73 protein-coding genes and 3 tRNA genes are annotated in these 81,438 nt (G+C 57.2%); 53 read left to right on the forward strand and 23 right to left on the reverse strand.

The features are described from left to right. The first annotated feature begins 273 nt into the window (after nt 1-273). From QMG40_RS07240 to QMG40_RS07275, 8 genes are all read left to right on the forward strand, one after another. Nucleotides 274-2,214 carry a DEAD/DEAH box helicase gene (locus QMG40_RS07240; protein WP_283529944.1) on the forward strand — a complete coding sequence of 647 codons (1,941 nt, stop codon included), beginning with the start codon at nt 274-276 and terminating at the stop codon, nt 2,212-2,214. Between the two features lie 286 nt (nt 2,215-2,500). Beyond that, nucleotides 2,501-2,572, forward strand: a tRNA-Thr gene (locus QMG40_RS07245). A gap of 63 nt (nt 2,573-2,635) precedes the next feature. Then, a tRNA-Met gene (locus QMG40_RS07250) sits at nt 2,636-2,709 on the forward strand. A 158-nt stretch (nt 2,710-2,867) separates the two neighbouring features. Continuing rightward, nucleotides 2,868-3,533, forward strand: a complete 666-nt coding sequence (locus tag QMG40_RS07255; RefSeq protein ID WP_283529946.1) for an NAD(P)H-binding protein — start codon at nt 2,868-2,870, stop codon at nt 3,531-3,533. Between the two features lie 9 nt (nt 3,534-3,542). Then, nucleotides 3,543-5,114, forward strand: a complete 1,572-nt coding sequence (locus QMG40_RS07260) for a Na+/H+ antiporter (RefSeq protein ID WP_283529947.1) — start codon at nt 3,543-3,545, stop codon at nt 5,112-5,114. A gap of 245 nt (nt 5,115-5,359) precedes the next feature. Continuing rightward, nucleotides 5,360-6,232, forward strand: a complete 873-nt coding sequence (locus QMG40_RS07265) for an HpcH/HpaI aldolase/citrate lyase family protein (protein ID WP_283529950.1) — start codon at nt 5,360-5,362, stop codon at nt 6,230-6,232. A gap of 295 nt (nt 6,233-6,527) precedes the next feature. Then, nucleotides 6,528-7,166: a DUF2797 domain-containing protein gene (locus QMG40_RS07270; RefSeq protein WP_283529952.1), complete on the forward strand. Its 639-nt coding sequence runs from the start codon at nt 6,528-6,530 to the stop codon at nt 7,164-7,166. 120 nt (nt 7,167-7,286) lie between these two features. Continuing rightward, nucleotides 7,287-7,562 carry a DUF3188 domain-containing protein gene (locus QMG40_RS07275; protein WP_283529954.1) on the forward strand — a complete coding sequence of 92 codons (276 nt, stop codon included), beginning with the start codon at nt 7,287-7,289 and terminating at the stop codon, nt 7,560-7,562. A gap of 42 nt (nt 7,563-7,604) precedes the next feature. Here the strand turns inward: QMG40_RS07275 and QMG40_RS07280 are convergent, their stop codons facing one another. Then, complete coding sequence (locus tag QMG40_RS07280; RefSeq protein ID WP_283529957.1) at nt 7,605-9,161, reverse strand: MFS transporter; 1,557 nt, start codon at nt 9,159-9,161, stop codon at nt 7,605-7,607. A 78-nt stretch (nt 9,162-9,239) separates the two neighbouring features. Between QMG40_RS07280 and QMG40_RS07285 the strand changes: the two genes are divergently transcribed. The 7 genes from QMG40_RS07285 (at nt 9,240) to QMG40_RS07315 (ending at nt 15,676) form a co-directional block, all read left to right on the forward strand. Further along, entirely contained in the window at nt 9,240-9,806 is a 567-nt protein-coding gene (locus QMG40_RS07285) for a TetR/AcrR family transcriptional regulator (protein WP_283529958.1), read from the forward strand. 38 nt (nt 9,807-9,844) lie between these two features. Continuing rightward, nucleotides 9,845-10,294 (forward strand): FAS1-like dehydratase domain-containing protein, encoded by a 450-nt coding sequence (locus QMG40_RS07290; protein WP_283529960.1) that lies wholly within the window; start codon nt 9,845-9,847, stop codon nt 10,292-10,294. Then, nucleotides 10,294-10,734: a MaoC family dehydratase gene (locus tag QMG40_RS07295; protein ID WP_283529962.1), complete on the forward strand. Its 441-nt coding sequence runs from the start codon at nt 10,294-10,296 to the stop codon at nt 10,732-10,734. Before QMG40_RS07290 ends, QMG40_RS07295 begins: the two co-directional genes overlap by 1 nt. Further along, nucleotides 10,731-12,074 carry an MFS transporter gene (locus QMG40_RS07300; RefSeq protein ID WP_283529964.1) on the forward strand — a complete coding sequence of 448 codons (1,344 nt, stop codon included), beginning with the start codon at nt 10,731-10,733 and terminating at the stop codon, nt 12,072-12,074. The genes QMG40_RS07295 and QMG40_RS07300 overlap by 4 nt, the downstream gene beginning before the upstream one ends. 9 nt (nt 12,075-12,083) lie before the next feature. Next, the gene (locus QMG40_RS07305; protein ID WP_283529966.1) at nt 12,084-13,169 is read left to right on the forward strand and encodes a UDP-N-acetylmuramate dehydrogenase; all 1,086 of its coding nucleotides are present in this window, start codon (nt 12,084-12,086) and stop codon (nt 13,167-13,169) included. A 185-nt stretch (nt 13,170-13,354) separates the two neighbouring features. Further along, nucleotides 13,355-14,479 (forward strand): fatty acid desaturase family protein, encoded by a 1,125-nt coding sequence (locus tag QMG40_RS07310; protein WP_283529968.1) that lies wholly within the window; start codon nt 13,355-13,357, stop codon nt 14,477-14,479. A gap of 54 nt (nt 14,480-14,533) precedes the next feature. Continuing rightward, a complete protein-coding gene (locus QMG40_RS07315) occupies nt 14,534-15,676 on the forward strand; it encodes a winged helix DNA-binding domain-containing protein (RefSeq protein WP_283529970.1) in 1,143 nt (380 codons plus the stop codon). 28 nt (nt 15,677-15,704) lie between these two features. Here the strand turns inward: QMG40_RS07315 and asd are convergent, their stop codons facing one another. The 3 genes from asd to QMG40_RS07330 all read right to left on the reverse strand — a co-directional run bounded on the left by asd (nt 15,705) and on the right by QMG40_RS07330 (nt 18,322). Continuing rightward, the gene (gene asd / locus QMG40_RS07320) at nt 15,705-16,841 is read right to left on the reverse strand and encodes an aspartate-semialdehyde dehydrogenase (protein WP_283529973.1); all 1,137 of its coding nucleotides are present in this window, start codon (nt 16,839-16,841) and stop codon (nt 15,705-15,707) included. Between the two features lie 129 nt (nt 16,842-16,970). Further along, nucleotides 16,971-17,126 carry a hypothetical protein gene (locus QMG40_RS07325; protein ID WP_283529975.1) on the reverse strand — a complete coding sequence of 52 codons (156 nt, stop codon included), beginning with the start codon at nt 17,124-17,126 and terminating at the stop codon, nt 16,971-16,973. A 404-nt stretch (nt 17,127-17,530) separates the two neighbouring features. After that, nucleotides 17,531-18,322 carry an SDR family NAD(P)-dependent oxidoreductase gene (locus QMG40_RS07330; protein WP_283529977.1) on the reverse strand — a complete coding sequence of 264 codons (792 nt, stop codon included), beginning with the start codon at nt 18,320-18,322 and terminating at the stop codon, nt 17,531-17,533. Nucleotides 18,323-18,459: 137 nt separating this feature from the next. Here QMG40_RS07330 and QMG40_RS07335 point away from each other — a divergent pair, with 137 nt between their 5' ends. The 5 genes from QMG40_RS07335 to QMG40_RS07355 all read left to right on the forward strand — a co-directional run bounded on the left by QMG40_RS07335 (nt 18,460) and on the right by QMG40_RS07355 (nt 24,504). Next, entirely contained in the window at nt 18,460-20,337 is a 1,878-nt protein-coding gene (locus tag QMG40_RS07335) for an AfsR/SARP family transcriptional regulator (protein ID WP_283529979.1), read from the forward strand. 56 nt (nt 20,338-20,393) lie between these two features. Next, nucleotides 20,394-20,876, forward strand: a complete 483-nt coding sequence (locus QMG40_RS07340) for a MarR family winged helix-turn-helix transcriptional regulator (protein ID WP_283529981.1) — start codon at nt 20,394-20,396, stop codon at nt 20,874-20,876. A gap of 23 nt (nt 20,877-20,899) precedes the next feature. After that, nucleotides 20,900-22,555 (forward strand): MDR family MFS transporter, encoded by a 1,656-nt coding sequence (locus QMG40_RS07345; protein WP_283529983.1) that lies wholly within the window; start codon nt 20,900-20,902, stop codon nt 22,553-22,555. A gap of 47 nt (nt 22,556-22,602) precedes the next feature. Then, the gene (locus tag QMG40_RS07350; protein WP_283529985.1) at nt 22,603-23,523 is read left to right on the forward strand and encodes an NADP-dependent oxidoreductase; all 921 of its coding nucleotides are present in this window, start codon (nt 22,603-22,605) and stop codon (nt 23,521-23,523) included. Between the two features lie 249 nt (nt 23,524-23,772). Next, a complete protein-coding gene (locus QMG40_RS07355; RefSeq protein WP_283529987.1) occupies nt 23,773-24,504 on the forward strand; it encodes a hypothetical protein in 732 nt (243 codons plus the stop codon). A 405-nt stretch (nt 24,505-24,909) separates the two neighbouring features. Here QMG40_RS07355 and QMG40_RS07360 read toward each other — a convergent pair whose 3' ends face one another. The 11 genes from QMG40_RS07360 to QMG40_RS07410 all read right to left on the reverse strand — a co-directional run bounded on the left by QMG40_RS07360 (nt 24,910) and on the right by QMG40_RS07410 (nt 36,132). Further along, nucleotides 24,910-25,287, reverse strand: a complete 378-nt coding sequence (locus tag QMG40_RS07360) for a hypothetical protein (protein WP_283529989.1) — start codon at nt 25,285-25,287, stop codon at nt 24,910-24,912. Then, nucleotides 25,287-25,922, reverse strand: a complete 636-nt coding sequence (locus QMG40_RS07365; RefSeq protein ID WP_283529991.1) for a hypothetical protein — start codon at nt 25,920-25,922, stop codon at nt 25,287-25,289. Before QMG40_RS07365 ends, QMG40_RS07360 begins: the two co-directional genes overlap by 1 nt. A 45-nt stretch (nt 25,923-25,967) precedes the next feature. After that, the gene (locus tag QMG40_RS07370; protein WP_283529993.1) at nt 25,968-27,017 is read right to left on the reverse strand and encodes a WXG100 family type VII secretion target; all 1,050 of its coding nucleotides are present in this window, start codon (nt 27,015-27,017) and stop codon (nt 25,968-25,970) included. A 108-nt stretch (nt 27,018-27,125) separates the two neighbouring features. Then, nucleotides 27,126-27,710 (reverse strand): dihydrofolate reductase, encoded by a 585-nt coding sequence (locus QMG40_RS07375; protein WP_283529995.1) that lies wholly within the window; start codon nt 27,708-27,710, stop codon nt 27,126-27,128. Beyond that, nucleotides 27,707-28,525, reverse strand: coding sequence for a thymidylate synthase (locus QMG40_RS07380; RefSeq protein WP_283529998.1), 819 nt, complete (start codon nt 28,523-28,525; stop codon nt 27,707-27,709). Before QMG40_RS07380 ends, QMG40_RS07375 begins: the two co-directional genes overlap by 4 nt. Before the next feature lie 13 nt (nt 28,526-28,538). Continuing rightward, nucleotides 28,539-28,955 carry a GntR family transcriptional regulator gene (locus QMG40_RS07385; protein WP_283529999.1) on the reverse strand — a complete coding sequence of 139 codons (417 nt, stop codon included), beginning with the start codon at nt 28,953-28,955 and terminating at the stop codon, nt 28,539-28,541. Nucleotides 28,956-28,961: 6 nt separating this feature from the next. Continuing rightward, complete coding sequence (locus QMG40_RS07390; protein WP_283530001.1) at nt 28,962-30,644, reverse strand: hypothetical protein; 1,683 nt, start codon at nt 30,642-30,644, stop codon at nt 28,962-28,964. A gap of 158 nt (nt 30,645-30,802) precedes the next feature. Next, nucleotides 30,803-31,768, reverse strand: a complete 966-nt coding sequence (locus QMG40_RS07395) for an NUDIX hydrolase (RefSeq protein WP_283530003.1) — start codon at nt 31,766-31,768, stop codon at nt 30,803-30,805. Beyond that, on the reverse strand, nt 31,768-34,011 hold the full coding sequence (locus tag QMG40_RS07400) for an RNA degradosome polyphosphate kinase (RefSeq protein WP_283530005.1): 2,244 nt from the start codon (nt 34,009-34,011) through the stop codon (nt 31,768-31,770). Before QMG40_RS07400 ends, QMG40_RS07395 begins: the two co-directional genes overlap by 1 nt. A gap of 81 nt (nt 34,012-34,092) precedes the next feature. Then, nucleotides 34,093-35,079, reverse strand: coding sequence for a mycothiol synthase (gene mshD, locus QMG40_RS07405; RefSeq protein ID WP_283530007.1), 987 nt, complete (start codon nt 35,077-35,079; stop codon nt 34,093-34,095). A 354-nt stretch (nt 35,080-35,433) separates the two neighbouring features. Next, the gene (locus QMG40_RS07410; protein WP_283530009.1) at nt 35,434-36,132 is read right to left on the reverse strand and encodes a winged helix-turn-helix transcriptional regulator; all 699 of its coding nucleotides are present in this window, start codon (nt 36,130-36,132) and stop codon (nt 35,434-35,436) included. A gap of 143 nt (nt 36,133-36,275) precedes the next feature. Between QMG40_RS07410 and QMG40_RS07415 the strand changes: the two genes are divergently transcribed. The 5 genes from QMG40_RS07415 to QMG40_RS07435 all read left to right on the forward strand — a co-directional run bounded on the left by QMG40_RS07415 (nt 36,276) and on the right by QMG40_RS07435 (nt 41,318). Beyond that, entirely contained in the window at nt 36,276-37,010 is a 735-nt protein-coding gene (locus QMG40_RS07415; RefSeq protein ID WP_283530011.1) for a permease, read from the forward strand. Nucleotides 37,011-37,194: 184 nt separating this feature from the next. Further along, nucleotides 37,195-37,797, forward strand: a complete 603-nt coding sequence (locus QMG40_RS07420; RefSeq protein ID WP_283530013.1) for a nitrobindin family protein — start codon at nt 37,195-37,197, stop codon at nt 37,795-37,797. A gap of 152 nt (nt 37,798-37,949) precedes the next feature. Continuing rightward, complete coding sequence (gene ygfZ / locus QMG40_RS07425; protein WP_283530015.1) at nt 37,950-39,047, forward strand: CAF17-like 4Fe-4S cluster assembly/insertion protein YgfZ; 1,098 nt, start codon at nt 37,950-37,952, stop codon at nt 39,045-39,047. Between the two features lie 143 nt (nt 39,048-39,190). Further along, nucleotides 39,191-39,763, forward strand: coding sequence for a PadR family transcriptional regulator (locus QMG40_RS07430; protein WP_283530017.1), 573 nt, complete (start codon nt 39,191-39,193; stop codon nt 39,761-39,763). Nucleotides 39,764-39,812: 49 nt separating this feature from the next. After that, nucleotides 39,813-41,318: an MFS transporter gene (locus QMG40_RS07435; protein WP_283530019.1), complete on the forward strand. Its 1,506-nt coding sequence runs from the start codon at nt 39,813-39,815 to the stop codon at nt 41,316-41,318. Here the strand turns inward: QMG40_RS07435 and QMG40_RS07440 are convergent. From QMG40_RS07440 to QMG40_RS07455, 4 genes are all read right to left on the reverse strand, one after another. Further along, on the reverse strand, nt 41,272-41,988 hold the full coding sequence (locus tag QMG40_RS07440) for a GNAT family N-acetyltransferase (RefSeq protein ID WP_283530021.1): 717 nt from the start codon (nt 41,986-41,988) through the stop codon (nt 41,272-41,274). The two genes, QMG40_RS07435 and QMG40_RS07440, sit on opposite strands and share 47 nt — an antisense overlap. 70 nt (nt 41,989-42,058) lie before the next feature. Beyond that, entirely contained in the window at nt 42,059-43,084 is a 1,026-nt protein-coding gene (locus QMG40_RS07445; protein WP_283530023.1) for a 6-phosphofructokinase, read from the reverse strand. Between the two features lie 134 nt (nt 43,085-43,218). Further along, nucleotides 43,219-43,449: a hypothetical protein gene (locus QMG40_RS07450; RefSeq protein WP_283530025.1), complete on the reverse strand. Its 231-nt coding sequence runs from the start codon at nt 43,447-43,449 to the stop codon at nt 43,219-43,221. 98 nt (nt 43,450-43,547) lie between these two features. Continuing rightward, nucleotides 43,548-44,906, reverse strand: coding sequence for a PspC domain-containing protein (locus QMG40_RS07455; protein WP_283530027.1), 1,359 nt, complete (start codon nt 44,904-44,906; stop codon nt 43,548-43,550). Nucleotides 44,907-45,019: 113 nt separating this feature from the next. On the opposite strand from QMG40_RS07455, the gene QMG40_RS07460 reads away from it, so the two are divergent. Both QMG40_RS07460 and QMG40_RS07465 read left to right on the forward strand, forming a co-directional pair. Continuing rightward, on the forward strand, nt 45,020-46,309 hold the full coding sequence (locus tag QMG40_RS07460) for an ATP-binding protein (RefSeq protein ID WP_283530029.1): 1,290 nt from the start codon (nt 45,020-45,022) through the stop codon (nt 46,307-46,309). Further along, nucleotides 46,306-46,962, forward strand: coding sequence for a response regulator (locus QMG40_RS07465; RefSeq protein ID WP_283530031.1), 657 nt, complete (start codon nt 46,306-46,308; stop codon nt 46,960-46,962). Before QMG40_RS07460 ends, QMG40_RS07465 begins: the two co-directional genes overlap by 4 nt. Nucleotides 46,963-47,059: 97 nt before the next feature. Here QMG40_RS07465 and QMG40_RS07470 read toward each other — a convergent pair whose 3' ends face one another. After that, nucleotides 47,060-48,283 (reverse strand): pyridoxal phosphate-dependent aminotransferase, encoded by a 1,224-nt coding sequence (locus QMG40_RS07470; protein WP_283530033.1) that lies wholly within the window; start codon nt 48,281-48,283, stop codon nt 47,060-47,062. 285 nt (nt 48,284-48,568) lie between these two features. Between QMG40_RS07470 and QMG40_RS07475 the strand changes: the two genes are divergently transcribed. The 8 genes from QMG40_RS07475 to rplL all read left to right on the forward strand — a co-directional run bounded on the left by QMG40_RS07475 (nt 48,569) and on the right by rplL (nt 54,088). Beyond that, a tRNA-Trp gene (locus QMG40_RS07475) sits at nt 48,569-48,641 on the forward strand. A 117-nt stretch (nt 48,642-48,758) separates the two neighbouring features. Further along, the gene (gene secE, locus QMG40_RS07480) at nt 48,759-49,049 is read left to right on the forward strand and encodes a preprotein translocase subunit SecE (protein ID WP_283530138.1); all 291 of its coding nucleotides are present in this window, start codon (nt 48,759-48,761) and stop codon (nt 49,047-49,049) included. 88 nt (nt 49,050-49,137) lie between these two features. Continuing rightward, nucleotides 49,138-49,959 carry a transcription termination/antitermination protein NusG gene (nusG, locus tag QMG40_RS07485; RefSeq protein WP_283530035.1) on the forward strand — a complete coding sequence of 274 codons (822 nt, stop codon included), beginning with the start codon at nt 49,138-49,140 and terminating at the stop codon, nt 49,957-49,959. A gap of 129 nt (nt 49,960-50,088) precedes the next feature. Then, the gene (gene rplK, locus QMG40_RS07490) at nt 50,089-50,520 is read left to right on the forward strand and encodes a 50S ribosomal protein L11 (RefSeq protein ID WP_283530037.1); all 432 of its coding nucleotides are present in this window, start codon (nt 50,089-50,091) and stop codon (nt 50,518-50,520) included. Nucleotides 50,521-50,668: 148 nt separating this feature from the next. Next, entirely contained in the window at nt 50,669-51,376 is a 708-nt protein-coding gene (gene rplA, locus QMG40_RS07495) for a 50S ribosomal protein L1 (RefSeq protein WP_283530040.1), read from the forward strand. 164 nt (nt 51,377-51,540) lie between these two features. After that, nucleotides 51,541-52,623: a GNAT family N-acetyltransferase gene (locus QMG40_RS07500; RefSeq protein WP_283530042.1), complete on the forward strand. Its 1,083-nt coding sequence runs from the start codon at nt 51,541-51,543 to the stop codon at nt 52,621-52,623. Between the two features lie 345 nt (nt 52,624-52,968). Further along, nucleotides 52,969-53,553, forward strand: a complete 585-nt coding sequence (gene rplJ, locus QMG40_RS07505; RefSeq protein ID WP_283530045.1) for a 50S ribosomal protein L10 — start codon at nt 52,969-52,971, stop codon at nt 53,551-53,553. A 157-nt stretch (nt 53,554-53,710) separates the two neighbouring features. Beyond that, nucleotides 53,711-54,088, forward strand: a complete 378-nt coding sequence (rplL, locus tag QMG40_RS07510; RefSeq protein ID WP_283530047.1) for a 50S ribosomal protein L7/L12 — start codon at nt 53,711-53,713, stop codon at nt 54,086-54,088. 121 nt (nt 54,089-54,209) lie between these two features. Here rplL and QMG40_RS07515 read toward each other — a convergent pair whose 3' ends face one another. After that, nucleotides 54,210-55,406 (reverse strand): acetyl-CoA C-acetyltransferase, encoded by a 1,197-nt coding sequence (locus tag QMG40_RS07515; protein ID WP_283530049.1) that lies wholly within the window; start codon nt 55,404-55,406, stop codon nt 54,210-54,212. A gap of 484 nt (nt 55,407-55,890) precedes the next feature. On the opposite strand from QMG40_RS07515, the gene rpoB reads away from it, so the two are divergent. Further along, complete coding sequence (gene rpoB, locus QMG40_RS07520; protein ID WP_283530051.1) at nt 55,891-59,409, forward strand: DNA-directed RNA polymerase subunit beta; 3,519 nt, start codon at nt 55,891-55,893, stop codon at nt 59,407-59,409. Between the two features lie 104 nt (nt 59,410-59,513). Further along, nucleotides 59,514-63,416: a DNA-directed RNA polymerase subunit beta' gene (locus tag QMG40_RS07525; RefSeq protein ID WP_283530052.1), complete on the forward strand. Its 3,903-nt coding sequence runs from the start codon at nt 59,514-59,516 to the stop codon at nt 63,414-63,416. Nucleotides 63,417-63,565: 149 nt separating this feature from the next. Here QMG40_RS07525 and QMG40_RS07530 read toward each other — a convergent pair whose 3' ends face one another. Continuing rightward, complete coding sequence (locus QMG40_RS07530; protein WP_283530054.1) at nt 63,566-64,558, reverse strand: patatin-like phospholipase family protein; 993 nt, start codon at nt 64,556-64,558, stop codon at nt 63,566-63,568. A gap of 417 nt (nt 64,559-64,975) precedes the next feature. Between QMG40_RS07530 and rpsL the strand changes: the two genes are divergently transcribed. From rpsL to QMG40_RS07555, 5 genes are all read left to right on the forward strand, one after another. Next, a complete protein-coding gene (gene rpsL / locus QMG40_RS07535; RefSeq protein ID WP_038464715.1) occupies nt 64,976-65,350 on the forward strand; it encodes a 30S ribosomal protein S12 in 375 nt (124 codons plus the stop codon). 1 nt (nt 65,351) lies between these two features. After that, the gene (gene rpsG / locus QMG40_RS07540; protein WP_038464713.1) at nt 65,352-65,822 is read left to right on the forward strand and encodes a 30S ribosomal protein S7; all 471 of its coding nucleotides are present in this window, start codon (nt 65,352-65,354) and stop codon (nt 65,820-65,822) included. A 73-nt stretch (nt 65,823-65,895) separates the two neighbouring features. Continuing rightward, the gene (gene fusA, locus QMG40_RS07545; protein WP_283530056.1) at nt 65,896-68,010 is read left to right on the forward strand and encodes an elongation factor G; all 2,115 of its coding nucleotides are present in this window, start codon (nt 65,896-65,898) and stop codon (nt 68,008-68,010) included. Nucleotides 68,011-68,172: 162 nt separating this feature from the next. Beyond that, nucleotides 68,173-69,363 (forward strand): elongation factor Tu, encoded by a 1,191-nt coding sequence (gene tuf, locus QMG40_RS07550; RefSeq protein ID WP_283530058.1) that lies wholly within the window; start codon nt 68,173-68,175, stop codon nt 69,361-69,363. A 280-nt stretch (nt 69,364-69,643) separates the two neighbouring features. After that, entirely contained in the window at nt 69,644-73,885 is a 4,242-nt protein-coding gene (locus tag QMG40_RS07555) for a hypothetical protein (RefSeq protein WP_283530060.1), read from the forward strand. A 52-nt stretch (nt 73,886-73,937) separates the two neighbouring features. Here the strand turns inward: QMG40_RS07555 and QMG40_RS07560 are convergent, their stop codons facing one another. Continuing rightward, on the reverse strand, nt 73,938-75,227 hold the full coding sequence (locus QMG40_RS07560; RefSeq protein ID WP_283530062.1) for an MFS transporter: 1,290 nt from the start codon (nt 75,225-75,227) through the stop codon (nt 73,938-73,940). 428 nt (nt 75,228-75,655) lie between these two features. On the opposite strand from QMG40_RS07560, the gene rpsJ reads away from it, so the two are divergent. From rpsJ to rpsQ, 11 genes are all read left to right on the forward strand, one after another. After that, a complete protein-coding gene (rpsJ, locus tag QMG40_RS07565) occupies nt 75,656-75,964 on the forward strand; it encodes a 30S ribosomal protein S10 (RefSeq protein ID WP_038464699.1) in 309 nt (102 codons plus the stop codon). A 17-nt stretch (nt 75,965-75,981) separates the two neighbouring features. Continuing rightward, the gene (gene rplC / locus QMG40_RS07570) at nt 75,982-76,632 is read left to right on the forward strand and encodes a 50S ribosomal protein L3 (protein ID WP_283530064.1); all 651 of its coding nucleotides are present in this window, start codon (nt 75,982-75,984) and stop codon (nt 76,630-76,632) included. A 4-nt stretch (nt 76,633-76,636) separates the two neighbouring features. Further along, a complete protein-coding gene (gene rplD, locus QMG40_RS07575; RefSeq protein WP_283530066.1) occupies nt 76,637-77,473 on the forward strand; it encodes a 50S ribosomal protein L4, sunset domain variant in 837 nt (278 codons plus the stop codon). After that, nucleotides 77,470-77,775: a 50S ribosomal protein L23 gene (gene rplW / locus QMG40_RS07580; RefSeq protein WP_038464693.1), complete on the forward strand. Its 306-nt coding sequence runs from the start codon at nt 77,470-77,472 to the stop codon at nt 77,773-77,775. Before rplD ends, rplW begins: the two co-directional genes overlap by 4 nt. A gap of 30 nt (nt 77,776-77,805) precedes the next feature. Continuing rightward, nucleotides 77,806-78,645, forward strand: coding sequence for a 50S ribosomal protein L2 (rplB, locus tag QMG40_RS07585; protein WP_283530070.1), 840 nt, complete (start codon nt 77,806-77,808; stop codon nt 78,643-78,645). A gap of 12 nt (nt 78,646-78,657) precedes the next feature. Continuing rightward, nucleotides 78,658-78,939: a 30S ribosomal protein S19 gene (gene rpsS / locus QMG40_RS07590; RefSeq protein WP_110105559.1), complete on the forward strand. Its 282-nt coding sequence runs from the start codon at nt 78,658-78,660 to the stop codon at nt 78,937-78,939. 38 nt (nt 78,940-78,977) lie between these two features. Beyond that, nucleotides 78,978-79,343: a 50S ribosomal protein L22 gene (rplV, locus tag QMG40_RS07595; protein WP_283530073.1), complete on the forward strand. Its 366-nt coding sequence runs from the start codon at nt 78,978-78,980 to the stop codon at nt 79,341-79,343. Beyond that, on the forward strand, nt 79,344-80,192 hold the full coding sequence (gene rpsC, locus QMG40_RS07600) for a 30S ribosomal protein S3 (RefSeq protein ID WP_283530075.1): 849 nt from the start codon (nt 79,344-79,346) through the stop codon (nt 80,190-80,192). Further along, nucleotides 80,193-80,609 carry a 50S ribosomal protein L16 gene (gene rplP, locus QMG40_RS07605; protein ID WP_283458465.1) on the forward strand — a complete coding sequence of 139 codons (417 nt, stop codon included), beginning with the start codon at nt 80,193-80,195 and terminating at the stop codon, nt 80,607-80,609. A 2-nt stretch (nt 80,610-80,611) separates the two neighbouring features. Next, the gene (gene rpmC, locus QMG40_RS07610; protein ID WP_283530077.1) at nt 80,612-80,935 is read left to right on the forward strand and encodes a 50S ribosomal protein L29; all 324 of its coding nucleotides are present in this window, start codon (nt 80,612-80,614) and stop codon (nt 80,933-80,935) included. 62 nt (nt 80,936-80,997) lie between these two features. After that, nucleotides 80,998-81,228, forward strand: coding sequence for a 30S ribosomal protein S17 (gene rpsQ, locus QMG40_RS07615; protein WP_283530140.1), 231 nt, complete (start codon nt 80,998-81,000; stop codon nt 81,226-81,228). The last annotated feature ends 210 nt before the right edge of the window (nt 81,229-81,438 follow it).

Below are 81,438 nucleotides of genomic sequence, written 5' to 3' on the forward strand. Positions count from 1 at the left end.
CCCACTCCGGTATCTCCTTTTTATTTTCTGCCCAATTTTTGAGGCAGGAGCCTGAAGTGTATGGGACCCGCAAGATCTTTCAGCGGGTAAGTAGTGCTCATAGGGGATTGCCGGCAAAGAAACGCCATGCGGTGTTGATCTAGGTCTTCACTTGCAGCCGTACCCACGGTGTACATGGCGCAAGATCCTGCCCGGGATGCCGAGAAGCGGCTGGATTTTACTCCAATGCGGCGTTCCTAGCCGCCTGGCCCTATGAATGAGGACATCCTGACTATGCCCGAAAATTTGATTGAAGATTCCCCCGCCACGGAGGAAAAGCACGAATTGACTTTCGCAGAGATGGGTATTGACGGCCGCGTGCTGTCTGCCCTGAGCGATGTTGGCTACGAGAAGCCGTCACCGATCCAGGCCGCAACCATCCCGTTGCTGCTTGAAGGCCGTGACGTTGTTGGTCTGGCCCAGACGGGTACCGGTAAGACGGCAGCATTCGCCGTACCTGCCCTGTCTCGTATGGCTGAGCTAATGGACCTCAACGGCCCCACCAAGGACACCCAGATTCTGGTTTTGGCCCCTACCCGTGAATTGGCTCTTCAGGTTGCTGAAGCCTTCACCTCATACGCCAAGCACATGGAAAACTTCTCCGTACTGCCCGTCTACGGTGGCTCGGCTTACGGCCCGCAGCTGGCAGGATTGCGTCGCGGTGCTCAGGTTGTTGTTGGTACGCCAGGGCGTGTCATCGACCACCTTTCCAAGGGTTCCTTGAACCTGTCAAACCTGCAGTACCTGGTTTTGGATGAAGCCGATGAGATGTTGCGCATGGGCTTTGCTGAAGACGTTGAGCAGATCCTGTCCCAGACTCCGGCAGAGAAGCAGGTTGCCCTCTTCTCCGCCACAATGCCTGGTGCGATCCGCCGTATCTCCAAGCAATACCTGAACAACCCGGCCGAGGTCACGGTCAAATCCAAGACCACCACGGGCGCGAACACCCGCCAGCGTTACTTGCAGGTCATGGGCCCGCACAAGCTTGACGCTTTGACACGTGTGCTTGAAGTTGAAGAGTTCGACGGCGTCATCGCGTTCGTGCGCACCAAGATGGCCACTGAGGATTTGGCCGATAAGTTGAAGGCACGCGGTTTCCAGGCCGCCGCCATCAATGGTGACATCCCGCAGCAGCAGCGTGAGCGCACCATCGAAGCACTGCGCAGCGGCAAAATCGATGTCTTGGTTGCCACCGATGTTGCGGCCCGTGGCCTTGACGTTGAGCGCATCACTCACGTCATCAATTACGACATCCCGCATGACACCGAATCCTACGTCCACCGCATTGGCCGTACGGGTCGTGCCGGCCGTTCAGGTGACGCGATTTTGTTCATGACCCCGCGTGAGAAGTACCTGCTGCGCGCCATTGAAAAGGCCACACGTCAGCCGGTTGACCAGATGCACCTACCCTCTGCTGAGACTATCAACTCGCTGCGTTTGGGTAAGTTTGCCGAGAAAATCACGCAGACTCTGGCAAGCCAGGATGTTGCCAAGTTCCGCGACTTGATCGCCACCTACGAGCAGGAGCACGACGTTCCTGCTTCGGAGATCGCTGCTGCCTTGGCCGTTATGGCCCAGGGTAACCAGCCGTTGCTAGTCAATGACCTCCCTGCTGCACCGGAGTACCAGAAGAAGGAACGCTCAAAGGATGGCTTCGGCTCCCGCGGCCCGACCCGGACCCTGACCGAAGGCAACGCCACCTACCGCATCTCGGTAGGCCGCCGCCAGCGCGTCATGCCCGGTTCCATCGTTGGCGCCATTGCCAACGAAGGTGGACTTTCCTCCGCGCAGATCGGCGGCATCGATATCCGCGCCGACCACACCTTGGTTGAATTGCCCGCGGACCTGAGCAAGGACCAGTGGCGTGCACTGAGCAAGACCCGCATCAGCGGCGAGCTCATCAACCTCGAACTGGACAAGGGCCGTCGCCCGTCCAGCGGTGGTGGCGGAGCCCCTTACAAGGCCCGCGAAGAGCGCAATGACCGCGGTCAAGGCGGCTTCAAGAAGAAGTTCGACGGCGATCGCAGCGGTGGATTCCGTGGCGGCGACAGGGACCGTGACGATCGCAGCTTCGGTGCTGACCGCGGTGGTCAGAGCCACACGGGCCACGGTGGCGGAGATCGTCGCCCCCGCCACGAAGGCGGAGCGAATTACAACAGCAAGGGCAAGTGGTAATAACCACGCTCTAAGGCGTTGAGGGCCGGTTGTCAGCGATGGCAACCGGCCCTTTCATTCCCCAAAATATTGCTCACAATATTCCCCAAAATATTGTCCCAAAGATGCTGTGATGTAATTCATGAGAAGGCTGTTGCCAGCGCAGTGGTCTTGGGTGTTGAGCAGGTTTTTTGACCCGCTTTGCAGCTATTTTGACGTGAAAAGGGAGGCCGTGATCTCTTGCCGGGTGTTTGGTGAATCCTCGATTTCGTTTCCGGCAAATGCACTGGTAAAGTATTTTCTCGTTGCCCCCCTAGCTCAGTGGTAGAGCGCGTTCTTGGTAAGAACGAGGTCACCGGATCGATTCCGGTGGGGGGCTCGCAAATGAGAAGGCTCGTGTCAAGACGGTTTTGTCCGCGGGGCACGGGCTGTTCTTATTTATGGCGGCATAGCTCAGTTGGTTAGAGCGCACGACTCATAATCGTGAGGTCCCGGGATCGAGTCCCGGTGCCGCTACAGTGACGAGACCCGCAATTTCCGGCCTTTGGTCAGAGATTGCGGGTTTTTTGCTGCCCTCAAAGGGTTAAGACATCCTTCGCCCAGCTAGCGGCCAGAGAGGTGGCGTAGGCTGCCGATAAAGGGTTCATCTGAAAGCCTGAAAGCAAGGAGCAGTAATGAAGAAGATCTTGATAGTTGGCGGCCATGGAAAGATTGCACTGCTACTGGCGCCAATGCTAAAGGATGCGGGATTTGAGGTCACCTCAGTGATTCGCAACGCGGCCCAGATTGACGATGTTGCAGAGTCCGGGGCAACCCCTGTTGTGCACGATGTGGCCTCATCCTCAGTTGCCGAACTCACCGACCTCTTCGTTGGCCAAGACGCCGTGATCTGGTCTGCGGGCTCAGGTGGCGGAGGAGCGGAACGTACTTACGCGGTGGATCGAGATGCAGCGATCGCAACGATGGAGGCTGCCGTGGAAGCCGGGGTTCAGCGCTATCTGATGGTTTCCTACCTGGGCGCTGGCCCAGACCACGGAGTCCCGCCGGAGGATGGCTTCTTCGCTTACGCCGAAGCTAAAGCGGCAGCAGATGCCAAGCTGCGTTCAACGAGTGCTTTGGCTTGGACCATTCTGGCCCCGGGAGCGCTGACTCTGGAGGCACCCACGGCCTTGATTGATCCAACACCGGCTGCCGAGCGGGACGCCTCTGCCGTGAACGATACTTCCCGGGGCAATGTTGCCCTCGTAGCCGCCGCTGTCTTGCAGCGCCCGGACACGATCATGCGGACCATTGAATTTACTGATGGCACAACTGAAATTGATGAGGCTCTGAACCCGTAAAGTAGTTCCGTGGAACAGCTAATACTCATCATCGGGCTTCTCTTCGCCACTGTCGTAGCAGTTGGTGTGGGGGACAAACTCAGACTTCCCTATCCGGTGCTGATGCTTATTGTTGCTGGAGCACTGACGTTCATTCCCGGGTTTCCTGACCTGCGGATTGATCCGGAACTAATCCTGCCGATTTTCCTGCCACCGCTGCTGTTCGCCACAGCACAAAAGAGCTCTTGGGCTGTCTTTCGGATCCGCTGGCGCACCATTCTCATGCTCGCGGTTGCGCTCATAGCCGTGTCAACGGCACTCGCGGCAGGGATTGCATGGTTGCTGATTCCAAGCATAGGCATCCCGGCCGCTATTGCGCTGGGGGCCATGTGTGCACCGCCGGATCCAGTGGCTGTGGAATCGGTGGCGGGGCGGGTGCATATGCCTCGCCGGCTCAGCACAGTGCTTCAAAGTGAAGGCCTGTTTAATGATGCAGCCGCCATCGTGATCTTCCAAGCAGCCGTGGCCGCGGCAATGGATGGTCAGCCGTTCGGGCTGGGCGTCATTGGCAAGTTCCTCTTGGGGGCAGCCATCGCGGTTGTGGTTGGCATGTTCATGGGTTGGGTAACTGGTCTGATTACAAGACTCATCACTTCCTCTGTGGCGCGCAGCGCGGTGACATTGGTGGTGCCGTTTGCTGCTTATCTTCTGGCGGAAGAGCTATGGGCCTCTGGTGTCATTGCGGTGGTGGTGACGGCGTTGGAGATCAAGCGTCATGCTCGGGCGGAGGACGCCACCGAGCGTGTTACCCGCGCCGCTTTCTGGGACGTGGTGGAGCTGCTGGTGACAGGGCTCGCCTTCGGTTTGGTCGGGCTCGAAGTTCGGGAGGTTATTCGGGCTGAGGGCTCGGAGATTTTGGGCATGCTTCCGGTGGCCATTGCGGTCAGTGTTTTGGTCATCGTTGTGCGCTTCCTCTGGTTTGCCGTGGCTGCGTTGCTGTCCAGGAAGCGGCAGGGTGATCTCCCTCCCACCAGTTTCAAAGATGTCATCATCCTTACCTGGTGTGGCATGCGCGGGCTGGCCACACTGGCCTTGGCATTGGCGCTGCCCGCAGTGCTGCCGTCAGGTGAGGCGTTCCCGGGCCGGCATGAAATTATTGTTGTTGCCTGCGCAGTACTTCTGAGCACGCTTGTGCTGCCTGGACTGACGCTGCCGTGGCTGATGCGGGCCCTGAAAGCAACGGACGACGGCGTGGAGGAACGTGAGGGAGCCAAACTACTGGCCCTGCGCGCTCAAGAAGCTGCTGTCGCAGCCCTGAAAAACAATAAAATAATCTCGAATCTGCCGCCGGAGAAGACTGCTCTTGTGAAGACGCGGATGCAGCAGCTGCACGCCGAATTGTTGGAAAGCGAGTTGCACAAGGACGGGGCAGACGAGAGTCGAAGGCGGGGCCGTGAGCTTGTTATTGCCGTCCAGACGATTGCTCTGGACGCAGCTCGCACGGAAGTGCTGATGGCCCGCAATGAGCCGGAGACGGATCCTGAAATAGCAGACAGGGTGCTACGTCAGCTTGACCTGCGCACCATGATCATGCCGGACTAGCGCTCACCAGTTGTGACTCAACGCGCAGGCCCAGGGCCGTTGAAGTTGGAGATGATGACACCCGCTCGTCCCTCGCGGGTGTCATCATCTCCAACTTCAACCTCGTCCAGAGGAGGAGCCCGCCCGGAGGCATGGCTTACAACGCTGAAAGTAGCGGGCTAACTGGCGCAGTTCACCAGTGTTGGCGCCAATGCTTTGTAGGACGGCACGTCGAATCTGGAATGATTGCCGTATACCCTAGAAGTATGTCTAGCACCGTTGGCCATGAAGCCGCCTCAGCACCTGTCCGCACCCGTAATATCCCGGCGGAGATCGCCCGCTCATGGCTCTTAGTGCCTGCCACACGTCCCGAGATCTTTGACGAATCAGCGAGCTCACGCGCTGACGCCGTGGTACTGGACATCGAAGATGCCGTGGACCCCAAGAAGAAGGACGCGGCCCGTTCCGACGTCATCGAGTGGCTCCGCAATGGCGGGCAAGCCTGGGTCCGCATCAATGACGTCCATTCAGCCTTCTGGGCCGACGACGTTGCGCAGCTGCGCAATGTTCCAGGACTTCTCGGCGTCATGCTGGCCAAGACAGAGAACGCCGAGCAGGTCAAAGAAACCTACCACCGTTTGGACGGCAAGACCCGTGTCCTAGCCCTGGTTGAATCCGCACTTGGTATAGAAGAAGCCAACAACATCGCCCGTGCAGAAGGTGCCTTCCGCCTCGCCTTCGGCTCCGGAGATTTCCGCCGGGACACTGGCATGTCAGCAGATCGTGAAGCCATGGCCTACCCTCGAGCGAAGCTCGTTGTTGCCAGCCGGGTCGGTAACCTGCCCGGCCCCATCGATGGCCCCACCGTGGGCACGAACCACCCAATCCTGCGCGAACAGTCGGCCATCACAGTTTCCATGGGAATGACGGGCAAGCTTTGCTTGGCCACCGACCAGACCACCATCATCAACGAGGTCATCAGCCCCACTCCCACGGATGTGGCGTGGGCTACCGACTTCATGGACGATTTCAAGGCTAGGGGCGGCGTCATCCGTGACGGCTCTGATCTGCCGCGTTTGGGCCGGGCAGAGAAGATCATGAAATTGGCCGTGGCCTACGGCGTTCAGCCGGCGCTTTAGCCCGCGCTCTATTTCAATGGTCGATTGCGCTCTGGTTCGCTCGGTTTCCTGGAACCAGGATGAAGTGGCGCTCTCACTCCTTACCGATGACGCCGCTGCCCGAGTGCCTTTGGCGCCGGGACAGTGGTTGAGGTTTAAGGTACTGTCCGGGGATGGCATTTCATCTCGCTACTGCTTGGGACACACCAGTGTGCAGGGCCCACATGAATCGGTACATTTCCCCTGCCCCAGTGGGCAGGTAGCCGAGCGCGGTTTTCAGTGTGGATCGTGTTTTGCCAAGGACGAAATGCGCTTTATGCACGATTTCCACCGCAGCGGGGTTGCCCCTGCGGGGATGCGGAACTATTTGGCGCAGCCCCATTGGCTGTATATCGCCACGTTTGCGGATGGCACAACCAAGGTTGGCACAGCCGCCATGCCCAGCAAATGGCGCCGACTCGCCGAACAGGGTGCCGTCACGGCCCAATATGTGGCGCTTGCAGATGACGGCGCTGTGGTGCGCCGCCTTGAAGATGCTGTTACTAAGGAACTGGGAGTGAGCCAGTTTGTCCGAGCTGCCGCGAAGCTAGCCGCACTCTGCGCTCCGCGCTCTACGTCGGAACTTCTCGAACACAACCTGAGGGTTGCCACCGCGGTGCGTGAATTCCTTGCCGAGGAAGATCTGGATGGTTTTGAAACTGTCAACGAAGAATGGCAAGGCAGCAGTTTTTCCGCCGAGCTTACCGGTGGCCGACCAAGAATCGCTTATCCGCAGTCGCTGCATTCGGGCACACACGGTATGCGTCTTGAATCAATGCTTGGCGCTCATGCCCTGGTGACTGTTGACGGTTCGGAACTTAGTTTTGTTGCCGACCTTGGTGCGCTCAAGGGGCACAAGATCAGCTTTGGGGACTACACCACCGAGGTCCCCGCGTTGCAAGAGGCACTCTTTTAGCGTCTCCCGCCCTCCCAAACCTCGCTTCGCTCGCTTCGGGCCCCGCGGCCGGTAGCGTCTCCCGCCCTCCCAAACCTCGCTTCGCTCGCTTCGGGCCCCGCGGCCGGTAGACTGGGGGGCGTGCTAAACGACTTTTGGGAAACCGCTCCACCTGCCTATAAATACGCTGTTTTTGGTGGCATGGGGCTGACGTTCATCGGCATCGTGATCATCATCATGGGCGCCGTAACAACAACGCCCTCTATGACCTTCATCGCCCTGCCGTTCATCGGCGTTGGGCTGTTGGCCCACATGGCGTCGTTGGGGTTACGCGGGCACAATATCCGCAAGGAGCTCAAAGCAGCGGAGCAGCGCGATAATGAACAAGCCGCCAAGCGGGCCGCAAAACGCCAGTAGGCAAGCGGGCCCCAACACTGGTTACCCGCCGTCGGGCTTCTGTTAGTGATTCACGGGTTCCGGATTGGCTACCGCACTGCGAAGGGTCCACAGGCACATCAGTGCAGCGACGAGCATCAAAACAACACTGACCATAGCGACGGTTCCAGAACCGGAATCAAAGGCGTGCTTGGCTGAGTCAAGCAGCGCCGCACCCTGCGGATCGGGAAGAGTGCCAGCAATGTCGATGGCACCACCGAGCGTCTGGGATGCTGTGTCCGAATCAGCAGCGGCAAGCCCCTCCGGTAACACCACATTGATGCGGTAAGCCGCAGCTAGAATACTGCCCAAAATCGCAGTCCCGAGCACTGATCCCACTTCGTAGGCCGTTTCCGAAATGGCTGATGCGGCTCCTGCCTTGGCAGGTGGTGCTGCGGCCAGGATGAGGTCGTTGGAAATGGTTTCGGCCATACCAACACCGGCGCCTAGAACAGCAAACGCGGCGATGATGCCGATTACTGAACCATCGGTATTCAACCAAACGATCAAGAAACCGGTGGCATTTAGTAACAGGCCCCCTGCCACAAGATATGAGGGTTTGAACCTGCCAGCCAGAGACGCCGCCAGCAACCCAGACACAATAGTGATGGCCAAACCAGGGACCAGCACATATGCGGCATGTGTGGGGGAAAGTCCCACCACCAGTTGCAGATGCTGGGTAATGAAGTACAAGAATCCAACCAACGCGAAAATGCTCAAAAGGTTGGCGCTGACGCTGCCACTAAATACGGGGTTCGTAAAAAGGGTTACATCCATCATGGGGTTCTTCCGGCGCAGTTGACGGCGCACAAACAACACGCCAAGTCCTACGCCGAGAACAATTAGTGCCACGTTCAGGGTAGAGAAGCCAGACTGGGCAAGTTCCTTGATGCCGAAAATTGTGGGAACCATGGCGCCAAAAGTCAGCAGGATACTCACTACATCGATCTTGCCGGGGTTGGGGTCCTTGGATTCCGGGACAAATATCGGTGCCAGCACAAGCAATGGGATCAGCACAGGCACAGACATCAGGAACACGGCACCCCACCAGAAATGCTCCAAAATGAATCCGCCCACGATGGGGCCCAAGGCGGCACCTCCGGAGAAGCCGGCCGCCCACACTGCAATAGCTGTGCGGCGCTGGCCCGGGTGCAAGAACACGTTCCGGATTAGAGAGAGCGTGGAAGGCATCAACATGGCACCAAACAAACCAAGCAGCGCCCGGTAACCAATGAGTGCTCCTGCGTTGGGCGCAAAAGCGGCAAACACGGACACAACGGCAAAGCCGGTGCTGCCGATCAGCAGTAGCTTGCGGCGGCCAAACTTATCAGCAATGCTGCCCATTGGTACTAGCAGTGCCGCCAAAACCAGCGGATAGATATCAATGATCCAGAGCAGCTCCGAGGCCGAAGGCACAAGCGCTAGGGAGATGGATGGGATGGCAAAACTAAGCACAGTATTATCCACCGAAACCAACAGAACCGGAAGCATAAGGACAGCCAAGGCTATCCAGCTACGGAAGCCTGCGCGTGGCGTGGGTTCGGGGCGAACCGCTGGAGGAGTGACCGATGATAGTGCCATATTTACAGTGTAAACCGTCTAGACGGTTTACTGTACCGTCTGGACGGTGTACTTCATCACTTCTTGTAGGGTAGATGGATGACTACACAACTCTCCACAAGAGATCGGGTGCTCGCGGCCTATGAAGACCTGCTCATCAGCGACGGTCCTCAGGCGGCAACTTTGGATGCTGTTGCCGCCTCGGCCGGTGTCTCAAAAGGGGGCTTGTTATATCACTTCAAAAGCAAGGAAGCGCTGATTGAGGCGCTTTTGGCCAAGCTGAACGAATACGCCGCCATTGATTTCACGGCCATGGCCCAGGACCCTTACGGCTGCGCCAGTTACTACATCCGCACCAGCGTCTTTGGAAACACACCCTTTGACCGGACTATTGTGGCGGCAATGCGCCTGAGCCAAAGCGAAGACGAGCGTGTGAGGGAGGCATTTTCGGAGCTTCATGCGCGCTGGTATGAATTGATTCTTAGCGACATTGGGGATCCAGCAGTCTCACGCGCCGTGATGCTCCTGGGGGATGGAATGTATAACAACGCAGCGCTGTTTGGGTTCCCCACAGGCGCAAAAAAGCATGATGATGCCCAGGAAAATATGGATGTGGCCTCGCTGGTGGCAATAGTTGAAAAGATGCGTCCCAGCCCGCGAGCATAGCGTGCGCACAGCACCATGCTGGCTATAGGCTTGATCGCATGAGTATCAATCCCGAGCTGCAGGGGCGCAGCTATCGTTTAGATGAAATTTATAGTGTCGGCAGAGAGTCCGTTCGAGACTTTGCCAGAGCAGTCAAGGCCAGTAACGCTGCCCATTTTGAGGTCGCTGCAGCCCAAGCGCTGGGGCATTCAGATCTGGTTGCGCCACCTACCTACGCCATCATCGTGGCACAACGTGCGGATGCTTTGCTGATCAACGATCCGGAATCCGGCATCGACTTCACTCGGGTGGTGCACGCTGAACAGCGATTCACTCACCACCGCGCCATTGTTGCCGGTGATGAACTGTTGGCAGAGCTGCACGTAGACAATGTGCGGGGTATGGGTGGCGGTGCCATGATCACAACGCGTGCGGAAATTTCAACTCTCGACGGCGAAGCGGTCGCCACTACCGTCTCAGCAATTCTGGTCCGCGGGGAGGGACAATAATGACTCATTCAACATTGAACATTGCAGATTTTCCGGTGGGCACCGAAATTGGTGCACGGAGCCTTGAGATCTCCCGAGCAGATTTGATTAAGTACGCCGGAGCCTCGGGAGACTTTAACCCCATCCATTGGAACGATCGGTTTGCTCGTGAGGTTGAACTGCCCGGTGTGATTGCGCACGGCATGTTCACTATGGGGGCAGTTGTGCAATTAGTGACCGACTGGGTGGGCGATCCGGCCGCGATCCTCTCTTATGGCACGCGTTTCACGAAGCCTGTCCCTGTTGCCGATCTGGATGAGCGTCCCGGGGCCGTTGTTGAGGTGGTGGGTGTTGTAGGTGCTGTAGATTCCGACGCCGGGACGGTCCGGATCGATCTGGCTGTCACCTTAGGCGGAGCGAAAGTTTTGGTCAAGGCGCAAGCCACCGTGCGCTTAGCGTGAACCAAGTCAGTGCCTGGCGTAACGGTGTGCTCACTGCTTACGCCGGTTCCGGATTGGTTTTTGCCACTTGGGTATCTCGTATTCCTGCCATTCGCGACGACCTTTCCCTGACCCCGGGTGAAGTGGGGCTGATGCTGCTGTGCATGTCACTGGGCTCATTTGTCTCCGTGGCGGCTTCCGGGCTGATAGTGCTGCGTCTTGGCTCTAAATTGACGTCTCAGTTCGGCGTCATCATCCAAACCGTTGGAATCATGGTGGTGGGCTTAGGCGCCTCGGTGTTCTCACAAACACTTGTGGTGGGTGCCGGACTGATCATTGTTGGCCTAGGCACCGCGAGTTGGAACACAGCCTCCAACATTGAAGGGGCTGCGGTTGAACGTGCACTGGGGCGGCACATCATGCCGCGGTTGCATGGCTCATTCAGCATTGGCACAGTGGCCGGAGCGGGCGTGGGTGCGTTGGCTGCTTCCATGCATGTCCCGGTAGCCATCCACCTGTCAGTGATTGCCGCCGTGGTCTGTCTGGCAGTTGTTAAGGGCACCACCCATTATCAAGCGGACAAACTCACCCCCACCGGCGCAATTGCGGTGAACGTTGTGAGCTCAAGCGCTGTGCCAGGTACCGGGCCTATCCCCATCATCACGGCCAGCACATCTGATTTCGGCGTCGTTGTTAAAAATAGTGGCAAGACCAAAGTAAGTGACGCCAAGGCAGACGGCAAAGCCAAGATCGCAGCTGCTTGGCGTGACCCTCGCACACTGATGCTAGGCGCGTTGGTGCTTGGACTTGGCTTGGCAGAAGGTGCTGCCGGTGACTGGGTGGCCTTGGCCATGGTTGATGGTTACGAGTCCACCGCGGCCATTGGTGCGATTGGATACGGTATTTTTGTTTCTGCCATGACCATTGGCCGTTTTGTAGGGACTGTGGTTTTGGATAAGTACGGCCGGGTTCTGGTACTGCGCGTCGGGGCGGGCCTCGCCGTGCTCGGCCTGGCCATGTTTGTGTTTGCACCCTCGGCCCAGGTTGCGTTAGCTGCCCTCGTGTTGTGGGGCTTAGGCTCTGCGCTGGGTTTCCCCGTTGCCATGTCAGCAGCCTCCGATGACCCTGTGCATGCTGCCGCCCGTGTTTCAGTAGTTTCCACGGTGGGCTATGGAGCGTTCCTTGGCGGTCCGCCGCTACTGGGCCTGCTTGCCGAACATGTTGGGGTGCTGCATTCCTTGCTGGCCGTACTTCTCATGCTGGTGGTGGCTTTCTTCCTCACGCCCGTAGTGCGGAAATCAAATGACTTAGAAAGCCCGGAAAGTACTGAAAAAATCGGTGGTGATGCTCGCAAGGGATAGTGTGGATTTGTGAATGCGCAAAAGTATCTTTCTTCCCTGACAACCCTTGAGGTGGGCGGGCCGGCACACAAATACGTGGTTGCCACCACCGAGGCCCAGATCATTGCCGCCGTTAAAGCAGCCGACGATGCCGGGGAGGCGCTACTGGTTCTTGGCGGTGGCTCCAACTTAGTTGTGTGTGATGACGGCTTTGCTGGAACTGTCTTGAAAATCGCCAGCCAAGGTTACGCAGCGAACTCCCAAGACACCTGTGGTGGTGCTTCTGTGGTTGTCCAGGCAGGGCACGACTGGGACGACTTTGTGCACCAAAGCGTGCTGCACGCCTGGAGTGGAATTGAAGCGCTGTCCGGGATTCCTGGGAGCACCGGCGCCACCCCCGTACAAAACGTGGGTGCCTACGGTTGCGAAGTTGGCCAAAGCATTGCGGCCGTGCGGGTTTGGGACAGGAAAGAAAGTGCTGTCCAGACCTTCACCAACCACGAGCTAAAATTCGGGTATCGTGATTCACTGCTGAAAGCCACCACAGTCAACGGCTCCCCACGGTACGTGGTCCTAACAGTTGAGTTTCAGCTGCTTCTTGGCCGGATGAGCGCTCCCATCAAATATTCGGAACTTGCCCGCCGCCTTGACGTTGAGATAGGCAAGCGCGCCAATTCCCTTGAGGTCCGCAACACTGTCCTGGCTCTGCGGGCCTCTAAAGGAATGGTGCTGGATGTAGAGGATCGCGACACTTTTTCCACCGGTTCGTTCTTCACCAACCCACTGGTGACAGAAGAGGTGGCCAACACGCTGCCAACAGACGCGCCCCGCTGGACGGCAGGGGAGCTGGTGAAGCTCAGCGCCGCTTGGCTCATTGAGCAGGCCGGCTTTTCCAAAGGCTTCGGTCTTGCCGGTGAAGGGGAGGGTGCAGATCATGGGGCGCAAACTCCGGCACGGGCGTCCTTGTCCACCAAGCACACCCTGGCAATCACGAATCGTGGCGGGGCCAGTGCCGCCGATATCCTGGCGATTGCCCGGGAGGTGCGCGACGGCGTCGTACGTCAATTTGGTATTGTCCTGGAGCCGGAACCGGTGCTGGTGGGGTGCTCGCTCTAACGCTCAGCTGAGCTTGCCTCGAAGGGATATAGCGGTTCGTTGGCTCAGACCATACCCGGGTAGGGGGGTAAAATGGCACTGGGGAGTGATGTGTGCTACCGCCTCCTTGCGTAACGTAGAAGCTAGATTAGAACTTTTTCGTTGACGTGATGATTGGGCATCCGTGAGACAGCAAGAGGAGCACAATGTCATCTGCAACACTTGACACCACCGAAGCGTTGGACGGCGCACCAGTCATCAAGCCTGCGCGCAAGCGCCCGGCACGGGATCGCCAAGTCACGGATTTCATCCAGCTTTGCGAGCAGGTTCGCGCGGTTGGTCTCATGGAGCGAGACATTAAGTGGTACGTGGGCAGGTTCATTCGCCAGGGAATCGGATATTTGGCGGTCTTGGCGTTGTTCCTGACGTTGGGGCAGAGCTGGTGGCAGATGGTGACGGCTGTCCTGTTGGCGTTCATGTGCACACAGACCGCTTTCATTTCCCATGATGCCGCGCACCGTCAGGTGTTTGCTTCGGCGAAGAAAAACGCATGGCTTGCCCGGATCGCCGGTAACTTGTTCGTGGGCTTGTCGTATGGCTGGTGGATGAACAAGCACGGCAAGCACCACCTGAACCCGAACAAGATTGGCGTGGATGGCGATATTGATCCGGGCGCTCTGGTGTTTGATCCGGAAAATGCTGCCAAGCGCACCGGCTTTGCCAAGTGGTTCGCCCGCCGTCAGGGCGCATTCTTCTTCCCGCTGCTGACGCTGGCTGCTCTTGATCTGCACATCGCAGCAGTGCGGCGTGTGCTGGACCGCAAGCAGGTCATGCCGGAACGTGGTGCCGAGATCGCAATGCTCGTTTTCCGTCTGGTGGTCATGCCTGCGTTCACCGTATGGTTCCTTGGTTGGGGCATTGGCATTGCCTTCATCGTTGTACAGGTTATGGCCCTTGGTTTGTACATGGGCGGCTCCTTTGCCCCGAACCACAAGGGCATGCCGCTGGTCCCCAAAGACGTCAAGATCGACTTCATGCGCCGCCAGACCCTCATGAGCCGTAATATCACCGGTGGTTGGTGGGTTGATGCAGGCATGGGCGGTTTGAATTACCAGATTGAGCATCACCTCTTCCCCACGATGTCCTCCAAGAACCTGAAGGCTGTCCAGCCCATGGTGCGCCAGTACTGTGCAGAGCGGAATATCACTTACACAGAGACCACGCTGGGACAGTCATACATGATCGTGATGCGTTACCTCAACCGTGTTGGCCTTGGCCAGCGTGACCCCTTTGAATGCCCCATCACGGCAAATATGCGAAGCGCCCGGTAACTTCTGCTCACCAGCGGGGGTGCCAGATGCTTCCCCAGCCCGTAGATTAGGCGAATGAGTGTAAAGGCCACACCAGCAATCCTTGCCAAGCTGCGACTTGCCAGCTTGGGAATTATTCCCTCAACGTCCACTTGTCCCAGCCCGGGGCCGGTGGACGTTGTGCGTTCCCTGACAGCGCTGCAGGGCCAGGACTTACCCGGGGCACTGTGGTCAATAGGGTTGCGCTCACCCGGGAGTACCCGGACGGATATTGAGGCGGCGTTCAACGGCGGAGAGCTGGTGAGGTCCTGGCCCCTGCGCGGTACCCTGCATGTGTGCGCCGCCGAAGACCTTGGCTGGATACTCTCCCTGACAGGGGAGCGGATGCTCGCTGCCATGGCGGGTCGGCATAGACAGTTGGAAATTACGACGGCGGATCTTCAGTCGGTGCGCCAGCTGGCCTTGGGACTGTTGGATAACTCTGGCGGACGAGCCAGCCGCGTGGAACTGTTTGCCGCCTTCGAGCAGGCAGGCCAAGGCACATCTGCGCAGCGTGGCATTCATCTCCTGTGGAGGTTGTGCATCCAAGGGACCCTGGTGCAAGGTCCGGTCAGCACTGCTGTGGGCAAGGGAACTACCCAGTTCTTTGTTAGCTCGCAAATGTGGATCAAAAAACCAAGGAATCTGGAAAGGGATCAGGCTCTGGCTGAATTGGCACTGCGCTATTTTCGCGGCCACGGCCCCGCCACTATCAAGGATTTCCAGTGGTGGAGCAAACTAACCCGCAAAGATATCAACACGGCACTGGCCCAAATCGCCAACCAGCTCACTACCTTAGAATGCAACGGCACCACTTATTGGCTGGCACCGGAAACGGCTGAACTGGCCGGGGGCCGGCTGCCCGGGAACAGCTCCGTACTGCTGCTGCCGGGCTTTGATGAATACCTGCTGGGATACACAGACCGCAGCGCAGCGCTTGCTCCGCACCACGCTCCGCTGACCGTGCCAGGGAACAACGGCATGTTCAAGGCCACCATCGTAGCTGGGGGACAGGTTGTAGGCACCTGGCGCAAAGCGCAAGGTGCCAAGAGGAAAGAAAGGCAAGTGGCCGGCGTCGTACTTCCAGAACTGTTTATACAGATCAGCCCGGCGCAGCAGAAGACCCTGGCTAAATCAGCGGCAAACTATAGCGCTTTCTTGTTCGGCAGTGGCGCCTAGACCAGAGTGAAAACTGGCTAGCTACCAGCTATAGAGTGCCGATGGCGATCTTGAGCATGCGGCGCAACGGTTCTGCGGCACCCCAGAGCAGCTGGTCGCCCACGGTGAACGCGCTGATGTACTCAGGGCCCATCTCCAACTTGCGGATACGGCCCACGGGCACATCCAACGTGCCGGAAGCAGCCACCGGGGTCAGATCCGCCATGGAGGCTTCCTTGGTATTGGGTACCACCTTGGCCCACTGATTATCATTAGCGAGCAGCGACTCAATCTCCGCCACGGGGAGATCCTCCCGAAGCTTTAAGGTCAGTGCCTGTGAGTGGGAACGCATGGCGCCAATGCGCACACACAGCCCGTCCATAATGACCTTGTTGCTCGCCGAAGTGCCAAGAATCTTATTGGTTTCAACACCGGCCTTCCATTCCTCCCGTGACTGGCCATTGCCCAAATCGGCGTCGATCCACGGGATGAGAGAGCCGGCTAAGGGAACGCCGAACTGGCTGGAATCTATTCCCTCGCGCTGGTGGGCAAGGACTTTGCGGTCAATGTCCAAGATGGCCGAGGCTGGGCTGTTCAACTCGCTGGAGACCTCGGAATTGAGCGTACCGAACTGGTTTAAAAGCTCACGCATATGGCGTGCCCCGCCACCTGAAGCAGCCTGGTAGGTCATGGCTGTGCCCCATTCGACCAGGTTGTTTTTGAATAGTCCGCCCAAGCCCATGAGCATGCAAGAGACAGTGCAGTTCCCGCCCACGAAATCCTTGGTGCCGTTAGCCAGGCCGGCATCGATCGCTTCGCGGTTGATGGGGTCCAGAACAATGATGGACTGCTCGTTCATGCGCAGTGTTGACGCGGCGTCCATCCACAATCCATCCCAGCCGCGGTTGCGTAGTTCACTATGCACGCGCTGGGTGTAGTCACCGCCCTGAGCGGTGACAATAATGGGAAGTTTGGCCAAAGTGTCAATGTCAAAGCCGTCTTCGAGTTTGCCGGCATCGCCGGCTCCGGCAATGGTGGGGGCGTCACCGCCAGCATTGGAAGTTGAGAAGAAGACGGGGTTGATATCGCTGAAGTCGCCCTCGTCCTGCATGCGCTGCAGCAGAACGGAGCCGACCATGCCACGCCAGCCAACCAGGCCGACGGAAGGAACACTGTTATTGGTCATGGTGCCAGTTTAGTCGGGAGGGGCAAATTGGCTGAAGTCAGTTCACTGGATGAACAAGTACGACGCCGTGAGGTAACTTGTGCGGGCGTGCGACTGTTCTGGGGCGCCTGTTCTGTGGGGCGTCGCGAGCTAGTCGATGGGGCGTGGAATGCCGCGGAGTCTGCGTAGCTTGGCTGCCTTGATCTCTTTGAGAAGGTCCCGAAGCCCATCGACGAAAAATAGGCCAAAAAGCAGCACCAGCACTGTCATGACGAGCACGCCGATCCACTCGGAGCCGACAGGCATGCGGGCGCCACTGGAGACTAAAAGAAACGGATGTTCCTAATAATCCAGCAGTGATAATGGCCCACATCCCTGTCCAGGCAATATGCCCCACCACTGAGGTGATGGGCATCCGCGAGTTTCGCTCGGCACCATATTCCTCTAATTTATAGCTGAAGAGGTTGCCGTCCTTGCCGGAGGCGAGGATTCGCGATTCACCCCTGGCAATGGCAGCTGCGTGCGCCGTGGTGACGGCGTCATCGCGGAGGATCTGTCCGAGAGTGTCTTTGCGAAACCAGTACTTGATGGTGCCGAACACCATGTGAGCACTCCTATCCGCCTGAGCTTATATTCGTCAGTTGAGCTAAAAGAGAATTTTAGCACCTGCCGCTCAGCCAGTTCCGGGACCATTGTGAAGCCGCAGAGCATTAGAGCAGAGTTGTCAGCACACCCCCATCCACCCGTACCGCGGCGCCGTTGGTTGCCGATGCGTTGGGGCTGGCCAAAAAAGTGACCATGTCCGCGATCTCACCTGGCTCGATGAAGCGCTCCAGTAGGGAGGTTTGATTTGTTGCGATAATCGCTTTTTTCATGTCCATGACCGGCATGGCTGATTGTTGTGCAAGCTCCTGGACGGTTTGTGCAACGCCATCGGAGTATGTGGGGCCGCCCAGTACCGTGTTCACTGTCACTGCCGTGCCGCGAGTGAGTTTTGCCAAACCATTTCCAACCGCCAGCATGGCGGCCTTGGAGGCGCCGTAGTGGATCATTTCAGCCGGCACATTGACGGCGGACTCACTATTGACGAAAATGATCCGGCCCCACCCGCGCGCCAGCATGACAGGCAGGACGTGCTGGGCAAGTCGCACCCCGCTGAGCACGTTCACATCAAAATACAGCTGCCAGTCGGCGGAAGAAATTGTTTCAAACGACTTCAACTCAAAGATTCCAACGTTGTTGATAAGAATGTCAACGTCGGCGAGTTCGGCACACAGCCTGTCCACTTGTTCGGGATCAGTGAAGTCAGCTGCAATACCGCCCACAGTCACCGCAGGTACTTCCTGCCGCAGCGCATCAACCGCCGCGGATAGCTTTGCGCCATCACGGCCGTTCAGTGTGACGTCAACACCCTCTGCGGCCAAAGCCTGGGCGATGGCATAACCAATTCCTTGGCTCGAGCCGCTGATGAATGCCTTTTTCCCCTTGAGCTGCAGATCCATAATTCTCTCATTTCCGGCGCACGCTAAAACGGCTGCCTCTTACCGTGCAGGTAATTCCAACACGGGTTCAAAGCGAGAATTCCATACATGGATCAGCCCACGATCAGCGGGTTGCGGCTGCGAACTAGACTGGGTCGGTGAACAAGCTTGGAATCTGTGTCCTTGGCCCGATCCGTGCGGAGATTCAGAACCATTCCCTGCATCTTTCCAAAGCCCGACATCGCGAGATCATCGGAATTTTGGTGGCCGCGCGCGGCAGGACGGTGTCCACGGCCCGTTTAATCGAGGAGCTGTGGGAGGATGCCCCGGCAGGAGCAGTGGGCGCCGTTCGCACCTTCATTGGGGAACTGCGGCGCATCTTAGAACCCGAACGCCCACCCCGGATGCCGCCATCGATCATTGTGACAATAGGTGAGGGTTATGCGCTGACAAGCAGCCTAATCACCGTTGATCTCTGGTGTGCTGAGAAGGCAATTGCGGACGCTCCTGGATTAAACACCGAGGCGCGTGAATTGTTGTTGAGTACCGCAATGCAGCGTTGGCACGGTGAAGCTTTCCAAGAGTTCAGTGCACGCCCGTGGGCTAGGCATGAACGAGCCCGGATTACCCATCTTCGCGCGGCAGGTCTCGAGGCTCTGGCACAGGCACGGCTTGAGCTGGGGCGTCCCAAAGAGGTCCTGAACCTGCTCGACGCTCACGTTGTGGAGCATCCTTGGCGAGAGGAAGGCTGGCGGCTGCTGGCACTGGCTCTCTACCGCGTGGACCGTCAAGGTGATGCTATCGCCGTTCTGACCCACGCCCGTTCAACCCTGTTGGAGGGGCTTGGGCTGGAACCAGGAGATCGTTTGACCGAGCTTGAGCGGAGCATCAGGTGTCATGATCCCGCATTGGATATAGAGGACGATTCGATCCTTGTGCGCACAGCTGTTGCCAGTGCGCGGACAGGTTCGCGGTCCCAACTCGAGTCGCTGACAGTCCTCCTCCCACTGTTGGCTGCCTCCGGCTCGGTAGAGTTCGCCGGGGAACAGCGTTTGTCCGCAATCTTGGCTGCTGAGCAACTGGGTGACCCGGAACTAAGCGCACGTGTCATTGGTGGATTCGATGTTCCCGGTAGCTGGAGCCGATCAGATGATCCAGCCTTATCCGCTTCGATCGCCTTGGCAGCTTTGGGCGCCCTCTCGGCACTACCGCCTGGGGCATCAGAGCGTGTACGGGCAAGGCTTCTTGCCACCGTGGCTATGGAGTCACGCGGAACAGCGGGGCGGCTCAAGGAAGCGGCTCAAGCTGAGGAAATCGCGCGACGCCTGGGCGATCCTGCACTTCTTTGCTTCGCGCTCAGCGCCCGCTATCTACAGACCTTCAAAACAACCGGGTATGCACGGGTTCGCGAAGTGCTGGGATCGGAGATCATTGCACTAGCTGTGGCGGCTGAGCTGCCAACCTTCGAGATCGAGGGGCGCTTGATCAGGATGCAGGCACTTTGCGCTCTTGGGACCATTGACGCCGCAGCAAAAGAAGCGGACTGTATTGACGTACTGGCAACGCGTTTTGACCGCCCCCTTGCCTCCGTTTTCACCTCATGGTTTCGATGGACCTTCGTGGCTGGTCCGCCCCCGTCTGACGGACAAGAAATGCCAGGGTTTAGGGTTGGGCTACCCGAGCTGGAAGCCTTGACTCGAGCTATCCGGACAGCAAACGAATTGCCCGATGGAGAATTTGGACCCTACGAACCATGGGTTCGGCCCCTCCTGCTTGCTCGAAAAGGGCCCCATGAGGAGGCTCTGGCTGCCCTGGATGGTTTTCCGGAACCGCCGCAGGATTTACTGCTCGAAGTTTCATGGTTCCTGATCGCGCTGGCCGCCATTGAGGCCGGTCACCCGAAGGCTGGGCAACGCGCCCTTACTGCCCTTCTGCCAGCCACAGAAGAGTACGCAAGCGGTAGTGGGGCCGTTGATCTTGGCCCCATAGCACCGCTGCTGAGAAAACTTGCTGAGTTCCTGCGCATAACAATATAGTTGTTTACGGTAAGTAAATACATTAGGGTTACTTGCGGTAAGCAAAGGAAGTGCACATGATTGACTACGATGACGCCGGCCAGATCCTTTCGGAGATGGTCCAAATCAGCCGCACCTTTAGAATCTCCGGTCAGCGCAGCCGGGATAAGTCGCTGACTGGAACCAAATTTGGGTTCCTGCAGTATTTGCATCATCGTGACGCACGATTGGGGGAGTTGGCCCACCAGCTGTTGGTCTCCGCTCCCGTTGCATCGCGTGCCATTGATTCCCTTGAAGCGGACGGCATGGTTCAACGGCGTGCTGACCCTCAAGATGCCCGAGCATTTTTGATCTCAATCACAGAGCACGGACGAGCCAATCTCATCGAAAGCGAGAGCCAGGCCGTGCGCAGGTTCGCGGAGTCCTTGGCTGATTGGTCTCCGAGCGACGCTGCCCACGCGATCAGTATCCTGGAGCGCTTGAACGTGCACCTGATTGAAGTTACTCAGACCCCTGACACTGTCCAGCTAGCGGCAAAGCCGTCCTTGAAAGAGCACTGATAACGGAAGGGGGACTTTAACGTATGAGCACCTACCGGTCCACAACTAGACCGGCAACTGAACCACGGGAGTATTCGCACCGCGAAATTTTGCAGGTCATGACGGGGCTGCTGGCGGCGCTCTTCACTGCGTTAATTTCCACGACGATCGTTTCCACGGCCTTGCCCACCATTATGGCCGATCTGCATGGCACTCAGCGCCAGTACACCTGGGTCATAACAGCCAGTCTTCTGGCGATGACGATTGTTACCCCGATCTGGGGGAAATTATCCGATCTTTTCGATAAGAAACTCTTGGCGCAGATAGCTATTCTCATGTTTGTGGCAGGTTCGGTAGCTGCTGGATTCTCCACCTCCATCGCCATGATGATGACTGCACGAGCCGTTCAGGGAGTGGCCATGGGCGGTCTGATGGCCTTGGTCCAATCAATTATGGGCTCGATTATCGCGCCGCGGGAACGTGGCCGATACGCCGGTTACATGGGAGCCGTCATGGCGGTGGCAACCGTTTCCGGGCCGCTTCTGGGCGGTGTGATCACTGACGCGTTGGACTGGCGGTGGTGCTTCTTCGTGAGTGTGCCACTTGCAGTTATTGCATTAATTTTGCTTCAGATGAAACTACATTTACCGGCAGTGCCGCGCGGCAAAGTCAAGATTGACTACCTTGGTAGCGTGCTGGTCTCCATCACGGCAGCATTGCCCATGCTGTGGGTGACTTTCGCCGGAAGCGACTATGACTGGATCTCCTGGCAGTCGGGGTTGTTCCTGCTCGCCTTCCTGATCGCTGCTGCTTTGACGGTCTTCGTTGAGCTGCGGGCACCTGAACCGATGATTCCAATCCGCGTGCTGCGCAACAAGACCGCAGCATGGATGATCGTGGCCAGTGTCGGGGCGGGTGTGGGCATGTTTGGTTCGGGTGTGTTCCTGGCTCAGTACTTCCAGCTGGGAGCCGGTGTGAGTCCCACACAGGCCGGGCTGATGACAATACCGATGATCGTTGCCCAAATGCTGTCAGCAACCATCGGCGGGCAAATCGTTAGCCGAATTGGTCAGTGGAAGCCGGTGATGATGATTGGCAGTGTGATCATGCTGATTGGTCTGATCGGTCTGGGAACCATTGATCGCGATACCTCGTACCTCTTTGTGGCCATCTTTATGGCTCTTATGGGTTTGGGGATTGGTGCCTTGGTGCAGAACGTTGTTCTCGCCGTTCAAAACACAGTTGACGTTAGTGAAGTTGGTGCGGCATCGGCTGCCATCGCCTTCTTCCGTTCTCTTGGCGGGGCTATTGGTGTAGCAGTTTTGGGTGGTGTTCTGACGAGTCGTGTTGGCACGAATATTGCCAAGGGACTAGGCTCCATGGGCATAAAGCCTGATGCGCTTTCAGGAGGGTCGGGTGAGACCCAGCTGGATATCAGTGGTCTGCCAGAATCGATACAGCAGGTGTTCCACAACGCATATGCTGACGCGTTCGGTCCCATATTTATGATCGCAGCGATGATTGCGGCGGTCTCCGTCCTAGCGATTGTGGCAGTGCGGGGGACTCCTCTTCGGAGCACAATAGGGATGAAGCCCGCCACTAATCCTGAAGACGGTTCAGCCTCTGATGCTGATTCGGGTCTTGTATCAGGTGATTGCGCTGTGGATCGGGACACGCCAACGGGGCCCACGCCAAGCTAAGAAAGTACAGCTACGCTCATAAACTGAACAAGATAGAGCGCAACACCATGAAGGCATTCGTTATTCGGCAGCCCGGTGCACAGATTGTCGAGCTGTCAGAGGTACCCGTACCCGCAATCGAGGAAGACGAGTTGCTCGTGCGGGTGCACGCCGTTGGCGTGGGTATTCACGATTCTTACTTTTTGCCCCGTGATGCCAAATACCCGTATCCAATCGGTATTGAAGCTGCCGGAGTGATCGAGCAGATCGGCAGTAAAGTCTCCGGCCGTGAACTCGGAGAGCGTATTGCCTTTGTCAGCTCAATGCAGCCAAAAGGTGGAACATGGGCTGAGTTCGTGGCCGTCAAAGCAGGGGCGCTCATAGTACAGATTCCTACTGGAATGGAGTTCATAGAGGCTGCGGCCGTGCCGGTTGCAGGGAACACAGTGCTCAGGGCATTTCGGGCGTTGATAACAATGCCACCCGGCGGGTCGTTGTTCGTAGCCGGCGGCTCAGGTGCCATCGGCACGTTGGCTATTCAGATCGCGCGCCAGCGAGGATGGCGGGTTGCGGCATCTGCCTCGGCAGCAAATCAGGATCACATTCTTTCTCTGGGTGCACAAATAGCGTTGGATTACCGTGACCCGAGGTGGCAGGAACGCGTCCTGGCGTGGACGCCCGGCGGAGTTGACGCGGCGGTCGCTGTGCAGCCCGGTACCTCCAGCGATAGTTTGCCTGTGGTCAAAGATTATGGAGCGTTGGTCACGATTTCGGGCGATGAGTTGCTCCCGGAACGGGATGTGCAGTGTCAGCTGGTTCCTCACCAGATGGATGTTCAGGATGAACTGGTGCAACTCATGGTTGACATCTCCTCCGGTGAAATCCATGTAGAACTGGAGCAGGTCTACGAATTTGGGGAGGCCCTGGCTGCGCTGGAGAAGGTAGCGACCCGGCATGCTCGGGGAAAGGTTGTGCTGCACCTTGGGTAATCGCACGGCCAACGCCACGTTTGCGGAACCTGAGCGCAGTCTCTGAACGTTGCACCTGCGCCAAGTGCGCTGTGAGTTCGTTGTCATTACCACCAGCAGGTGGTCCTCCGGTTGACAGAGATATCCCACCATATCTTCAAGTGCGGGCAGGATCGCCTCCTCTGTTCCACCATGATTACGTTCCCGAAGCTCATGCACGCCCGGCGCAGCAACCCCGTCTAGTGCCAGCCCAAGTTAGGGTGAGAGCAAATGAAAAGTCAGAAGAGTCAATTGCGTAGCCGGGGGTTCCTCACGGAGGAGGACCTTGCCCGTTTCCGCACGCTGACCACGGACGGGCTGATTCGGCAACTTGAAGCCGAGGATGCTGTTGAGAGATCCTGCGCTATCCGTCTACTGGCGTTGATGCCCCGCGTCGACGATTCATTGAACACTATGTTCTTAAACCGACTCACACGCGAAACCAAGCTATATACGAAGCTCGAGCTCTGTACGGCGCTTCAAAGCGGAGGCTTGGAGTGCGCACAGCTGCTTGCTGCCTGCCTTGGCAAAATTGGATCAAATCAGCACAAGCATCCGTCTCCGGAGAGATTTAGAAAAACCAGCTATCCGCTTCCACGAGACATTGTGGCTCGGGTACTCGCCCGAATGGATCCCCACGTTCTGCCGATGCTTGTTTCGGTGATTTCCGATGGCGCCCGGGAAGAAGTTGTTGAAGTTATCGATGCGATTGGGTTCATGTGCTTTTACTCTGAGGTGGATCCAAGAGACAAAGTTCTCACGCTTAATCGCCTGATCGAGACATTCCAGGGGAACCCCAACGATGATTTGCTGCAATGGAAGATCGTCCGTGCTCTTGAGAGTTTCAACCACCCTGATTCTCTAGCGACACTTACGGATGTTCAGAATAACGGCGAAATACAGGCAATACGTCAAGAAGCCCAACGGTCATTAGCGGTGGCGGTGAGGCAACCATCGATGTGAGTAGTCACCCCGGCCGGACGGGACTGTAAATGGGCAACTTTTTCATTACCGCTAACAGCAGTTCTTGCCACGGTTGCTTTTGGTGCCAATAAGCTCGGTGTCGAACCAGTCTTAATCCAAGCCCGCGAAAGTATCGTCACTAGCGCTCAAACACCGTTTGATCTATTGGGTTGGCCGGAGACTTTGCGCGAAGCCAAAGGGCCTATTTGAGGGCAGGGACATCCAATAGCCCCGCTTCAGAGTTTGGCAACTCCGAGTTTTTTGCGGCTCAACGGCCTGCTACCAGTTCTCCAGCCATTAAGCGCGGTGTCATAGCAGCGCGGGCGGGTATAAGCGCATGCCTGATCATTTGTACGGGGGTTTTGGTGGTGCCCGTGCAATGGGTGCCGCACATGGCTAAGAACTTCAGTAAGTGATGTTCTTAGCCTGCGACGGGTTTTCGCGTTCCCACTTCTCACGGATGCGTGCTGTTCGGAAACCAACCCAACTGAGCGCAAGCATGGCGGCCGCGAAAGCGAAGATCAGCAAGACTCCCGAGAGGTAGCCGTCATTGAGCAAAAACCAAACACCAAAGGCCGCGACAATGACTGCAAACACGATGGGGATGGAGCTGCGAATCCGTATATTACGTGGCTTCAGCGGGGTCTGGGCCCCGTGGACATACATGCCGCGCGTGTAGGAAAACGGTCCGTACTGGCTCCGCATCTTCTGACGGTCACGGATCAGATTCGCGGGGTGCGGCTCATAGGGCTCTGACGGAGTCTCTGGGGGGGTGTGTGTCATTAACTGTCCTGTTTAGCCAACAATTTTTCGGCAAGTAAGGTTCGGATCTCTGCATCACTGAAGGTCCCGGGAATCTGCAGTGTCTGCTCGGATCCAGTTCCCGCAGCTGCTTCCCAACCAGACTGGTTTCTCCGAAGTGCCACATTGCTCAGGTTGCTTGCTTCATCCGTTGATGTGAAGACAATTGCTGCATTCTCATTGTCATGAGCAAAAAGCTTTGCCATTTCCAGCCAGCTTTCAGGTAGGTCCGCATCTGCTTTCTGTGCCGAAGCGAACCAACCACCCAAACCACGGCCCTGCATCATGAGATTGACTTCGTTGTTCAGGAAATAAACTACGCCTGCGCCTTGGCTATCTGAGGTGAAAGCCACTGAGACCCAGCGGGTCGAATTTCCGATGGCGTAGACAGCTGCAGCAGCCAGAGCCTTTGGCAACATTGTCTCGCCGTCTTCGGAGACCAGCAAGTCGCGGGCAAGGAGTGAAGATGCGCCAGCGAGTAGCATGTCTTTGTTATCAGCCGGGTACTGCGCCTGAAGCGTGGCGGCAGCAACTGCAGCAGATTGATTTTGAAAACGGGACAACATGTATTGGATCTCGGCGATGCCAAATCCGCCCATGGATTCTTCTACGCTCATGCTAGGTCTCCTTCAAGTCTGTTAGGGGGCTATTCACAGTTGTGATCACCAATTCCATGGCAACAATTTCTCTGGACTCTTTACAACGTCGCTGACAGCAGCAACAGTATTTTCGGCAACGTCGCCCGCGAAGTCGTTCACGGCTTCAACTGCCTTGGGACCGTTCTCACCCAGCCACTGGGCGCCGGCTTCGATCTTGTCCCAATTGTCGTAGATAGCGATGGCTCCGGTAGCCAGAATTGCAATCGGTTGTTGTGGACCGGGTATCAAGGCGGCTGCGCCGATCCCCGCTCTGACAAGATCTGCGGCACCGGAATCAGTGGCGACTTTCACGTTTCCAAGAATGTCACCGTCCTTGTACCCTTCACCGAAAGCGTTTCCATGAATGATTTTGTTCAGTCCCGAGGCGCCGTCTATTGCCACGCCAGCCCAGCCCAAAGTCTTACCGGCACCATCGACTAGTCCCGCAATTTTGGCAGCGTGAGGTCCCCTGGCGAGCGATTGCGCGTATTCCCCGCCCTCCAGTAGTTGAGCTCCGTTGTGCAGGAACTTCGTAGTTGGGCCCATGTTGAACCAGCGAGAGTCCATGAAAGTGCCAATGGCCCCTGGGGTTCCCCACGCGGCTTTTAGGTCCTTGGCGTGGAGTAGCAGATCGCCGGTGAAGGTGATATCTCGGAGAGTTCTCAACGTGTCAGGAAAGAATTTATAGACGCCCCAGGGCTCTTTGACGTATTTATCAAACCAGGTTTTGTCCTCGGAATCCGAACCCGGATTGCTTTCCGTTCCCTTGCCGTCAGTGCCACCGCCACCGGTCAGGCTTGAGGTGGAGCTTGCCTGCTCCTGCTCGACGGCGTGCCTGTTAAGTTCAGTAGCGGTTTCATCCAGCATTGCAGCCGTACGGGAAATAACTCCGCGGTGCTGGCCGCGCCACTGTGAGGCAAAGCGTTGTGCATCAGGCCCCTGCCAATAGCGCGGGAGCTGGTTCACTGTGCCGTCGAGCAGCTTTTGTGCTTGCACCAGCTTTTGTGAGTTGCCAGAGAAGTCCCTGGCTAGCGCGCGCAGTTCTTCAACATCAGCGCCCAGCATTTGTGACATGGTGGCTCCGGATTACTAGAGGACAGAAACAGAAATATGAGTCAAGAAAGAGCTTAGCCGTGGCCAAGCCGTGTTGCGATGGGGTGGACTGCCCATGGCAACGAATTGCTACTCCTGTGAGAACTCTGTTTCTCCCCGTGCCCAGAGAGTGATCCTGTACTCAGTCCCGTTTTTTGAGGTGTGCCAACCCTCAACAGGAGAGCCGCCGCGAAAAGAGAATTCATGACCAAGAGTAGGAGCTTGAGTATCCCCTGGTACGTCCGTATTAATTACAGTGATGACTGCGACGTTGCAATGCTCCTTGACCTGTTCGTAAACCTGACCACCGCCAATGACCCACACTTCATTGCCGCCGGGGGAGAGCTGGGCCTGCACAAGTGCCTCTTCCAACGAGTCAAGAACCACCGCCCCACTTGCCTCAGCTGTTGTTGCCCACCCAGCCTGGCGCGTCACCACAATGTTGGTGCGCTCCGGAAGTGGACGGAATTTCGCGGGGAAAGAATTCCATGTACGTCGTCCCATGACCACTGGGTGGCCGCGGGTAACCCGCCTGAAGTGGGCCATATCCTCCGGCAATGCCCAGGGCATGCCGCCGTCTGCGCCAATTACCCCGTTCTTAGTCTGCGCCCAAATCATGCCAATGATCGGCTGGGTGAAACGGTAGCGCGTGGGTGTGGAGGGTGTCTCACTCATACGGCGATCGGGGCCTTAATCGTGGGGTGGTGTTGGTAATTGACTAGCTCGAAATCAGCAAAAGTATAATCGAAAATCGATTCAGGTGTGCGGGTGAAGCGCAGCTGTGGGTACGGGTAAGGGGTGCGGGAAAGCTGCTCGGCAACCTGCTCCCGGTGATCGTCGTAGATATGCACGTCCCCGCCTGTCCAAATAAACTCGCCCGGTTCCATGTCCAGTTGCTGGGCCACCATCATAGTCAGGAGCGCATAAGAGGCAATGTTGAATGGCACACCCAAGAAGGTGTCGGCAGAGCGCTGGTACAACTGGCAGCTGAGTTTTCCGCGGCCGTCTTCCGTGGGGGCAACATAGAACTGGAAGAAAGCGTGGCACGGCGGTAGCGCCATGTTCGCCAGCTCACCCACATTCCACGCCGAAACAATGTGCCGGCGTGAATTCGGATTGCTGCTCAGGGAATCCATGACTTGCGCAATCTGGTCAATATGTTCCCCGTCTGGGGTAGGCCATGAGCGCCACTGGACGCCGTAGACGGGGCCGAGTTCGCCGTCGTCGTTGGCCCATTCATTCCAGATCTTTACGCCGTTCTCCTGCAACCAACTCACATTTGAGTCCCCGCGCAAGAACCACAGCAATTCCATGGCTACCGACTTGAAATGCACCCGTTTAGTGGTGATTAGCGGGAAACTCTGGGATAAATCGAAGCGTAGCTGGCGGCCAAAGACGCTGCTGGTGCCGGTACCCGTGCGGTCAGCCTTCGCGGTACCGTTGGCCTGTACGTCACGGAGCAAGTCCTCATAAGGGGTCAAAATAGTCACGGGGCAAGTCTACCTACTGGGAGCCTCGACGGTTCAGCTGTCCTTGGACCAGGGAAATCAGGGTCTTCGCATCCAGTCCTGCTTCTTCGCTGGTTTGTATGAGATGTTCGACGGCGGCCAGCACCGCCAGCCCATTGCTTACCTCAGGTGGGTGGTGGGGCTTTTGTGGTTGTGTTTGAGCAACTCCGGTTCCCGCCACCACGGTCCCTTGCCGGCGGTTCGTTGTGACTTGTCCTGCCGCTTCAAGTTCCTTGTAGGCCCGGGCCACGGTGCCTGCGGCCACACCCAAATCGCCGGCCAAGCTGCGGATGGTGGGCAGCCGGGTGCCGATTTGCAGCTCGCCAACAGCGATCAGGGAGGCGATTTGTCTCTGGACTTGTTCGTAGGGAGGGGTGGCCGTCTGAAGATCAATAACAATCCGCGCTTCCATGCAACGCTACTTGCTCACGCGGGCGGCCGTGCCCGGCAGATATTCTGCCGGGGTGAAGCTCCTGACGGGATAAAAGCACAGAACAGCGGCAAGCACCAGGAAAGCTACGCCCACAATCCCCAGGCCGGAATCCTGGGCTGTTTCGCTGAGACTCGGCGCGGTGCCAATATTTAAGGTGACTGCGCCAAGAACGGCCCATAACCCACCAGCAACCGTGCGAAGGATCCGGAACAGGGCCCGCCGCCGCAATGTCCGCTCAAGTACTGGGGCCACATCCGTCAGCGCGGGCCGCAGCCAGACAACAGTTGTAGCACAGGCGCCTGTAACAACAACGGCTAGCACAACTACTAGAGGGACAAGGAAGTGAGGTGCTGAGCCGCTCAATCCTGGCCAGTCATTCGCTCCGCCCCTAGTGATCCCGGCAACCGTGATCAGTGCCGGGATCAGTGCCACGGCGCTGATGCTGATGGCAAGTGTGAGAGTAACCGGAACGCCCGCCTTCAGAGAAGTCCGCACTGTATTTGGCGCGACTGTATTTGGCGCGACTGTACTTGGCACAACTTTTCTGGGCGGAGCATAATTACGGCGCAGCAGCAGTTCCAGCCCGAGGTGGGTCAGGAGGGTAAACACCAGCGCAAGTGCCAGCGGACCAAGCCAGCCAAACCACTGGGTGAGGCTCAGTCCCAGCAGAAGCCCAGCCACGGCAGAGGCAGGTGCCACGATCCCGGCTGTCCCAGTCAGTCTGGCTGCGCCGGCTCCGTTTCTCCATGCAGGGTCCTGCGAGGTTCCGTTGACAAACAAAGAGTTGTATCCGGCGTCGTCCATCTCAGTGTCAAGAAAAGGCGGCTTCCATAGGAGCATGGCGATCAGCACCATCGCATTGACGATGCCCAACCAGTTCGTCCATGAGGTAGTGCCTGAGTCCGGGGCTGGTTGGGCGAGATAATTTCCGGCTATGCCAGCCAAGCCCGAGGCCACCGTGGCACTCACCCGGAGCGCTCTGTTCATGCCAATGACACGAAGGGTGGTGTTTTGATCGGTTGTGAGGGCTTCTAAAGATCTGCGGGAGGCAATAAGCCGCATGACCAGCAATGTTCCGGCACTCAGGATCAGCAATGCGACGGTGAGCGCGGTTGCCAAGACGTATCCCGGAAGGCGTCCTTGATAGCTCACAATGGATTCGCCGGATGGGCTCACTACGACCCCCTGACTGGATATAAATCCGGGGACAAAAAAGAGGAATGCCAGCACTCCGGCAGAGAGTGCAAAGACGCCCAGCACCGTCCAGCCCAAACCACGTTGGACATAGTCCCGGGCCCGGCGAAATTCAAGAACAGCCACTCGTTTTGCCGATTTTGGTGCCGGCCAGGTGGCCTGGCCAATGGCGTTGACACCAACAACGGCCACCGCAGGGGCAATGATCGCGAACCAAGGTAGCAGCGTCCACTGCTCCCCCGGCACGGCAATCCGTGTGGGATCGTAGAGTCCGGCGTGGGCTGCGCCGGCCAAGCTGCTCAAGGCCCAGGCAAGAATGCCTGTCCACAAGGCATGTTTGCGGATGTATTCCAAAGATTTGCTTGCAGGCTCACTCCACACGAAGAGCCGCAGGATCAGGTAGGTGATGGCTGTGACGCCAACGCCCACTAGCCCCAGAAGGATTAACACTTCGGTCAGGTTTGGTGCAAACACTATTTCCCCATCGATGATCACGCTGTGTATCGAACACTTTGTACTGAGCGTACGGTACAAAGAGGTGAAGGGAAAGCCTTGGTCCCCGTTGAAGTTGGAGATGATGACACCCCGGAGGACGGAGTGGTGTCATCATCTCCAACTTCAACGGGGGCGGGTCAGTCCTCGTATGGTTTGTGTTGCTCCACTGCCACGATCCGCCCAGGCTCGGTGGCGGAAACATGAGCGATCAGTACCTCTCCAGGGGAAAGATATGGGTCAATCATGGGCAATGAGCTGGCCAAAACGGGGGACATGTGGGTGGCCAGGGCACCTATTACCGTTGGCAGAACGGGGCGGTGAGTGCAGACAGCCGTGGCACTTGTTTTGCTCAGCAATCGGTCTATAACTGCAGCGGTTTTTATTGGATGACGCTTGTGGTCAGATTCGGTCAACCACGGAACCACCTTGACTTTGGCCTTTGTTGCCTGGGCGTACGGGGAGATTGTGGCTATGCACCGCATCCAGCCGCTGGTATGAATCCGCTCAGGATGCCATGACATCAAGAGCCGCTGCAGATACAGCGCCTGACGTTTACCTGTTGCGGCCAGTGGCCTTTCACCTTCCGCCCGGGTCCATGCGGACCGCGGCTTTGCTTTAGCGTGCCTGATCACCAGCAATGGCCAGGTCGCTAGAGTCCCGCCCTCAAAGGCCGCAACCAAAGCCTCAAGAGGCTCCAAATCGGAAGGGTTGGACAGTAGTCCGCGAGCCTTGTTGGGACTGCACCAAATAACGCTGTCAACCTCTTTCCCATCGGGGATGGGAGGCATGTCATCTGTGGCACAAGCCCAATAATGGACCTCCTTCAGACCGGCTTTTACAACGTACTGAATTGATGGCAGCGGAATGCCCAAGGTGATGGGCAGACCCACCTCTTCGTGCACTTCACGCACAGCACATTCGGCAAGCGTCTCGCCAGCGTCAAGCTTGCCCTTGGGCCACGACCAGTCATCGTAACGCTGACGGTGGATCAGCAGGAGCTCAAGCTTCCTTTTCTTAATCCGCCAGCAAAGGGCTCCGGCAGCGTAGATGGAGACGGCAGCGTCGTCGTCCACGGTTTCCTCGAGGTTTTCAGTGTTGCGCATTACCGGTGCAGTGTTGATCGCGAACGTGAACGGCTGGCGAGCAGCCATGACTGGATATCGAGCAAAGGTTTTCCTTCATTGTCGAGATGGAAACGCTTCCACTGACCTTCGTTATCCAGATGCCAGCTGGCAGTCCCCGGATCAAGATAGCGCTCAAGCAGTGAGTTGACCTCGGCGATGTCTTCCGCATTGGAAAGCTGAACCAGCGCCTCAACCCGGCGGTCGAGGTTTCTGTGCATCATATCCGCGGAACCAATGTAAACCACTGGCTCTAAATTGTTGGCAAAGGTGAACACACGCGAGTGTTCAAGGAAGCGACCAAGGAATGATCTAACGGTTATGTTTTCACTGAGCCCCGGAACGCCCGGACGCAATGAGCAAATACCTCGCACAATCACACCAACCTCCACACCGGCCTGAGAAGCACGGTATAGAGAGTCAATGATGGCTTCATCCACCATTGAGTTGACCTTGATGCAAACTCGGGCCGGAAGCCCTGCCTTCTTGTTCGCAATTTCTCTATCTATGCGCTCAATCAATCCTGAACGCACGGAGCGCGGAGCCACTAGCAGACGGTCAAAGGATGACTTGGGTGCGTATCCGGAGAGCTGATTGAAGAGCTTGGACAGATCCTCGCCCACTTGGTTATCGGCGGTCAACAGCCCCAGATCTTCGTAGTATCTTGCTGTGCGGGGGTGATAGTTGCCAGTGCCGATGTGGCAGTAGCGGCGCAACCCATCCTGTTCCTGGCGCACCACAAGAGATAACTTGCAGTGAGTTTTCAAACCAACAATGCCGTACACAACGTGCACCCCGGCTTGTTCAAGCTTCCGGGCCCAGGAAATATTGGCTTGCTCATCAAATCGGGCTTTGATCTCAACAAGAGCCAAAACCTGTTTACCCGCTTCGGCAGCGTCCACCAAGGCATCCACAATGGGTGAGTCCCCAGATGTTCTGTACAGGGTTTGTTTGATTGCCCTAACCTTGGGGTCGGTTGCCGCTTGTTCCAGGAATGCCTGCACTGACGTAGAGAAGGCATCGTAGGGGTGGTGGAGCAGAATGTCACGACGGCGCATGGCGGCAAAGACGTTAGCCGCCTTGGAGGTTTCCGAAGCATTCAGGTCCCGGGAAGTGTGGGCCACATGTTTGGGGTAGCGCAGATCGGGACGATCAATGGAGCCGATGATGGACAGGCCACGCAAATCCAAAGGAGCAGGCAGCGAATAAACTTCTGCCTCATCAACGTCAAGTTCGCGCACAAGAAGTGCAAGAACACTTGGGTTGATGTCGGTGGTGACCTCGAGACGGACGGGGGGACCAAATTTTCGACGCAGTAGTTCCTTCTCCAGAGCTTGCAGGAGATTCTCGGCGTCGTCCTCTTCAACCTCGAGGTCTTCATTGCGAGTGACTCGGAATGAGTGGTGCTCCACAATCTCCATGCCGGGAAAAAGCTGGTCAAGGTGCTCGGCGATGACCTCTTCCAGCGGGATGAAGCGCGCCACGCGCCCGGGGACAGTCCCGGCACGGGGGCCATCAACAGCAACCAAACGGGGCAAGAGATCCGGCACCTTCAACCTTGCGAAGAGTTCCTTCTCACTGACAGGGTTGCGAACCACAACAGCCAAATTAAGTGACAGCCCGGAAATGTAGGGGAAAGGGTGGGCGGGGTCCACTGCCAGCGGCGTGAGAATCGGGAAGATCTTATCGCCAAACATTTTAGACAACGCGGACTTGGCCTTGTCATCGAGCTCATCCCAATGCACCAAGTGGATGTGTTCATAGGCCAGTGCCGGGCGAATCTGGCTCGCAAAAACATGGGCGTGCCGTGCCTGAAGTTCGTGGGCGGCGTTACTGACCTGCTCCAGCACTTCTATGGGGCTCAGCCCGGCAGGTGAGGGTACCGCCAGCCCGGCAGCAATGCGGCGTTTAAGTCCCGCCACCCGCACCATGAAAAACTCATCCAGGTTGGACGCGAAAATGGACAGGAAGTTTACTCGTTCCAACAAGTGCAGGTCCGGATCTTCAGCAAGTTCCAAGACCCTGGCGTTGAATGCCAGCCAGCTCAGCTCACGGTCAAGGAACCTGTCGGCGCTGATATCGCCCTCGGGAATGAGTGTTGGCTCAAACTCGGGGATCTCAATCCGGTCCTGAGTAGCTCGTGAGGCCGGTACTTCACCTGAAACAAAACGTTCCCGGCTCTTTGTACTCACAGTGGCCCCGGGTCCCTTGTATTCGCGCTTCATTAAAAAATCCTCGTGGTTGGTATTGCCTTGAGTCAACCTTACAAGCCGCATCCGATGCCGACTGCAATAGCAATGTGCAGGTTATGCCGACATTGGTCCGTACATGACATCCGAATCCCATTTGGTGAAACCAAGCTTGCGATACAACGAAACCGCCGCCTCATTGTCTGCATCAACGTAAAGCATAATGGCGCTCAATCCTGCATTCTGCAGGTGATCCATGCCCTGTCGTGTCAGGATTTTACCCAGACCCAACCCCTGTGCTGCCGGAGTTACCCCCACAACATAAACCTCGCCCATGGCAGCTTGCCCCGCACGGGCAGGGTGGACCTTGGTCCAGTGGAACCCCAGAATCTCGTCGGCGTCATTGACTGCAAGGAAGAAACCGGCCGGATCAAACCACGGTTCCTCCTCGCGAGCCTGAAGATCAGCCAAGGTGAGTGATCCCTGTTCCGGGTGGTGGGCAAAGGCTGCCGCGTTGGCGGCTAACCAGGCTTCCTCATCCTGGCCGGGAACAAATGTTCGTAGCCGCACCCCGTCGGGCCTCTGGTAGTGAGCAGCCGATTGTGTAGCCGTGGTGCCGGACGACGGTGACGCCCGGACAAGGCGCATACGCCACAGTTCACGGATGGCCCGGTAGCCGTAGCTGGCAGCCAGGTCCGCCGCAGCTTCATGACCGCCGTGGGACCACGCCTTGATGCCCTGCAGTCCTCGTACCTCAACCAGTTTGTCGGCCAAAATTGCACCCACCCCGTCGTTGCGGTATGCCGGATGCACAACAATCTCCAACACCCCTTCGCTGCCGTCCAGCACAACAACTGCTATGCCTGCAAGGTCTTCGCCAACAGTGGGCGAGGCGTCCTCGGGGGCATACGTTAGAAGTGTCAGCACACTGGGGGAACCTGCAGTCGCAGACTTTAATTCCACCAAAGTTTGCTCGGAGAAGGGAGGATTGCCGTCCGCGTCCTCCGCAGCGTCAATCACGCTCGCCATCTCTTGGAGAAGCTCGGGCCCGGGGGCTCCTTGAATGACCGTCACAGGCCAGCTGTCAATCTTTGCGGGGCTCATAACCCCAGCCTAGTGGGCTTGCCTGAGCTAATGCGAGACTCTTTGAGACAGATCGGCTCGAATCGTGCCGTGACGGTGCTGTTTGCGCCCCACTAATGACCCATGACACATTTTGGGGCAGCCAATTTGCCTCCGGCCGGAGTCTTGACATAGAGTTTGTGAGCAGCACATCGTGGGAGTCCACGTTGCTAGAAATTGTTGGGAATCCTCTGATTCTTGCGGTTTCAACTGGGGGGATGCACCAGTGGGGTGTCCTCGATACGTTCGACCCGTATGTCCTCCACGAATGAAGAAGGCCCGTTTCCATCAAGGAAACGGGCCTTCTTAGGTTCTGCTGGTGTTTTGGGCCTGAGGCTATGTCGCGCTTAGGACGTTGTGGTCCGTCTTGGATGTAATAAGTCGGTAACCGACATTGCGCACAGTACTGATAAGTTTTTCATTCTCAGCCCCCAATTTCGCGCGCAGGCGTCTAATGTGCACATCGACTGTGCGGGTTCCCCCGTAATAGTCATAGCCCCACACCTCGTTAAGCAGTTGCGCCCGGCTAAAGACACGCCCGGGATGCTGAGCAAGATATTTGAGTAACTCAAACTCTTTATACGTCAGGTTCAGGACTGTGCCGTGGACCCTGGCCGTGTAACTATCCTCATCGATAACGATCCCTGCAGCCTGAATTTTCTGGGGTGCGGTTTCCTCGGTGTTGGCTGCCCGGGTCACCGCCAACCGGATCCGCGCCTCAACCTCAGCGGGGCTGGCCGAATCAACTACGACATCATCGGCTGCCCAGGAAGCCGTCACAGCGGCCATACCTCCCTCGGTTAAAACAAGCAATAGGGGAACGCTGATGCCGGTAGCCCGCAGCAACTGAGTTAATGAACGGGAGCCGGCTAAGTCCTTGCGAGCATCAACCATGATCAAATCTGAGGGTTTGGCCTCGAGCAAGGCAGTAGGGACTGCCGGAAGAATATGGACGGTGTGGCTTAAAAGTTCGAGCGCAGGCAAAACCTCCACGGAACTGCCGCGGTTGTTGGTCAGCATTAATATCTGCGACATGTCTTCCTTGAAAAGTATCCCAAGTGCGCGTTCTTGAGCTTTGATCGGGGCCGTAACCAAAGATGGCGGCACGAGCCAAAACTAAATGCTCTGTCCACAGGGTTGCTCCACATTGTACCGGGGGAATAGGGCAGGATTGATGTGTGAAGTCATATACTGCCGGACTTATTGGAATCATCGCTTTAGCACTGCTGGTGGCCGGGCACTCTTTGGGTCTTGGTTATGCGGTTGGCGTGAGCATCGCCCTCGCGGTGGTCTTTGGCTATGGCTGGCCGCAATATTTAGGTATTCCAGCCAAGAAAACCTTGGGAACCGTCATTGCTTTGACAGGGGTTGGCGCAGCCGTGACCGCAGGATTGGCGACGGGGGGCGACTTCTTGGTGTGGACCCCCATCTATATAGCCGTTGGTTTTGGCGCAGTTATGGCCGTACAAATTATTCGCGGAACAGGGCAAAAGCACCGGCTTGAATCCACCCTTGGCGCCGGAGCAGGTGTTGCCATCGCTGGCTTCACGTGTGGATGGGTGGCCTCTTTTCGGTTCCTGGGTGAGCCCGGCATGACCCTTATCGTGGCAATCAGCGCCGCAGTGGCGCTTTTGGTGGGCATGTTGGCATGGCCTGACAGGGTTGTTGGGCCCCTGGCGATAGGAGTGGCTGCTTTAGCAGGGCCCCTTGCCGCACTGCTTTTCTCTGATGTCCGCATTATTCCGGCCGCAATTCTAGGGGTCCTCGTCGGAGCTGTCATTGCGGCTTTCCGCCGAATCCGCACCCTCGCCGGCACGCCAGCCGTGGTCCTGGGTGTGGTTGCGGCAGCGCTAGCCCCAATCCTGTCCCTTGGCACGCTTGTTTATTTCGTTGAAAAAATGATCCTGTACTAGCGACCAAGACGCAGGCCATACGGAGATTGCTGGAACACCCAAGAGAACCTTGTAGGATGGCATTATGAGCGTACTTGCCTTAGAAATCTTCTACATCAGTCTCCTAGTAGTAGCCAGCGTGGCCATGGCTTGGTTTGCCGGGCTGGTGGTATGGCGGCTTTTCAAGGGTCAGCAGTAACCTGCCATGCCCATTGAGATCCCCACAGACCTGACTCCTGAACTTGTGCCGTTGTCGTGGCTGCTTGGAACATGGAGTGGAGCGGGCCGGCTAGGTGCTGGCGATGCTGACTCTGAGTTTTTCACCCAGACTGTAACCTTCAAAGCCAATGGACTGCCCTATTTGCAATACACAGCTGAGTCGTGGTTAACAGATGAAGCGGGTACTGTTTTGCGGCCACTTTCCGTGGAAACAGGGTTTTGGCAGCTTGACCGAAAATTAAACGACTCCGACGGCGGCCCCGGCCTGATACCTGCGGAGATAGTGCCTGCGCTTCGAACAGCGGATGATGTTGAGGCCCTCCGCAATGCTGATGGTGGGTTCAACATCATGGCCAATATTGTGCACCCCGGTGGCATCTCGGAGCTGTACTACGGCACCATTGAGGGTCCCCAGATTCAGCTTTCAACCGATGCTGTCATGCGCGGAGCCGGAGCTAAGGACTACACGGCGGCGACCCGTATTTTTGGTCTCGTTAACAGCGACTTGTACTGGCGTTGGGACGTTGCCGCCCAGGGTAAGGCTCTTGCCGCTCACGCCTCCGCCGCCTTGCACAAAGTTACTTTGTAATTTCATAGCCCCACGCCGGCCGCATTGTGCCGTTGCTGATTACGGAGCAGTTTTGGTCCTATTTACAATGGTCCGGCCTGGCCAATTATTGCACCGGATGGGTTTTGTGAAAGTGCCGGAATAGGCCATCAAGAGAAGGCGTTAGAGAGTATATGAGCTATTTAAGTCCGTTGTTGAACCGTGCCGGTGCCGTGCAAGCGGGCGGCCAAGACGCTGGCGTAGCTTCCCACTACGGTGAACCCAACCGTGAACAGCGCCTGTTGGCGGGGTATCTGGGGAAGCCGGGAACCGCCGTCGTAGATCTTTCCCACCGTGGTGTGGTTACTGTGACCGGCCCCGACAGGCTTAGTTGGCTCAACACGCTTTCATCCCAGGCGCTGACAAATTTGGCGCCCGGAATAGGCACTGAACTGCTCCTGCTTACTGTCCAGGGCCGCATTGAATTTGATGCCCGTGTTGTGGATGACGGTGAATGCACCTGGTTGATTGTGGAAACCGATGAGGCAGCACCGTTGGCGCAGTGGTTGAACTCCATGAAGTTCATGTTGCGGGTAGAGGTTGCCGATGCCTCGAGAAGCTGGGCAGTGGTTGGTTCTGTTGCAGAAGTTCCCGAATGGGGCAATTATGTGGCGTGGGTTGATCCGTGGCCGCATGTTGGTGCCGGTGGGTACAGTTATGCAGCCGTTGCTGCGGAAGAGCATCCCGGACTAGAGCGGCCTTGGCGCGAGTACTTGATTCCGGCTACTGAATTGGTGGATGCTGTGGGGCAGCGTCCGTTGGCTGGTGTGTGGGCAGCTGAAGCGCTCCGAGTGGCTGCTTGGCGTCCACGCCGAGGCGCGGAAACGGACGAGAAAACAATTCCGCACGAACTGGACCTGCTGCGTACCGCCGTGCACATGGACAAAGGATGTTACAAGGGCCAGGAATCGGTTGCGCGTGTGCACAATTTGGGGCGGCCGCCGCGCAGACTCGTGTTTCTCCAGCTCGATGGCTCCCTTCACACCCTGCCGGCCGCCGGGAGCGAGGTTTCCTTCGAGGAACGTGTGGTGGGCACTGTAACTTCCAGTGCCCAGCACTTTGAGATGGGGCCTATTGCGCTTGCGCTGATCAAACGCTCCGTTGATCCGCAGGCAGTGTTGAGTGTAACCGACGACGGTGAGGTCTACCCCGCCAGTCAAGAGGTCATTGTTGCCCCGCAAGCAGGTCAAGTCGTAGGCCGGGCCACCGGGTTCCTTCGTCCACCTCGGTAACAGCGTTGGGGCTGTTGATGCGTAGGTTTGTGTCTCACTATTCCGCGTGGAATACTTCGTGTGGAATAGATAGGTAATCAGACAGATTCTGCCAATAACATCCTGCGAATAACTCGCTGAGATACCTATCAGAAGGGTTACAAGTGCGACAACAGCTTTCACCTCTTGCCATGGCTATTCTGGGCCTGCTCGTTGAGCGGGCTATGCATCCTTATGAGATGTATCAATTGCTGGTGCAACGCCACGAAGACCGGATACTCAAGGTCAGACCCGGAACGCTTTACCATGCGATGGGCAGGCTGGCGGCGGCTGAACTGGTTGAAACGGTGGGAACTGATCGTGACGGTAACCGTCCGGAACGGACAACCTACGCAATTCTGGCGGCTGGCCGAGAGCAGTTGACCATTGAACTGTGTCAACTGCTCTCGCAACCTGTCAAAGAATACCCTCGCTTTCCACAGGCACTTTCCGAAGCGCACAATCTGCCGGCAGCCAGCGCTATTGAACTTTTAGGGCAACGCACCGTGGCACTTGAAGAGGAAGTGGCTACCTTGGAATCTCAGACTTCAGTGGCACGTGCACGGGAAGTGCCGGAGCAGTATTGGATCAATGTGGACTATCAACAACATCAGTTGCGGTCCGAGCTCGACTGGATCCACAAACTGCGCGCCAATATCCGCAACGGCTCACTTCCCTGGGGGATCGGCACCAAATAAGACATTGAAATAAGCAATAAACAAGAGTTCTAACACTAAGGATCAACCCATGGAAATCGTGGCAAAACCGTGGCCCGCGTTATGGGCACTCGTTCTAGGTTTCTTTATGATCCTGGTCGATTCAACCATCGTTTCGGTGGCCAACCCTAAGATCATGGAGGGCCTGAATACCGACATAAACTCGGTGATTTGGGTGACTAGCGCCTATCTTTTGGCCTACGCCGTTCCGCTGCTTGTATCTGGGCGGCTGGGTGATAAATACGGTCCGAAGAATCTCTACCTTGTGGGCCTGACGGTCTTTACTCTGGCTTCTTTGTGGTGCGGTTTTTCTGGGGATATTTCTACACTTATTCTTGCTCGCGTTGCCCAGGGCCTGGGCGCTGCCATGATGACTCCTCAGACAATGGCCGTCATCACCCGCATCTTTGCTCCAGACAAGCGCGGCCCCGCAATGGGCCTCTGGGGTGCCACTGCTGGTGTTGCCATGCTGGTTGGACCTATTCTTGGTGGTGTTCTGGTCGACAGTCTGGGCTGGGAATGGATCTTCTTTGTCAACGTGCCCGTTGGGGTCGTTGCTTTTGTCATGGCATGGCGTCTGGTGCCAACGCTGAAAACGCACGACCACAAATTTGATCTGCTGGGTGTTCTGCTCAGTTCTGTGGGCTTGCTATTGCTAGTTTTTGGCATCCAAGAAGGGGCCACCTATGACTGGGGCACCATCGCGGGCCCGTTGAGCGTATGGGGACTAATTATTGCTGGGGTTCTGTTCCTCATCGCCTTCGTCTGGTGGCAGGCGATCAATAAGGGCGAACCACTGGTACCGCTGCATTTGTTCAAGGTGCGGAACTTTTCACTGGCCAATATAGCTATTACAACCATGGGCTTCAGCATCACAGCCATGAGCCTGCCGTTGTTCTTCTACTACCAGCTGGTGCGTGGAATGACACCCACCCAATCTGCGCTCATGATGGTCCCCATGGCGTTGTTCTCAGGCATTTTGGCCCCCTTTGTGGGCAAGCTCGTTGACGCGGTCAACCCGCGCTACGTGGCCTTCACAGGTTTCATTCTCATGTCAGTGTCCTTGGCGTGGACCGCTGCGCTGATGAGCCCCGAAACACCCATTTGGCTCTTTCTTCTCCCAAGCGGGCTACTCGGCATCGCCAGCTCCGGAATTTGGGCACCACTATCCACGACAGCAACCCGTAATCTGCGCCCGAACGAGGCCGGAGCAGGTGCCGGGGTATACAACACCACGCGGCAGATTGGTTCAGTCTTGGGCAGTGCGGCCATTGCAGCCCTGATCTCGGCCCGGTTGGCGGCAGAAATGCCGGCGGGAGCGGCGGGCGGGGCAACGGGAGTATCCGGGCAACTGCCGGAATTCTTGCAGGCAGGGTTCTCCACAGCGATGGCCCAGTCAACGCTGCTCCCTGCAGCAGCAGTGATTTTGGGTGCGGCGATGGCTATTATGTTCGCTAAACCGCGTGATGTATCTGCCATCTACGCCGAGTTTAGTGACTCTGTAGATGCACCTGAGTCTGTAACCCGGCAACGCTAAGTCCCAACGATGTCGCCAAGGCGTGGGCGCCGGCGTTGTTCACGTCTGCCCGCCACTGCACAATGAGCCCGGCCGACAGCGCTTCGTGGGCCGCAATGCTTGTGGCCAAGGCGCCAACTCCTTGGCGGCGAAACTCAGGTGCCACCAAAGTTCCCAACTGTGCCAGCAGGCCCTGATACTCGCCATAGGCGCTACAGGCAAGGGGTCCGGCGTCGGGGGTGCCTGTCTGCATCACAGTGAACTTATTTGCCCGTGTTGCCAGCGCAACGTCATTGACATCGTCAGGGGGACACAAGGATTCCAACTCCATAGCCTGCTCCGGGGCTGTGGAAACGTGAACCGTTCCTTCGGGTTGGTGCAGCTCCAGATCGTCCGCGTAGTACAGCGCCTGCGTGCCCATGCCCCGACCGCCGTCGGCCCTGGTCAGACGCAGCATAGTACTGTGATCGCTGAGTTCGTCGTCATCAAAGGCATCTGCGGCACTCAGAAGATGGACAGGTCCGGTGAGGATTGATCTGTCCCACAACCTGATAAAGGTCAGTGTCTGTGACGGCACCGGATGAATGATCCGCGCATTTCCAGTGTCGGCTAAGAGTGAATCTGCGGGTAGTCCCAGACCGCGCTCCCACGCCAAAAAAACGATGGGCGCGGAGGAAATCTCGAATGTCATGGTTTAAACGTTAGCGCCCTGGCGCACTTGTGTGTGCCAGGGCGCTCAAAGCAAGAAGATCCAGTGACTGTTAGCCGAACAAAATTGCGGCCTCGTCGTAACGATGCTGGGGAACGGTTTTCAAGTTCCCAAGAGCTGCCTCGAAGGGCACATGCTCAATCTCGGTACCCTTGAGCGAGACCATGGTTCCCCAGCGTTCCTCCACCACGGAGTCAACTGCGGCCATGCCCAGACGTGTGGCGAGCACGCGGTCAAAACTCGAAGGCACGCCGCCGCGCTGAATGTGGCCAAGAATGGTTGCTCGGGTTTCGATCCCAGTGCGTGCCTCGATTTCCGGGGCCAACTGCTCGCTGATGCCACCCAGGCGTGGACGGCCAAAAGTATCCAAGCCGCGCTCTGAATGAGCTGAATCCTGGTGGTCTGGGACGAATCCTTCAGCCACAACCACCAGTGGTGCACGGCCGCGGTCGTGGGCTTCATTCACCCAAGCGATGATCTGGTCCATGCTGGTGTTCTGCTCCGGGATCAGGACAGCGTGGGCGCCGGTGGCCATGCCGGCATGCAATGCGATCCATCCAACGTGGCGGCCCATAACCTCGGCGATCATGCACCGGTGGTGCGATTCGCCGGTGGTGCGCAGCCGGTCGATGGCCTCGGTTGCGATCTGCACTGCCGTATCAAAACCAAAGGTGTAATCGGTGGCGTCAAGGTCGTTGTCAACGGTTTTGGGAACACCCACGATTTTCAGGCCGGCATCCGTGAGCCTGCGCGCCGCCGCAAGTGTTCCTTCGCCGCCAATGGCAATGATTGCATCTATCCCTAGGCGGTCCATGTTGGCTTTGATGACTTCCGGGCCACCATTACCTTCAAACGGGTTGGTCCGTGAGGTGCCCAAAATGGTGCCGCCCTGCTTGGAGATACCACGCACCATCTGGCGTGGCAGGTCCATGATGTCGCTCTCGACCACTCCGCGCCAGCCATCACGAAAACCAACAAACTCGTGTCCGTGAACTTTGATGCCTTTGAGGACAATGCCGCGTATTACCGCATTCAGGCCAGGGCAGTCTCCGCCGCTGGTGAGAATTCCAATCTTCATGTGTATTTAGATCCTTAGAGGGTGGGTCAATGGATGGTTGAGCGCACCATTGAGCTCCTCTGTAGATCAGTCTAGACGTTCATGTGATCTCGGCAACTCCATGACCGGTCCGTGGACCCACTTCCGGACTACAGCTATTTCTTGCGCAGAAGCTTCACCGAGCCACCGGCAACCATGGCCACACCGGCCCCCAGCAGCAGCCACATTGATGTTTGCCCAGCGTCTAAAAAGATGCCAGCTTGCCTGGTGAGGATGATGAGGGTTCCCAGGACAAGGACGACGGCGCCCCACACCAGGGTGCCCACCCGCACCGGGTGCCGGGCCGGGTCACCAGGTGTATCCAGATGATCTGTGGGATTTTCCATGATGTGCTCCGTTGTGTTAGGGGGTGCCATGTTCGCGGCGGCTGGGTTTGTAGCGGCTGGGTTTGTAGTAGCTGGGAGGGTGGTGGCGCCCGGAGTTATCATTGGCCGACCACCGGAATCACCTTGATGTTGCTGGCCACACCCTGAAGGGTGATGACGAGCCCATTGCCTGTGACGCCCGGGTTAACTTCGGTGCTCAGGTCCTGTGTCAGGGTGGCGCCGTCGTTCATGCCGTCAATTGACAGTGAAGCCGCAACCAATTCGCTCTTGATAGTCACGGGCACGCTGGTGGGAACCTTGATGGTGATCCGTGCGGCGGCGGTCTCTAGCGGAATCAGGACATCGCTGCTTAGGGACGCTGCGCCGTCGAGCCGGGTAAGGTCAATGGTTGAATTACCCAACACCACAGTCTGTCCAGCTTCCGCGGCCTCAATGCTGGTTGGTGACCAGCTCACGTTATTCAGGGCTGTGAATTCCCCTGAATGAGGGGGGATGCTCAGCAAGCTGGCAAGCACTAGCATCACGATGGCGAAGGAGCCCACGCCGCCTGCTGTGCGGCCCATGGCGCCGGCCCCTACGATGGCCAGGCCCGCTGTTATGGCGGCGGCTGCGGCTGCTGTGGCCACCTGGTAGCCGTTGAGATCTATGATGTTGGTGGCATTCAAGATCAGCACTATGGAGCCAACCACCACCGCCAGGCCCAGAGACAAAAGAGTCGCCGCAGCGCCGAGGTGCGGTGTGGTCTTTACCGGGTGCTTAACGTACATCCGTGGATCGAAGGTGACGGGTTGCTGGGGCGCGTACTGCTGTTGTGGGGCTGCGAAGGAACCGGGCGCTGCAGCTGGGAAGTACGGGGCGCTCTGGTAAGGCTGGCTTCTGACTCCGGTATTTTGCTGACCAGGCAAGGGATGCTGACCAGGCAAGGGATATGGGGACTTGGTCTCCGTGGGCTTGTGACGGTTCACCGCCCAATAGATAACACCGGCGACTGCGGCAATCCAGAACAACGGCCACGGGAACCAGGAGTCATAGCCGTCGAAGAGGAAACCCTGACCGGGACCAGCGAAACCTAAGACCGTGAGCAGAGCCGCCCCTGTCATCCCTGTTGACCAGTGACCACGGCTCACCTGCTCAACGTGGATGCGGCCGTCGGGTTCGGGCAACAAGGCCCAGGCAACACCGTAAGCCAACAGACCTACGCCAAAAAAGAGCGTCAGGACAACCGTCAAGCCGCGCACTATGACGGGATCGATGCCCCATTTATTGGCCAGGCCGCTGCACACCCCGCCTACCCAACGGTTGCTGCCACGCTGCACACCTAAACCACGCAGCCACTGGAAAAACTTTGCCGAACTGGCTGGCTCGGGGGTGGGAAGCGGCGGCGGTTCTGGCGTGTTCTGCTCTGGTGTGTTCTGCTCTGGTGTGTTCTGCTCTGGGGTGTCCTGTGGAATGTTCATAGTTCAATGGTCTCTAAATGATAGGGCTCTGAACATCGGGGCTCACCCTGAAAGAACCCTGAATGAGCCCTCAATAGTCTTAGGTGCAGGCCGGGGCGTGCTTGGATTGAACCATGAGCGCAAAGATGTACCGCTCCCAAGAGCGAATCATCGCCGGGGTCTGCGGTGGACTGGCCGAGCACCTTGGCATCAAGGTGCGGCTTCTACGCGTCATCTTGATTGGCACAAGCTTTTTCTTTGGTGCCGGGTTGGTGTTTTATGTATGGCTATGGCTTTTGGTGCCCATGGCCGGCGATCAGGCAGAGGCGGAAAGCCCCTTGCTTGATCGGGACGGCAATCCCCGGCTAAAACTGTTCCGTCCCGCCCCGGAACCGTCAACGATGGGGGAAAAGCAAAGCGGGAACAGCAATAGCGAACGCCAAAAATTTGCGCTTGGTTTCAAAGACGTGCTCATTGGCGGCGGACTTGTTATCGCCGCCCTTGCCGTCTTCGGTCAACAGGCAGGGTGGAACCTGCAGCTGGGAACCTTGATTCCATTGCTCATCATTGCCCTGGGCGCTGTTTTGGCCTGGATGCAACTGGATAACACCAGACGGGTGGGGCTGCTCAACGCCGCAAAAATGGACACCCCCATGGCTTTGCTGCGTTTAGGTGGTGGCATTGTCCTTGTCATTGCCGGTGTAATTGTCATTGTGGCAGGATCGGGTTCCTGGCAGCTGGTGTGGTCCTCCGTGGTGGCCTCACTCGCTGTGCTTGCCGGTGTGGGGCTCGTCCTTGCCCCGTGGGCGCTGAAGTTCTGGAGGGAGTTCCAAAACGAAAGGGCCGGGCGCATCCGGGAAACCGAACGGGCTGAAATCGCCGCGCACCTCCACGACTCTGTCCTGCAAACCCTGGCTTTGATCCAAAAGAGAGCCCATTCCGCCGCTGATGTGACCCGGCTGGCCCGGGCTCAAGAACGTGAATTGCGGGAGTGGATCTATCAGGACAATGCGCACAGTTCAGGTGCCCTCGTCGAGCGGGTTAAAGCAGTTTGTGCTGAAGCGGAAGACCTCTACGGGCAGGCCGTTGAAGTGGTCGCCGTGGGGGATGCTGAGCTGACCGAACATGGGAACGCGCTTGTCCAAGCCGTGCGTGAGGCCGTGCTGAATGGTGTGCGGCACGGTGGAACAACTGTTTCGGTTTATGTTGAAGCCGGGGTCAGAGGTGTGGATGTTTTTATTAAGGACCGCGGCCCCGGCTTTGATATCAGTGCCGTACCGTCAGACAGGCTGGGAGTCCGGGAGTCCGTCGTCGGGCGGATGCAACGCAACGGTGGTACGGCTGAGATCATTAGTTCAGCTGAGGGCACCGAGGTGCGACTGCACCTGCCCATCGGAACACCCGTCACCGAGGACACTAAATGACATTGCTTCCAACACCCGTCCGGGTAGTGATCGTGGATGATCACGCCATTTTCCGGTCCGGGCTCAAGGCCGATCTTGCCCAAGACATAGCGGTTGTGGCAGAAGCAGCCACAGTTGAAGAAGCCATTGCTGCCGTGAATACACAGCAACCCGACGTGGTCCTCCTTGACGTACACCTGCCAGGCGGGCGGGGACAAGGCGGGCGGGAAGTCATCGCAGGGTGTGCGTCTTTGCTGGCAACAACGAAATTTTTGGCCTTAAGTGTCTCCGACTCGGCCGAAGATGTTGTTTCGGTGATCCGGGCCGGGGCACGTGGCTATGTTACGAAGTCAATCTCCGGGGAAGCGATCTCGGACGCAGTTCGTCGTGTGGCAGGCGGAGACGCAGTATTTTCACCCAGGCTGGCCGGTTTTGTGCTGGATGCCTTTGGTACGGCCGAGGTAGCGGTAGAGGATGAGTTGGATAGGCTCTCGGCCCGCGAACTTGAGGTCATGCGGCTGATTGCGCGCGGCTATTCGTACAAGGAAGTGGCGAAGGCGCTGTTTATTGCGATCAAGACAGTGGAAACTCACGTTTCGGCAGTTCTGCGTAAGTTGCAGCTGTCTTCACGCCACGAATTAACGCGTTGGGCCGCAGACCGGCGGCTCCTGTAGCCTCAACCGCCACTTCCCCGCACCATTGCTCGCGAATAGTGCGCCACAATGCCTGTGGCGCACTATTCGCGTCAAACCGTGCGCAGAAGTGGCGGGATTAGCCCAAGAACTCCTGCAAACGTGCAATGCCGACTGCCAGGTCGTCGTCGCCCAAGGCATAGGAGAGGCGCAGGAAGCCGCTGGGCCCAAACGCCTCGCCCGGAACTACTGCAACTTCAACTTTGTCCAGGATCAACGTGGCCAGCTCGGCGGAGGTTGCGGGGCGGATTCCACCAATTTCACGGCCCAGCAGACCGCGAACGTCGGCGTAGGCGTAGAAAGCGCCATGTGGGGTGGGGCACTTCACGCCGTCAATCGCATTCAGCCCGGCAACCATGGCCTTGCGGCGGCGGTCAAAGGCTACCTTCATCTCATCCACGGCCGTCAGCGGGCCCGAAACTGCGGCGAGAGCGGCCATCTGGGACACATTAGCCACATTCGAGGTGGCGTGGGACTGCATGTTGGTGGCCGCTTTGGCAACATCAAGGGGCGCGATCATCCAGCCTACGCGCCACCCTGTCATGGCATAAGTTTTAGCCACACCATTGAGTATCACCACACGGTCACCCAGTTCAGGGACTGCCGTGGCAATGGAGGTGAAGGGCACACCGTCGTAGGTCAGGTGCTCATAGATTTCATCCGTGATGACCCAAAGCCCTTTCGATGCGGCCCACAAACCAATTTCACGCGTTTGTTCGGGGGAGTACACAGCGCCTGTGGGGTTGGAAGGGGAAACAAACAGCAGCACCTTAGTGCGGGGCGTCAGAGCGGCTTCCAACTGCTCGATGCTCACAAGGTAACCCTGCTCGGGGCCAGCAAAAACCTCAACCGGAACACCGCCAGCCAAGCGGATGGCCTCTGGATAAGTAGTCCAGAACGGGGAGGGAACTATAACTTCATCGCCCGGATCCAGAAGAGTCGCAAAGGACTCGTACACAGCTTGTTTGCCACCGTTGGTGACAACGACCTGGGCGGGGTCAACTTCATAGTTTGAATCCCGCAACGTCTTAGCAGCAATGGCGCTACGCAGCTCCGGCAGTCCAGCCGCAGGGGAGTAGCGATGGAACTTCGGTTGGCGGGCTGCGGCAATGGCTGCCTCAACAATGTAATCAGGGGTGGGGAAATCAGGCTCACCAGCTCCAAAGCCAATGACGGGACGCCCGGCGGCCTTCAAGGCCTTGGCTTTGGCGTCCACAGCCAGTGTGGCGGATTCGGCAATGGCGGCGATCCTTGCGGAAATACGGCGCCCGGAGGCTTGCTCGGCTGTCAGTTCGGCAGACATCAGGATTCTTTCTTTGGCAGGGAGCTTCAAAATCTAAACTTCGTCATGACCCACTTTAGGCGCATACGGTTTTATGCGCCTACTGTGTCCGGTTCGACGTACGCCCATAAGGATGCGTAGAATGGGTAACCGGTGTTCAAGCACGATGATGGTTCACGCCTTGAAGTCGGTCTCCAGCTCTGTTTTGGAAGCACGACTTTAAGACTGTAGATTATTCATGGTTCTTAGCATCAAGTAAGGATCTTCAACCGCTTGAGACTTCGGTCGCTTGTGGGTGGTTTCCAAAGGGTAGTGGCGCAATTGGTAGCGCAGCGGTCTCCAAAACCGCAGGTTGCAGGTTCGAGTCCTGTCTGCCCTGCGCATAGGCACAAAAGTTTTATTGCATGGAATTTGTGTAGTAAACCACCGTGTCTGGGCGAATGATTTGCACATCGCACGGTCCGAACGAACGGGTCTGCGGGCATTCCAACAAATGATGAGTGAGGCACTGGTGACCGAAACTGCGGCAAGCAGCTCCAAGGGCCCTGCCAAGAAGGCGACAAAGCCCGGCAAGCCCGGATTTTTTGCCCGAATAGCTATCTTTATGCGCCAAGTCATTGGCGAGTTGAAGAAAGTTGTGACCCCCACTCGAAAAGAGTTGATCAACATGACAGCTGTTGTGTTGGTATTCGTGGTAATCGTGATGGGTATTGTTACCGTCCTGGATCTGGGTTTCGGCAGGGCCGTGCTCTGGATCTTTGGTGGAAACGTAAACATCGAGCAGTAAGACGCTCACCGTGGCCGACCTCGCTGAACACTTTGGCATGGGGTCGGTTTGAGCCATTTAAGAACCGCACAAGGAAAGCAGGAAATTCGTGTCTGAGCTGGAGCCCGAGGCAACAAACAGTGAGCAGGACCAGGACACTGTGGTTGCTGATGCTGCCATCAGTGCCGACCTTTCTGCGCCCGCGGACGACGTCGAAACCGACGAAGCCCCCGAGGTAACCGACGCTGTGGCCACCGACGCTGTGGCTGGCGATGAGGAAGACGCTGAATCAACGGCAGAGACCGTTGATGAAGCCGCCGAGCCCGAAGTTGACCCGGCAGAAGAGTTCAAGGCCAAACTGCGCCGCCAAGAGGGCGACTGGTACGTCATCCATTCCTACGCCGGTTATGAAAACCGCGTCAAGGTAAACCTTGAATCACGCAGCCTGTCGCTGAACATGGAAGATTACATCTTCGAAATTCAGGTCCCCATGGAAGAAGTCGTGGAGATCAAGAACGCCCAGCGTAAAGTTGTTAGCCGCGTACGAATCCCGGGCTACGTTTTGGTACGTATGGAACTGACAGATGCCTCGTGGGGGGTTGTGCGCCACACTCCCGGAGTCACAGGATTCGTTGGTAACGCTCACAACCCTGTCCCGCTGCGTCTTGATGAAGTTTTCTCCATGCTGGCTCCCATCTTTGAGGAGCAGCAGGCTGAAGAGAGCGGCGTTCCGTTGCGTCACGATCCCGTCGACGCCGTCATCGACTTTGAAGTTGGCGAAGCAGTCATCGTCAAGGACGGTCCTTTCGAGGGCTTGTCGGCTTCGATCTCCGAGATCAAACCCGAAGCGCAGCAGCTTGTTGTGCTGGTTTCGATCTTTGAGCGTGAAACACCCGTCACGCTTGCATTCAACCAGGTCACCAAGATCTAGTTACCCACAATTTTCGTTTCCTTTAGAACTTGCTTAGTCCTCAAGGAAACGTTCGGCCGGACGCCATTCGGCCACCCACCTTGGACGCGCTCCGTCGTCCTTGGAAGATATTGAGAGAAGGACCCTACATTGGCTCCCAAGAAGAAGGTCACCGGCCTTATCAAGCTGCAGATCCAGGCAGGCGCCGCTAACCCGGCACCGCCCATCGGACCCGCGCTTGGTCAGCACGGCGTCAACATCATGGAATTCTGCAAGGCGTACAACGCTGCAACAGAATCCCAGCGCGGAAACGTAGTCCCCGTTGAAATTACGGTTTACGAAGACCGTTCATTCACATTCATCACCAAGACCCCGCCGGCTGCAGAGCTCATCAAAAAGGCTGCAGGCGTCGCCAAGGGTTCAGCTACCCCGCACACCGTCAAGGTTGCCCAGCTGACCAAGGCACAGGTCAACGAGATCGCCACCCAGAAGATGGTTGACCTCAACGCAACAAGCGTTGAAGGTGCAGAGAAAATCATCGCCGGTACCGCTCGTTCCATGGGTATCACCGTCGAGGCCTAAGTCTTTTTGACTTTCGCCTTACGCCCGTTTGGGCACATCTAAACATTAAGAACGACGCCGTACACCTCACCTTTGGTGGGTAGCGGCGGACGTAGTGGCAGGGCCCGCGCGGTCCTAACGACCACAACTGCACAAGGAGAATCGCAGCATGGCAAAGCGCAGTAAAGCATATGAGGCAGCTCAGGCGAAGATCGATGTGGACAACACATACGCACCCTTCGACGCCATCAAGCTCGCCAAGGAAACAAACCCGTCCAAGTTCGACGCCACCGTTGAGGTTGCCTTCCGTTTGGGTGTAGACCCTCGTAAGGCCGACCAGATGATCCGTGGCACAGTAAACCTGCCTCACGGTACCGGTAAGACTGCCCGCGTTCTGGTTTTCGCAACAGGTGAGCGTGCCGAAGCTGCTATCGCAGCCGGCGCCGACTTTGTTGGCACCGATGACTTGATCGAAAAGATCCAGGGCGGCTGGACCGACTTCGACGCAGCCGTAGCCACACCTGACCTCATGGGTAAGGTTGGCCGTTTGGGTAAGGTTCTGGGGCCTCGTAACCTCATGCCTAACCCCAAGACAGGTACCGTCACCAACGACGTCGCCAAGGCTGTCAATGACATCAAGGGTGGAAAGATCGACTTCCGCGTCGACAAGCACTCCAACCTGCACTTCATCATCGGCAAGGTTTCCTTCGACGCCGTAAAGTTGGGCGAGAACTACGCAGCAGCTCTGGAAGAGGTGCTTCGTTTGAAGCCTTCAGCTTCCAAGGGCCGTTACTTGCAGAAGGCCACTGTCTCAACGACCTTCGGCCCTGGCATTCCCGTGGATCCCCAGGCCACCAAGGTGGTTATTGAGGACTAGTCCTTGAGCTTTGTAGAAAGGGGACTGACACAGTGTTTCACTGTGTCAGTCCCCTTTCTTTTTCGTATGTTCAACGGTGTCGGTAGACTTCCATGGCAAGAGACGCCCTAGGGTGAAGCAGTGCCGAGGCGCCCTGCACGAATGAGAAATACGGGGAAAAAGTCATGACAGAAACGACCATTGAGCAATTGCGGATTCCGGAATCACTTGACGGGGCGCCCGCCTCAGATTTCCTGCAGGCCGTTGAAGTTTCGCGTCAAGTTCGGGTTCACACGTGGGGTAATGATGAACTGGCATATACGGCGGAGGAGCTCTTCGCCCAATGTCACGATCCTTACGAGTGGTACGTGGTTCTTGTGGCCCGCAACGCCAGTGAGATCGTTGGCCGTGTGGGCATAGCCATGCCACTGGCAGACAACACGGATTTGGCTCATGTCACCCTAGATGTACTCCCATCCGCCGAAGGCGTCGGTCTGGGCCGGAAGTTACTGGAGGCCGCTGAGCTGTTTGTGAGGGGAGAGAGCCGCAAGATCGTCATGGTGGAGACAAACCATCCGGCGGCCGCCCTCGGTGAAGGCACAAAGGATCCGATTCCTGCTACCCATGGCGGTGCTTCTTTGCCATTGAGCAGCAGGGAAGCCAGGTTTGCCTACAGCGCAGGTTACGATCTTGATCAGGTTGAGGACTTCAGTGTCTGTCCGTTGCCGCTACCGCATGCACTGGTGAGTGAACTGCGCAAAAAAGCTGTTGCCACGCACCAGTCCTCGTACGCGGTGCATCAGTGGGTGGACCGCTGTCCAGAAGAGTGGGCACAGGAGTTCGTTCGTTTGGAGCAAGGTCCTGCTCCTACAGTTGACGCTGGCCAAGCTCAATTGGATGTGGCAAAGATGCGGGTGGCAGAGGAATTGTCCTCCGCCACTAAGCGGCGCACATTGGTTAGTGCGGCAGAGTGTCTGGCAACCGGAAGCCTGGTGGGATTCACTTCCATTTCACTGCTGGGGCACCGCAACGACGTCGCTTTTCAGGATGACACGATTGTAGAAAAAGCACACAAGGGAAAGGATGTGGCATTGGCGATGAAGGTGGCGAACATGGAAATGCTCTCACGGCAGTTTCCTTCGACCAAGACCATCTACACCTGGAATTCCCCCGGGGATTCTTCGATACTCTCAGTTAATGCACAGTTGGGTTTTGCCAACGCCGGCGCAACAGGACAGTGGCGCAAAGACCTCAACAACATGCAGTAACACTTGAGAGTGTGACGGCGCGGACCGGATTTGGAATCCGTACTATATCTGCGCTAATCTTAAGTAACCAAAGACCGTCGGTCGATGGCAATCACCCCCAGCCACGCGATGCAGCATGCATCTAGTGCGTTGGAAGCGGGTTGGTTGACATTCGAAAGTCCTACATATGGACGGCCAACGCAGGTGCACAAAGCTTATGAGCAGTGTTGAACCGGAGTAATGTCCGTTGATCCACAGCGAAAAACGCCCCGTACATCTGTGCGGGGCGTTTTTGTTTATCCGTTGCCAGCTTGCTGGCGATGGAAGGGGCTGGAAAGACTGACACTAATTCCCGGAAGGAGGGTTATGGCAACGCCAACTAAGGTGGCTGCAGTTGCAGAAATCACAAAAGATTTCAATGATTCAACTGCCGCAGTCCTAACCGAATACCGTGGGCTCACAGTAGCTCAGCTCAAGGAGCTGCGCGTTTCTCTCGGCCAGGACACCAAGTTCTCGGTTGTAAAGAACACCCTGACAGCCATTGCGGCCAAGGAAGCTGGTGTAGACGCTTTCGAGGGTCAGCTCAGCGGTCCCACCGCCATTGCTTTCATCAAGGGTGACGCTGTTGCTGCAGCAAAGAGCCTCACGGATTTTGCAAAAGTTAACAAGCAGCTGGTCATTAAGACCGGCTTCTTCGAGGGCAAGGCTCTCGACGCCGCTGGACTCGTGGCACTGGCTGCCCTTGAGTCTCGCGAACTGCAGCTGGCTAAGGTCGCCGGCATCCTCAAGGCTCCGATGGCTGCCGCTGCGCGTACGCTTGAAGCTTTGCGTTTGAAGCTCGCAGATGGCGCTCCGGCGCAGGAAGCACCTGTCGCTGAAGAAGCTCCGGCTGCTGAAGCGCCCGCTGCTGAAGAAGCTCCGGCTGCTGAAGCGCAGACAACCGAGGCTTAGCCCCCAGCCTGCTCCTCCTTGATGCCCGCTAACGTGTCATCGCGGGAGATGCGGGCGCCTGAGCTAACAGTGGCTCATTAGTTTTTCCCTAACTCCACGAGGACTTAGGTTTTAGATTTGGTCCGCACTGGGCCAGTAAACAGAAGGAGCGCCACCCATGGCTAAGCTCACCAACGACGAGCTCATTGCAGCTTTCAAGGAACTGACCATCATCGAGCTCTCCGAGTTCGTCAAGCTCTTCGAAGAGACCTTTGAAGTTACCGCTGCTGCTGTTGCAGTTGCAGGCCCCGCCGGCGGCGGCGCTGGCGAAGAAGAAGCAGAGCAGACTGAATTCGATGTCATCCTCGAAGCAGCCGGCGATAAGAAGATTGCTGTTATCAAGGAAGTTCGCTCCATCACTTCATTGGGTCTGAAGGAAGCCAAGGAGGTCGTTGATTCGGCTCCCAAGGCTGTTCTGGAAGGCGTCACCAAGGAAGCTGCAGAGAAGGCCAAGGAAGCTCTCGAAGCTGCCGGCGCCACGGTTACCCTCAAGTAATCACCTCAGCACTTCACAAAAATGCCCCGCACCAGTTGGTGCGGGGCATTTTTATTTCTGGACGCAGGCTCCGTGTTCAGGTAAACACAGCTCAGCTAAACGCACTTCAGCGGTGGTGCTGTTAGGCGTCGCGGAATAAGAGCAGGGCCTCGCCCTGGCCGCCACCGCCGCACAGGGAAACCGCTGCCTTACCGGAGCCTCGACGACTGAGTTCAAGGGCGGCATGGAGCGCCAAGCGGGCTCCTGAGGCCCCGATCGGGTGCCCTAGGGCAATGGCGCCGCCATGGATGTTGCACTTCGCCAGTGGCAGGTCCAAGTCTCGCAACGATTGGACAGCCACGGAACCAAATGCCTCATTGATTTCAATGAAGTCGAGTTCGTTGACATCCCAGCCAGCCGTTTGTAGTGCGGTAGATATGGCGTTTGAAGGCTGGGAATGCAGCGAGTTGTCAGGTCCGGCCACTTGCCCGGGTGCCCCCACCACGGCTAACCAAGCCAGGCCGTGTTCCTCAGCGTAGCTACGGGAGCAAAGCACAAGGGCGCTGGCGCCATCGGACAAGGGGGAGGAGTTACCTGCCGTGATGGCTCCGTCAGCAGTAAAGGCGGGACGCAGTCCGGCAAGCGTATCTACACTTGTCTGGGGTCGGATGCCTTCATCGTGACTTAGTATGAGAGGTTCGCCCTTACGCTGTGGAACCGTGAGTGGAACAATCTCCGCGTCAAAAATTCCTGACTCTGCTGCCGCCGCTGCCCGCTGGTGCGAGGCTGCCGCGACTTCATCCTGGGCCGTGCGGGAGATATTCAATCGTAGATTGCCGCGCTCGGTTGACAAGCCCATTGAGTCGTCGTCAAAAGCATCGGTCAGTCCGTCATGCGCCGCTACATCAAGAGCCTGAATGGCACCGTACGTCCAGCCCTGCCGTGATCCGGGCAACATGTGTGGGGCGCGTGTCATTGATTCCTGACCGCCGGCCACCACGACGCTTGCTTCGCCGCTACGGATCAAACGTGCGGCGTCAATCACAGCCGTCAGTCCTGACAGGCACACCTTGTTGATTGTCACAGCGGGTACGTTCCAGCCGACTCCTGCACCAACAGAGCTTTGCCTGGCTGGGTTTTGTCCGGCACCCGCCTGCAGCACCTGGCCCATGATCACGAAATTGATGTCCTCAACGTCAATACCGGAGCGCGAGACTGCAGCTGCGATGGCCTTGGAACCCAATTCAACAGCGGTAAACGGCGCCAGCTGACCGTTGAGCCGCCCCTGGGGGGTACGGGCGCCTGCGAGAATTACCACATCATTCGTTTGTGCCGTCATGGCTGCCATACTCCTTGAACGTTGTACCGTGCAGTTCCTCGTTGAACCTTACGTATCCTGACTAAAACCTAACAGCATCGGCCCTCAGCAATGGAATCCGGATGAACGGGGCTCTTTAAGAAATATTTCAGTGCCAGGGCACGTGCGTACCCGCAGCGAGAGCTAGACAGCGGGGCGGAAAACTAAGGATCTACGGCGCATTTACATCGGTACTTGCAGTTTTTAGGATCGTGGGGTAGACACGAGTGCATGTTTGCCTGTAGAGTAGATCTTTGCGTGTCCCTCTTAACCTTCAGCCTTCATATAGCGGTGGGCTTTGTTTCGGTCAAGAGCCAAGGACAGCATTGAACAAGGAGCAGTTTAACTGTTTTTTGGAATGCTTTTCTAAGGTTACTTGACCAGCGTTTCTTTTGGTTTGATGACCAAAAGTGAAACGGGTAAGGGTTCGTAAGAACAAGCCTGCAGGTCTGTGGAAGGATCCCTCTTGGTCGCCTCGAGCACCTCTAATGTAAATAACGCTGCAACCGCTATCGATTCAAACAGCACCGATGGTGCAAAGAGTCGCCTCTCATTCGCAAAGATTCATGAGCCGCTTGACGTGCCGAATCTGCTTGCCCTTCAAACCGAGAGCTTTGACTGGCTCGTAGGTAATGGGCGCTGGCAGGACCGCATGCAAACGGCCGTGAATGCTGGTGATGACAGCGTGGCCGTCACATCGGGCCTATCGGATATTTTCGAAGAAATCTCCCCCATTGAGGATTTCCAGGGCACCATGTCCCTGTCCTTCACGGAGCCGGAGTTCTCTGACCCCAAGTTCACCGTTGACGAGTGCAAGGACCGCGACGCCACATACGCCGCGCCGTTGTACGTCAAGGCCGAGTTCATGAACAACTTGACCGGTGAAATTAAGCAACAGACTGTCTTCATGGGCGATTTCCCCTTGATGACAAACAAGGGCACCTTCGTCATTAACGGTACCGAGCGTGTCGTTGTGTCCCAGCTTGTCCGTTCCCCGGGCGCTTACTTTGAGCGCACAGCGGATAAGACAAGCGACAAGGAAATCTTCACCGCCAAGATCATCCCCTCGCGTGGCGCATGGTTCGAGCTGGAGATTGACAAGCGTGACCAGGTTGGCGTCCGTCTCGACCGCAAGCGCAAGCAGTCAGTCACAGTTCTGCTCAAGGCCCTCGGCTGGAGTGAAGGCCAGATCCTGGAAGAGTTCGGCGAGTTCGACTCGATCCGCGCAACCTTGGAAAAGGATGCCACCACCGGTCGCGAAGATGCCCTGCTGGACATCTACCGCAAGCTGCGTCCGGGCGAGCCGCCCACAGTAGACGCCGCTGATGCGCTGCTGCACAACCTGTACTTCAACCCCAAGCGCTACGATCTGGCCAAGGTTGGCCGTTACAAGATCAACCGCAAACTGGGTATTGATCTGCCGTTGAGCGATGAGAAAGCATCAGTACTGAGCGTGGATGACATTGTCGCCATGATCAAGTACTTGGTTGCTTTGCATGCCGGCAACAAGACAACCAAGGGCACCCGCGACGGTGCCGAGGTTGACTTGCGTGTTGACGTTGATGACATTGATCACTTCGGTAACCGTCGTATCCGCGCCGTGGGCGAGCTCATTGAGAACCAGATCCGCACGGGTCTCTCCCGTATGGAGCGCGTGGTTCGCGAGCGTATGACTACTCAGGACGTCGAAGCGATCACGCCGCAGACCCTGATCAACATCCGCCCCGTTGTGGCAGCGATCAAGGAGTTCTTCGGAACCTCTCAGCTCTCGCAGTTCATGGACCAGAACAACCCGCTTGCCGGGTTGACGCACAAGCGTCGTCTTTCTGCGCTTGGGCCCGGTGGTTTGTCCCGTGACCGTGCTGGCATGGAAGTCCGTGACGTTCACCCCTCCCACTACGGCCGCATGTGCCCGATTGAAACTCCTGAAGGCCCCAACATTGGTCTGATCGGTTCGTTGGCATCCTACGGACGCATCAACCCGTTTGGTTTCATTGAGACACCGTATCGTCGGGTCAAGGATGGCTTTGTCTCTGACGAGGTTGATTACCTGACAGCAGACGACGAGATGGATGTTGTCATCGCGCAGGCCAACGCGCCCCTCGATGAGAACAGTCACTTTGTTGAGGACTCAGTATTGGTCCGTCAGCGTGGTGGCGGCGGGGAGCCTGTTCTGATCGCAGCATCAGACGTTGAATACATGGACGTTTCCCCGCGCCAGATGGTGTCTGTGGCAACTGCCTTGATTCCGTTCTTGGAGCACGACGACGCCAACCGCGCCTTGATGGGTGCGAACATGCAGCGTCAGGCCGTGCCGTTGGTGCGTTCCGAGGCCCCATTTGTGGGTACCGGCATGGAGCGCGCCACAGCAGTTGATGCCGGCGACGTTGTCATTGCCAAGAAGGCCGGTGTGGTTTCGGAAGTCTCCGCAGATGTTGTTGTCATGCTCAACGATGACGGCACGGAGATCAGTTACCCCATCGCCAAGTACCAGCGTTCCAACCAGGGAACGGCTTACAATCAGCGCGTGTTGGCCTCAGAGGGTCAGCGTCTGGAAGTTGGCGGCATCATTGCCGATGGTCCGGCAACGGATCTGGGCGAGCTTGCTTTGGGTAAGAACCTGTTGGTCGCCTTCATGTCTTGGGAAGGCCACAACTACGAGGATGCCATTATCCTTTCGCAGCGCATTGTTGCAGAGGATGTGCTTTCTTCAATCCACATCGAAGAACATGAGATCGATGCTCGCGACACCAAGCTTGGCGCCGAGGAAATTACGCGGGACATCCCGAACGTTTCCGAGGAAATCCTTGCCGGTCTCGATGAGCGCGGCATCATCCACATCGGTGCAGAGGTTGAGGCCGGAGACGTTCTGGTGGGCAAGGTCACCCCTAAGGGTGAAACTGAGCTGACCCCGGAAGAACGCCTGCTGCGTGCAATCTTTGGTGAGAAGAGCCGCGAAGTTCGCGACACTTCCTTGAAGGTTCCCCACGGCGAGTCCGGAACTGTTATTGGCGTTCGCGTCTTTGACCGCGACTCCGAAGATGACCTGCCTCCCGGTGTGAACCAGTTGGTACGCGTCTACGTTGCCAACAAGCGCAAGATCACCGACGGTGACAAGCTGGCCGGCCGTCATGGCAACAAGGGTGTTATTTCCAAGATCCTCCCGATCGAAGATATGCCCTTCCTTGCTGACGGTACCCCTGTTGACATTGTGCTGAACCCCTTGGGTGTTCCAGGACGTATGAACGTTGGTCAGGTTTTGGAAATCCACCTCGGTTGGGTAGCCAAGACGGGTTGGAAGGTTGAAGGCGAGCCGGACTGGATCAAGGACCTTCCGAACCTGCCGCGTGAAATTGGTCAGACTCGTGTGGCAACACCCGTGTTTGATGGTGCACGCGACTCGGAAATCACGGGTCTGCTTGATTCCACTAACCTGACTCGTGATGGCGACCGCCTGATCGACTCCTCCGGTAAGACCATGTTGTTTGATGGCCGCTCCGGTGAGCCGTTCCCGGACCCTGTCTCGGTGGGTTACATGTACATCTTGAAACTCCACCACTTGGTGGATGACAAGATTCACGCCCGCTCCACGGGTCCGTACTCCATGATCACCCAGCAGCCATTGGGTGGTAAGGCCCAGTTCGGTGGACAGCGCTTTGGTGAGATGGAAGTTTGGGCACTGGAAGCTTATGGTGCCGCATACACCCTGCAGGAACTGCTGACTATCAAGTCCGATGACATCCATGGCCGCGTGAAAGTTTACGAAGCCATCGTCAAGGGTGAGAACATCCCGGAGCCGGGTATCCCGGAATCCTTCAAGGTTCTGATCAAGGAAATGCAGTCGCTGTGCTTGAACGTGGAAGTTCTTTCCACCGACGGTGCCGCGATTGAGATGCGTGACTCGGATGAAGAAGTCTTCCGGGCCGCGGAGGAGCTGGGCATCGACCTGTCACGGGCCGAGCCTAACTCTGTCGAAGAAGTTTAGGGGGACGACGGCGGTGGCCAGCCCACCGCCGAAAGAACCTTCCCTTCCTCCCGTACCCCGCTTAGACATTCAGACTTTAGAGAATTAGAGAGAACAGGACCCATATGTCCAGCGAATCCTCCTTCGGCAGTATGCAGATTGGCCTGGCCACCGCGGCAGATATCCGCGACTGGAGCCACGGCGAAGTCAAGAAGCCGGAAACTATCAATTACCGTACGCTCAAGCCGGAAAAAGACGGTCTTTTCTGTGAGAAGATCTTCGGCCCGTCCCGCGACTGGGAATGCTACTGCGGCAAGTACAAGCGTGTGCGCTTCAAGGGCATTATCTGCGAGCGTTGTGGCGTTGAAGTCACCCGCGCAAAGGTACGCCGTGAGCGCATGGGCCACATTGAGCTTGCTGCGCCCGTTACTCACATCTGGTACTTCAAGGGCGTTCCCTCGCGCTTGGGCTACCTGTTGGACCTTGCACCGAAGGACCTTGAAAAGGTCATTTACTTCGCTGCATACATGATCACCAGCGTTGACGATGAAGCACGTCATGCAGAGCTGCCGAACCTCCAGATTGAGCATGATCTGGAGAAGAAGCGCATGGTGGATACCCGCGATAACGACATCGCCACGATCGCTCGTGACCTTGAAGGCGAATTGCAGCGCCTTGAAGGTGAAGGCGCCAAGGCCGCCGATAAGAAGAAGGCTCGCGATTCTGCGGACCGTCAGATGGCCAACGTGCGTAAGCGCGCTGACGCTGACATCGATCGTCTCGAGCAGGTGTGGGACCGCTTCAAGGCTCTGAAGGTTGCCGATCTTGAAGGTGACGAGGCCCTGTACCGCGAATTGCGTGACCGTTACGGCATGTTCTTCGAAGGTGCCATGGGTGCCGAAGCCATCAAGAGCCGTCTTGAGACCTTTGACATGGCTGGTGAAGCGGAGATCCTTCGCGACATCATTGCCAATGGCAAGGGACAGCGTAAGACCCGTGCCCTGAAGCGTTTGAAGGTTGTCAATGCTTTCTTGACCACCAACAACAGCCCGCTGGGTATGGTCCTGGATGCAGTCCCGGTGATCCCGCCGGAACTGCGCCCCATGGTTCAGCTCGATGGTGGCCGTTTCGCCACCTCCGACTTGAACGATCTGTACCGTCGAGTGATCAACCGCAACAACCGTCTCAAGCGTTTGCTTGATTTGGGTGCTCCGGAAATCATCGTCAACAACGAAAAGCGTATGCTCCAGGAAGCTGTTGATTCGCTCTTCGATAACGGTCGTCGTGGCCGTCCTGTCACCGGACCGGGCAACCGTCCGCTGAAGTCGCTCTCTGACATGCTCAAGGGCAAGCAGGGACGATTCCGTCAGAACCTCTTGGGTAAGCGCGTTGACTACTCGGGCCGTTCGGTTATTGTTGTTGGCCCGCAGCTGAAGCTGCACCAGTGTGGTCTGCCTAAGCAGATGGCGTTGGAGCTCTTCAAGCCGTTCGTGATGAAGCGCCTGGTTGACCTTAACCATGCGCAGAACATCAAGAGCGCCAAGCGCATGGTTGAACGTTTCCGTCCCCAGGTGTGGGATGTTCTCGAAGAGATCATCACCGAGCACCCGGTACTTCTGAACCGTGCACCTACCTTGCACCGTTTGGGCATCCAGGCGTTCGAGCCGCAGCTTGTTGAAGGTAAGGCAATCCAGCTTCACCCGCTGGTTTGTGGTGCTTTCAACGCTGACTTTGACGGTGACCAGATGGCAGTTCACCTGCCGCTGAGCCCTGAAGCACAGGCTGAAGCTCGCATCTTGATGCTGTCCTCGAACAATATTCTGAAGCCTTCAGACGGCCGCCCGGTCACCCTGCCTTCGCAGGATATGATCATCGGCTTGTACCACTTGACCACCAAGCGTGAGGGTTCAGCCGGTGAAGGCCGTGTGTTCTCCACTTCGGCTGAAGCCGTTATGGCCTTCGACGCCAATGAGTTGCACTTGAACTCACAGGTCAAGATTCGTTTGGAGAACTTTGTTCCCGGTCCCGAGCGCAAGGGGCCGGAAGGTTTCGAATCCGGTGGCACCGCCCTCATCGAAACCTCCTTGGGCCAGGTCATCTTCAATGAGACGCTTCCTGCGGATTACCCGTGGGTAGAGTCTGTTGCTGACAAGGGTCAGCTCTCCGAGATCGTCAACGATCTCGCCGAGCGTTACCCCAAGGTGGTTGTGGCAGCAACACTGGATAACTTGAAGGATGCCGGTTTCTACTGGGCAACTCGTTCAGGTATTACTGTTGCCATCTCCGACATTGAGGTACCTGCCGCAAAGCCCGCCATCTTGGAAAGCTACGAGATCAAGGCCGCCAAGGTCCAGGCCCAGTATGACAAGGGTTTGATCGCTGATGATGAGCGCCGCCAGGAGCTCATTGACATCTGGAACCAGGCAACCAACGAGATCGCGGATGTTATGCGTGACTCGTTCGCCGCATCCAACACGATCAACCGGATGGTCTCTTCCGGTGCTCGTGGTAACTGGATGCAGGTTCGTCAGATTGCCGGTATCCGTGGCTTGGTAGCCAACCCGAAGGGTGAAATTATCCCTCGCCCGATCAAGTCCTCATACCGTGAGGGCCTGTCGGTTTTGGAGTACTTCATTGCTACTCACGGTGCCCGTAAGGGTCTGGCCGATACCGCTCTGCGTACAGCCAACTCCGGTTACCTGACCCGTCGACTCGTTGACGTCTCACAGGATGTCATTGTTCGTGAAGACGACTGTGGCACCGAGCGCGGTTTGACCCTGCCGATCGCAGTGGTTGATGGCGCAGGTGAGATTGTGCTGCACGAGGAAGTTGAGAACAGCGTTTACGCTCGTACCTTGGCTTCCGAGGTTGCGGACTCTAACGGTCAGGTTCTAGCTGTTGCGGGCGCCGACGTTGGAGATGTCCTCATTGACAAGCTGTTCGCAGCCGGCATTGAAGAGATCAAGGTCCGTTCAGTACTCACCTGTGAGTCAACCGTTGGTACCTGTGCACTTTGCTACGGCCGTTCCTTGGCTACGGGTAAGACCGTGGACATTGGTGAAGCCGTCGGTATTATTGCTGCCCAGTCCATTGGCGAGCCCGGCACACAGCTGACCATGCGTACCTTCCACACTGGTGGTGCTGTTTCTGCCAGCCGTGGCGAGGACATCACCCAGGGTCTGCCCCGTATCCAGGAGCTCTTCGAAGCGCGTACCCCCAAGGGTGTCGCTCCGATCGCAGAAGCTGCCGGTCGCATCAATATTGATGAGTCCGAGAAGACAATGCGTTTGATCCTGACACCGGATGACGGCACCGAAGAAATCGCTTACCCGGTTCTGCGACGAGCACGCCTGCAGGTTGCTGACGGCGAGCACGTTGAGGTTGGCCAGAAACTCATTGTGGGTGCTGTTGACCCCAAGCAGGTTCTGCGTATCCTTGGCCCGCGTGCCGCTCAGAAGCACCTCGTTGAGGAAGTTCAGCGCGTATACCGCAGCCAGGGCGTTGGCATCCACGATAAGCACGTGGAGGTTATTGTCCGCCAGATGCTTCGCCGCGTCACAGTCATCGAGTCCGGCGACTCGAAGCTGCTGCCGGGCGAGCTTGCCGAGCGCGGCCGCTTCGAGACGGAAAACCGTCGCGTAGTGTCCGAGGGCAAGAAGCCTGCATCGGGTCGTAACGAGCTGATGGGTATCACCAAGGCTTCCTTGGCTACTGAATCATGGCTCTCCGCAGCGTCCTTCCAGGAAACCACCCGCGTTCTGACGCAGGCGGCCATGGAAGGCAAATCAGACCCACTGTTGGGCCTGAAGGAGAACGTGATCATTGGTAAGTTGATCCCTGCCGGTACGGGTCTTCCGCGCTACACCGACGTTACGGTGGAGCCCACGGAAGAAGCCAAGGCCAATCTGTTCACAGGTCCCAGCGCGTTCAGCGACTTTGACTATGTGGGCGGCGTCGGCGACTTGGGTGCCGAGTTCCGTGCGATTCCCTTGGATGATTACGACCTGGGCACCAACTTCTCAGGCTAATCCCGCGCTCCTGCCAACGTTTTGATTGCTAGCGATCAAAGCGTTGGCCCCTAGGGGTTGCGGACCCAGTTAGTAGTGAAGTACGACGGCGGTGACTCACCTGTGAAGGTGGGTCACCGCCGTCGTACTTTAACAAAGCTATCCCACCATCACATCGAGTAGTCTCCGGACTGCCACTTCTTGAAGTCCCAGCGTGCAAGAAACCTCTCCCCGCTGGCTAGTCCGCTGGCGTACATGGCGTCCTTGTCCTGCTGCGTGAGGTTGAAATCGGTGGCCCGGTAATTGGAAGTATTGATAAAGATTGTCCGCGAGGACGCCTGCGGCTCGTTCACATAACTGCGGTCCGCGGCCCCAATGATGGTGCTCAGTAGTGATTTTGCCAGTTCCAGGCTGTTGTGCTCGGGGTTCCAGTCCTGCGTACGGGCTGTATTGGTATCAGATAATTTGATGCCAATTGTTGGCCAACGGGGGAGTGCGCCGTCATCTCTGTCAAAGATCGACATGGGGAAGTTGGAGAGTAGCCCACCATCTGAGCAAACAATATTCTTGTGCCCGGTAACCGACGGATCTGTGGACAAGGTCCAGGGGCGGAAGAAAAAAGGGATGGAGGCAGATGCCCTGATGGCGTCCGCTACGGGGGCGGTGTCTGGATCCACTCCCAGTAGTTCCCTATAGTCCCAGGGCAGGCGGAGCATAATTCCCCGGGATATATCCGAGACAATCACCACTAGTTTGTATCGTTGCGATGCCGGCAACGCGCTTTGCGGATCATTATCCTTTAGGTCCGCCCACGTATGGACGCCATGTGCGGCAAGGGTTTCCTTGAGCCATTCGTAGAGGACCTCTCCGGCGTAGAGTCCCTGGTGGAACAGCAGCCCGGAAATTTCTCCCACAATTGGCAACCCGGAAAGGCAGCCGGTGGGGTCCATGAACTTTGTGTAGTCCAGTCTGTCCATGGCGTTCTTGATTTGGGCCGCACTCAGTCCGGCCGCTAGCAGCCCAGCCACGATGGCGCCGGCAGAAGCGCCAGCGATTCGGTGGAAAGAATAAGGATCGCTAAAACTGGTCATTGCCGCAATAGCTCCCACCAGCGCCGAACTCTTAAGCCCGCCACCTTCAAGCACAAGATCTGCATCAGCCATTACGTGCCTCCTTGAACAGGGCACTATGTGCCTAATACTTCTTGCCGTGTGCCGTGTGCTGGGTGCTGTGTACTTTCGAGACTGGCGCCTGCACCCCGTGCTGTCAAGGTCCCGTCAACGGCCCGGGTGTGATCGTTTATGTCCTTGATTTGAGGGCATGGCATAACCCGTGGTAATGTAAATAGTAATTGTTAGTGTGGCAGTGGATAAGAGTGTGCGTTTTCCTAACGTTTAGGCGTAGGAAGCGGATGCGGGTCCGGGTTGTACGGTTCTTGTACAGCGAATGCCACATTTTTGCATGCCTAGGCGCTGTGAAGTCGCCAAGTCTGCGACTACCAGTAAAAGGCTTACTCTCATCGGCGCAATCATTGTGGCCCGCGGGGCAAGCAACACGATAAAACAACGGAGAACACGAAAGTGCCTACGATTAACCAGCTGGTCCGAAAGGGCCGGACACCCAAGGTCACAAAGACCAAGGCTCCCGCACTTAAGGGCAGCCCCATGCGTCGCGGCGTATGCACGCGCGTTTACACAACCACCCCGAAGAAGCCGAACTCGGCTCTCCGTAAGGTTGCACGTGTACGCCTTAACGGTGGCGTGGAAGTAACTGCTTACATCCCAGGTGTAGGCCACAACCTCCAGGAGCACTCCATCGTGCTTGTTCGCGGAGGCCGTGTTAAGGACCTTCCCGGCGTTCGTTACAAGATCGTCCGTGGCGCATTGGATACCCAGGGCGTTAAGAACCGCAAGCAGGCTCGCAGCCGCTACGGTGCAAAGATGGAGAAGAAGTAATATGCCTCGCAAGGGTCCGGCCCCCAAGCGGCCGCTAGTAGTAGATCCCGTATACGGTTCCCCTTTGGTCACTCAGTTGATCAACAAGGTTCTCGTAGATGGCAAGAAGTCCACCGCAGAGCGCATCGTTTACGGTGCACTTGAGGGTGTTCGTGAAAAGACCGGTGCTGATCCCGTTGTTGCCTTGAAGAAGGCCATGGAGAACATCAAGCCGAGCCTTGAGGTCAAGTCTCGCCGTGTTGGTGGCGCTACCTACCAGGTTCCGGTTGAAGTCAAGCCCGGTCGTCAGACCGCGTTGGCACTTCGCTGGTTGGTTGGTTACTCGAAGGCTCGCCGCGAGAAGACCATGACCGAGCGTCTGCGTAACGAAGTACTGGATGCCTCAAACGGTCTTGGTGCCGCTGTCAAGCGTCGCGAAGATACCCACAAGATGGCAGAGTCCAACAAGGCTTTCGCCCACTACCGCTGGTAACTAGAGCCTTGAAGGAGGCAGGCGGAGACCCCGCCGGCTTTCTTCTCGCTCATCTCTAGAAAAGGGAGAAACCGTGGCACAGGACGTGCTTACAGACCTTAACAAGGTCCGCAACATTGGCATCATGGCGCATATTGATGCTGGCAAGACCACTACAACTGAGCGCATCCTGTTCTACACGGGTGTGAACCACAAGCTCGGCGAAACACACGATGGTGCTTCGACGACTGACTGGATGGAACAGGAAAAGGAACGCGGCATCACCATCACGAGTGCCGCCGTGACCTGCTTCTGGGACAACAACCAGATCAACATCATTGACACACCTGGCCACGTTGACTTCACGGTAGAGGTGGAGCGCTCTTTGCGAGTGCTTGACGGTGCCGTCGCTGTTTTTGACGGCAAGGAAGGCGTTGAGCCTCAGTCTGAGACTGTTTGGCGTCAGGCTGACAAGTACAACGTTCCGCGTATTTGCTTTGTCAACAAGATGGACAAACTCGGTGCTGATTTCTACTACACAGTGGACACCATCATCAACCGTTTGGGTGCCAAACCGTTGATCATGCAGCTGCCCATCGGTGCCGAGAGTGAATTCATCGGCGTTGTTGACCTGCTGTCCATGAAGGCTTTCGTTTGGGCTGGCGACTCCAAGGGTGATGTCACCATGGGTGCCAACTACGAGACCAAAGAGATCCCCGCGGATCTGCAGGAAAAGGCTGAAGAATACCGTGCTTCCCTTGTTGAAGCGGTTGCAGAGGCTTCCGAAGAGCTCATGGAGAAGTACCTCGAGGGCATCGAGCCTTCAGTTGAGGAACTCAAGGCTGGCATTCGTAAGCTGACCGTGAACTCTGAGATTTACCCGGTGTTCTGTGGCTCTGCCTTCAAGAACCGCGGCGTTCAGCCGATGCTCGATGCTGTCATCGATTACCTGCCGAACCCGTTGGATGTTGGCGCCATGGTTGGTCACGATCCGCGCAATGAAGAAGTTGAGTTCACTCGTGAGCCCAGCGAAGATTCACCGTTCTCGGCGCTGTCTTTCAAGATTGCCGCTCACCCGTTCTTTGGCCAGTTGAACTTCATTCGCGTGTACTCCGGCAAGGCAACTTCCGGCACACAGCTGTTGAACTCCACCAAGCAGAAGAAGGAGCGTCTGGGTAAGTTGTTCCAGATGCACGCCAACAAGGAAATGCCTGTGGATGAAATCCACGCAGGTCACATCTACGCCGTTATTGGCCTCAAGGACACCACCACTGGTGACACCTTGTGTGATCCGGCAAATCCGATCGTGCTTGAGTCGATGACTTTCCCTGATCCTGTGATCTTCGTTGCTATTGAACCGAAGACCAAGAGTGACCAGGAAAAGCTGTCAACGGCTATCCAGAAGCTCTCCGCTGAGGATCCGACGTTCACCGTCCTTCTCAATGAAGACACCGGCCAGACCGAAATCGGCGGCATGGGCGAGCTTCACTTGGATGTTTTGGTTGACCGCATGCGCCGCGAATACAACGTTGAAGCTAACGTTGGCAAGCCGCAGGTTGCCTACCGGGAAACCATCAAGCGCGCTGTGGTCAAGCATGACTACACGCACAAGAAGCAGACCGGTGGTTCAGGTCAGTTCGCCAAGATCCAGATTGCCATTGCGCCGCTGGATACGCACGATGGCGAAATGTACTCGTTCCAGAACAAGGTCACTGGTGGCCGTGTTCCCCGCGAATACATCCCCAGCGTTGACCAGGGAATTCAGTCCGCATTGCCTGATGGCGTGCTGGCAGGTTACCCGATGGTTGGCATCCAGGCCACGCTGCTTGACGGCGCGTCCCACGATGTTGACTCCTCCGAAATGGCCTTCAAGATCGCCGGTCGTATGGCGTTCAAGGAAGCCGCTCGGTTGGCCAACCCGGTTCTGCTTGAACCGTTGATGGAAGTTGAAGTCCGCACCCCTGAGGAATACATGGGTGAAGTTATTGGTGACATCAACTCCCGTCGCGGTCAGATGCAGTCCATGGAGGACGCAAGCGGTGTCAAGGTCATCAAGGCTCTTGTTCCCTTGTCCGGCATGTTCGGTTACATCGGCGATCTACGGTCTAAGACCCAGGGTCGCGCAGTGTACTCGATGAAGTTTGACAGCTACTCTGAGGTTCCGAAGGCAGTAGCCGACGAAATCATCCAGAAGGCCCGCGGCGAGTAGTCGCACTTTTGCTTGGCGTCTGTAGCAGGTTCTACACTTGGTCAGGCGCCAAGCAGCAAGAATTTCTTAAATATCAAAAGCCCCCAGTAGACTTACTTAGGATTTCGGTGACGAATAGCGTCGCTGAGAGTAAGTCAACAGCAAACGTTCTAGGAGGAACCCGTGGCGAAGGCAAAGTTCGAGCGGACTAAGCCGCACGTTAACATCGGTACCATCGGTCACGTAGACCATGGTAAGACCACGTTGACGGCTGCCATTTCCAAGGTACTTTTTGATAAGTACCCCGATCTCAACGAGGCGCGTGATTTCGCTACTATCGACTCGGCTCCCGAGGAGAAGCAGCGTGGAATCACGATCAACATCTCCCACGTTGAGTACCAGACCGAAAAGCGCCACTACGCACACGTAGACGCTCCCGGTCACGCTGACTACATCAAGAACATGATCACCGGTGCTGCGCAGATGGACGGCGCTATCCTGGTGGTTGCTGCGACTGACGGCCCGATGGCCCAGACTCGCGAGCACGTTCTGTTGGCCCGCCAGGTAGGCGTTCCCTACCTGCTGGTCGCACTGAACAAGTCGGACATGGTTGACGATGAAGAACTCCTCGACTTGGTCGAAATGGAAGTTCGCGAACTGCTCTCCTCACAGGGCTTCGATGGCGACGAGGCACCTGTTGTGCGCGTCTCCGGCTTGAAGGCTTTGGAAGGCGATCCCGTATGGGTCAAGTCCGTTGAGGACTTGATGGATGCAGTGGATAACAACGTTCCGGACCCCATCCGCGACAAGGACAAGCCGTTCTTGATGCCGGTTGAAGATGTATTCACCATCACCGGCCGTGGCACCGTTGTTACGGGCCGCGCCGAGCGTGGAACTCTCAAGATCAACTCTGAAATTGAGATCGTCGGAATCCGTCCGGTCCAGAAGACCACGGTTACCGGTATTGAAATGTTCCACAAGCAGCTTGACGAGGCTTGGGCCGGCGAGAACTGTGGTCTGCTGCTTCGCGGTATCAAGCGCGAAGACGTAGAGCGTGGACAGGTTATCGTGAAGCCGGGTTCCATTACCCCGCACACTGATTTCGAAGCCAACGTCTACATTTTGGCCAAGGATGAGGGCGGGCGTCACAACCCGTTCTACTCCAACTATCGCCCGCAGTTCTACTTCCGTACAACGGATGTTACCGGCGTCATCACCTTGCCTGAGGGCACGGAAATGGTTATGCCTGGCGACAACACCGAAATGTCGGTTGTGCTGATTCAGCCGATCGCCATGGAAGAAGGCCTCGGCTTCGCTATTCGCGAAGGCGGCCGTACCGTTGGTTCAGGTCGTGTCACCAAAATCGTCAAGTAGTTTTTGACTATTTGGTTTTTGTGAAGAAGGGTCCCAGCTTTGGCTGGGGCCCTTCTTTGCGTTCTGGCGCAGGTTCGGGGCAGGGGAGCATTCTCGCAGACTTGTTGTATCGGCTGGATCGGAGCTTTCGTAACAACACCACTTTCTACACTAATGCCTTGTGCCGCTCTGACGTGGTGAAAAACAGGAAAAATGTAATTATCGCTATTTGATGGAGTAAATGGCTTTTCTGCGTCCTTGGTAGCCTAAACTGGGAGTTCGCCATCAGTAAGGGAGTTACATGAGTGAGAATCAGCAGCCTGGCGTTCCGGCATCTGCGCCAGAGCGCCCAGCTCTTGATCAGGCCTATCGCCAGGGCTACTTGGCGGGTCACTTGGCCGGGTGGCGAGATGCCGTAGCGGCACAACCAGCACCAGTAGCAGCCCCGGTACCAGCCCCGCCAGGGGTTAGCGCACAAGACCGGCGGATTGTTGCCCCACCCGCGGCTACCAACCCACCAACTCCAAGACCGCGCGATCCGGAAGCTGTGGCATGGCCCGATCATTCCGCACTCTCGGCGCACCTCAAGCCTCCAGCCCAACCGCCGTTCGTGAGCGATCCTGCTCAGGGCCGGAACCAGAACTTCCCGCCACGAGGATTGCCGGGCGGTCAACAGCCACCTCGCGTGTCCCACGCCCCGCAGATACCAGCGCCACCTCTGGATCCAAAGGCAACTGCGGCTGCAAAGAATAAGCGCGAGACACAGAACATCAACATCACGTTATATGTGGCGAGTTTGCTGATGGTTGCAGCGGCGGCTCTTTTTGTCGGTAGTAACCTGCCCGTGTCCGCTCGTCTTGTGGGTGTTTGGTTCGGGACGTCACTTTTCTATGCGGCCGGATTAGTTCTGCATGAGAAGGTAGCGCGGCTTAAACCCGCTGCGGTAGCGTTCTCCGGAACGGCACTGGCCATTATTCCGTTTGCAGGACTGGCCACCTATAATCTGGGTGTTCCCAACGCGCCCGTCGTGTGGTTGCTCACGTCATTCATCGGCACACTTGCGTATGTTTTTGCTGCCGTGCGTCTGCAAAGCCGGTTGGTAGTTTATTTGTCAATCGCATTTTTGCTCTCAACGGCGTGGTCATCCGTGGCGGTGTTGGGTGCCGCGTTGGCCTGGTATTTCACTGCACTGATTGTTTTCTCTGCCCTGTTGTCATTGCTTGGTTACCTCTTGAAACGAAACGGACCAACAGGCCGGAGAACACCCAGCCTTTATGCAAAGCCGCTATCTGGTCTAGGTCCATGGTTCACCCCGGCCGGTCTTGCCGGCTCACTTGCCTTCGGACTTGCCCTGAACGCAGCAGACCACGCGCTTGTGTTGGTTGCCGGGTCTGTCTACTACGCCGTTCTTACCTTTATCAGTCAGCCGGCACTAAGGCGCTACAACTACGTCGGTCTCCGTGTCTCAATAACGATGGCAGCGCCCTTTGTCGGTTGGATGATTAAGCCGGATCTGACATGGGCGGCAGGTGCTTTTGCAGTAGTTTTGGCGCTGCAACTGATTACCGTGGCCTACGCTAAAACTCCGTTTTCCGTCTTCCTCGTGCACCAGAACTGGATTCGACGCGACGTCTATATAAGCGCCCCCGTGTTGGCGGCTGCCTCACTGGTGTGGAGTGTTGGCCATTATTTCCGCCAGGACTCCGCGGAAGCGAGCACGCTGATAACGGTGTTGGGTGTTGGGTTCGGTCTGCTTGCAACCATGCTGATTGTGCCGGCTTTTTTGCCCCGCGGGGAATGGCTGCCTCTGCCAGCTGTGGGTGCGGTTTTGCTGTACTCGCCGATGATTGAAGCCGCGGGTTGGATGGTCCTGGTGGGCCTGGCGGTGGCATACTCGGTGCTTAGGTTCCTCACAACTAGAACCCAGATAATCAGGCACGTCATGTTGGTGGCCGCGCGCATTCTTGTGACAGCATTTATTGCCTCCACACTGGCGACCTTTATTCCTGCACAGCCCGGGAAAACACAGTTGATCATCGCAGTCATTGCCGTCATCGCGGCACTACAACTGCTCGCTGATGCTCTGCTTGCAACGTATGGTGCCCCGAACCTCATCGTAGGTTACTCGGCCGCCGCCTGGGCTGTGGTGGGGACCTTCCTTGTGGCTGCCTTGTCGATTGCCTACAGCAGCCACAAGATTCTGGGCGAAAGCCCCAGCGTTGTCATGGGCTCGCTGCGAATTGAGTTCCTGGTGGCTGCTGTCGCCATGGCTGTTGCCGCAGCAATATTTTCCTTAACGAAACTGACTCCAAAACCAGGTTGGTCTGTTGGTGAGTTTATTGCGCCTTCGTACCTCACTATTACTGCCCTGTTTACGGGGCCAGTCTTTGCCGCTGGTGGTGCCAGCGTTGCTTGGACTGTTGCCCTTATTTTCTTTATCTCTGGTGGTATGCGCCTCCGGGACCGATCCGGGACTCTGCACCGTTGGCTTTATTGGTGGGCGGCTCGGGTTACTTCGCTTCTGCTTTCCGTGGCACTTTTTCAGCTATGGATGGAACATGATCCCTTCACAAAAATCACGGGAGTGCATGTAGGACTGGGCCTGTGGCTCCTGCTAGCACTTGTCCCTCAACTAATAATTCTTGCCGTGGTGACGTTGCGGGGCCTTGTCATTGCCGGTCTGCGCGTGGATGTGATTTTGACGCTGTTGATCGTTGTAACGGTCGCCGGAGCGGCCATCCGAAACGGCGCCCCTGTGCTCTGGACAACAATGGTTGTGGTGGGTCTGAATGTGGCAGTCCTGGCGATTCTCGCTCTAGCTGGAACGTTACGCCAACGTTCTTTCACTGCTGTCCAGTGGGGAAGTCCTGCTGCGATGGTTGCGCTGGCAATATGGAGCGCACATGACAGAGGGCTTCTGGCACTAGTGCTGGTCCTGATTGCGGGCATGTCTATCCTCGTTACGCTCAAGGCTAGGGACCAAATCAGCAGGAGTGCCTACTTCTTGCTGTTCAGGGCCGCCGTGACAGCCCTCGTCGTAGTGGGTGCTCGTGAGCTTACGGAGAACCTGTCCGTGGTTTCCCTTATCTTTAGTGCAGTGTTGCTGCTTCAGATGGCGATCGCGTTTCTAGCCCAGAGGGTTGCCAGCTTCAATGAGTTGGTTGGTGCTCCCCGGCTGCTACAGGTGGGACTGTGGTTGCTGCTGGGCGCTCAGGTCTTGACTCCGATGCACTACCATCTGGCAGCCGGTGGATTCTCGTCCCCGGGAACTGCTCTGCGTTGGGTAGTGGCGCTGGAGTTGATCGCCCTAGCCGTGGCCGCCGTAACTGCCCAAGCCGCCTTGAAGCAGCGTGGTGCTTCCTACCTGGCACTCGTTGCCGTGGTGGGGGGAGCATCCGTCATTGCCCCCGTAATGTGGCCAGGAGCAACTGCGTTGCTGCTGCTGGCGCTGTGCATCGGTGTGATTACCTGGCGCTGTATCTACACCCCGCACGCCGTTGAGATGCGCTGGTACTGGTTGATTGCCACTGCCACGTTCCTTGTCACAGCAAGCATTGTCGACAGGGACGCCGCTACGGGAGTTTTTGCTGCCGTATGGCTAGTAGCTGGATTGGCATTGATTGTCGGGGCCCATGTGATGAAGTTGGAACAGCTAACCTTGCCCGGAGCGCTGATGGTCTTCTTAGCTGCATTGCTTTTCCGCAGCCAAGTCCTGGAACTCATTTACCGCCCCGGATACGCAGCTCTCGCCGGGTTTGTGGTTGTTGTCGGCTCACTGTATGTAGTGCGCCTGATTTTCCTGGACTTGGTGACGGAAAAGCACGTGCAACGCGTTAGTGTTGTCGGCACGGCACTTGGCGCAGGGGCATTCTTTTCCCTTTGGTCCATGGCCGACACCCACACGGTATTGGCCGGTGCTGCCGGCTTCACTTTGATTGCCGTGCTCACCTGCCTCGAAGTTCCTCCGGCGCATCGCCGGGTTTCCATCGACACAGCAATCCTGGCAAGTGCAATAGTATGGTTCGCAGCCTGCTCCAGGTTTGTGGACTTGGGCGCTTTCTGGGCCATTCAATGGTGTGCCATGGCCCTTGGTGCCCTGGCAGTGCTTCGGTATGTGCACAATCAACAAAAGGCAGGTAGGGGCCTTCTTGCAACGGCGGCAAGTTTTGCCAGCCTGGGTGCTTTGGTGACCATTTTCAGCGCAGATTCGGTGCAGCAGATCATTTCCCTGTTGGTCTTCGTGGCACTGTTGGCCGTGGGTATGAGTCTGGATGAAAGAATGTTCACTGTTTGGGGTGCCATCGGCGTCTCCACAGCGGTGCTTTGGTATTTACGAGGCTTCACCTACATTCTGTTGGCGTTGCTGGCCTTGGCGCTTATTGCTTTTGCAATTTGGCGGTTAAACCGGAAGAAGCCCCACTTGGAGCCTCCCGTTACAGGTCCAATGGGAAACCACGGGCCACCGCCGGGAACACCATCGCAGGGGTCCCGGTTACCAGCACCACCAGCGGCACCACCACGGCAGCCGCAGCCACCGCAGTAACGGGCGCTCCGGCGTCGGCCCCTGGTGACGGGTCAGCCGTCTAGGTGGTCTCCTACCGAACTCCTTTGACCCGACTAACGGCGGCTGCCCCGGCGAGGGCAGTGAGCCCGGAGACCAGAAAAAGGAGGGTGAATCCACCTGTGGCACTGACAAGCAGGGCGCCCAGCATGGGTGCAAATGCCTGGGGTACGCTCAGGGCAATATTCATGATGCCAAGATCCTTCCCGCGGGAAAGCTGATCGGGAAGCACTTCGGTGGCAAGGGCCTGGTCAACGGAAAGGAAACAACCATAGCCCAACCCCAGCAAAGCAGCCGCCACGGTGGCCGCACCTAGGGTGGGGACAAAAGCCAGGATGAGGGCGGCAATAGCTTGCAAAACGGAGGCGCCAAACACGAACGCGCGACGCCTGCCGTATCTGTCGGAGAGCCTGCCGAGCCACAGTGATGCGATGATCACAAACACCATATAGACCAGCGTTAGGAGAATAAGGGAGCCCTTGGCGTCGCTGACTTTCAGGCCGTACATGAGGAAGTAAAGAAGCAAGCTGGTGCCAAAGGCGTTCCCGAGGTTCACCAGGATTCGGCTCAGTAGGGTCCAACCAAAGTCGGGAAACTTACGGGGACTGATCCACAGACCTCCTAGCAGTGAACGCCACGAAAGCGCAGGGACAACTCCTGGCGGGAGCACTTCGTCGTCAATAAGGAGCAGGAACGGCAAACCCAGCACCACTAAAAGTCCCGCGAGCAGGGCATAACCGGCGAAGGTGCTCAGCCCTAAGGCAGTAACCAGCACCAAGCCCGCAATGATGCCAATGGCCTGCGGCGCGGAAATCCAACCCGAAACATATCCGCGCTGGCTTACCGGTACCTGATCGGAAATTGCGGCAGTCAGTGCCGCCGTCAGGACACAGAAGAATGTGCTGGAGGCCACCCAGAAGATACCGATACCCAGCAAAGTGCCCTGTAGGCCCAGAAACACCAGAGACAGTGCAAAACCGGCCGTCCCCACGGCGATCCACGGCCGGCGCCGTCCATAGCGGGAGGTGGTGCGGTCGGACAGTGCACCAGTAAGCGGGTAAGCAACAAACGCAAAAACTCCTGCAATTCCGGAAATGTAGCCAAATCCAAGAACATTCTGAACCCAGTCAGTCGCGTCAAGGAACTTTTGAACCTGGAGTGGCAGTAGTAATTGCACAGGTGTCAGCTGGGCAATCCACACGCCAAACCAGCTCAGCGCGAAGAAGGAGATCCACCGTCCGCTGACCCTGCGGGTTGGGATAGCATCCAATGGCTGCATGGTCGAGGCTGTGGGTAACCCGTCTTCTCTAGTGACTTTGCTCACGCCTGTAGCTTCTCATGCCTGTCCAGGGCGAGGTTTAGGCACCGAAAGCCGGGGTAGGGCCAGTCTACGTAGCGAAGGACGCGTCTGCCCCGATTGGCGTTCATCGCCAGAATCCGGCATACTTATTGAGTTGTTCAAGTTCTTTTTCGTGTCCCGGTCGAGATAATGCTCGATGCAGGGTCCAAGTTAAAGACCAAACATAACCTTCCCTTCGCATTTAGTGCGGGTACGTGCGTGAAATATTCACGACACGCCCGACCGCGGGGGTCGGAGCTTCGGTGGATTGAGGAACCCGGAAATATCCGGATTCAGTTCGTTGGAAGCGTGGCTGTGAGTGCCACATTGAACAGGTAAAAGTAAACAGCGTTTACGTCAACAGCATCGCTTCTCTTAGGGTGCTTCGTTACAGGAAAGAGAGTCACGACGCCATGGCGGGACAAAAAATCCGCATCCGGCTGAAGTCATATGACCACGAGGTTATTGATGTTTCAGCTCGGAAGATCGTTGAGACGGTCACGCGCGCAGGCGCAACGGTAGTGGGCCCCGTGCCGCTGCCCACCGAGAAGAACATTTACTGTGTAATTCGTTCACCTCACAAGTACAAGGACAGCCGCGAGCACTTTGAAATGCGCACGCACAAGCGTCTCATCGACATCATTGACCCCACGCCCAAGGCAGTTGATTCGCTCATGCGTCTCGACCTGCCGGCTGACGTGAACATCGAAATCAAACTGTAGGGAGGTGCTGAGAAACTATGACCGCGACCCGAAACACTAAGGGCATCCTGGGCACGAAGCTCGGCATGACCCAGGTCTGGGACGAGAACAACTTGCTTGTTCCAGTAACCGTCGTCCAGGCCGATTCCAATGTCATCACACAGCTGCGCAATGCAGAGGTTGATGGCTATGTAGCGATCCAGATCGGCTACGGTGCGATCGATCCTCGTAAAGTCACGAAGCCCTTGGCTGGTCACTTTGCAAAGGCAGGCGTCACGCCTCGCCGCCACGTCGTCGAGCTGCGCACAGCAGATGCTGACACTTACTCACTCGGCCAGGAGCTCTCAGTTGAGATCTTCGAAGCCGGCCAGAAGGTCGACGTTGTCGGTACTTCAAAGGGTAAGGGCTTTGCCGGTGTCATGAAGCGTCACGGCTTCCACGGCGCCCCGGCCTCGCACGGTGCACACAAGAACCACCGCAAGCCCGGTTCCATCGGTGGCGCGTCCACTCCTGGCCGCGTTTTCAAGGGTATGCGCATGGCAGGCCGTATGGGTGCCGAGCGCGTAACCACCATGAACCTTACGGTTCACGGTGTTGACGCCGAGAAGTCGCTGCTGCTGATCAAGGGTGCCGTTCCCGGCGCCCGCGGCCAGGTCGTATTCGTACGCACCGCCGTGAAGGGAGCATAAGTAAATGGCTACTGTAAAGGTTGACCTGCCTGCAGAGATCTTCGACGTACAAACCAACGTGCCCTTGTTGCACCAGGTTGTCGTAGCTCAGCTCGCTGCTGCCCGTCAGGGTACCCACAAGACCAAGACCCGCGCCGAAGTATCCGGTGCAGGCCGCAAGCCACATGCACAGAAGGGTACCGGCCGCGCCCGTCAGGGTTCAATCCGTGCCCCTCACATGACTGGTGGTGGCGTTGTCCACGGTCCTACCCCTCGCGATTACAGCCAGCGCACGCCCAAGAAGATGAAGGCAGCAGCTTTGCGCGGCGCCCTCTCTGACCGTGCACGCAACGGCCGTATTCACGTCATTGCTGAATTGGTTGCCGGCACCACGCCGTCCACCAAGGCCGCAAAGGCTACGCTGGCTGCTGTCACAACGCGACGCAATGTGCTCGTTGTGATTGAGCGTGCCAACGATGTCGCTGCTTTGAGCGTACGCAACATCACCGACCTGCACGTTCTGTACGTTGACCAGCTCAACACCTACGACGTGCTTGTTTCCGATGACATTGTCTTCACGCAGGCTGCTTACGAAGTCTTCGTCTCAGGCCGTGCCGCTGCCGAAGCTTTCGCTTCAAGCATGCTGCTGGTTGAAGAATTGGTCTCCGTTGACGCTATTGAGGATGCCGAAGGCACCATCAAGGGCAACAAGGACTCAATGAAGTACCACGTGCCTGGTTCACGCTGGTATGACGCCACTGTGGCCGAAGTTTGGTTTGCAACGGTTGAGGACGCCAAAGCCGCAGGCTTTGTTCCCGCCGGCGGCGAAGCTGCCCAGACTATTGAGGAGGACGCCAAGTGAGCGCCGTCACCATCAAGGATCCGCGCGACGTAGTGCTTGCACCCGTCGTCTCGGAAAAGAGCTACGGCTTGATCGACGAAGGTAAATACACCTTCCTGGTCGACCCTCGCTCGAACAAGACCGAGATCAAGTTGGCCGTGGAGAAAATCTTCTCCGTCAAGGTCGACTCGATCAACACCATCAACCGTGCTGGTAAGCGTAAGCGCACCAAGTTCGGATGGGGACAGCGCAAGAACACCAAGCGCGCAATTGTCTCCCTCCGCGAGGGCACGATTGACATCTTCGGCGGTCCGCTTTCTTAAGCGGAGACCACTTTAACGAGGAAATATACTATGGGAATCCGTAAATATAAGCCGACAACCCCGGGCCGTCGTGGCTCGAGCGTTGCTGACTTCACAGAAATCACGCGGTCGACTCCAGAGAAGTCTCTGGTCCGTCCCCTGCCCAAAAAGGGTGGCCGCAATAACACTGGTCGTATCACGACTCGTCACAAGGGTGGTGGCCACAAGCGCCAGTACCGCCTGATTGACTTCCGTCGTCACGACAAGGATGGCGTCAACGCTCGCGTTGCTGAGATCGAATATGATCCCAACCGCACCGCGCGTATTGCCCTCCTGCACTATGTTGATGGCACCAAGCGCTACATCATCGCTCCGAACAAGCTCAACCAGGGTGATTTTGTAGAAGCCGGCGCCGCAGCTGACATCAAGCCAGGCAACAACCTGCCGTTGCGCAACGTCCCCGTGGGTACTGTTATTCACGCTGTGGAACTGCGTCCCGGTGGCGGTGCCAAGATGGCACGTTCAGCTGGTGCCTCGGTTCAGCTCGTCGCCAAGGAAGGCAAGTACGCCCAGCTGCGTTTGCCCTCCGGTGAAATCCGCAACGTTGATGCGCGCTGCCGCGCGACAATCGGCGAAGTTGGAAACGCTGAGCAGTCAAACATCAACTGGGGCAAGGCTGGCCGTATGCGCTGGAAGGGCGTACGCCCAACCGTCCGCGGTGTTGTCATGAACCCTGTTGATCACCCACATGGTGGTGGTGAGGGTAAGACTTCCGGTGGACGTCACCCGGTGAACCCCAACGGTAAGCGCGAAGGCCGTACCCGCCGTCCAAACAAAGAGAGCGACAAGCTGATTGTTCGTCGCCGCCGTACTGGCAAGAACAAGCGATAGGAGCCTGGAGACATGCCACGTAGCCTGAAGAAGGGTCCTTTCGTTGACCAGCACCTCTTTGTAAAGGTAGCTCGGGAGAACGAAAAGGGTACCAAGAACGTAATTAAGACCTGGTCCCGCCGCTCGATGATCGTGCCCGATATGTTGGGTCACACGATCGCCGTGCATGACGGTCGCAAGCACATTCCTGTGTTTGTTACCGAGTCGATGGTCGGGCACAAGCTCGGCGAATTCGCCGCCACGCGGACATTCCGCGGCCATGTCAAGGACGACCGTAAGGGCAAGCGCCGCTAGGCGCTTGGCTTTACGGCTTAGACGAGAGAGAGATAGCAATGGAAGCCAAGGCAAGTGCGCGTCATCTGCGCGTAACGCCTATGAAGGCCCGGCGCGTCGTCAACCTGATTCGTGGCAAGCAGGCGAATGAGGCATTGGCGATTTTGAAGTTTGCCCCACAGGGCGCTTCGGAGCCGGTATTCAAGGTAGTCCAGTCCGCAGTGGCTAACGCCCGCGTTCTGGCAGATCGCGACAGCGTCGCGTTCAACGAAAATGATCTGTACATCAGCGAGATTTATGTCGATGAAGGCCCCACCATGAAGCGGTTCCAGCCGCGTGCACAGGGCCGTGCATTTCAGATCAAGAAGCGTACAAGCCACGTAACAGTGGTTGTCGCTACCCCCGAGAAAGAGGAGGCTCGCTAAGTGGGACAGAAAGTAAACCCGCACGGTTTCCGTCTCGGGATCACGACGGACCACCGTTCGCATTGGTTCGCAGACAGCAACAAGCCCGGCCAGCGGTACAAGGACTTCGTAAAAGAAGACATCCAGATCCGCGCACTCATGTCTACAGGCATGGACCGCGCCGGCATTTCCAAGGTTGAGATCGAGCGCACCCGTGACCGTGTTCGTGTGGATATCCACACAGCACGTCCCGGAATTGTGATCGGTCGCCGTGGAGCCGAGGCAGACCGCATCCGCGGCGAGCTCGAAAAGCTCACCGGCAAGCAGGTTCAGCTGAACATCCTGGAAGTCAAAAACCCGGAAGCAGACGCTCAGCTTGTTGCCCAGGGCATCGCCGAGCAGCTAACTAGCCGTGTGGCTTTCCGCCGCGCGATGAAGAAGGCAATGCAGTCAGCTCAGCGTACCGGCAGCGTCAAGGGCATCCGTGTCGCTTGTGCTGGTCGTTTGGGTGGCGCTGAAATGTCACGCACCGAGTTCTACCGCGAAGGTCGTGTGCCCCTGCACACCCTGCGTGCCAACATCGATTACGGCTTCTTTGAAGCCAAAACCGTATTTGGCCGTATTGGTGTCAAGGTCTGGATCTACAAGGGCGATGTCACGTCCAAGGAACTGGCTGCCCAGGCAGCTGCTGCTCCTGCACGTGGCCGTGGCCCGCGCCGTGACGGTGACGACCGCGGAAACCGCGGCCCCCGTGCCGGTGGCGACCGTCGTCGCAACGACCGTCCTGAGCGCACCGAGGCAGCTGCCCCGGTTCAGGCTCCTGTAGCTGCAGAGGTTGCGGCTCCGGCAGTAGAAGGAGGAAAGGCGTAAATGCTTATCCCACGTCGAGTAAAGCACCGTAAGCAGCACCACCCCGGTCGTACGGGGCAGGCTACTGGCGGCACCACGGTTTCGTTTGGTGAGTGGGGCATTCAGGCTCTCTCGCCGGCATACGTAACCAACCGTCAGATCGAGTCCGCTCGTATCGCCATGACGCGTCACATCAAGCGTGGCGGTAAAGTGTGGATCAACATCTACCCTGACCGTCCGTTGACGAAGAAGCCTGCCGAAACCCGTATGGGTTCCGGTAAGGGTTCACCCGAGTGGTGGATCGCGAATGTTAAGCCCGGCCGTGTTCTCTTCGAACTCTCCGGTGTATCAGAAGAGGTAGCACGCGAGGCATTGCGCCTGGCAATCCACAAGCTGCCGTTGAAAGCACGCATTGTGCGTCGCGAAGGTGGTGAGTAAAGATGTCAATTGGTTCTAAAGAACTTGCCCCTGCACAGCTTGACGGGTTCGATAACGCCCGTTTGGGCGAAGAGCTCCGCAAGGCTAAGGAAGAACTGTTCAACCTGCGCTTCCAGTCGGCCACCGGTCAGCTGGAAAGCCATGGTCGTCTTCGCGTTGTAAAGCGCGACATCGCCCGCATCTACACAGTGTTGCGCGAACGCGAACTGGGCATACGCCCGGACGTGGTTGCTGCACCACCTGTGGAGAAGGCCTCCAAAAAGGCTGACAAGGAAGCCAAGAAGGCCTCCAAGAAGGCTGAAGAAACAAAGGAGGACGCCAAGTGAGCGATTCTGTAAACAGCACCGAAACAGGTGCGGAGACTGTTGTCCGTGGCGACCGCAAGAAGATGCGCGGTTACGTTGTCTCCGACAAGATGGAAAAAACCATCGTTGTAGAGGTCGAAGACCGCGTAAAGCACGCCTTGTACGGCAAGGTGCTGCGACGCAACAAAAAGGTCAAGGCTCACGATGAAGAGAACAGCGCCGGTATCGGCGACCTGGTCGTCATCAGCGAGACTCGTCCGCTGTCCGCTACCAAGCGGTTCCGCCTCGTCGAGATCGTCGAAAAGGCCAAGTAATCATTTTCAACCTCATGGTTGAGTTTGTGAACTAAAACGTTGGGCCCGTCACCGTTACCGGTGGCGGGCCCAACGTCGTTTAAGGGTTAGCGGCCAAAATGTGTGTACAGCCCGGGCGTGTCAGTGGCTTCTTCCGCCCCATCCTTGTTGAATTCCGTTGCCGTCTTCTGGGCTGAAGGCTGTGTCGTAGAGGGCAGGGCCGATGGGCTC

The sequence above is a fragment of the Arthrobacter antibioticus genome, assembly GCF_030063205.1.
Classification (GTDB): domain Bacteria; phylum Actinomycetota; class Actinomycetes; order Actinomycetales; family Micrococcaceae; genus Specibacter.

Coding starts and splice junctions, on each gene's coding strand:
- QMG40_RS07240 (WP_283529944.1), top strand. CDS start 274: ATGCCCGAAAATTTGATTGAAGATTCCCCCGCCACGGAGGAAAAGCAC.
- QMG40_RS07255 (WP_283529946.1), top strand. CDS start 2,868: ATGAAGAAGATCTTGATAGTTGGCGGCCATGGAAAGATTGCACTGCTA.
- QMG40_RS07265 (WP_283529950.1), top strand. CDS start 5,360: ATGTCTAGCACCGTTGGCCATGAAGCCGCCTCAGCACCTGTCCGCACC.
- QMG40_RS07270 (WP_283529952.1), top strand. CDS start 6,528: ATGCACGATTTCCACCGCAGCGGGGTTGCCCCTGCGGGGATGCGGAAC.
- QMG40_RS07280 (WP_283529957.1), bottom strand. CDS start 9,161: ATGGCACTATCATCGGTCACTCCTCCAGCGGTTCGCCCCGAACCCACG.
- QMG40_RS07285 (WP_283529958.1), top strand. CDS start 9,240: ATGACTACACAACTCTCCACAAGAGATCGGGTGCTCGCGGCCTATGAA.
- QMG40_RS07290 (WP_283529960.1), top strand. CDS start 9,845: ATGAGTATCAATCCCGAGCTGCAGGGGCGCAGCTATCGTTTAGATGAA.
- QMG40_RS07295 (WP_283529962.1), top strand. CDS start 10,294: ATGACTCATTCAACATTGAACATTGCAGATTTTCCGGTGGGCACCGAA.
- QMG40_RS07310 (WP_283529968.1), top strand. CDS start 13,355: ATGTCATCTGCAACACTTGACACCACCGAAGCGTTGGACGGCGCACCA.
- QMG40_RS07315 (WP_283529970.1), top strand. CDS start 14,534: ATGAGTGTAAAGGCCACACCAGCAATCCTTGCCAAGCTGCGACTTGCC.
- asd (WP_283529973.1), bottom strand. CDS start 16,841: ATGACCAATAACAGTGTTCCTTCCGTCGGCCTGGTTGGCTGGCGTGGC.
- QMG40_RS07325 (WP_283529975.1), bottom strand. CDS start 17,126: ATGCCTGTCGGCTCCGAGTGGATCGGCGTGCTCGTCATGACAGTGCTG.
- QMG40_RS07330 (WP_283529977.1), bottom strand. CDS start 18,322: ATGGATCTGCAGCTCAAGGGGAAAAAGGCATTCATCAGCGGCTCGAGC.
- QMG40_RS07340 (WP_283529981.1), top strand. CDS start 20,394: ATGATTGACTACGATGACGCCGGCCAGATCCTTTCGGAGATGGTCCAA.
- QMG40_RS07345 (WP_283529983.1), top strand. CDS start 20,900: ATGAGCACCTACCGGTCCACAACTAGACCGGCAACTGAACCACGGGAG.
- QMG40_RS07350 (WP_283529985.1), top strand. CDS start 22,603: ATGAAGGCATTCGTTATTCGGCAGCCCGGTGCACAGATTGTCGAGCTG.
- QMG40_RS07355 (WP_283529987.1), top strand. CDS start 23,773: ATGAAAAGTCAGAAGAGTCAATTGCGTAGCCGGGGGTTCCTCACGGAG.
- QMG40_RS07360 (WP_283529989.1), bottom strand. CDS start 25,287: ATGACACACACCCCCCCAGAGACTCCGTCAGAGCCCTATGAGCCGCAC.
- QMG40_RS07365 (WP_283529991.1), bottom strand. CDS start 25,922: ATGAGCGTAGAAGAATCCATGGGCGGATTTGGCATCGCCGAGATCCAA.
- QMG40_RS07370 (WP_283529993.1), bottom strand. CDS start 27,017: ATGTCACAAATGCTGGGCGCTGATGTTGAAGAACTGCGCGCGCTAGCC.
- QMG40_RS07375 (WP_283529995.1), bottom strand. CDS start 27,710: ATGAGTGAGACACCCTCCACACCCACGCGCTACCGTTTCACCCAGCCG.
- QMG40_RS07385 (WP_283529999.1), bottom strand. CDS start 28,955: ATGGAAGCGCGGATTGTTATTGATCTTCAGACGGCCACCCCTCCCTAC.
- QMG40_RS07395 (WP_283530003.1), bottom strand. CDS start 31,768: ATGCGCAACACTGAAAACCTCGAGGAAACCGTGGACGACGACGCTGCC.
- QMG40_RS07400 (WP_283530005.1), bottom strand. CDS start 34,011: ATGAAGCGCGAATACAAGGGACCCGGGGCCACTGTGAGTACAAAGAGC.
- mshD (WP_283530007.1), bottom strand. CDS start 35,079: ATGAGCCCCGCAAAGATTGACAGCTGGCCTGTGACGGTCATTCAAGGA.
- QMG40_RS07410 (WP_283530009.1), bottom strand. CDS start 36,132: ATGTCGCAGATATTAATGCTGACCAACAACCGCGGCAGTTCCGTGGAG.
- QMG40_RS07420 (WP_283530013.1), top strand. CDS start 37,195: ATGCCCATTGAGATCCCCACAGACCTGACTCCTGAACTTGTGCCGTTG.
- ygfZ (WP_283530015.1), top strand. CDS start 37,950: ATGAGCTATTTAAGTCCGTTGTTGAACCGTGCCGGTGCCGTGCAAGCG.
- QMG40_RS07435 (WP_283530019.1), top strand. CDS start 39,813: ATGGAAATCGTGGCAAAACCGTGGCCCGCGTTATGGGCACTCGTTCTA.
- QMG40_RS07440 (WP_283530021.1), bottom strand. CDS start 41,988: ATGACATTCGAGATTTCCTCCGCGCCCATCGTTTTTTTGGCGTGGGAG.
- QMG40_RS07445 (WP_283530023.1), bottom strand. CDS start 43,084: ATGAAGATTGGAATTCTCACCAGCGGCGGAGACTGCCCTGGCCTGAAT.
- QMG40_RS07450 (WP_283530025.1), bottom strand. CDS start 43,449: ATGGAAAATCCCACAGATCATCTGGATACACCTGGTGACCCGGCCCGG.
- QMG40_RS07455 (WP_283530027.1), bottom strand. CDS start 44,906: ATGAACATTCCACAGGACACCCCAGAGCAGAACACACCAGAGCAGAAC.
- QMG40_RS07460 (WP_283530029.1), top strand. CDS start 45,020: ATGAGCGCAAAGATGTACCGCTCCCAAGAGCGAATCATCGCCGGGGTC.
- QMG40_RS07465 (WP_283530031.1), top strand. CDS start 46,306: ATGACATTGCTTCCAACACCCGTCCGGGTAGTGATCGTGGATGATCAC.
- QMG40_RS07470 (WP_283530033.1), bottom strand. CDS start 48,283: ATGTCTGCCGAACTGACAGCCGAGCAAGCCTCCGGGCGCCGTATTTCC.
- secE (WP_283530138.1), top strand. CDS start 48,759: ATGAGTGAGGCACTGGTGACCGAAACTGCGGCAAGCAGCTCCAAGGGC.
- rplA (WP_283530040.1), top strand. CDS start 50,669: ATGGCAAAGCGCAGTAAAGCATATGAGGCAGCTCAGGCGAAGATCGAT.
- QMG40_RS07500 (WP_283530042.1), top strand. CDS start 51,541: ATGACAGAAACGACCATTGAGCAATTGCGGATTCCGGAATCACTTGAC.
- rplJ (WP_283530045.1), top strand. CDS start 52,969: ATGGCAACGCCAACTAAGGTGGCTGCAGTTGCAGAAATCACAAAAGAT.
- rplL (WP_283530047.1), top strand. CDS start 53,711: ATGGCTAAGCTCACCAACGACGAGCTCATTGCAGCTTTCAAGGAACTG.
- QMG40_RS07515 (WP_283530049.1), bottom strand. CDS start 55,406: ATGACGGCACAAACGAATGATGTGGTAATTCTCGCAGGCGCCCGTACC.
- QMG40_RS07525 (WP_283530052.1), top strand. CDS start 59,514: ATGTCCAGCGAATCCTCCTTCGGCAGTATGCAGATTGGCCTGGCCACC.
- QMG40_RS07530 (WP_283530054.1), bottom strand. CDS start 64,558: ATGGCTGATGCAGATCTTGTGCTTGAAGGTGGCGGGCTTAAGAGTTCG.
- rpsG (WP_038464713.1), top strand. CDS start 65,352: ATGCCTCGCAAGGGTCCGGCCCCCAAGCGGCCGCTAGTAGTAGATCCC.
- QMG40_RS07555 (WP_283530060.1), top strand. CDS start 69,644: ATGAGTGAGAATCAGCAGCCTGGCGTTCCGGCATCTGCGCCAGAGCGC.
- rpsJ (WP_038464699.1), top strand. CDS start 75,656: ATGGCGGGACAAAAAATCCGCATCCGGCTGAAGTCATATGACCACGAG.
- rplC (WP_283530064.1), top strand. CDS start 75,982: ATGACCGCGACCCGAAACACTAAGGGCATCCTGGGCACGAAGCTCGGC.
- rplD (WP_283530066.1), top strand. CDS start 76,637: ATGGCTACTGTAAAGGTTGACCTGCCTGCAGAGATCTTCGACGTACAA.
- rplB (WP_283530070.1), top strand. CDS start 77,806: ATGGGAATCCGTAAATATAAGCCGACAACCCCGGGCCGTCGTGGCTCG.
- rpsS (WP_110105559.1), top strand. CDS start 78,658: ATGCCACGTAGCCTGAAGAAGGGTCCTTTCGTTGACCAGCACCTCTTT.
- rplV (WP_283530073.1), top strand. CDS start 78,978: ATGGAAGCCAAGGCAAGTGCGCGTCATCTGCGCGTAACGCCTATGAAG.
- rplP (WP_283458465.1), top strand. CDS start 80,193: ATGCTTATCCCACGTCGAGTAAAGCACCGTAAGCAGCACCACCCCGGT.
- rpmC (WP_283530077.1), top strand. CDS start 80,612: ATGTCAATTGGTTCTAAAGAACTTGCCCCTGCACAGCTTGACGGGTTC.
- rpsQ (WP_283530140.1), top strand. CDS start 80,998: ATGCGCGGTTACGTTGTCTCCGACAAGATGGAAAAAACCATCGTTGTA.